The sequence below is a fragment of the Nocardia mikamii NBRC 108933 genome (assembly GCF_001613505.1).
Classification (GTDB): Bacteria; Actinomycetota; Actinomycetes; order Mycobacteriales; family Mycobacteriaceae; genus Nocardia; species Nocardia mikamii.
Genome location: NZ_BDCM01000013.1, coordinates 229,448 through 343,117, shown reverse-complemented (window position 1 = coordinate 343,117; position 113,670 = coordinate 229,448). Strand labels below are relative to the sequence as shown.

110 protein-coding genes (2 of these 110 only partly in view) are annotated in these 113,670 nt (G+C 69.3%); 65 read left to right on the top strand and 45 right to left on the bottom strand.

Annotated elements, in window-relative coordinates; translation table 11 throughout:
• On the top strand, nt 1-274 hold the 3' end of the coding sequence (locus NMI01S_RS19660) for a CYTH and CHAD domain-containing protein (RefSeq protein WP_062999216.1). It extends 1,091 nt beyond the left edge of the window; only the last 274 of its 1,365 coding nucleotides appear in the window; its start codon lies off the left edge, out of view; the stop codon is at nt 272-274.
• A 6-nt stretch (nt 275-280) separates the two neighbouring features.
• On the opposite strand, the gene pip is transcribed toward NMI01S_RS19660, so the two are convergent.
• The 3 genes from pip to NMI01S_RS19645 all read right to left on the bottom strand — a co-directional run bounded on the left by pip (nt 281) and on the right by NMI01S_RS19645 (nt 2,891).
• Nucleotides 281-1,240 (bottom strand): prolyl aminopeptidase, encoded by a 960-nt coding sequence (gene pip / locus NMI01S_RS19655; protein ID WP_062999214.1) that lies wholly within the window; start codon nt 1,238-1,240, stop codon nt 281-283.
• Nucleotides 1,241-1,281: 41 nt separating this feature from the next.
• Entirely contained in the window at nt 1,282-1,620 is a 339-nt protein-coding gene (locus NMI01S_RS19650) for a hypothetical protein (protein ID WP_062999212.1), read from the bottom strand.
• An 86-nt stretch (nt 1,621-1,706) separates the two neighbouring features.
• Nucleotides 1,707-2,891: a citrate synthase gene (locus NMI01S_RS19645; RefSeq protein WP_062999210.1), complete on the bottom strand. Its 1,185-nt coding sequence runs from the start codon at nt 2,889-2,891 to the stop codon at nt 1,707-1,709.
• A gap of 55 nt (nt 2,892-2,946) precedes the next feature.
• Here NMI01S_RS19645 and NMI01S_RS19640 point away from each other — a divergent pair, with 55 nt between their 5' ends.
• Nucleotides 2,947-4,035 (top strand): DUF2332 domain-containing protein, encoded by a 1,089-nt coding sequence (locus NMI01S_RS19640; protein WP_062999208.1) that lies wholly within the window; start codon nt 2,947-2,949, stop codon nt 4,033-4,035.
• 159 nt (nt 4,036-4,194) lie between these two features.
• Here the strand turns inward: NMI01S_RS19640 and NMI01S_RS19635 are convergent, their stop codons facing one another.
• Nucleotides 4,195-5,625, bottom strand: coding sequence for an FAD-binding oxidoreductase (locus NMI01S_RS19635; RefSeq protein WP_062999206.1), 1,431 nt, complete (start codon nt 5,623-5,625; stop codon nt 4,195-4,197).
• A gap of 150 nt (nt 5,626-5,775) precedes the next feature.
• The gene (locus NMI01S_RS19630; RefSeq protein WP_062999204.1) at nt 5,776-7,074 is read right to left on the bottom strand and encodes a glycosyltransferase; all 1,299 of its coding nucleotides are present in this window, start codon (nt 7,072-7,074) and stop codon (nt 5,776-5,778) included.
• A gap of 90 nt (nt 7,075-7,164) precedes the next feature.
• On the opposite strand from NMI01S_RS19630, the gene NMI01S_RS19625 reads away from it, so the two are divergent.
• Both NMI01S_RS19625 and NMI01S_RS19620 read left to right on the top strand, forming a co-directional pair.
• Nucleotides 7,165-7,803 (top strand): TetR/AcrR family transcriptional regulator, encoded by a 639-nt coding sequence (locus NMI01S_RS19625; RefSeq protein WP_062999202.1) that lies wholly within the window; start codon nt 7,165-7,167, stop codon nt 7,801-7,803.
• A gap of 157 nt (nt 7,804-7,960) precedes the next feature.
• Nucleotides 7,961-9,067, top strand: a complete 1,107-nt coding sequence (locus tag NMI01S_RS19620; protein ID WP_063920791.1) for a 4Fe-4S binding protein — start codon at nt 7,961-7,963, stop codon at nt 9,065-9,067.
• 2 nt (nt 9,068-9,069) lie between these two features.
• Here the strand turns inward: NMI01S_RS19620 and NMI01S_RS19615 are convergent, their stop codons facing one another.
• The 4 genes from NMI01S_RS19615 to NMI01S_RS19600 all read right to left on the bottom strand — a co-directional run bounded on the left by NMI01S_RS19615 (nt 9,070) and on the right by NMI01S_RS19600 (nt 12,463).
• Entirely contained in the window at nt 9,070-9,696 is a 627-nt protein-coding gene (locus tag NMI01S_RS19615) for a DedA family protein (RefSeq protein WP_062999200.1), read from the bottom strand.
• Nucleotides 9,697-9,749: 53 nt separating this feature from the next.
• The gene (locus tag NMI01S_RS19610; RefSeq protein WP_245716936.1) at nt 9,750-11,489 is read right to left on the bottom strand and encodes a hypothetical protein; all 1,740 of its coding nucleotides are present in this window, start codon (nt 11,487-11,489) and stop codon (nt 9,750-9,752) included.
• 156 nt (nt 11,490-11,645) lie between these two features.
• On the bottom strand, nt 11,646-11,912 hold the full coding sequence (locus tag NMI01S_RS19605) for a hypothetical protein (protein ID WP_062999196.1): 267 nt from the start codon (nt 11,910-11,912) through the stop codon (nt 11,646-11,648).
• Nucleotides 11,909-12,463: an RNA polymerase sigma factor gene (locus NMI01S_RS19600; RefSeq protein WP_062999194.1), complete on the bottom strand. Its 555-nt coding sequence runs from the start codon at nt 12,461-12,463 to the stop codon at nt 11,909-11,911. Before NMI01S_RS19600 ends, NMI01S_RS19605 begins: the two co-directional genes overlap by 4 nt.
• Before the next feature lie 283 nt (nt 12,464-12,746).
• Here NMI01S_RS19600 and NMI01S_RS19595 point away from each other — a divergent pair, with 283 nt between their 5' ends.
• Entirely contained in the window at nt 12,747-13,415 is a 669-nt protein-coding gene (locus NMI01S_RS19595) for a trimeric intracellular cation channel family protein (RefSeq protein WP_062999868.1), read from the top strand.
• Entirely contained in the window at nt 13,415-14,677 is a 1,263-nt protein-coding gene (locus NMI01S_RS19590; RefSeq protein ID WP_062999192.1) for an amidohydrolase, read from the top strand. Before NMI01S_RS19595 ends, NMI01S_RS19590 begins: the two co-directional genes overlap by 1 nt.
• Before the next feature lie 3 nt (nt 14,678-14,680).
• On the opposite strand, the gene NMI01S_RS19585 is transcribed toward NMI01S_RS19590, so the two are convergent.
• The 3 genes from NMI01S_RS19585 to NMI01S_RS36555 are packed head-to-tail and all read right to left on the bottom strand — an operon-like array spanning nt 14,681 to nt 15,584.
• Nucleotides 14,681-15,061, bottom strand: coding sequence for an inorganic diphosphatase (locus NMI01S_RS19585; protein WP_062999190.1), 381 nt, complete (start codon nt 15,059-15,061; stop codon nt 14,681-14,683).
• A 50-nt stretch (nt 15,062-15,111) separates the two neighbouring features.
• Entirely contained in the window at nt 15,112-15,492 is a 381-nt protein-coding gene (locus NMI01S_RS19580; RefSeq protein WP_439956288.1) for a DUF6194 family protein, read from the bottom strand.
• The gene (locus NMI01S_RS36555; protein WP_439956282.1) at nt 15,453-15,584 is read right to left on the bottom strand and encodes a DUF6194 family protein; all 132 of its coding nucleotides are present in this window, start codon (nt 15,582-15,584) and stop codon (nt 15,453-15,455) included. Before NMI01S_RS36555 ends, NMI01S_RS19580 begins: the two co-directional genes overlap by 40 nt.
• Before the next feature lie 20 nt (nt 15,585-15,604).
• On the opposite strand from NMI01S_RS36555, the gene NMI01S_RS19575 reads away from it, so the two are divergent.
• Nucleotides 15,605-16,375, top strand: coding sequence for a MerR family transcriptional regulator (locus NMI01S_RS19575; RefSeq protein WP_369689922.1), 771 nt, complete (start codon nt 15,605-15,607; stop codon nt 16,373-16,375).
• A gap of 55 nt (nt 16,376-16,430) precedes the next feature.
• Here NMI01S_RS19575 and NMI01S_RS19570 read toward each other — a convergent pair whose 3' ends face one another.
• The gene (locus tag NMI01S_RS19570) at nt 16,431-16,850 is read right to left on the bottom strand and encodes a group I truncated hemoglobin (RefSeq protein ID WP_062999181.1); all 420 of its coding nucleotides are present in this window, start codon (nt 16,848-16,850) and stop codon (nt 16,431-16,433) included.
• A gap of 161 nt (nt 16,851-17,011) precedes the next feature.
• A complete protein-coding gene (locus tag NMI01S_RS35645; RefSeq protein ID WP_063920790.1) occupies nt 17,012-17,812 on the bottom strand; it encodes an NADPH-dependent F420 reductase in 801 nt (266 codons plus the stop codon).
• Nucleotides 17,813-17,902: 90 nt separating this feature from the next.
• On the opposite strand from NMI01S_RS35645, the gene NMI01S_RS19560 reads away from it, so the two are divergent.
• The 4 genes from NMI01S_RS19560 to NMI01S_RS19545 all read left to right on the top strand — a co-directional run bounded on the left by NMI01S_RS19560 (nt 17,903) and on the right by NMI01S_RS19545 (nt 22,289).
• A complete protein-coding gene (locus NMI01S_RS19560) occupies nt 17,903-18,289 on the top strand; it encodes a winged helix-turn-helix transcriptional regulator (RefSeq protein ID WP_062999179.1) in 387 nt (128 codons plus the stop codon).
• 90 nt (nt 18,290-18,379) lie between these two features.
• On the top strand, nt 18,380-19,480 hold the full coding sequence (gcvT, locus tag NMI01S_RS19555) for a glycine cleavage system aminomethyltransferase GcvT (protein ID WP_062999177.1): 1,101 nt from the start codon (nt 18,380-18,382) through the stop codon (nt 19,478-19,480).
• A gap of 246 nt (nt 19,481-19,726) precedes the next feature.
• Nucleotides 19,727-20,827, top strand: a complete 1,101-nt coding sequence (locus NMI01S_RS19550) for a branched-chain amino acid aminotransferase (RefSeq protein ID WP_062999176.1) — start codon at nt 19,727-19,729, stop codon at nt 20,825-20,827.
• A gap of 481 nt (nt 20,828-21,308) precedes the next feature.
• On the top strand, nt 21,309-22,289 hold the full coding sequence (locus NMI01S_RS19545) for a formylglycine-generating enzyme family protein (RefSeq protein ID WP_084513088.1): 981 nt from the start codon (nt 21,309-21,311) through the stop codon (nt 22,287-22,289).
• Nucleotides 22,290-22,317: 28 nt separating this feature from the next.
• On the opposite strand, the gene NMI01S_RS19540 is transcribed toward NMI01S_RS19545, so the two are convergent.
• The 6 genes from NMI01S_RS19540 to NMI01S_RS19515 form a co-directional block, all read right to left on the bottom strand.
• Nucleotides 22,318-22,947: a TetR/AcrR family transcriptional regulator gene (locus NMI01S_RS19540; RefSeq protein ID WP_062999174.1), complete on the bottom strand. Its 630-nt coding sequence runs from the start codon at nt 22,945-22,947 to the stop codon at nt 22,318-22,320.
• A 113-nt stretch (nt 22,948-23,060) separates the two neighbouring features.
• Entirely contained in the window at nt 23,061-23,723 is a 663-nt protein-coding gene (locus NMI01S_RS19535) for an ABC transporter ATP-binding protein (protein WP_062999862.1), read from the bottom strand.
• 68 nt (nt 23,724-23,791) lie between these two features.
• Nucleotides 23,792-24,916 (bottom strand): ABC transporter permease, encoded by a 1,125-nt coding sequence (locus tag NMI01S_RS19530; RefSeq protein ID WP_062999172.1) that lies wholly within the window; start codon nt 24,914-24,916, stop codon nt 23,792-23,794.
• 180 nt (nt 24,917-25,096) lie between these two features.
• Complete coding sequence (locus NMI01S_RS19525; protein ID WP_062999170.1) at nt 25,097-25,810, bottom strand: MBL fold metallo-hydrolase; 714 nt, start codon at nt 25,808-25,810, stop codon at nt 25,097-25,099.
• A 104-nt stretch (nt 25,811-25,914) separates the two neighbouring features.
• A complete protein-coding gene (locus tag NMI01S_RS19520) occupies nt 25,915-26,886 on the bottom strand; it encodes a carbohydrate kinase family protein (RefSeq protein ID WP_062999167.1) in 972 nt (323 codons plus the stop codon).
• 102 nt (nt 26,887-26,988) lie between these two features.
• Entirely contained in the window at nt 26,989-27,339 is a 351-nt protein-coding gene (locus NMI01S_RS19515; protein ID WP_062999162.1) for a HesB/IscA family protein, read from the bottom strand.
• Between the two features lie 313 nt (nt 27,340-27,652).
• On the opposite strand from NMI01S_RS19515, the gene NMI01S_RS19510 reads away from it, so the two are divergent.
• The 6 genes from NMI01S_RS19510 (at nt 27,653) to NMI01S_RS19485 (ending at nt 35,647) form a co-directional block, all read left to right on the top strand.
• A complete protein-coding gene (locus NMI01S_RS19510) occupies nt 27,653-28,321 on the top strand; it encodes a DUF3043 domain-containing protein (protein WP_062999860.1) in 669 nt (222 codons plus the stop codon).
• Between the two features lie 237 nt (nt 28,322-28,558).
• Entirely contained in the window at nt 28,559-30,544 is a 1,986-nt protein-coding gene (cobT, locus tag NMI01S_RS19505) for a nicotinate-nucleotide--dimethylbenzimidazole phosphoribosyltransferase (RefSeq protein ID WP_084513086.1), read from the top strand.
• Nucleotides 30,545-30,564: 20 nt separating this feature from the next.
• Entirely contained in the window at nt 30,565-31,305 is a 741-nt protein-coding gene (locus NMI01S_RS19500) for an adenosylcobinamide-GDP ribazoletransferase (RefSeq protein WP_439956287.1), read from the top strand.
• 315 nt (nt 31,306-31,620) lie between these two features.
• Nucleotides 31,621-32,862, top strand: coding sequence for an ATP-grasp domain-containing protein (locus NMI01S_RS19495; protein WP_062999158.1), 1,242 nt, complete (start codon nt 31,621-31,623; stop codon nt 32,860-32,862).
• Nucleotides 32,863-32,947: 85 nt separating this feature from the next.
• Complete coding sequence (locus NMI01S_RS19490) at nt 32,948-34,903, top strand: hypothetical protein (protein WP_062999156.1); 1,956 nt, start codon at nt 32,948-32,950, stop codon at nt 34,901-34,903.
• Between the two features lie 21 nt (nt 34,904-34,924).
• Nucleotides 34,925-35,647, top strand: a complete 723-nt coding sequence (locus tag NMI01S_RS19485) for a maleylpyruvate isomerase family mycothiol-dependent enzyme (RefSeq protein WP_062999154.1) — start codon at nt 34,925-34,927, stop codon at nt 35,645-35,647.
• A 142-nt stretch (nt 35,648-35,789) separates the two neighbouring features.
• On the opposite strand, the gene NMI01S_RS19480 is transcribed toward NMI01S_RS19485, so the two are convergent.
• The 4 genes from NMI01S_RS19480 to asnB form a co-directional block, all read right to left on the bottom strand.
• Nucleotides 35,790-37,502 (bottom strand): purple acid phosphatase family protein, encoded by a 1,713-nt coding sequence (locus tag NMI01S_RS19480; RefSeq protein ID WP_084513085.1) that lies wholly within the window; start codon nt 37,500-37,502, stop codon nt 35,790-35,792.
• 162 nt (nt 37,503-37,664) lie between these two features.
• The gene (locus NMI01S_RS19475; protein WP_039777254.1) at nt 37,665-37,934 is read right to left on the bottom strand and encodes a DUF2277 family protein; all 270 of its coding nucleotides are present in this window, start codon (nt 37,932-37,934) and stop codon (nt 37,665-37,667) included.
• Nucleotides 37,935-37,987: 53 nt separating this feature from the next.
• Complete coding sequence (locus NMI01S_RS34950; RefSeq protein ID WP_062999152.1) at nt 37,988-38,335, bottom strand: hypothetical protein; 348 nt, start codon at nt 38,333-38,335, stop codon at nt 37,988-37,990.
• A gap of 225 nt (nt 38,336-38,560) precedes the next feature.
• Nucleotides 38,561-40,486: an asparagine synthase (glutamine-hydrolyzing) gene (gene asnB, locus NMI01S_RS19465; RefSeq protein ID WP_062999150.1), complete on the bottom strand. Its 1,926-nt coding sequence runs from the start codon at nt 40,484-40,486 to the stop codon at nt 38,561-38,563.
• Nucleotides 40,487-40,942: 456 nt separating this feature from the next.
• Between asnB and ctaC the strand changes: the two genes are divergently transcribed.
• Entirely contained in the window at nt 40,943-41,941 is a 999-nt protein-coding gene (ctaC, locus tag NMI01S_RS19460; RefSeq protein WP_084513084.1) for an aa3-type cytochrome oxidase subunit II, read from the top strand.
• A gap of 18 nt (nt 41,942-41,959) precedes the next feature.
• A complete protein-coding gene (locus NMI01S_RS19455; RefSeq protein ID WP_062966272.1) occupies nt 41,960-42,376 on the top strand; it encodes a cytochrome c oxidase subunit 4 in 417 nt (138 codons plus the stop codon).
• Between the two features lie 134 nt (nt 42,377-42,510).
• Here the strand turns inward: NMI01S_RS19455 and NMI01S_RS19450 are convergent, their stop codons facing one another.
• Genes NMI01S_RS19450 through NMI01S_RS35965 form a run of 4 tightly spaced genes read right to left on the bottom strand, consistent with a single transcriptional unit; the run spans nt 42,511 to nt 44,387 of the window.
• Nucleotides 42,511-43,794 carry an FAD-binding oxidoreductase gene (locus NMI01S_RS19450; protein ID WP_062999146.1) on the bottom strand — a complete coding sequence of 428 codons (1,284 nt, stop codon included), beginning with the start codon at nt 43,792-43,794 and terminating at the stop codon, nt 42,511-42,513.
• A 28-nt stretch (nt 43,795-43,822) separates the two neighbouring features.
• On the bottom strand, nt 43,823-44,038 hold the full coding sequence (locus tag NMI01S_RS35360) for a hypothetical protein (RefSeq protein ID WP_062999144.1): 216 nt from the start codon (nt 44,036-44,038) through the stop codon (nt 43,823-43,825).
• Nucleotides 43,939-44,184: a CPBP family intramembrane glutamic endopeptidase gene (locus NMI01S_RS36400; RefSeq protein ID WP_369689921.1), complete on the bottom strand. Its 246-nt coding sequence runs from the start codon at nt 44,182-44,184 to the stop codon at nt 43,939-43,941. Before NMI01S_RS36400 ends, NMI01S_RS35360 begins: the two co-directional genes overlap by 100 nt.
• Before the next feature lie 41 nt (nt 44,185-44,225).
• Nucleotides 44,226-44,387 (bottom strand): hypothetical protein, encoded by a 162-nt coding sequence (locus NMI01S_RS35965; RefSeq protein ID WP_245716934.1) that lies wholly within the window; start codon nt 44,385-44,387, stop codon nt 44,226-44,228.
• Nucleotides 44,388-44,530: 143 nt separating this feature from the next.
• On the opposite strand from NMI01S_RS35965, the gene NMI01S_RS19440 reads away from it, so the two are divergent.
• On the top strand, nt 44,531-45,298 hold the full coding sequence (locus tag NMI01S_RS19440) for an SDR family oxidoreductase (protein WP_062999142.1): 768 nt from the start codon (nt 44,531-44,533) through the stop codon (nt 45,296-45,298).
• Between the two features lie 443 nt (nt 45,299-45,741).
• Here the strand turns inward: NMI01S_RS19440 and NMI01S_RS19435 are convergent, their stop codons facing one another.
• Entirely contained in the window at nt 45,742-46,626 is an 885-nt protein-coding gene (locus NMI01S_RS19435; protein WP_063920789.1) for an IclR family transcriptional regulator, read from the bottom strand.
• A gap of 565 nt (nt 46,627-47,191) precedes the next feature.
• On the opposite strand from NMI01S_RS19435, the gene cysD reads away from it, so the two are divergent.
• From cysD to NMI01S_RS19410, 5 genes are read left to right on the top strand one after another with little or no spacing between them, the layout of a single operon-like run.
• On the top strand, nt 47,192-48,097 hold the full coding sequence (cysD, locus tag NMI01S_RS19430; RefSeq protein ID WP_062999138.1) for a sulfate adenylyltransferase subunit CysD: 906 nt from the start codon (nt 47,192-47,194) through the stop codon (nt 48,095-48,097).
• The gene (gene cysC / locus NMI01S_RS19425) at nt 48,097-49,989 is read left to right on the top strand and encodes an adenylyl-sulfate kinase (protein ID WP_062999136.1); all 1,893 of its coding nucleotides are present in this window, start codon (nt 48,097-48,099) and stop codon (nt 49,987-49,989) included. Before cysD ends, cysC begins: the two co-directional genes overlap by 1 nt.
• Before the next feature lie 35 nt (nt 49,990-50,024).
• The gene (locus NMI01S_RS19420) at nt 50,025-51,263 is read left to right on the top strand and encodes a hypothetical protein (protein ID WP_062999134.1); all 1,239 of its coding nucleotides are present in this window, start codon (nt 50,025-50,027) and stop codon (nt 51,261-51,263) included.
• Nucleotides 51,260-52,051, top strand: coding sequence for an SDR family oxidoreductase (locus NMI01S_RS19415; protein ID WP_062999132.1), 792 nt, complete (start codon nt 51,260-51,262; stop codon nt 52,049-52,051). Before NMI01S_RS19420 ends, NMI01S_RS19415 begins: the two co-directional genes overlap by 4 nt.
• 13 nt (nt 52,052-52,064) lie before the next feature.
• On the top strand, nt 52,065-53,201 hold the full coding sequence (locus NMI01S_RS19410) for a sulfotransferase family protein (RefSeq protein ID WP_062999130.1): 1,137 nt from the start codon (nt 52,065-52,067) through the stop codon (nt 53,199-53,201).
• A 91-nt stretch (nt 53,202-53,292) separates the two neighbouring features.
• Here the strand turns inward: NMI01S_RS19410 and NMI01S_RS19405 are convergent, their stop codons facing one another.
• The gene (locus NMI01S_RS19405) at nt 53,293-53,958 is read right to left on the bottom strand and encodes a TetR/AcrR family transcriptional regulator (protein WP_036500199.1); all 666 of its coding nucleotides are present in this window, start codon (nt 53,956-53,958) and stop codon (nt 53,293-53,295) included.
• 139 nt (nt 53,959-54,097) lie between these two features.
• On the opposite strand from NMI01S_RS19405, the gene NMI01S_RS19400 reads away from it, so the two are divergent.
• Genes NMI01S_RS19400 through NMI01S_RS19380 form a run of 5 tightly spaced genes read left to right on the top strand, consistent with a single transcriptional unit; the run spans nt 54,098 to nt 59,210 of the window.
• A complete protein-coding gene (locus NMI01S_RS19400) occupies nt 54,098-55,249 on the top strand; it encodes an acyl-CoA dehydrogenase family protein (protein ID WP_062999128.1) in 1,152 nt (383 codons plus the stop codon).
• A gap of 32 nt (nt 55,250-55,281) precedes the next feature.
• Nucleotides 55,282-56,040: a 3-oxoacyl-ACP reductase FabG gene (fabG, locus tag NMI01S_RS19395; RefSeq protein WP_062999126.1), complete on the top strand. Its 759-nt coding sequence runs from the start codon at nt 55,282-55,284 to the stop codon at nt 56,038-56,040.
• A 38-nt stretch (nt 56,041-56,078) separates the two neighbouring features.
• Nucleotides 56,079-57,236: an acyl-CoA dehydrogenase family protein gene (locus NMI01S_RS19390; RefSeq protein WP_062999124.1), complete on the top strand. Its 1,158-nt coding sequence runs from the start codon at nt 56,079-56,081 to the stop codon at nt 57,234-57,236.
• On the top strand, nt 57,233-58,717 hold the full coding sequence (locus NMI01S_RS19385; RefSeq protein WP_062999122.1) for a long-chain-fatty-acid--CoA ligase: 1,485 nt from the start codon (nt 57,233-57,235) through the stop codon (nt 58,715-58,717). Before NMI01S_RS19390 ends, NMI01S_RS19385 begins: the two co-directional genes overlap by 4 nt.
• 40 nt (nt 58,718-58,757) lie before the next feature.
• Nucleotides 58,758-59,210: a MaoC family dehydratase gene (locus tag NMI01S_RS19380; protein WP_062999120.1), complete on the top strand. Its 453-nt coding sequence runs from the start codon at nt 58,758-58,760 to the stop codon at nt 59,208-59,210.
• A 40-nt stretch (nt 59,211-59,250) separates the two neighbouring features.
• Here the strand turns inward: NMI01S_RS19380 and trpD are convergent, their stop codons facing one another.
• The gene (gene trpD, locus NMI01S_RS19375; protein WP_062999118.1) at nt 59,251-60,303 is read right to left on the bottom strand and encodes an anthranilate phosphoribosyltransferase; all 1,053 of its coding nucleotides are present in this window, start codon (nt 60,301-60,303) and stop codon (nt 59,251-59,253) included.
• 91 nt (nt 60,304-60,394) lie between these two features.
• Nucleotides 60,395-60,883, bottom strand: coding sequence for a hypothetical protein (locus NMI01S_RS19370; RefSeq protein WP_062999116.1), 489 nt, complete (start codon nt 60,881-60,883; stop codon nt 60,395-60,397).
• A gap of 209 nt (nt 60,884-61,092) precedes the next feature.
• Here NMI01S_RS19370 and ctaE point away from each other — a divergent pair, with 209 nt between their 5' ends.
• The 5 genes from ctaE (at nt 61,093) to NMI01S_RS19345 (ending at nt 65,878) form a co-directional block, all read left to right on the top strand.
• Complete coding sequence (gene ctaE / locus NMI01S_RS19365) at nt 61,093-61,704, top strand: aa3-type cytochrome oxidase subunit III (RefSeq protein WP_062999114.1); 612 nt, start codon at nt 61,093-61,095, stop codon at nt 61,702-61,704.
• A gap of 81 nt (nt 61,705-61,785) precedes the next feature.
• Nucleotides 61,786-62,664 (top strand): cytochrome bc1 complex diheme cytochrome c subunit, encoded by an 879-nt coding sequence (gene qcrC, locus NMI01S_RS19360; protein ID WP_084513082.1) that lies wholly within the window; start codon nt 61,786-61,788, stop codon nt 62,662-62,664.
• Nucleotides 62,661-63,833, top strand: a complete 1,173-nt coding sequence (gene qcrA, locus NMI01S_RS19355; RefSeq protein WP_084513129.1) for a cytochrome bc1 complex Rieske iron-sulfur subunit — start codon at nt 62,661-62,663, stop codon at nt 63,831-63,833. The genes qcrC and qcrA overlap by 4 nt, the downstream gene beginning before the upstream one ends.
• Nucleotides 63,830-65,458 carry a cytochrome bc1 complex cytochrome b subunit gene (qcrB, locus tag NMI01S_RS19350; protein ID WP_062999110.1) on the top strand — a complete coding sequence of 543 codons (1,629 nt, stop codon included), beginning with the start codon at nt 63,830-63,832 and terminating at the stop codon, nt 65,456-65,458. Before qcrA ends, qcrB begins: the two co-directional genes overlap by 4 nt.
• Nucleotides 65,459-65,602: 144 nt before the next feature.
• Nucleotides 65,603-65,878 carry an Lrp/AsnC family transcriptional regulator gene (locus NMI01S_RS19345; RefSeq protein WP_036500227.1) on the top strand — a complete coding sequence of 92 codons (276 nt, stop codon included), beginning with the start codon at nt 65,603-65,605 and terminating at the stop codon, nt 65,876-65,878.
• A gap of 22 nt (nt 65,879-65,900) precedes the next feature.
• On the opposite strand, the gene NMI01S_RS19340 is transcribed toward NMI01S_RS19345, so the two are convergent.
• Complete coding sequence (locus tag NMI01S_RS19340) at nt 65,901-67,739, bottom strand: DEDD exonuclease domain-containing protein (RefSeq protein ID WP_084513081.1); 1,839 nt, start codon at nt 67,737-67,739, stop codon at nt 65,901-65,903.
• Between the two features lie 550 nt (nt 67,740-68,289).
• Here NMI01S_RS19340 and NMI01S_RS19335 point away from each other — a divergent pair.
• The 10 genes from NMI01S_RS19335 (at nt 68,290) to NMI01S_RS19290 (ending at nt 77,545) form a co-directional block, all read left to right on the top strand.
• Entirely contained in the window at nt 68,290-68,880 is a 591-nt protein-coding gene (locus NMI01S_RS19335; protein WP_062999108.1) for a C40 family peptidase, read from the top strand.
• A 255-nt stretch (nt 68,881-69,135) separates the two neighbouring features.
• The gene (locus tag NMI01S_RS19330) at nt 69,136-70,152 is read left to right on the top strand and encodes an NlpC/P60 family protein (protein WP_062999855.1); all 1,017 of its coding nucleotides are present in this window, start codon (nt 69,136-69,138) and stop codon (nt 70,150-70,152) included.
• 53 nt (nt 70,153-70,205) lie between these two features.
• Nucleotides 70,206-71,207 carry a hypothetical protein gene (locus NMI01S_RS19325; RefSeq protein ID WP_062999106.1) on the top strand — a complete coding sequence of 334 codons (1,002 nt, stop codon included), beginning with the start codon at nt 70,206-70,208 and terminating at the stop codon, nt 71,205-71,207.
• Nucleotides 71,208-71,300: 93 nt separating this feature from the next.
• On the top strand, nt 71,301-72,473 hold the full coding sequence (locus NMI01S_RS19320; RefSeq protein WP_062999105.1) for a glycosyltransferase family 4 protein: 1,173 nt from the start codon (nt 71,301-71,303) through the stop codon (nt 72,471-72,473).
• Between the two features lie 123 nt (nt 72,474-72,596).
• Nucleotides 72,597-72,980, top strand: coding sequence for a hypothetical protein (locus NMI01S_RS19315; protein ID WP_036500236.1), 384 nt, complete (start codon nt 72,597-72,599; stop codon nt 72,978-72,980).
• A gap of 23 nt (nt 72,981-73,003) precedes the next feature.
• Nucleotides 73,004-73,441 (top strand): SRPBCC family protein, encoded by a 438-nt coding sequence (locus NMI01S_RS35350; protein WP_036500238.1) that lies wholly within the window; start codon nt 73,004-73,006, stop codon nt 73,439-73,441.
• 47 nt (nt 73,442-73,488) lie between these two features.
• Complete coding sequence (locus tag NMI01S_RS19305; protein ID WP_063920802.1) at nt 73,489-74,739, top strand: ArsA family ATPase; 1,251 nt, start codon at nt 73,489-73,491, stop codon at nt 74,737-74,739.
• Nucleotides 74,736-75,422 carry a hypothetical protein gene (locus NMI01S_RS35960; RefSeq protein WP_062999103.1) on the top strand — a complete coding sequence of 229 codons (687 nt, stop codon included), beginning with the start codon at nt 74,736-74,738 and terminating at the stop codon, nt 75,420-75,422. Before NMI01S_RS19305 ends, NMI01S_RS35960 begins: the two co-directional genes overlap by 4 nt.
• A complete protein-coding gene (locus NMI01S_RS19295; RefSeq protein ID WP_062999102.1) occupies nt 75,419-76,477 on the top strand; it encodes an ROK family protein in 1,059 nt (352 codons plus the stop codon). The genes NMI01S_RS35960 and NMI01S_RS19295 overlap by 4 nt, the downstream gene beginning before the upstream one ends.
• 342 nt (nt 76,478-76,819) lie before the next feature.
• The gene (locus tag NMI01S_RS19290; protein ID WP_030514742.1) at nt 76,820-77,545 is read left to right on the top strand and encodes a lysophospholipid acyltransferase family protein; all 726 of its coding nucleotides are present in this window, start codon (nt 76,820-76,822) and stop codon (nt 77,543-77,545) included.
• Nucleotides 77,546-77,642: 97 nt separating this feature from the next.
• On the opposite strand, the gene NMI01S_RS19285 is transcribed toward NMI01S_RS19290, so the two are convergent.
• Nucleotides 77,643-78,158 carry a polyadenylate-specific 3'-exoribonuclease AS gene (locus NMI01S_RS19285; RefSeq protein ID WP_062999100.1) on the bottom strand — a complete coding sequence of 172 codons (516 nt, stop codon included), beginning with the start codon at nt 78,156-78,158 and terminating at the stop codon, nt 77,643-77,645.
• 170 nt (nt 78,159-78,328) lie between these two features.
• Between NMI01S_RS19285 and NMI01S_RS19280 the strand changes: the two genes are divergently transcribed.
• The 3 genes from NMI01S_RS19280 to NMI01S_RS19270 all read left to right on the top strand — a co-directional run bounded on the left by NMI01S_RS19280 (nt 78,329) and on the right by NMI01S_RS19270 (nt 80,580).
• Nucleotides 78,329-79,714, top strand: coding sequence for a class II 3-deoxy-7-phosphoheptulonate synthase (locus NMI01S_RS19280; protein WP_062999851.1), 1,386 nt, complete (start codon nt 78,329-78,331; stop codon nt 79,712-79,714).
• Nucleotides 79,715-79,727: 13 nt separating this feature from the next.
• Nucleotides 79,728-80,120 carry a hypothetical protein gene (locus NMI01S_RS19275; protein ID WP_062999098.1) on the top strand — a complete coding sequence of 131 codons (393 nt, stop codon included), beginning with the start codon at nt 79,728-79,730 and terminating at the stop codon, nt 80,118-80,120.
• 145 nt (nt 80,121-80,265) lie between these two features.
• Nucleotides 80,266-80,580 carry a hypothetical protein gene (locus NMI01S_RS19270; RefSeq protein ID WP_157126259.1) on the top strand — a complete coding sequence of 105 codons (315 nt, stop codon included), beginning with the start codon at nt 80,266-80,268 and terminating at the stop codon, nt 80,578-80,580.
• 8 nt (nt 80,581-80,588) lie between these two features.
• On the opposite strand, the gene pknB is transcribed toward NMI01S_RS19270, so the two are convergent.
• Nucleotides 80,589-82,571 (bottom strand): Stk1 family PASTA domain-containing Ser/Thr kinase, encoded by a 1,983-nt coding sequence (gene pknB / locus NMI01S_RS19265; protein ID WP_157126258.1) that lies wholly within the window; start codon nt 82,569-82,571, stop codon nt 80,589-80,591.
• Nucleotides 82,572-82,705: 134 nt separating this feature from the next.
• On the opposite strand from pknB, the gene NMI01S_RS19260 reads away from it, so the two are divergent.
• Nucleotides 82,706-83,074 carry an Rv2175c family DNA-binding protein gene (locus NMI01S_RS19260; RefSeq protein ID WP_062999847.1) on the top strand — a complete coding sequence of 123 codons (369 nt, stop codon included), beginning with the start codon at nt 82,706-82,708 and terminating at the stop codon, nt 83,072-83,074.
• 73 nt (nt 83,075-83,147) lie between these two features.
• Here NMI01S_RS19260 and NMI01S_RS19255 read toward each other — a convergent pair whose 3' ends face one another.
• The 5 genes from NMI01S_RS19255 to NMI01S_RS19235 all read right to left on the bottom strand — a co-directional run bounded on the left by NMI01S_RS19255 (nt 83,148) and on the right by NMI01S_RS19235 (nt 89,270).
• Entirely contained in the window at nt 83,148-83,441 is a 294-nt protein-coding gene (locus NMI01S_RS19255) for an SGNH/GDSL hydrolase family protein (RefSeq protein WP_062999094.1), read from the bottom strand.
• 264 nt (nt 83,442-83,705) lie between these two features.
• On the bottom strand, nt 83,706-84,875 hold the full coding sequence (locus NMI01S_RS34235; protein ID WP_084513080.1) for a phytoene/squalene synthase family protein: 1,170 nt from the start codon (nt 84,873-84,875) through the stop codon (nt 83,706-83,708).
• On the bottom strand, nt 84,872-86,488 hold the full coding sequence (locus tag NMI01S_RS19245) for an alpha-(1->6)-mannopyranosyltransferase A (protein WP_084513128.1): 1,617 nt from the start codon (nt 86,486-86,488) through the stop codon (nt 84,872-84,874). The genes NMI01S_RS34235 and NMI01S_RS19245 overlap by 4 nt, the downstream gene beginning before the upstream one ends.
• 83 nt (nt 86,489-86,571) lie before the next feature.
• Nucleotides 86,572-88,149 (bottom strand): phytoene desaturase family protein, encoded by a 1,578-nt coding sequence (gene crtI, locus NMI01S_RS19240; RefSeq protein WP_062999093.1) that lies wholly within the window; start codon nt 88,147-88,149, stop codon nt 86,572-86,574.
• The gene (locus tag NMI01S_RS19235) at nt 88,146-89,270 is read right to left on the bottom strand and encodes a polyprenyl synthetase family protein (RefSeq protein ID WP_062999843.1); all 1,125 of its coding nucleotides are present in this window, start codon (nt 89,268-89,270) and stop codon (nt 88,146-88,148) included. Before NMI01S_RS19235 ends, crtI begins: the two co-directional genes overlap by 4 nt.
• A gap of 467 nt (nt 89,271-89,737) precedes the next feature.
• On the opposite strand from NMI01S_RS19235, the gene NMI01S_RS19230 reads away from it, so the two are divergent.
• Together NMI01S_RS19230 and NMI01S_RS19225 are read left to right on the top strand one after the other, a co-directional pair.
• A complete protein-coding gene (locus NMI01S_RS19230) occupies nt 89,738-90,730 on the top strand; it encodes a methylenetetrahydrofolate reductase (RefSeq protein WP_084513127.1) in 993 nt (330 codons plus the stop codon).
• A gap of 150 nt (nt 90,731-90,880) precedes the next feature.
• A complete protein-coding gene (locus NMI01S_RS19225; RefSeq protein ID WP_062999090.1) occupies nt 90,881-91,588 on the top strand; it encodes a hypothetical protein in 708 nt (235 codons plus the stop codon).
• Here NMI01S_RS19225 and NMI01S_RS19220 read toward each other — a convergent pair.
• The 5 genes from NMI01S_RS19220 to NMI01S_RS19200 form a co-directional block, all read right to left on the bottom strand.
• A complete protein-coding gene (locus NMI01S_RS19220) occupies nt 91,572-92,795 on the bottom strand; it encodes a glycosyltransferase family 2 protein (protein WP_062999087.1) in 1,224 nt (407 codons plus the stop codon). The genes NMI01S_RS19225 and NMI01S_RS19220 overlap by 17 nt on opposite strands.
• A 68-nt stretch (nt 92,796-92,863) precedes the next feature.
• Complete coding sequence (locus tag NMI01S_RS19215) at nt 92,864-93,571, bottom strand: LppM family (lipo)protein (protein ID WP_062999085.1); 708 nt, start codon at nt 93,569-93,571, stop codon at nt 92,864-92,866.
• A gap of 74 nt (nt 93,572-93,645) precedes the next feature.
• On the bottom strand, nt 93,646-94,407 hold the full coding sequence (locus tag NMI01S_RS19210; RefSeq protein ID WP_369689920.1) for a carotenoid biosynthesis protein: 762 nt from the start codon (nt 94,405-94,407) through the stop codon (nt 93,646-93,648).
• Between the two features lie 20 nt (nt 94,408-94,427).
• Nucleotides 94,428-95,990 carry a phytoene desaturase family protein gene (locus NMI01S_RS19205; RefSeq protein ID WP_062999081.1) on the bottom strand — a complete coding sequence of 521 codons (1,563 nt, stop codon included), beginning with the start codon at nt 95,988-95,990 and terminating at the stop codon, nt 94,428-94,430.
• Nucleotides 95,987-96,613, bottom strand: a complete 627-nt coding sequence (locus NMI01S_RS19200; RefSeq protein ID WP_062999080.1) for a GNAT family N-acetyltransferase — start codon at nt 96,611-96,613, stop codon at nt 95,987-95,989. The genes NMI01S_RS19205 and NMI01S_RS19200 overlap by 4 nt, the downstream gene beginning before the upstream one ends.
• A gap of 242 nt (nt 96,614-96,855) precedes the next feature.
• Between NMI01S_RS19200 and NMI01S_RS19195 the strand changes: the two genes are divergently transcribed.
• From NMI01S_RS19195 to NMI01S_RS19130, 14 genes are all read left to right on the top strand, one after another.
• The gene (locus NMI01S_RS19195) at nt 96,856-97,299 is read left to right on the top strand and encodes an SAV_6107 family HEPN domain-containing protein (RefSeq protein ID WP_062999078.1); all 444 of its coding nucleotides are present in this window, start codon (nt 96,856-96,858) and stop codon (nt 97,297-97,299) included.
• 124 nt (nt 97,300-97,423) lie between these two features.
• On the top strand, nt 97,424-97,852 hold the full coding sequence (locus NMI01S_RS19190; RefSeq protein WP_036500335.1) for an SCO2097 family morphological protein: 429 nt from the start codon (nt 97,424-97,426) through the stop codon (nt 97,850-97,852).
• 486 nt (nt 97,853-98,338) lie between these two features.
• On the top strand, nt 98,339-98,770 hold the full coding sequence (gene mraZ, locus NMI01S_RS19185; RefSeq protein WP_030514722.1) for a division/cell wall cluster transcriptional repressor MraZ: 432 nt from the start codon (nt 98,339-98,341) through the stop codon (nt 98,768-98,770).
• Between the two features lie 164 nt (nt 98,771-98,934).
• Nucleotides 98,935-99,906 (top strand): 16S rRNA (cytosine(1402)-N(4))-methyltransferase RsmH, encoded by a 972-nt coding sequence (rsmH, locus tag NMI01S_RS19180; RefSeq protein ID WP_062999076.1) that lies wholly within the window; start codon nt 98,935-98,937, stop codon nt 99,904-99,906.
• An 84-nt stretch (nt 99,907-99,990) separates the two neighbouring features.
• A complete protein-coding gene (ftsL, locus tag NMI01S_RS35955; RefSeq protein ID WP_245716932.1) occupies nt 99,991-100,920 on the top strand; it encodes a cell division protein FtsL in 930 nt (309 codons plus the stop codon).
• Between the two features lie 56 nt (nt 100,921-100,976).
• Nucleotides 100,977-102,839, top strand: a complete 1,863-nt coding sequence (locus NMI01S_RS19170) for a peptidoglycan D,D-transpeptidase FtsI family protein (protein WP_439956281.1) — start codon at nt 100,977-100,979, stop codon at nt 102,837-102,839.
• 183 nt (nt 102,840-103,022) lie between these two features.
• Nucleotides 103,023-104,708 (top strand): UDP-N-acetylmuramoyl-L-alanyl-D-glutamate--2,6-diaminopimelate ligase, encoded by a 1,686-nt coding sequence (locus tag NMI01S_RS19165; protein ID WP_062999074.1) that lies wholly within the window; start codon nt 103,023-103,025, stop codon nt 104,706-104,708.
• The gene (locus tag NMI01S_RS19160; protein ID WP_062999070.1) at nt 104,705-106,225 is read left to right on the top strand and encodes a UDP-N-acetylmuramoyl-tripeptide--D-alanyl-D-alanine ligase; all 1,521 of its coding nucleotides are present in this window, start codon (nt 104,705-104,707) and stop codon (nt 106,223-106,225) included. The genes NMI01S_RS19165 and NMI01S_RS19160 overlap by 4 nt, the downstream gene beginning before the upstream one ends.
• Nucleotides 106,222-107,298 (top strand): phospho-N-acetylmuramoyl-pentapeptide-transferase, encoded by a 1,077-nt coding sequence (gene mraY, locus NMI01S_RS19155; RefSeq protein WP_062999068.1) that lies wholly within the window; start codon nt 106,222-106,224, stop codon nt 107,296-107,298. The genes NMI01S_RS19160 and mraY overlap by 4 nt, the downstream gene beginning before the upstream one ends.
• A 48-nt stretch (nt 107,299-107,346) precedes the next feature.
• Complete coding sequence (murD, locus tag NMI01S_RS19150) at nt 107,347-108,810, top strand: UDP-N-acetylmuramoyl-L-alanine--D-glutamate ligase (RefSeq protein ID WP_062999066.1); 1,464 nt, start codon at nt 107,347-107,349, stop codon at nt 108,808-108,810.
• The gene (gene ftsW, locus NMI01S_RS19145; protein ID WP_084513078.1) at nt 108,807-110,330 is read left to right on the top strand and encodes a putative lipid II flippase FtsW; all 1,524 of its coding nucleotides are present in this window, start codon (nt 108,807-108,809) and stop codon (nt 110,328-110,330) included. Before murD ends, ftsW begins: the two co-directional genes overlap by 4 nt.
• A complete protein-coding gene (gene murG / locus NMI01S_RS19140; RefSeq protein ID WP_062999064.1) occupies nt 110,327-111,502 on the top strand; it encodes an undecaprenyldiphospho-muramoylpentapeptide beta-N-acetylglucosaminyltransferase in 1,176 nt (391 codons plus the stop codon). Before ftsW ends, murG begins: the two co-directional genes overlap by 4 nt.
• Before the next feature lie 98 nt (nt 111,503-111,600).
• Complete coding sequence (gene murC / locus NMI01S_RS19135; RefSeq protein ID WP_062999837.1) at nt 111,601-113,046, top strand: UDP-N-acetylmuramate--L-alanine ligase; 1,446 nt, start codon at nt 111,601-111,603, stop codon at nt 113,044-113,046.
• A 46-nt stretch (nt 113,047-113,092) separates the two neighbouring features.
• On the top strand, nt 113,093-113,670 hold the 5' portion of the coding sequence (locus NMI01S_RS19130; protein ID WP_157126256.1) for a cell division protein FtsQ/DivIB. The gene runs 208 nt beyond the window's last position; 578 of the gene's 786 nt are visible here — the first part of the coding sequence; its start codon is at nt 113,093-113,095; its stop codon lies off the right edge, out of view.

Here is a 113,670-nt window from a genome sequence, read left to right as displayed (position 1 = left end):
CGATCGCGGCCTGCACGAGGTGCGGAAGGCGGCGAAACGCACCCGCTACGCGGCCGAGGCGACCGGCAAGAGGAAACTGGCCCGCCGCATGAAGAAGTTGCAGAAATCCCTCGGCGTCCACCAGGACGCGGTCGTCGCGCGCGCCGAAGTGCGCAACCTCGGCGTCCAAGCGCACCTGGCGGGGGAGAACGCTTTCACCTACGGCTTGCTGTACGGCAGGGAGGTAGCGCGCGCCGAGAAGGTGCGGCAATCGCTGCGGCTCGGAGAGCGATAGGCGAACCTACCCCACGGCGGTCCGCGCGAAGCGGGCGATGGCGCGGGCGATCGCCTCGCTCATGGCGGGACTGCCGGTGTGGCCGGAATCGTCGATGACGTGCAGGCGGGCCTCAGGCCAGACTTTCGCCAGTTCCCAGGCGGTTTCCAGGGGCGCGCTGAGATCGAGGCGGCCGTGGATCAGTTCACCGGGGATTCCGGCCAGCTGCCCGGCCTCGCGCAGCAGCACACCCTCGTCGAGCCATGCCGCGTGCGCGAAGTAGTGGGTGCAGATCCGGACGAAGGTGAGCATGGCCGTGTCCGGCTTGGCGCTGTATTGCCCTGGGCGGCCGAGGGATTCGTGCGCGATCACCGCGTCTTCCCAGCGGCACCACTCGATCGCGGCACGGCGGCGCACCTGCGCGTCCGGGTGTTCCAGTAGCCGCCGGTAACCGTCGACCAGGTCACCGTCGCCGGGCAGCGCAGCCCGGAATCGCTCCCATTGGGCGGGCAGCAGCTGCGCGACACCCCGGTACAGCCAGTCGATTTCGCGGCGGCGGGTGGTGGTGACGCCGACCAGCACGATTCCGGCGACCCGCGCCGGGTACCGCTCGGCGTAGGCGAGGATGAGCGTCGACCCCCACGACCCGCCGTAGAGCAGCCAGCGGTCGATGCCGAGATGGGTGCGCAGCCGCTCCATATCCGCGATCAGGTGCTCGGTGGTGTTCACCGACATGTCGGTGTCCGGGTCGGCGGCGCTCGGAATGCTCCGGCCACAACCGCGCTGGTCGAACTGCACGATCCGGAAGACGCTCGGGTCGAACGACTTTCGTGGCCCCGGACTGCTGCCGCTGCCCGGTCCGCCGTGCACTACCAAGACCGGCCGGCCCGCGGGGTTGCCGCTGGCGCACCAGTACACCTGGTTTCCCTGGCCGACCTCGAGCAGGCCGTCGGCGTACGGGTCGATCGGGGGAAAGGACGTCGGCACGGTTGCCGAGGTTAGCGGAACGGGGTGCCGACGTCGACGACTCAGTCGGGGATCAGCGCATACACCTGCACGAGGAATTCCTGCGACGTGCCGGACGGGTCGGCGATGTAGAAACCGCGGCGCGACAACGACTTCCGTTCCAGCGGCATGCGGGTTCTGCCGCCGGAGACGATGTTGGAGAGGACGCGCTGGTCGTAGTTGGCCCGGACGTCGACCATCACGCTGAACTTGATCACTTCGGTGCCGGGCCCGGTCCGCCAGAGCAGTTCTTCCGCCTCCGCCGGCACGGAAGCGAACGAGAAGTTGTCACTCGCTCGCGCCTTCTGGTTGCGCCGAGGCTGTGAATCCGACCGGACTTCGGCGACCAAGACCTCTCGCATCGCTGCCCTCCCTGTATGTCTTGTGCCGCTTCGGGGATGTCATCGAATCTTAGCGGCTACCGCTGTCCGATCGCCGGTTCGTGATGTCATCGGTGTCGTGGCACGGCGCGGGGGCGGATGAGTGTCCCGGATTCGTACTCCTCCATCGCGTGGGCCAGCCAGCCCGCCGTTCGCGCGACGGCGAAGATGATTTCGCCCGCACCGGGAATCATGCCGAATACCGCGGCGAGAACACCCAGTCCGAAATCGCTGTTGATCGCGGGCAGGCGCCGGTGCCGCAATTCTGCCGAAATCGCCTCGGCCACAAGCAGAGCCGGATGATCCGGCGCGAGCGCGCGGATCGCGTCCAGCAGGTAGGTGCCGCGTGCGTCGCCGGATCGGTAGACGGCGTGGCCGGCGCCGGGAATGCGTTCGCCACGACGCAGACGCTCCTCCAGCGCCTTGGGGACGGCGCCGGGGCCGGGGATGTCGGCGAGCATCCGCTCCACCGCCAGCGAGGCGCCGCCGTGCATCGGACCACCGAGAACTCCGAGGCCGCAGCCGACGACGGCGTAGGGGTCGGCGTGCGCCGACGCCGCGATCCGGGCCGCGAAGGTGGAGGACGCCAGCTCGTGATCGGCCAGCAGAACCATTGCCGCGCTCAGTATTCGCACCTCGTCGCCTCCGGCGGGCGCGCGGGCGGACAGTCGTGACCAGAGCATCGCGGCGGCGCAGCGGCCGACCGGGATGGACAGTTGCGGGAGGGCCTCGATCATGCCGGCGATCGCGGCGCGGGCGATGGTGACGACGGTTGCGCGGTCGCGGTGGAAACGCAGAGGATCGCCGACGGCCAAGGTGGTCACGATGAGTTGCAGCCGGTCGATCGGCAGCAGGCCCTCGGGCAGGCCGGCCTGTGTCGCGCGTGCGGCCGCCACCGCCTTTTCCGAGGCTGCCCAGGGGCCGCTGTCGGTGAGGTCGCCGTCCCACAACCATTCGGCGACCTCCTCGAACGTGTGCGAGGCGGCCAAGTCGACAGCGTCGCGACCGCGGAAATACGGCCGGTCGGCGCCGAGGGTGGTGATGCGGGAGGCGATGTCGATTTCGGTCGGCGCGGGTTTGCGGCGTGGTTTGCCTCGCCGGGCCAGCTCCTCGATCTCGGCCGGATCGAACAGGCTGCGCCGCCGGACCGGGTCGTAGCGGCGTTTCAGTACGCCGCGGCTGACGTAGGCGTAGAGGGTCGCGGGCTTCACCCCGAGCCGTTCGGTGGCGTCGGCGGTGTCTATCCACTCCATGGGTTGACCATAATCAATATTGATTACCGGCCGGGGCGGGGCGCACAGTTCACTCATGCATCTGGTATCGCAATTCGAGTTGCAGGCCAAGGCCTGCGACAAGCTCGGCTCACCGCTGTACGGCTCCCTGCTGCGCGACATCGCGCGCGATATCGACGATCACGGACCCTGCGCCGCGGTTCTGGAGGGTCACGAGGACATCGACTTCGGTTCCGCGGTGCCGTTGCGCTTGCTGGCCGGCGTGCACGCGCTGGTATTGTCCGGCGCCGCACCCGATCTCGCCCCCTTCTATCCCAGCTCGGGAGCGTCGGCGCGCGCCCACGATCCCGCCGGCGCGTGGGATCCGTTCCGGCAGGTCGTGGCCGATCGGGCCGAGTGGATTCGCGACTGGCTGACACGCCCGCCGCAGACCAACGAGGTCGGGCGGGCCGTTCCGCTGCTGGCCGGGCTGCTCGCGGCAGTCGATGCGACGCCGCTGCCGATTCGATTGCTCGAATTGGGCGCCAGCGGCGGACTCAACCTGCGCGCCGACCACTTCCGTTGGGACAGCGGCGATATCGGCTGGGGGCCGGAGGATTCACCGGTCACGATCGCGGACGCGTGGCGTGGGCCGGTCCCGCAGTGGCTGGCCGGTGCGGTGCGACGCCATCCGCGGATCACGGTCGTCGAGCGGCGCGGGTGCGATCCGACGCCGTTGGATCCGCTGTCGCCGCGCGACGCACTCGCATTGCGCGCCTACGTCTGGCCGGATCAGCGGGCGCGTGCGGCCCGGCTCGACGGAGCGTTGCGACTGGCGGAGAAGATCCCCGTCGACATCGCCGTGACCGGCGCCCGCGACTTCCTCGCCGGCATCGATGTGGAGCCCGGCACACTGACCGTGGTGTGGCATTCGGTGATGCGCCAATACGTCGGCACAGACGAATGGCAGGCGGTCTCCGCCGAGCTGGACCGGCTGGCCGCGGACTCCCGCGCGGACGCCGGATTCGCCTGTGTCGCTTTCGAACCGCAGAGCAATTCCGACGATCGCCACGGTTTCCGGCTCACCGTCAGGATCGGTGACAACGAGCCGGTGATCCTCGCCCGTGCGATGCCGCACGGCGTTCCCGCGTTCGCGTACCCGCTGGACGATCCTTGCATGGCCTAGTGGTGGCCGGCCGCTCCGACAAGGGCGATACAGCGGACGGTGCCGGGCGCGCTGTCGCGTCGACGCCGACCGAACCGGCACCCGCGGCCGGCCGCCCAATTCCCCGGCTGCACCCCTCCGGCAGCCGAGGAAGCGGCTGTTCAATTGAACGGGAAATATTCAGTCCCCGAGCCGGTTTCGCACGGAATGATTCGCGTGAATGACATCCGTGGCGTCCCAGCGGTCCTTCGCGGCGACCCATCGCGGCAGGTCGGAGCCGAACAAGCACTCCGGGTCCGTGGCGCTTTCGGTGAAGCTGCCGAGGTCACGATCCGATCGGACGGTGGCGACGGCAGCCGTCAGCGCCTGGAACCCGGCGGCGGCCGCTTCGGCCGCGGCCGGGACGGGGACCACGGCGACGGCGAACAACAATGCTGCGGATCCGAGGGTCGGGCTCGCGTCGATGCGGTCGAGGGCGCCGCCGAGGTGGCGCAGTTCGACCGAGGTGAGTGTGTCGGCGGGCCCGGCGGTCACCGCGGTGACGATCGCGTCCACCACCTGCGCGGGGAGCGTCCGGAGCAGCGCGCCGCACCCGAGCGCCGGGACCGGAACCGGCGGATCCATATGCAGACCGGCGAGCGCGGTCGGTGCGACGACCTCGAATGTGTCGACAAGAGGCGATAATTCACGCAACGGAGCGAGCAGATCGTGTGCCGTCGCCGCGTCGGCTTGGATGACGGCCTCGATGATCGCGAAGGCCCGTCCGGCGAATATCGGCGCGACGTCGGGCGTGTCGGGGAAGCGCAGTACTCGTACCACGGAGGTTACGGTCTCCGGCATCGTCGCGGTCCATGTCGTCCAGGCGTGGAAGATGTCGCGGGTCGATTCGACCGGCCAGAACAGGGCGCCGGCGACCACATCATCGATGGCGTGCAGCCGCAGTGTGAGCGCGGTGATCACGGCGATATCGGCGCCGGCCAGGGCCGAATCGAACAGGTCGTCGCCGGTGCGGACGCGGCGGATCACGCCGTCGCCGGTCACGAGTTCGAGCGCGAGTACCGAGGCTCGCGCGGGGCCGTGTGAGCGCGCGAACCAGCCGAGGCCGCCGCCCAGCACGAGGCCGACCACGCCGACATCCGCGGAGAATCCGCCGATCGGTACGAGGCCCGCGGATGCCGCGGCGGCCGTGAGATCGGCACAGCGGGCGCCGGCGTCGACGTGCGCGATGCGCGCGTCGGCGTCGATCCGGACCCGGTCGAGTGCGCCGGTGCGCAGCAGGATCGTGCGTGCGAGATCGCCCAGCGGGGTGGCGTTGTGCCCGGTGGATTGCGGTGCGACGCGCAGTCCGAGTGCGGCGGCGGCGCGGACGGTGAGTGCCACATCCTCGGTGGTCGCCGCGGTCACCACGGCGATCGGTCGTTGATCGGCCAGCAATTGCCATGCGGAGCGGGCCTGATCCCATTCGGCATCCGTGGGTCGAATCAGGGCGCCGGACAGGGTCGCGGCGAGGTCATCGAGGGTGCGAAAGTGCCCTGGCGCATCGTCTTTTCGATGACCGATGACGCCGGGTCTGCTGTTCGCGCGGCGGAGGGCTTCGTGCGGGAGGGTCATGGTTTCTCCTGGTCGGGTTTGCCGTCGCGGCCCGAAAATGGGCGCGACGGATCGTCCGGCCTGCGGAAAGCGCAGGTCGGATGAAGGGAAAGATGATGTGGTGGAAGAGAACTGGCCCCTATGGGCAACGTGAGATCTGCGGTACCAGCTCTATGCGCGCTGCCGGCCGGCGGACCGCACCGCGTCGGCGATGATGCCGTGCACGGCCTCGGGACCGGGCGATCGACGGATCGATTCGCCGATCTCCCCGGCGCGCAAGCGATAACGCTCGTCGGTCAGCGCGGTGCGGACCGCGCCGGCGACCTTGTCCGGCGTGGGATTGTCGGTGCGCAGGTCGATGCCGACTCCGGACCAGGCCACCCGCGCACTGACCTCCGTCTTGTCCTCGGTGCGGCCCGCGACCACGATCGGCACGCCGTGTTCGAGCGCGTAGTGCACGCCGCCGTAGCCCCCGTTGGTGACGAAGACGTCGGTCTGCGGCAGTAAACGGTCGTAGGGAAGGAATTCGGCCACGCGCACATTGGCGGGCAGGTCGTTCGGCAGTGTGTCGACCGGTCGCCCGCCGGTGCTGACCACGACGACGACGTCGTCGTGGGCGAGTGCGCGCGCCGTGGGTTCGATCAGATTCCATTCGCCGGTGGCGACCGTGCCCTGGGTCACGTGGACCACGCGGCGGCCGGCGAGATCGTCCCACCACTCGGGCACCGGAATCGCCGACGGCCGCGACCGGGCCACCGGCCCGACGAAATGCACGGTGTCGGGCAGGCCGCGACGCACGTACTCGAATTCGGGAACGGTGAACTGCACGATGTGGTCGGCTCCGGCCGGCCAGTCGAGAAAGAAGCGCGGCAGTGCGCGCCCGGTCTCGGCGCGCGCGATCTCGTTCGCGAAGCGCTGGACGGGAGCGAACACCCCCTTCTCCGCGCCGAGGGTGAGCACCGCGTTGCGCAGGCGCCCCAGCGGTCCGCGCATCGGTGCGATCCCGAGACCGAACGGCGCGACGTCCGGATGCTTCAGCGCGAGCGGCAGAATCCCCAGATTGACCAGCAGTGGCCGTTGCGCGCGCGGAATACCGCTGAACACCGCGGCGGCGGCGAACATCGACTCGGCGAGGACGGCATCCGTGGGCTCGGCGGCGAGGGCCTCGCGGACCGCTCGCAGCTGAGCGGGCACCGGGCGGAGGAAGATCTCGATCATGTCGTAGCGAATGCCGGCGGGGCCCGACAGCCCGCGACGGCCGGGGAAGGCCGCGTCGATATCGCGATCGTCGTAGTCGGCCTCGGGCGGAAGGGGCAGGAATTCGGCGCCGGTGGCCAGGACGTCCTCGCGGAAACGGGCGCCGGTGAGGAACCGTACGTGGTCACCCGCGGCGACGAGTGCCTCCGCGACGGACAGCAGAGGCGTGACGTGGCTGCGCACGGGTGTGGCGGTCAGGAGAACGGAGGTCATGGGCAGTCTTCCCGAGTGTGAAGCGAAGTAAGATTGGTGACACCGATGAAGTATTCACTACCTCGACGGGGTAGTCAATTAGGAATTGAGATGAGCGACAAGACCGCGACACGGACCTACCGATCCGCCCTGCGCAGCGAACAGGCCGCGGCGACCCGCCGCCGTGTGCTCGATGCCGCGGCCGCCTGCTTCGTGGAGCGCGGCTACAGCGGCACGTCGCTGTCCGATATCGGGTCGCGCGCCGGGGTGTCGACCGAGACCGTGAAGGCCAACGGCCCCAAACGCAATCTCCTGCTGGGCGCCTTCGAGCAGGCGTTCGCGGGTGAGGAGGGGGAGGCGCCGGTCTCGGACGGGGATGCCGCGGCAGAGGTCAACGCGATTGCCGACCAGGAGGGTTTCCTGCGATCGGCCGCCCGGTTCGTCGCCGCGGCCAACGCTCGCACCAGCGTGCTGTGGACCGAGTTCCTGAGCGCCGCGAACGCCGATACCGCCGTCGCCGAAGCGCTGGCCGGACTGCTGACGCGCCGTAAACAGGACTACCGCAACGTGATCGGCATGTTGCTCGAACGCGGAATAGCGCGAGACGGCATTGATCCCGAGACGGCGGCCGACGAGCTGTCGTTCCTCTGGTCGCCCGAAAGTCATCAGCAGCTCGTTCTGCAGGGCGGGTGGAGTATGGAACGCTACGAAGCGTGGCTCATCGACGCGGTCCGGCGCCACGTGGGGTGAAATGTCGAAGCCGTTGCTGTGCAAGTGTCTTCGACGTCCGGACTTCGGTTGCGTTTCGATAACGTCTGCCGCCGGCGGGGATACCGGCGATGAATTCCCGCGACCGGATTCGTCTATCTCTTCGAGGCCGTACGTCTCGTGGAGATAGGAGGGCGCGATGTCGTCAACTGACCGGGAGCCGACCGAGGCCGGGCGCTACGCGGAGCATCCGACCGTGAAAAACCTTGCCGCCCAGGCGCGGAGGGCGCCCGATCCGGTGCTGACCGCGGCGCGGCTGCGCGAGATCTGCCTCGCCGCCGGTGCCGACGACGTGGGATTCGTGTCCGTCGAGGACCCGAAGGTCGCGGAGGAGCGCGAGCACGCGCGCGGGATCCTCCCGTCGGCGCGCACCTTCGTGGCGTTCTGCATCCGGATGAACCGCGACAATCTGCGCAGTCCGATGCGCAGCCTCGCCAATGCCGAGTTCAACCATGCCGACGACGAGACGAACGTGGTGTCGCGGCGCATCACCCGGGCCCTCGAGGAGGCCGGCTATCGCGCGGTCTACCCGGCGCCCGGCTATCCGATGGAGGTCGAACAGTTCCCGGGACGGATATGGGTGCTCGCGCACAAGGTGGTGGCCGAGGCTGCGGGCCTGGGCGTCATGGGAATTCACCGCAATGTGATTCATCCGAAGTTCGGCAACTTCATTCTGCTCGGCACCGTGGTGACCGACGCCGTCGTCGACGAGCCGAGCACGGCACTGGACTTCACTCCGTGTCTGGAATGCAAGCTGTGCGTCTCCGCGTGCCCGGTCGGCGCGATCACCAACGACGGTGGTTTCGATTTCCAAGCCTGCTACACCCACAACTATCGAGAGTTCATGGGCGGCTTCACCGACTGGGCCGAAACCGTCGCCGACAGCGACGGCCGCGACGACTACCGCGAGCGCGTGACCAGGGGCGAGTCGTTCTCGATGTGGCAGAGCCTGTCGTTCAAACCCAACTACAAGGCCGGCTACTGCATGGCCGTATGCCCGGCCGGTGAGGATGTGATCGGCGCCTTCCTCGACGACCGGAAAACGCATCTGGACGAGGTGGTGCGTCCGTTGCAGAACAAATCGGAAACCGTCTATGTGCTACCGGGATCCGCGGCCGAGGAGCATGTGACGCGCCGGTTCCCCAACAAGACGCCGAAGCCGGTCGGCAACGGTTTCGGCGACGAGGTCAACGATCTGCTCGATCAGATCGGGCCGCGCCCGCGGCGGGGCGCTACGCCGGAGTGACCTCATGCGCGTCTGCGCAGTTGCCCCAGCAGCGGCAGCATCGACACCACGACGATGACCGCGACCGCCGGCAGCAGATACTTGTCGACATTCGGCACCGACGCCCCGAGCCAGTAACCCAGCAGGACCAGACTCTGCGACCACACGATCGCGCCGACGATCTGCCACAGCGTGAATGTGCGGGTGGGCACGTCGAGCACACCGGCCACCGGGCTGATGACCGTCCTGACCATCGGCACGAATCGGCCGATCACGATCGCCCGGCGCGCGCCGTACCGGTCGAGCCAGCGTTCGCCGCGGGCCACGACGGTGTGCAGGCGGGAGTTCGACGTGCGCTGGAGAACGGCTCGGCCGCCGTGCTTGCCGAATGTGTACCCCGCCTGCGCGCCCACGATCGAACCTATTGCGGCGCAGAGCAATACCTGCCACAGGATGAGATGGGGCCCGGAATGGGAGTCGCCCGCGCACAGGATGCCGGCGGGGAAGATCAGGGTGTCGCCCGGAAGGAAGAACCCCACGACCAGCAGGCCGGATTCGGCGAAGGTGCCGACCAGGACGGCCAGCGCGCCGAAATTGGCCAGCAGGGAGGACCCACTCGTCGGGTTGAGTGCGGTCCACGTGCCGGTCACAGGACAACCGTAACGGTTTGTCGGATTCGGGGCGGGAAGCGACGTCCGTCGCGCTAGGGCGCGTCCCCCTCTCGCCGGCGCTCCACCGTCTGCCCCGGTCGCAGCACCGTCCCGCAGTCACCGGTCTTCTGGTAGTCGGACAACAGATGCGGCAGGACCTCGCTCGAATACCGGCGCAGCTGCCCGAGTTGTCTGTCGCCGCGCACCACGTCCTTGCGGACCCAGTCCTCGTCCGGGCTGGCGGTGTTCTGCGACTGCTGGATCCGGTAGTAGTCGCGGTCCATGCGCGGATCGACGGTGAGTCCGTTCTGCATCCAGACGCCGTGAGTGTGGACGAAGGTGGGCTTCAGGTCCTCGAAGACGTAGTCGGACAGGCCGATATCGGCCTTGCCCGCGTAGATGTCCGCGATCCGCGCGTCGGCGAGTCCGGCCATATCGATCAGCCGGAGCCGGGAGGTCAGCGCGCTCCCGCCCATGTCGGGGGCCAGCAGTGTGCCCTGCTGCAGGTCGAGGATGTCGGCGTAGCCGTTGACGTAGCGCCCGAAGCGAAACGCTATCCAGCACAACGGGATATCCGAATCGGCCCGATAGGATCGCGCGGCATCCGCCAGGGCCACGCCGGAGGGGATCATGGCGGCGACCAGTGTCAGCGCGACCAGTGCCCGGCCCCGGGTACGCAGCCGGGCCAGCACCTGCGTCGCCGAGAGCGCGACGACGAGCGCGGCGAGCGCCCACACCGGAGTGGCGAACCGGAACTGACCCATCCAATCCGGTTGCAGCACACAGTAGCCCGTAATCGCCAGCGTCAGCGGAACGAGCAGGGCGACCAGGCCGTGACGGATTCTGCCCGGGCCGGCCAGGGCGAATCCGACCACGCCGACGGCGGCGACCACGGCGGGTGCGCCCGCATACTGCACCAGGTCGCCGGCCCTGGTCAGGTCGTGCACGGTCGGCATCGCCTGATTCTTGGCGACCGCCGTATTCGCGACGAGCCGGCCGAACTCGGTGATCCGCCACACCAGATACGCCCCGAACGGAATCGCGAACGCCACAACGGAATACACCACGTGACGCACGGCGACGGGCCAGGTGCCGCGACGAACGAGGATCACCGAAACCAGAGGGTACGCGGCGAGGTAGATCAGGCCGTCGGGGCGGGTCAACGCCGCGAACGCCGCTATCGCGCCGGCGGTTACGGCCACCGTGGGTGTCCACAATCGCTCATCCAGCACCGCCAGGAACAGGCGGACGGCGAGAGCACATGCCGCCAAGGCGAACAGTGAGTTCTCCAGGCCGGAGAAACACCAGATCACGAACGACGGAATCGCGCCGAGCACGGCGCCGGTGACGAAGGTCACCACCGCCGGCCATCGCGACACCCGCCGCGCGGCGACGTAACAGCAGAGCAGGATCCCGGCGCAGCACAGTGCCGCGATCGCCTTGGGATAGAAGACGAAATCGGGAATGCCGAACAGGGAGCCGGAGTCGAACAGGCCGCACCATTTACCCAGCACCAGCACCGCGAGCCAGGTGGGATCGGAAAATCCTTCCACCGGTTGCGCCCCGGGTTGCAGCACCGGCCCCGCCCCCTCGGCCACACTGCGCGCGTAGGCGAACGTGATTCCGGCGTCGTCGACCAGCCAGATGCCGTACTGCACCGCCTGCCACACCAGTAACAGCACGCCGCTCGCCACCGCGGCCGCCGCACCCCACCATGATCGCCCGCGGCGTTGCCGCAGGTTCTCCCGTGGCGGGCCGGAGGTTTCCGGCCGCGCTGTTACTACCTCAACCATTCACCGAAACCCATACTCGAAAGATTCGCCAAGGGGCGCAACAGTTTTTGCGTCCCTCGGCGAGTACTTCTACAGCTGTCGGTCGATCTTGAATCCGCGTGCCGACGGCTGTCAATCCGGCGAGACCGGCCAGAGATGGGGAAGGGTGCGTAGCGGTTACACGCGCACCCGGCACTGTCCTTGCGTGCACTGTCGTTCGATTCTGCCGCGCGACACCGTCTGTGCCAGGCCGATCAGCCAGCAGGTAGGACAACCGCGCAGCGCGACCACACCGGCCGGCAGCAGGAGCAGGGCGGCCGGCCCCGCGGCGGGAATCAACGCGAGCGAGGCCACGATCAGCCCGAACCCGAGCACCCCGCGTGCCAGGTGGACCGGGACCGAGCGGCTGGCGAACGTCCTCTGCTGTCCGGCGACGTCCTTCATGGCCGCAGCCCTCGATCCGGCATCCCGAGTTCGGCGCGAACAGCGGCCCGCGCTCGATGCAGCCTGGATTTCATTGCCGCCGTGCTCAATCCGAGCGTGCGGGCGACCATGCTGCCCGGCAGGCCTTGCACATCACGCATGATGAGGACCCGACGTTGATCGGCGGGCAGGGCGGCGATCGCCGCGGCGACCCGCTCGATTTCCAGCCGGGCCAGCACGTCGTCTTCCGCCGACGCCGCAGCGATCTCCGCGTCCGGTTCCCGGCGCGTGGCGGTGCGTATCCGCCGCAAGCACTCGTTGCGCACGATGCGGAACATCCACGAGGCCAGCGCGCTTGCCGCCCGCAGCGTGCCGATCTTGCGGAACAGGACCAGCATCGCCTCCTGCGCGGCGTCCTCGGCGTCCTGACTGGTCGCGCACAAGGAATGGGCGAAGCGCTGGACGTGGGGATAGGAACCGGAAACCAGTGCGGCGATGGCGGACTCGTCGCCGTCGCGGGCCGCCGCGACCAGATGTTCCTCGGGCCACGCCGATCTCGTGCACTCAGCCACGGGTACGCCTCCGTCGCAGGACCAGCATGCAGCTGCACAGTAGTACGGCCGCGACCACCACGGCGATGACGGCGACAACCATGTCGACTCCTTCGGTTCCGCGGGCCCGTTGCCCGCACGGATATGAGAGCGATCGCGGACGGGAAAGGATTCACGCTGTTCTCGAGTGAGGGTGCCGGAGCCGGTCGGGCGACGACGGCCCGCCGGTTCCCGGGCGATTCGCTGACCGGCGGGTACCGTGCCGATAGCGGATGCGGTGGATATCGCGGAAGGAACGGGGTCGATGGCGGCAGTGTCGGATACCGTCCCCGAATTGCTGCGCGCGCTGGATCTGACCGGCGTGTTCGCCAACGCGATGCTCGGCGGGGCGGTGGCGCGCACGTTCCGGTTCGACCCGATCGGATTCGCCGTCCTCGCCACCGCGTCGGGATTGGGCGGCGGCATCATCCGCGACACGCTGCTGCAGCGAGGGACACCGGTGGCGCTGGTCGACTACACCTACCTGCTGACCGCCCTGATCGGGGCGCTGATCGCCTTCGCGTTCCGATTCGAGGGCCGGTTGTGGGACCGGCTGTTTCCCTGGGTGGACTCGCTGGCGCTGGGCTGCTGGGCGGCGGTCGGTGCGCAGAAGACGCTCGAAGTCGGGCTCGGGTGGTTGCCGGCGGTGTTGCTGGGGACGACGACGGCGGTCGGGGGCGGAGTGGTTCGCGATCTCGCCGTGGGGCGGGTGCCGACCATTTTCGGGGGTAACACGCTGTATGCCACGTGTGCGCTGCTGGCCAGTGCGACACTGGTGATCATCTGGTATTCCGGGCATGTGACGGCGGGTTCGATCGCGGCGACGGTGGTCGGAGCGGGCCTGTGCCTGTTGGCGCGGTGGCGGGGATGGATGTTGCCGGAGCAGATGAGTTGGCCGGAGCGGTTGCGTTACGGACGGCGAAAGGAGAGGTAATGGCCTCGACGGCGCAGGAAGCAGCGGTATTGGACGGGTTGGACGGAATCGGTGGGTGGCAGGACGAGTTCTACCGCGACCTGCACGCGAATCCGGAACTGTCGCATCAGGAGCACCGCACCGCCGGACTGATCGCCGAGAAGTTGCGGTCGTGGGGGTACGAGGTGCGCGAGGGCGTCGGCGGAACCGGGGTGGTCGGGATCCTGCGGAACGGGGACGGCTCCGGGGTGCTGCTGCGCGCCGATATCGACGCCCTGCCCGTGCGGGAGGCGACCGGATTGCCCTATGCCAGTTCGGTTTCCACCACCGACGCCGGCGGTCACGAGGTTCCGGTGATGCACGCCTGCGGCCACGACGTGCACGTGACCTGCCTGCTCGGCGCGGCGCAAGTGCTCTCCGAACACACCGACCACTGGCAGGGCACGCTCGTCGCACTGTTCCAGCCCGCCGAGGAGGTCGGCGACGGGGCGCGCGGGATGGTCGAGGACGGACTGGCCGAGCTGCTGCCGAAGGTCGACGTCGCCCTGGGCCAGCATGTCCTGCCCGCACCGGCCGGGATCGTCGGAACGGGCAGCGGGCCGATGCTGGCGGCCGCCGACAGTATGCGGATCACCGTCTACGGGCGCGGCGGGCACGGGTCGATGCCGCAGGTGACCGTCGACCCGGTGGTGCTCGCGTCGATGATCGTGCTGAGGCTGCAGATGGTGGTCTCGCGGGAGGTGGCGCCGACCGAGACCGCGGTGCTGACCGTCGGCAGCATCACCGCCGGAACCAAGAGCAACGTCATCTCCGACCACGCCGTGCTGCAACTGAATGTGCGCACCTACAACGAATCGACCCGCACCACGATCCTCGACGCGATCCGCCGGATCGTCACCGCCGAATGCCAGGCCTCGAACTCCCCGAAGGACCCGGAATTCGAATTGTTCGACCGATTCCCGGTGACCGACAACGACGCCGCGACCACCCGCCGGGTCGCGGCGGCGTTCACCACCCACTTCGGTGACCGCGCCGTCGAACTGCCCCGGCAGAGCGCCAGTGAGGATTTCAGCGATATCCCGAACGCCCTCGGCGTGCCGTACACCTATTGGGGAGTGGGCGGCATCGACCCGGAGACGTTCCAGGCAGCGGCGAAGGCGGGACGGATAGCCCAGGACATCCCGGTGAACCACTCGCCGTCCTTCGCCCCCGTCATCGAGCCCACCCTGCGGACCGGGACGGAGGCACTGGTCGTGGCCGCGTTGGAGTGGTTGGGGAAGTAGCGGTCACGGTCGGACGATGACGTAGCAGCCGATTTCCTCCTGGAACTCGACGGCAGCAGCGATCGCGTCATCGTGGAGAACTTGGCTGTCGCTGGGGATTACGACCAGCTTGTCGTCGTCATCGAAGAGCCGGTGGACGATAGCGATACAGGTTCCCTTAGCAGTGGAGAGCGGGACGGTTGGCCCCAGGAAGTAGGCGTCGAGTTCCTTGCCGTCGGGCGCGAGTGTGCCCGGGACGAACCCGTAGTTCGTCGTATACCGGAACCCGCAGGTCGGGTGAGTGCTTCCGTACGGGCGGTCGATGGTGAGGGCGACCGTCTTACTGAGGAACGGGCGGGCCAACACGAGTGATCGGGATTCGGCGAACTTTTTCGGGCCGGTCATCGGCTGAGGTTATCGAATCTGGTGCCGCGTCGGCCGCGTCCAGGACGACATCAGTTGTCCGCGTGTGATTCTCGGCGTTCGTATCGGGTGCGGGCGATGTGGTGGGCGCGCTGGAGGAGGTCGGTGATCGTGGTGGCGGTGCGCGGGCCCGGGTTCACTACGGCGAGCCAGCCCTGGGCGCCGTAGACGGGGTGGGGGAACAAGGTGTCGGGGATGCTCGGGTCGGCCGGATTCGCGGCGTGGTCGCGCGGGGTGTGGCCGGTCACCTCGGTGAACGCCTCTTTGCCCGCGAAGATGTTGAGGCGAAACGTGTTCGGACGGTTCAGGCGGGATGACTCGTCGTCCGGATAGTTCTTGGTGACGATGGTGGCGAAGGGCTGGGTGCGGGGTACTACGCCGTCGGGGCGTAGTAGAAGAAGGTGTCGCCCCAGCTGATGTCGGGGGTGTCGTCGCCCGGCCGGGGGGTCAGCGTCAGCACGCCGCCGAGCTTTTCGATGAATTCGATGATCTCGTTGATCTCCATGGCTCTAGCGTTTCATTCATGTGCTTGTGGAGACTTCATCTACGAGAAGGGCAGCTCGGCTAGTGGCAAGTCGCAAAACCGCTGTTCTGCGGACCGTGGATGTGGCGCGGCGAGCCGGCTGTTCCGTTCAGCAGGTGCGCAACCTCGAACGGGACGGCGTGCTGCCCGCGGCCGAGCGTGGTCCGTCCGGGTATCGCACATACCGTGCGGTGCATGTGCTGTCGGCCCGCGCGTATCGGTTGCTGGCGGCGGCCATCGGGCCATCGCAGGCGAGAGTTGTTCTGCGCGAGGCACATTCCGGGCAGCGGTTGCCCATGCTGCTGGATGCCGCGCACGCCCGCCTCGATGCGCAGCGCCGGGAACTGCGGCTGGCGAAGCGAGCAGCCGAAGCGATCGCGGAGGAACCGATCGGGGATGCGAAGCCCGCCGACTTCATGACGGTGTCCGAACTGGCGAGCGCGCTCGGTGTGCGGCCGTCGACATTGCGGCACTGGGATGCGGAAGGGGTGGTGGTGCCCGGCCGGGCGCGGGCCCGCGGTGCGCGGCTGTACGCGCCGGAGGATGTGCGCGATGCGCGGATCGCGCATCAGCTCCGGCTCGCCGGATATCGCATTCCGGCGCTGCGCGACCTGCTGTCTGCTCTGCGAACCTTTCGAGGTGGTGACGTTTCGGACGCACTCGCCGCGCGGGAGGCCGAGATCGACACGCGCTCTTGGGCCTTGTTCGAGGCGGCCGCCTTGCTGTTCCGGATCGTCTCCCCGTCCGGCGAGGACTCCGTCGAGATCGAATAGCGGGTCGCCGGCGCAGGGTGGTGTGGCTCTCTCCCCGACACGCCGCGAGTCAGGCTCACGACACGGGCGCGTCGGAGGCGATCTCCGGTGCCAAAGGTGCGATGGCGCCGATGATTTCGCCGAGGGTCGGCTCCTGAACGCCGGCGGCCACGAGGGCGTCGGTGAGGTGGGCGGCGACGAGGGTGAAGTGGTGCATGGTGATGCCGCGGCCCTGGTGGACCTGCTTCATCGGGGCGCCGGTGTACGGCTCGGGCCCGCCGAGAGCGGCGGCGAAGAATTCCACCTGGCGGCCCTTCAACCTCGACATGTTGGTGCCGGTGAAGAAGCCGGCGAGGTCCTCGTCGGCGAGGACTCGGACGTAGAAGTCTTCGACGACGGTTTCCAGTGCCTCGTGCCCGCCGATCTGCTCGTAGATCGACGGGGCTGGCACGGACGGGGCCGCGGACGATTTCGAGAAAAGTGACGAGATTCGCATGAAAACAGGAAATCAGCGGTGTGTTTCACCTCCGTTAGTGGTGTGTCGCCGACCGGTTGCCCTGTGTAGAGAGGCGGTTGCTCCGATCTCACATTCGCCGCGGCCGGGCTGCGAGGTTTCTCTCGCTGCGATGACGTGCGCGGCCGGCGCGGCGCATCGAACTACGGGTTGGGCATGGCCGGCACCGCCCGGCTGGGGTCCACGCCGGAGAAGGCCAGCGAGATGACGAAACCGGCGGCCTCTTCCAATTGACGGGCGCGGTCCAAACCGCCCAGCACAACCGGTACGGCGCCGACGTCGCGGACCAGTTGTCCGGTGGTGCGCAGAGCGGTCGGGTCGTCGCCGCAGATCGTGACCGACGGCGGTAGGTGGGTGGCTGCGGTGTCGGCGGTTTCGGTCGCGGCCCATTGCTCGCTGGGGAACAGGTGGAACGCCTTGACCACGTGGGCTCCCGGCGCGAGTTCGGCCACGCGCTGCGCATGCGAGGTGCCGGGCGGCAGGCGCAGCACGCCGACACCGTGGTCGATCGCATTGGTCGCGTCGATGACGGTGAGACCCGCCAGCGCGCCGCCGGGCGCACCGACCGCGCGCAGAACCTCCTCGACTCCGGTGTAGGCCACCGCCAGCAATACCGCCTCCGCATCGGCCCGCGGCTCGGTGCCGGTGCTTGCCGCCGGTCCGGCTGCTGCTCGCGTGCCCGCGTCGGTCGCAGACTTTGCCTCCCGGCCTGCTGCGACTGTCGCTGGGTACGGCTCCGCCGGAGCGTGCGGGACCACCTGTCCGCCCGCCGCGATCTCCGTCAACGGCACGGTCCGCACGTCGGCACCGAGCTGCCGCGCGAGCGCCTCGGCCTTGTCCGTCGAACGCCCGGCCACCGTGATCTCGTGTCCGGCGCGCGCCCATCGGCGGCCCAATGCCTCGGCCAAGGTGCCGGTGCCGAGAATCGTGATACGTATGCGCATCGTGTGCTCCTTCGATTTGTCGATCCGGCGCTACGGTAGGGGAGCCGATACGCACCGATCGGTGCGCGACGGAGGGGTGATCATCACGGGATGAGCGGTGACGACGAGCATGCGGGCGAATTGGTCGCCGACTGCCGATTGCGCGCGGCCACAGACCTTTTCGCGCACACCTGGGATCCGGTGGTGTTGGTCGGGCTGCTGGCCGGGGCGCGCCGGCGCAGCGAATTGCGCGCCGAGATCGGCGGGATCAGCGACAAGGCGCTCACCGAGGCATTGCGCCGGCTGCTCGGCCGCGGCCTGATCGGGCGTCAGCGCTACGCGCAAGCTCCGCCCCGGGTCGAATACGCGCTGACGCCGCTGGGGCGCAGCCTCGTCGAGGGACCGATGCGCGCGCTCGGCGAGTGGATCGAGATCCACGGCGACGCACTGCTGGATGCGGGCGAGCCCGAGGGGGCGCGTCAGGACGAACCGGCGTAAGCGGCGGGTCCGCGCGCGGTGCGCAGCGCCGGACCGACACGGCGGCCCGGCCGTGGACCACCGGCGGACAACGCTCGATAAGCTCGCCGGGTGACCGACGAGACGCTGCAGCAGGGCCCCATCCACGCCGTCCATGTGGAGCTGGGCGCGACCTTCGCCCCGTTCGGGGGGTGGGAGATGCCGGTGCAGTACGCGGGCACCGTCGCCGAGCACACCGCCGTGCGGACCACCGTCGGTGTTTTCGATGTGAGCCATCTCGGTAAGGCGACCGTGCGCGGCGCGGGGGCGGCGGCGTTCGTGAACGCGGCGCTGACCAACGATCTCGGCCGCGTCGGGCCGGGGAAGGCGCAGTACACGCTGTGCTGCACCGAGCAGGGCGGGGTGATCGACGATCTGATCGCCTACTACGTCTCCGACGACGAGATCTTCCTGGTGCCGAATGCGGCCAACACGGCCGCGGTGGTGGCGGAGTTGCGCACGGCGGCGCCGGAGGGCATCACGGTCACCGATGAGCACCGCGAGTACGCGGTCTTCGCGGTGCAGGGCCCGAAATCGGCGGAAGTGCTTGCCGCACTGGGTCTTCCGACCGATATGGAGTACATGGCGTTCGCCGATGCCGAATGGGACGGGCGGCCGGTGCGCGTCTGCCGGACCGGATACACCGGCGAGCACGGCTATGAACTGCTGCCGCGCTGGTCCGATGCCCAGGCGGTTTTCCGTGCGCTGGCGGCGCAGGTCGACGCGGCGGGTGGGCAGCCGGCCGGACTGGGTGCGCGCGACACCCTGCGCACCGAGATGGGCTATCCGCTGCACGGCCACGAGCTGTCGCCGGAGATTTCGCCGGTGCAGGCCCGCGCGGGCTGGGCGGTCGGCTGGAAGAAGCCGGAGTTCTGGGGCAAAGCGGCACTGACGCAGGAGAAGTCGGCGGGCCCGCGGCGAATCCTGTTGGGGCTCAAAGCTCTCGATCGCGGTGTGCTGCGGCAGGGGCAGTCGGTGCTGCGCGGCGAGGAGACGGTCGGCGAAACCACCTCGGGTACCTTCTCGCCGAGTCTCAAGGTGGGCATCGCGCTGGCGTTGCTGAATACCGACGCCGGAGTGGAGCCGGGCGACGAGGTCACCGTCGATGTACGCGGCCGCCGCGTGCGCGCCGAGGTGGTGCGCCCGCCGTTCGTCACACCGCACACCTCCTGAACGGCGGTCGCGGACCCCACACACGTGACGGAAATCATGACCTTTCCGGAGTGAAGCGTCCGGTGACCGGTATGTGCCCTGCACGACGGTGGCAGGCGGGATCGGCGGGGTGGAGCGAATGGCTCGTATCGGACGCCGTCAAGAGGGCATTACGCCGCGATTGTCCGGTTCCCGGCCCGCTGCCCGGCGAGTCTCGACGCAGGTCCGAGCATCGGCGCCGAGGGCCGCAGTTCTAGTATCGAGGTCATGACAGTCGCCGCACAGTTCACTCGTACCCCGCATCCCGCCCCGGTTCCGGCGGATCGGCGCACGGAGATTCTGGCGGCGCCCGGGTTCGGTCGCTACTTCACCGACCACATGGTGTCGATCGACTACCTCGACGGGCAGTGGACGAACGCGCGGGTCGAACCGTACGGGCCGCTGTCGATGGATCCGGCGACGATGGTGTTCCACTACGGCCAGGCCATCTTCGAGGGCCTCAAGGCGTATCGGCAGGCCGACGGCAGTATCGCCACCTTCCGCATCGATGCCAACGCGGCGCGGTTCCAGCGGTCGGCGCGGCGGCTGGCGATGGCGGAGCTGCCGGAGGAACTGTTCATCGAATCGGTGCGGCAGCTGCTCGAGGTCGACGCGGACTGGGTGCCGGCCGCCGGTGGTGAGGAGTCGCTGTACCTGCGGCCGTTCATGTTCGCCACCGAGGCGGGGCTGGGCGTGAAGCCCGCGTCCGGCTACAAGTACCTGGTGCTGGGTTCGCCCGCCGGAGCGTACTTTCCGCGTGGCGTGAAGCCCGTGCGGGTGTGGCTGTCCACCGAATACGTGCGTGCCGCGCCCGGCGGTACCGGGGAGGCCAAGGTCGCCGGCAACTACGCGTCCTCGCTGCTCGCCCAGCAGCAGGCCACCGACAAGGGCTGCGACCAGGTCGTGTGGCTCGACGCGTGCGAGCGCAAATACGTCGAGGAGATGGGCACCAACAACCTGTTCTTCGTCTACGGTTCCGGTTCCGAGGCCCGGTTGGTCACGCCGGAACTGTCGGGGTCGCTGCTACCGGGTATCACCCGCGACAGTCTGCTGACCCTGGCCGCCGACTCCGGTTATCCGGTCGAGGAACGCAAGGTGTCGGTCGAGGAATGGCGCAAGGGCGCCGAATCCGGTGAGATCACCGAGGTTTTCGCGTGCGGCACCGCCGCGGTCATCACGCCGGTCGGCTGGGTGCAGTCCGCCGAGGGGGAATTCGAGATCGGCGGCGGGGAGCCCGGCGAGGTCACCATGGCGCTGCGCGACACGCTGACCGGAATTCAGCGCGGCACATTCGCCGACAACCACGGCTGGTTGCGCACACTGGCGTGAAAGCCGGTGCCCCGGGGTCGGCCCGCGGCACCGCCGCGGAGGCGGCAATCGCGGCACCGCCGCGGAGGCGGCCATCGCGGCACCGCCGCAGTGGCGGCAATCGCGCGGTACTCGCTGCTCGTCGAAGCCCCGTCCCAGCGGTCACCGCTCCCTCGACGAGCCGGCGGTCCGTTCGTCGACCGTGATAACGGCGTGCTCGCCGACCCAGTAGATGCCCCAGCCGGCCTTCCGCAATGCGGTGGCTATCGAGGCTGTCTCCGGAAGGTGGAGCGGGGCAGCGAGCGCAGCGCCGTGGTGTTCCACTGGGTCGCGGAGGTGGCCTCATCCGCTCGGGGTGAATTCCGGTGCCGTCCCGCGCTCCCGCGCACCCAGTTGCCGATACCGCCCCCGACCGGGCGAATCGGGCGGTACGGTCGGGGTCAGCGTACGGTCGGCTATCGCTGCCTGCGTTGACGTTTCGGACAGTGAGGGAGAGGAAGTCATGCCACACCGCACCGACTCCGGCACCCACCACGCCTGCTGCGCGCCGTCAGCGGGAAAGAGCGCCGATTCGACCGAGGGCGTCGGCGTCATCGGTCGCCCGGCCGAGGGAGAACACGGCCGGGAGTTCGACTCCGCATTGGTTCCGGTCCCGGGCGGCACCTTCACGATGGGAGACGAGAGCCGGTGGGCGTATCCCGGCGACGGCGAGGGGCCGTGCCACCCGGTCACGGTCGACGCCTTCGCCATCGGCCGGTACGCCGTGACCAACGCCGACTTCGCCGACTTCGTCGCCGGCACCGGCTACCGCACCGATGCCGAGAAATACGGCTGGTCGTTCGTCTTCGCCGGGCTGCTGCCGCCGGATATGCCGCCGACCCGCGCGGTGGTGAACGCCCCGTGGTGGCGGCAGGTGGAGGGCGCGGACTGGGCCCATCCGTTCGGACCCGACTCCGATGTCGGCACCCTGGCCGATCATCCCGTGGTCCACGTGTCCTGGGAGGACGCGCGAGCCTTCTGCGCGTGGTCGGGCACCCGGTTGCCCACCGAGGCCGAATGGGAGTACGCCGCTCGCGGCGGATCCACCGGCCCGTTTCCCTGGGGCGAGGACTTCGAGCCGGGCGGGCAGCGACGGATGAACGTCTTCACCGGCGACTTTCCCCGCACGGCCCCAGGCGCGCATCTGGGCACGATGCCCGTGAATGCCTACGCGCCCAATGGTTTCGGGCTCTACAACACCACCGGAAACGTGTGGGAGTGGTGTTCGGATTTCTTCTCGCCGGACTACTACCGGCACAGTCCCGAGGCGAATCCCACCGGACCCGATCTCGGCCGCGACCGGGTGATGCGGGGCGGCTCGTATCTGTGCCACCTGTCCTACTGCCGCCGCTACCGGGTCTCGGCGCGGCAGGGCAGCGAACCGGTCTCCTCCACCGGGAATCTGGGCTTCCGGGTGGTCGCCGATCCTCCTGCCGCACGCTGACGCGCGACGGCCCCCGGGTATGGCGGGATCATCCAGACGTCGGCCGCGTCGAGACGCCGCCGGGTGCGTGCGTGCCGGACGCGGTGTGACGCAGATACGGACCGAGCAGTTCTCGGACGCGCGCCGCCACGGCGTCGACCGGCGCGTGATCCTCCACCAGGCGTGAGGCGGTGTGGACGACGGCGTTGATCAGTTCGGCGGTCGTCGCCGGATCGGGTGCGCCGAGTTCGATCAGCGCGGCGATCAGCGGTGTGCGGAGTTCGTCGTGGATGGCGCGGCCCTGGGCGGCGAGGGCGTCGGGGGCGACGTGGGTCGAAAGTCCTTGGACCACTGCGTGTTCGCCCTCGTCGACCAGTTCGAGGTTGGCCATCGCATACGCCAGGACCTTGCCGCCGGGATCGCCGGCCGCGGCCATGCGTTCGGCGATCCGCTCGCGCCAGCGGGGGAGCGCGTCGGCCAATACCGCTTCGAACAGTTCGTCTCGGGAGCCGAAATACTGATACACGCTGGGCCGGGCCAGGCCGGCGCGGGCAGCCACCTCGGCGAGAGTGGGCGCCGCACCGGTCTGTTCGGAGAGGATCGCGCGGGCGGCATCGAGGAGGGCACGCCGCTGCGCCTGCCGGTGTTCCGCCACCGTCGCCGCCTGAATTCTCGGCACGACACCTCCTTCTCGCACGACCGGGCAGGTCTTCGCACGGCCGGATCTGCGTCCGACCCTCGCGACAGTGCTATCACACCCGGTCGCCGTGGCCGCCGGCGTGTGGCGCGAGTTCAGCGTCCGGGGGTGAGTCGGCCGTCGATCATGTGCAGGACGCGGTCGCAGCGGTCGAGGATGTCGTGGTCGTGGGTGACCATGACGGTGGCGACCGCCGCCGCGCGGGCTTCGCGGGCCAGCAGTTCCACCACCTCAGCGCTGCGGGCGCGGTCCAGGGCGGCGGTGGGCTCGTCGACCAGCAGGACTCGCGGTGAGCCGATGAGTGCGCGGGCGATGCCGACGCGCTGGCGTTCCCCGCCGGACAGTTGCTCCGGTCGTCGATTCGCCTTCTCGCCCATCCCGACCGCGTCGAGCAATTCCCGCGGATCGCGTCGCGCGCCGGTGAGCCGGGCGATCAGTCGCAGTTGATCGGCGGCCGTGAGCGCGGGCAGGAGGTTGCCCGATTGGAAGACGAAACCGATGTGGCGCAGGCGGAATCGGGTGCGGGCCCGGGCGCCGAGGGCGGTGAGATCGGTGCCGCCGATGCGGACTCGTCCCGCGTCGGGCGTGGTGAGCCCGCCCGCCACGGCGAGCAGACTCGATTTGCCCGAACCGGAGGGGCCGATGATCGCGACGAATTCCCCGGGCGTGACCGACAGGTGAATGTCGTCCAGCGCGGTCACCGTATCGGCGCCGTCGCCGAGGGTGAGGGCTACGCCGTCCAGTTCGAGGCCCGTCATCGCGTCGTCGAGGTCGCACCCGCGCGTATTGTTCTGTGCCGCATCGGCTTTGCGTGTGGTGAACAGGCTCATCGGTTGGCTCCCAGGGCCGTGAGGGGATCGATTCGGGTGACGCGCACGATGGCGGCGCCCGCGCCCAGCACGCCGAGCAGCACCAGCAGACCCGCGCCGGTGGCGATGGCCGCGGGGTCGAGGGTGAACGGCATACCGTGAATGAACCGGCTGCCGCCGACGGCGACCAGCACCCCGACGGCGGTCGCCCCGACCAGCACGACCACGGCCTGAGTCAGTCCGTCCGCGAGCAGGAACCGCGTCGGTGCGCCGATCGCCCGCAACACCGCCAGTTCGCCCGCGCGCTGAATGGTCCACACCAGGAAGAACGCACCGACCACCAGCGCCGAGATCGCATAGAGGAACACCTTGATCAGCGACATGGTCGCCATCTCCGCCGAGAAGCCGGGGGAGGCGTCGTAGGAGGCGGTGCGCGTCATGGCGGTCGTATCCGCGGCCGCGTCGCCGGCGGCGAGGTCGAGAGTCGCCCCCGGCCGCGCGCGCAGAGCCACGGCACTGGCTTCCCGGTAGGCCTGCTCCCGCACCTGCTCGCCCGGTTCGACCCCGGCATGGATCTGCTGCCAGGTGTGCAGCGGCACATACGCGACATCGACGTGGCCGAAGGTCTGTTTGCCCGCCGTGACACCGACGATCGTCAGCGTCGTGCCGAGCCGATCGATCACGACGGTGTCGCCGAGTCGCGCACCCTTGTCGAGCGCGGTCGCGCTGACGACGATGCCGTCCGCTCGATCCAGCCGCGCGCCCTGCGCCGGGTCCGGCGCCAAAAACGACTGCGGATCGACGCCGAACAGGGCGAAGTCGACCGCGACCCCACCGCTGGTCTTGGCATTGACCAGCGTATTACCGAAGGGCGCGGCGTCGGCCACACCCGGCTGGGACCGCCACGCCGCGACCTGCGCGGTGTCGATCGTGCTGCGGGTGAATGCCGAGTCGGTCTTGGTGCCGTGCGCGAAGGCGAAGGCGTCGACGGGCAGGGCGCGCAGGCCCGAGACGCCGTCGTCGACCAGCCCGGAAGACAGTCCGGACAGCATCACGGTCAGGATCGAGATGAGCGCGACCACGCCGCCCATCAGGCCGAATCTCACTCGCGCGTACCACAGTTCGCGCAGTGCCAGGAACATGACAACTCCTCACGGCTGCCGCCGAGGACCGGCGGCGGGACAGCACCATCTTCCTGACGGCGCGTCGGTAAGATATCAACGCGGCGTCGGTAAAAATGTGCCGGGGTGGTGAATCTGTGCCGGAAATGCGAAAAGCCCTCTCGCACAAGGCGAAAGGGCTGTGAGGGCGGGTGCGTGTGCTCAGCCGGGCATGAGCATATGCCACTGCTCCAGGGTGGTCGGGCGCATCACGTAGTTGTTCTCGCGCACCGACGAGAGGGCCGCGCTGGGTTCTTCGGAGTACCAGTGGCCGGGGTAGACCACCGGGTCGCCGGACAACTCGGCCAGGTGGCGCAGGCTGCGGAACATGGCGTCGGAATCGCCGCCGGGGAAGTCGGTGCGGCCGCAGCCGTCGACGAACAGCGTGTCACCGGCGACGAGCCGGTCCTCGAACAGGAAGCACTGGCTGCCCGGCGTGTGGCCGGGGGTGTGCAGGAATTCGATCTCGACGCCGCCGACGGCGAGGGTGTCGCCGTGGTCGTGTCCGGTCAACTCGCTCGGGGCGATGCCGGTGACGTTGGCGACCCAGGACAGTTCCTCGCGGTTCACGTGCACCGGAACCTGCACCCGCTCGAGCAGTTCCTTCACTCCGCGCAGGGTGAAACCCATCATCGTGCCGCCGACATGGTCCGGGTGGTGATGGGTTGCCAGCACGCCCGTCAGTCGCAGGCCGTCGGCCTCGGCGATATCGACCAGATCACCCGCCGCGTACGCGGGATCCACCACCACACATTCGCCGGACTCGCGATCGCCGATCAGATACGAGAAATTGCGCATCTGAGTGGCAATCGGATCGCCGACGGCCCAGTCCCGGCCCGCCAGCAGCTGACGAAAATATAAACGATCGGATCCCATACGCACACCCTATTGTTCGCCGGCGAACTCCGCGCATCCGGACGCAATGTTGTGAATCGTCACGGCCGCGGGCCGCCGAACGGCGCGGTTCGTCGGGTGCGGCGTCAGCTCAGCAGCGCGCCGAGTTCGTCCGCCGCCTCCGGGCCGTACGCGCCGCGCAACCGCCGCAGCGCCTCGTCGCGGTCGAGTGACCACTCCTGGGTGCCCACGGTCTCCAGGACCAGCACCGCGGTCAGCGAACCCAGCTGAGCCGAGCGCTGCAGGCTGAGCCCGGCGATGTGCCCGGTGAGGAAGCCGGCCCGGAACGCGTCGCCGACACCGGTCGGGTCGACCTGCGAAAGTTCCGGCACCACTTCGACATTCACCTCGACACCGTCGCCGTCGACGATCAGCGCGCCCTTGGCGCCGAGGGTGGTGACGCGAATGCCGACCCGGCGGCCGATCTCCTCGGGCGACAGGCCGGTCTTCTGCAGCAGCAGGCCCCACTCGTACTCGTTGGTGAAAAGGTATGTGGCGCCGTCGATCAGGGCGAGCGCCTGCTCGCCGTCGAGGCGAGCCAGCTGCTGGGAGGGGTCCGCGGCGAACGGGATGCCGAGCTTGCGGCACTCCTCGGTGTGGCGCAGCATCGCGTCGGGATCGTTGGCGCCCACCAAAACCAGATCCAGCGAACGGTTTTCGGCCACCTCGGCGATCGAGATGTCGCGGGCCTCGCTCATCGCACCCGGATAGAACGACGCGATCTGAGCCATCGTCTCGTCGGTCGTGCAGACGAAGCGGGCGGTGTGCGCGGTCTCGGAGATCCGCACCGCCGAACAGTCGACGCCGTGGCGCTCGAGCCAGTCGCGGTACTCACCGAAATCGGCGCCGACCGCGCCGAGCAGCAGCGGGTTACCGTTCAGCAGACCCATCGCATACGCGATGTTGCCGCCGACACCGCCTCGGCGAATCACCAGATCGTCGACCAGGAAACTCAACGACACGTGCTGCAACTGATCGGCAAGCAGGACGTCGGAGAATTTCCCCGGAAAACGCATCAAATGGTCGGTCGCGATGGAAGCGGACACAGCGATCGTCACGAAGCCCGGTCCTTGTCTGTCGAGGGCGGAATCAGCCTTACCGTACCGTGTGCACGACACGGCGCGGAACCTCCGCAGAGATTCCGCGCCGGGAGCAGATCGTCAGTTGAAGCTGTCGCCGCAGGCGCAGGAGCCGGTGGCGTTCGGGTTGTCGATCGTGAAGCCCTGCTTCTCGATGGTGTCGACGAAGTCGATCGACGCACCCTGGACGTAGGGGGCGCTCATCCGGTCGACGGCGAGCTTGACCCCGCCGAACTCGGCGGTCAGGTCACCGTCGAGGGAGCGATCGTCGAAGAACAGCTGGTACCGCAGACCCGCGCAACCGCCCGGCTGCACCGCGATGCGCAGCGCCAGATCGTCGCGGCCCTCCTGGTCCAGCAGCGCCTTAGCCTTGGACGCGGCGGCGTCGGTCAGGATCACACCGTGGGTGGTGGTCTCGTTCTGCACAGTCATGAAGTCTCCTCGCAGACCCTCGTTACCCGTGAACGTTGTTTCCGTGAACAGCGCACGGCTCGGTAGCTGTCAACGCCACGTCGCGGGTGGCTATTCCAATCTTGCCACTGCGCGCCCCGGTACGGGCCCGTCGGCCCCGGAATTGCCGGGTTGACGGCGGTCGGACGTGCGAATCGCCACACCCGTGAGGCGTGTCGCGGGTGCAGACCGCCCGGTCGGAGCCGGTTTGCCGGTATGGGCGCTATGACCGATCACACAGGCTCCGCGGAGACCGTATTTCCAGGCCGGTATGCCATCCAATAGCCTGGTCGGCGTGAAGTTCCTGCGCCGTGGCGATGCCAGCACCACCGACGACCACGTCGACGACACGTCGGCCGCGACCGACGACGACACGGCCACGGCAGCGCAGCGGCCCGCACCGACCGCCGGCAAGGGCCGGCCGACGCCCAGACGTCGCGACGTCCAGGGCAGACGTCGCGGGCCGGTTGCGCCCGCGCCGCTGACCGCCAAGGAGGCCCGCGCCCGGCGCAAGGCCACCCGCGGCAACCGCGAGGAGCGCAAGGTCGCTTCGGCCGAACGCCGCGCCGCGGCCGCCGATCGCCGCGCCCGGATGCTCGCCGGTGAGGACAAATATCTGCTGCCGCGCGACCGCGGCCCGGTCCGCGCCTACGTCCGCGATCTGGTCGACGCCCGGCGCAACCTGGTCGGCCTGTTCATGCCGCTGGCGCTGGTGCTGATCCTGACCATGTTCCTCACGCCGCAGGTGCAGGCCTACGTCACCCTCGCGATGATCGTGATGATGCTGTTCATGGTCGCCGAGGGCTTCGTGATCGGCCGCCTCATCAACAAGCGGGTGAGCGAGCGCTATCCCGACGACACCACCTCGAGTTGGTCGCTGGGCTGGTACGCCTTCGTCCGCGCTTCCCAGATCCGCCGTATGCGCGCCCCGAAGCCGCGGGTTTCGCCCGGCGACGCGGTCTGAGCCGGGGATCCTTCGGTCGGCACGATCGATCCCTCGCCGGCAGCCGCACGTCCGGGTCGACGGCGCGGTCGACGGGCGAGGCGGATGCCGGGCTCCTCCGGTCGGGTGACGCCGCGAGGCCGTTGAATCGCGGCGGTGGGCGGGCGGAACCCGGCCGTCGCGGCGGCCGGGGGCACAGAGAGGCAGGGCCTCGGGTGGGCGGGGGCTCGGGTCCGGGCCGATTGGTACCGTGCTGACGTGGTGAACGATGCTGCGGGCGGCCGAGGGCTGCGGACGCTGGTGCTCGGTGGGGCGCGCTCGGGAAAATCCGCCTATGCCGAGGAGGTGGCCGGCCGCAGCGGACCGGTGCGCTACGTGGCGACCGCGGTTCCCGATCCCGCCGACGCGGACTTCGCCGATCGTATTGCCGCCCATCGCGTCCGGCGCCCCGGCACCTGGCAGGTGGTGGAGGGCGATCCGATCACCGTGCTCGGTGATGCGGCGCCGGTGACGCTGATCGACGACCTCGGCACCTGGCTGACCGCCCGCATCGACGCGCGCGCGGCCTGGGAATCGCCGCGCGGAACCGTCGGCCCCGATATCGACGCACTGGTCGCGGCGGTGACCGGATACGCGGACCGCTTGCTGATCGTGAGCCCGGAGGTCGGACTGGGCGTGATTGCGGCGACCGCGTCGGGGCGACTGTTCCAGGACGAGATCGGGACGCTGAATCAGCGGCTCGCGGCGGTGTGCGACGAGGTCGTGCTCGTGGTCGCCGGCGTGCCGGTCGTGCTGAAGGGTGCGGCGGGCGCAGCCCTCGGCAGCGGAACCGCGACGGCCTCCGCGGCGGCCGCGGCCGCCGGGCTGGGAGGTGTTGCGGCGGAGCGTGTTCCGGCCTCGGGAAGCGCTGATCCCGCGGGGAGTGAGCGCCCTGTCCACGGTTCCGGATTCGCCGACTCCGCTGCGGCGGAAAAAGCCCTGTCTGCCGGTCACGATACGGGCAGCGCCGCTGTGGCGACCGGAACGAATGACGCGGGTGCGGGGGCGCGGGCGGGCTCGGGCGCTGCGGACGAGGAGGCCACGGCGGGCCGCGAGTTCGCCGGCGCGGGAGCTACTGCCGCCGAATCGACGGCGGGCTCGACTCCGCGGGGCCTTGCCGAATTCGACGGCACCACACCGGCATTCGGCCCGGTCGCCGCTCCCGACGCCCGGGTGCGGGGTGAGGCCGAGCAGCGGCAGTTGCAGTTGACCAAACCGGCGGGGGCGCTGGGCCGGCTGGAGACACTGGGGAATTGGGTGGCGGCATGCCAGGGGGAGTGCCCGCCGCATCAGTTCCGGCGCGCCCGGGTCGTGGTGTTCGCCGGAGACCACGGTGTGGCGCGATACGGGGTGTCGGCGTATCCGAGTGAGGTGACCGCGCAGATGGTCGCCAACTTCCTGGCCGGTGGGGCGGCGGTGAACGCGCTGGCACGGCTGGCCGAAGCGACCGTGCGCGTGGTCGACATCGCGGTGGACGCCGACACCGATCCCTCGGTTTCCACGCACAAGATTCGCCGCTCCAGCGGAGCCATCGACCGCGAGGACGCCCTCACCGAAGCCGAGCTGTACGCCGCGCTGGCCGCGGGCCGCGCGATCGCCGACGAAGAGATCGACAGCGGAGCCGACCTGCTGATCGCCGGCGATATGGGCATCGGAAACACCACGCCGGCAACGGTTCTCATCGCCACCCTCACCGATACCGAACCGGTGGTGGCGATCGGCCGCGGCACCGGCGTCGACGATGCCGGATGGATGCGCAAGGCCTCCGCGATTCGCGACGCCATGTGGCGCGCGCGGCCGCACCGCCAGGACCCGTTCGCGCTGCTGCGGATCGCCGGTGGCGCGGATTTCGCCGCGACCGCGGGCTATCTCGCTCAGGCCGCCGCCCGGCGCACGCCGGTGATTCTCGACGGCGTGGTGGTCACCGCCGCCGCGCTCATCGCCGAGATGCTCGCCCCCGGTGCGAAGCGCTGGTGGGTGGCCGGGCATCGGTCCACCGAGCCGGCGCACCCGCTCGCCCTTGCCAAGCTCGACCTGGAACCGCTGGTCGAGCTGAACATGCGGCTCGGTGAAGGCTCCGGGGCGGTGAGCGCGCTGCCGCTGCTGCGCGCGGCGATCGCCGCACTGTCGGAGATGTCGACCTTCGGTGAGGCCGGGGTCAGCACCGCCGAATCCGATTCGCCCGCACCGGAAGTCGTGTCCTGAGCGAGGCGCGTGGTGCGATGATCGCCGCTGCCCGTCTGGCGGTCTCGTGGTTGACGGTGCTGCCGGTGCGCGGGCCCGAGACGGTCGGCCGGAAGTCGGCGGCCGGAGCGATTGCGATGGCGCCCCTGGTCGGGCTCGTACTCGGTGCGGGCGCGGCCGGGTTGCTGTGGGTTTCGGTCTGGGCAGGAATGGGTTTCGCGCTCGCCGGTCTGATCACCGTCGGCGCGCTGGGGGTGGCCACTCGCGGCATGCATCTGGATGGGCTGGCCGACACCGCGGACGGGCTCGGCAGTTACGGGCCGCCGGAACGGGCCCGGCAGATCATGAAGAGCGGCGGGGCCGGGCCCTTCGGGGTGGCGGCGTTGATCTTCGCCATCGGGATTCAGGCGCTGTCGTTCGCCGCCTTGGCCGAGCACGGGCGCTGGTTCGCGGTGGGTCTGGCGGTGGCCGTCGGACGGGTCGCGGTCGTCCTCGCTTGCCGTGGGTATGCGCCTGCTCCCGGCGCCGGTTTCGGTGCGTTGGTGGCGCGCACACAGTCGGTGGTGACCTCGGCGGTCTGGACTCTCGTCGCGATCGTGGCCGGCGTTGTCGCCGCGCCCGCGTATTGGCTCGGGCCGGTCGCGGTCGCCGGGGCGCTGGCCGCTGTGGCGGTGCTGGTGTGGCACTGTGTGCGGCGTTTCGGCGGGCTGAACGGTGATGTGCTCGGTGCCGCCGTGGAAGTGACGGTCGCGGTCACCGCCGCGGTGCTGTCATTGTCCTGACGCGCCGCCGAGTTCTCGATCGACGTGCGGTCTTCTCCGCACCGGAGGACGATGACCAGCGAAAACGGTTGTGCGTCAATATCGCAACCGCATTGCCTCTGTTTGGGAATGAGGCACCGGGGTATCCGTGGGCAATGACGGTGATAGAGCGGATCGCCGTTGTTGCCGCCCGCCGACGATGCCGAGCGCACGCGCGGCGATGCCGGAGCCCGCCGAATTCGCAGCCCCGGTGTCGAGCGCAGGACCACCGCGCGACAAGACGACCTCGCAATCGACGAACGTGCACCGAGGTCGAAGAGGGGAGCAGGTTTGTCGATGTCATCCCGTGAATCGAAGAGCAGGAACCCGGACAAAGGCTATGTCGCCCTGCTGGGTTGGAGTCTGAACGCGGTCGAAGCGGTGGACCGATTCGATCGGCGCTATGTCGTGGTGGCTCCGGAGTGGGCAGAGGAGTACTGCACCGAACACGACATCCCCTATCTTTGCTGGAATTTCGAACGACTCAACGACTGGTCCGTGGAAATCGCGGAAACCCTGAAGGAGATGGGCGTCGACGTCGCCATCCCGATCTTCGAGGAGACCGTGGAATGGGCGGGCGCGATCAATTCGGTGCTGTTGGACAATCCGCGGCTGCTCGGCCAGGCCATGCTGCTGCGCGACAAATCGCTGATGAAACGGCGTGCGCAGCTGGGCGGTATCCGAGTGGGCATCTTCGAGGAGGCGCACGAGCGTGACGACGTCATCCGGTTCCTCAAGCGCGTCAACCAGACCCTGCTGAAACTCGACGGCGATCCGAACGATCCGATCCACATCAAGGCATTCGACAAGGCCGGCTGCCTCGGGCACCGCGTGATCCGCACCCCCGACGAGATCGACGCGATCCCCGACGACGAGTTCCCGGTGCTGATGGAATCCCATTTGGACGGTTGGGAATTCGCGGTCGAGGCGTGGATCCACGACGGCAAGATCCGATTCCTCAACATCTCCGAATATGTGCGGCTCGGCTACTCCGTCTTCGTCCCCGCCACGCCGGAACTGGAGAAGTATCGTCCGGAGATCACCCGCCAGGTGGAAAAGCTGATCAAAACCTTCGATATCGAATTCGGGTTCGTGCACCCGGAATACTTCGTCACCAGCGACGGCGAGATGTATTTCGGCGAGGTCGCCTATCGCCCGCCCGGTTTCAAGGTATTCGAATTGCTGGAGCGCGCATACGGTTTCAACGCCTATCACGCGCTGGTACTCGCCTTCGATCCGAAGACCACCGAGGAGGAGATCGAGGCGTTCTTCCCCCGCGAGGTGGTGGATGCGAAAGGGCACGCCGGTTCGTTCGGCGTCTATCCGCGACGGCGAGTGGTCAGCCGGTTGTCGATCCCGGAGGAGACGGAGGATCACGAATATTTCGAAACCCACGAACTCACCGCCCCGCTGGCGGAAAAGGTCACCAAGCGAACCGCATTCGGCAATCACTGGGGTCTGCTGTACTTCTTCGGCGAAGACCCGTACGCTCTGCGGGACCTGCTGAAGCGACAGGAAGAACTCGACTTCTACGTATGACTCCTTCTCGCAGGAATGGATCACGGGAGGATCCTGATTGAGTCCACTCGGCAGCGACGACGACACTCTGGACAGACGTCTCGCCATGCTGGACGACGCCACCCGAATTCTCGGCGCCACCAGCGATTTCGGTAAGCAGGTCAAGCTGTCCAGGGTGCTGGGGGCACTGCGGCGGGTGCTGCTGCTGCCCGGCGGCTGCGCGGCGGTGCGGGCGCGGGCGAGCGGGCTCGAGGCGGCCGGGCTGTTCCTCGGCACCGACTGGGCGCATCCGGAGATCCTGATTCCCGCGTTGAGCGTGGGTTCGCTGCGCAGCGCCAACGCCGACACGATGGTGCTGGAGACGGTGAGCGATCTGCGGTTGCTGGCGGTGGCCAAGGGTGATTACCCGCATCCGTCGGTGAGTGCGGAACAGGCGCTGGGGCATCTGTCTCAGGTGCTGGCGGTCAATCTGAGCTTGCTGTTCACTCCGCCGAGCGAGGCCGAACGCGAACAGCAGGGGCGGATGGCGCGGGTCTCGCGGGAGCTACTGCATCACCTGGTGGAGGAAATCGGCTACGAGAAGGTGCTCGAGCATCTGGTCGACGAGATCTGGCGGATTCTGCGCCAGCGTCCCATCCAGGTCGAGCAGGTGAAGCGGATGATCACGCAGATCGCCGTCGCCCGCAGCAATCCCGATATCGATCTCGGCGCCACCGGGCTGGGCGCGGACCGGCTGATCAGCAGCCTCTACGGCACCACCGACGCATGCCGGGAGGATCCGGGCGTGGAGGTCTACCGCACACGCCTGGAAAGTATGGACGACAGCGCATTGCAGTACGAGGCAACGGGTTTCGCGCGCTCGATGCACGACACCGGGCTGGCGTCGCCGTATCACGCGGTGCTGCTGCGGTTCCTGCTGACCAAAGGGGAATATCTGCTCGGTGAGGCGCTGGGATTGTCGAGCACCGGGCGCGACAGCCTGCTGTGCTACCACGAACTCGTGCGCAACCTGATCGAGGAGGCCGTGCACGTCGAGACCGCGCAGGGCATCTACGGTCTCGCGCTGCTGCTGGAGCGGGGGATTCTGTATCAACCGCCGGTCGCGCCCGCGCTGTGGCGGCAACTCGCGCTGCCGGTGTCGCAGCGCTCCCGGGAACGGCTGCACGAGGTGTTCGGGCCGGTGCCGGACGCGCGGGCGCGGCTGCTGTCCGGGATGCTGTCGATCCTGGGCCTGCCGCTGGGCGTGGGGCAGGGTGACAATCCGACCTGCCAGTCGGCGCGCGCCCTGTCGATGTGGGCCTACAACGATCCCGACTACCTGTTGCAGACCGTGGCGTGGGCGGCACGCGACGACGAGATCGTCATGCATTTCGAGGGCCAGCCGATTTCCTCGCTGGAGGCCGGGGCCGGGGTCGCGACCACCCTGCCGATGGATCTGGACCCGGTATCGCTGCTGGTCGTGCCCCATCTCGACCGCATCTACGCGGAGATGGGGCGGCGCTGCGCCGGCCGCGAGGGCGATCCGCATCGGTGGATCAACCCCGAATTCCACGGCTGGTGGTCCGGGCGCGGGTTCCGCATCAACGTCGATGTGGAGACCGGGCGGCTGATCGACGTCGATGAATTCCTGCGGCACTTCTACGCCAGCTACCACCCGTTCTACAACGGCAATCAGCCGCTGATCCACCCGCAGCCGGCCGGCATCGCGGTCACCGACAGCGCCGCCCGCTTCGTCGGCTGGCACGCGATCACCGTCCTGCGCGTCAGCCTCGATCCGCAGGACACCATGCGGGTCTACTTCTACAACCCGAACAACGACAGCGGCCAGGACTGGGGCGACGGCGTGGTCGTCGGCACCGCCGGGCACGGCGAACGGTTCGGTGAGGGATCGCTGCCGTTCGAACAGTTCGCGTCGCGGCTCTACATCTTCCATTTCGATCCGCTCGAACGCGGCGAACCGGCCGCGGTGGACCGCGCGGAACTGGATCGGGTCGTCGGCTACATCCACCGCAGCTGGGGTGCGGACCGGCTACCGGAGATCGTGAGCGATGCGCCGTCGTGACGCGGCGGATAGGTTGCGGGCATGGACGATTCACGGTGGCGGGCGGCACTCGTGGCCGAGGGCGAGGCGATCGCCGCGATACCCCGGGACGCGTACGGGGCGCCGGTGGCGGCCTGCCCCGGATGGGATGTGGCGCGCCTGATCTCCCACGTGGGCCGGGTGCATCGGTGGGCGGCGGGATTCCTGCGCGGCGACGACGCGCCGGTGCCACGCCCCGACGGCGGGGACCTGTCGCAGTGGTATCGCGAGAGCCGCGATCTGCTGCTGCGGCAACTGGACGGGATGGATCTCGACGCCGAGGTCGACACCTTCGTCGGCCGGCGGACCGTGCGGTTCTGGCTGCGGCGCCAAGCACACGAGACGACGATGCACCGGTGGGATGCGCAGGACGCCGTGCGGCCCGGCGCGGCGGCGCCGATCGACGCCGAGTTCGCGGGTGACGGCGTCGACGAATGGCTGCACGTCTTCGTCCCGCGCTTCCTCGCCCGAGCGGAGGTGCCCGGCGAACTTGCCGGAGCTGCAACGCAATTCACCTGCACCGACCTCGACCGCCTGCCATGGACGCTGCGCCTGACCCATCCGGAGCCGACGATCGACCACGGCGCGGCGGCGGCCGATACGGTTCTGTCCGGCAGGGCGGCGGACCTGCTTCTCACCGTGTGGCATCGGCTGCCGGCCACGCCACCCGAGGCCACCGACGCCGAGCTGGCACGCCGGATGCTGGATCTGATCCACGTCACGTAGCAGTCGGGCGGTGGAGTCGTTCGCGCTGTGTCGACGGTGTGACAGATGCGGGCGGGGATGTGCGGACAGGACGGGGTGGCCGGGGCCGGTGGATGCGGGCGAGCCGTTCACTCTGTACGGAGGCCGACGACCGCGGCCGAGGTCAGTGGTCGGAACGCGGCCGGGTGAGGATGAAGCTGTCCACCGGCGTCAACGTGTCGGTGACGGCGTAGTAGGTGGCGGTTATGGTGGTGTGGCCGCCGGGGGCGCCGGGATCGACGTCGAAAGCGCAGAAGCCGTAGGGATGGTCGGGGTCCTTGAAGGCCGACCACGGCGCCTGCTCCATCACGTAGATCGGCGCCTTCTTACCCGTGGCGGGGTCGACGGCGCCGACACCGGTGATCACCCGGCACTGCTGTCCGGGGAAGAACAGCCCATTCGAGGGGACGGAGGTGCCGCCGCCGCCGATCACGAGATGCACTGTGCCCCGCGAGGTGTCGATGATCTCGGGCGCGGTCGCGGTGGCAGGCGTGACCGCCGCCGGGACCGGTTTCGGTGTGAGGGTGTCGCTGCCGAGGACCCCGCGGACGGGATGGGAACGCTCGTAGTGGTGTTCGTGGCCGCACAGCACCAGATCGACCTCGTAGCGGTCGAACAGCGGTAGCCATTCCCGGCGGATCCCCAGATCGGCGCCGTTGGCCTTGTCGGCCGAGGAGATCGCGGTCTGGTGCATGAACACGACGATCCAGTCGATGGCGCGGTCTGCGCGGGCGGCGGCCAATTCCTTGTCCAGCCAGCGCTTCTGAGCGCCGCCGGAGTAGCCGTGCACGTAGGAGTTGCCGCCGTCCTGCAGGCAGATGTCGTCGTTTGCCACCGCGATCACCCGGACCGCGCCGACCGTGAAGGCGTACCAGAGCCCGCGCGCGAGATCCTCGGCCCCGCTGTCGGGCACGGTGAAATACGTCTGGAACGCCTCGTAGCCGATCGGGCCGTTGCCGCGTTCGTTCTCGTGATTACCCGGTGCCGGCATCCACGGACGGTGGCGAGCGGACCGGGAATTGTTGGCCCACCAGTCGTTCCAGGTGCGGATCCGGTCGGTGGCGAGATTGGCGTAGCACAGATCGCCGTTGACGAGATTGAACAGCGGGGCCAGATGTTCGATCCCCGCGGTGACATCACCGGCGACGGGGGAGCCGAGGTTGTCGTTGACGTAGCGGCCGTTGTCCAGCTTGCCGAGCGTCGGAGTGCCCTGATCGCCGAAACTGGTGAAGCGGAACGCGGCCCGTCCCGCGGGCGCGGTGCGGTAGGTACCCAATTCCGGTGTGGCGCCGTCGTGTCCGGCGGCGTAGATGTAGTCGGTATCCGGGGTGAGCCCGGTCAGTACCGCGTGATGGGCGTATACCTCGGTGCCCGAGGCGGCGTCCCGGTAGACCCGGGTCTGCGCGGGCGCGGTCGCGCCGAACCCGGTTGTGGCCGTGCCGAATCGCACCACCGGATTGCGCACCGACGCCGAACTCTGCCAGCTCACCACGGCCTCGCGCGCGGCGTCGGCACCGAACTGCAGGTGCAAGCCCGTCACCGGCGGTGCGGCCACCCGGGCCGGACCTGTCGCCAATTCCGGTGACAGCGGCCAGAATCGCCCGCCGCCGCCTCCCGTAGCTCCGTCGCTGTGCAACGCCGCCGTCGTCCCGGCTCCCACCGCGAGTCCGGCCACGGCCGCCGCACCCGAGGCGCCGAACAGCCACCGCCGGCTCACGCCCCGCGGCCCGGCGGCCGCGGCCGGGCCGGTCGCTTCGCCGTCGTGCGCCCCGGTTCCCCCGATTCCGCCGTCATCCGCTCGATCGGAAACCGGCCCCGCAGTGTCCCGCTCGTCCATACCCCCAGCCAACCGTGCCCGGGTTCAGAAAACCCCACGCCACGGCGAACACCGGGTGAATCACGAGCCGGGACGACGGCTCACCATGACACCGCTGTGCCGTGCCGTACCTCACCCTGTCGACGGTCCGGGTGGTGGCGGCAGGTCAGGTCCGTTCCGGGCTCAGGCGCGGGCGGCGATGCGCGCTTGCACCTCCGGCCGCCGCAGCGGCGGAACCGACTTCGGTGGCACCTTGCGATCGGGCAGCGCCGCCAGCAGGCGGGTGGTGGCCGCGGCGATCTCGGCGACGGCCTCGTCGACCGCGGGGCGGGTGGCCGCGGAGATGCTACTCAGACCACCCACCTTGCGGACGTACTGCAGCGCGGCCGCCTCGATCTCCTCCGCTGTCGCTTCCGGTTCGAGCCCGCGCAGGGCGGTGATATTTCGGCACATAGCTACGAGGGTAGGCCGCGTGCCGATCGCGATCGAGCCGCTGTGATATCGGGTCAGGAGGCGCTGCCGGTCGAGAACGGCGAGTAGCCGTACCCGTAGCCGTAGCCACCCGACCACGGGCTGTTCCAGCCCGGATAGAAGCCGCCGTAGCCGCCGCGCGGCAGGCCCCACCCCGGCATTCCCCAGCCGCCGTGATGACCCCAGCCGTGGTGCCCCCAGCCGTGGACGAACTGGAGATCCGTTCCGGAGGCCGGTACCTCCTGGGACTGGGCCGGGGCCGCCGCCGGTTCGGCGAGAGCGGGGGCGGCGGCCGCCACGATCGGTGCGGCCGCGATGGCGACCGTGATCACGGTGCGTGACATGCGGGTGCGGAGCTTCGAGGGCAGTTCGTTTCGAACCATCGGAATTCCTTCGGTACGTGTCTCGGGCGTATCCGTCCGCGGCCCGATCGGGCCGCTCGACTTGACGTCATTTAATGTACCGCTGTTTAACGGTACGTTCAAGAGCGTCGAAACGATGACGTGACTACGAGTGGTATGCGATGGGATCGCCGCAAACGGAACGGGCGCCGCACCGCCGGCCGTGATCGGCCGCGGTACGACGCCCGCGTCGCTGATGCCCGCCGGCTAGAGCCGCACGGGGTAGGTGGGCTCCTGGATATCGGGCTTGATGCGGTCCTCGACGAAGATGCCGTGCCAGATCATGAACACCAGCAGCGTCCACAGGCGACGGCTGTGGTCGCCGTTGCCGGCGCGGTGCGCCTCGAGCATGGCCTTGATCGCGGACTTGTCCAGCAGATGGTCGGTCTGCGATTCCGCGATCTGGGTGGCGGCCCAGTCGTAGAGTTCCGGTCCGCGCAGCCAGTGCCGCAGCGGTACCGGGAAGCCCAGTTTCGGCCGGTGCAGCACATGCGGCGGAACGATCGTCTCGAGCGCGCGGCGCAGCGCGTACTTGGTGGTCTCCTTGGTGATCTTCTGCTGATACGGGATCTGCTCGGCGACCGCGAACACCTCGGGGTCCAGGAACGGCACCCGCAACTCCAGCGAATTGGCCATGGTCATCTTGTCGGCCTTGACCAGGATGTCGCCGCGCAACCAGGTGAACAGGTCCAGATGCTGCATGCGCGCCACCGGATCCCAGCCGCGCGAGCGCGCGTAGATCGGTGCCGTCACATCCTGATGGGTCCACTCCGGGCGGAATTCGCGCAGCACCGAACGCAACTGGGCATCGTTGAAGCTGCGGGCATTGCCGTAGTAGCGCTGCTCGAGCGGCAATGAACCGCGGTGCAGCAGGCTCTTGCCGCGCGTCCCGTCCGGAATCCGGTCCGAGAGTTTGCCCGCCAGCCGCCGCACGCCCTTCGGCAGATACTCGAAAGGCTTGAGCGACAACGGCTCCCGATAGATCGTATAGCCGCCGAACAGTTCGTCGGAACCCTCGCCGGAGAGCACCACCTTGACGTGCTTGCGCGCCTCCTGGGCCACGAAATACAGCGGCACCAGCGCCGGATCGGCCACCGGATCGTCCAGATACCAGACGATCTCGGGGATCGCGCCCGCGAACTCCTCGGGGCTGACGGTGCGGATGAAATGCTTCGCGCCGATCGCCTCCGCGGTCTCGGCCGCCACATCGGCCTCCGAATACCCCTCCCGCTCGAACGCCGAGGTGAAGGTGAGCAGATTCGGGTTGTGCCGGATCGCCAGCGCCGCGATGGCGGTGGAGTCGATGCCGCCGGACAGGAAGGCGCCGACGGTGACATCCGCGCGCATGTGCTTGGCGACCGAATCCTCGAGCACCGCCGCGATCTCGCGGTAGCGGGCCTCCTCCGAGCCCGCCGCGAACGGGCGCACCCGGAAGTTCGGCTCGAAGTAACGGGTGACTTCCGGCGCGGCGCCGGGGCGCAGGGTGGCGTAGCAGCCGGATTCGAGGCGGCGGATGGACGCGTGCAGCGATTCCGGCTCCGGCACGTATTGCAGCACCGTGTAGTGCTCGAGGGCGCGCGGATCCAGTGCGTCCGAGAGATTCAGCGCGGGCAGCAGTTCCAGCAGGCTCTTCTTCTCGCTGGCGTAGGCGGTGCCGCCTGGGCCGGTGGCCAGGAACAGCGGCTTGATGCCGAACGGGTCGCGGGCCAGCACCAGCTCCTGGGTTTCGGTGTCCCAGATGGCGAAGGCGAACATGCCGCGCAGCTTGGAGAATGCCGCGGTGCCCCAGTGGTGATAGGCCGCGACGATCGCCTCACCGTCGCCCTCGGTGGCGAACCGTGCCCCGAACTCCTCGCTCAGCTGCGCGCGCAACTCCAGGTAGTTGTAGATCTCACCGTTGAACGCCAGCGCGTAACGCTCCGTATTCTCCGGCGGACCCCAGCGCAGCGGCTGATGCGAATGCTCGATGTCGATGATCGACAGGCGGTTGAAGCCCAGGATGATGTGTTCGTCGTGCCAGGTGCCGCGCTCGTCCGGGCCGCGATGGCGCCCGCACTGCAAGGCGTCGTACACCTGCTGTACGACGGAGTCGGTGGCCACATCGGCGGTCAGAAATCCCAGCAGTCCACACACTGCGTCGAGAACCTCGTTTCCGGATCGGGTACGCGGAGAACATTCGAAACCAGTCCCCGAGTATGCCGCACCGGGGGCCTGCTCGTCGCCTTGCTGGGCGGCGGTCGCGCCCGCCTGGGATTTCGCGCCCGCGCGCGCGAGCGGCCCGACGGTACCGCCGGGGATCGCCCCCGGTGGCCGGTGTGTCGAAAGCGACCCGGGGACAACGCGGGAGGCGGTTTGGTCTACGCTGCGTAGTACTCGGGAACTCTCGTGGTCGGCCGTGCGTTCGGCGCGGCTCGCGGAAGTCTCCCGAACGTGCTGAAAACGCGCCGCCCGGCATCCGGGTGGCGCCGTGTCGGATGGACGACCAGGAAGGCGTTGAGCGTGGCGCACAAGGCGAGCGAAGCGATAGGGGCACGACCCGCCCGGGTACGGCGGGGCCGCATCCTTCGGCGGGCCGGGCTGGCGGTGTCCATGGGGATCACCGTGATGCTCGTCTCGGGCTGCTCGATCGACAATCCCGTGCTTCGGTTCGGCTGGCCCTCGGGTGTGACCCCGCAGGGGACGCGGATGCGGGAACTGTGGACGTGGTCGGTCGTCGCCGCCCTGGCGATGGGTGTGCTGGTCTGGGGCCTGACCTTCTGGACCGTGGCCTTCCACCGCAAGAAGAAGGACTCCCCGGAGTTCCCGCGGCAGACCGGCTACAACGTGCCGCTGGAGCTGACCTACACCGCGATTCCGTTCGTGATCATCGCGGTGCTGTTCTACTTCACCGTGGTCGTGCAGAACTACGTGCACGAGAAGACCTCGAACCCGGACGTGGTCGTCGACGTCACCGCGTTCCAGTGGAACTGGAAGTTCGGCTACCAGAAGGTCGTCGGCCAGAACGGCCAGGCCTACGACGGGGTCGACCAGACCCGTCAGGCGCTGAACGAGCAGATTCAGAGCGAGTACAAGGAGCGCACCGCCGACGGCCACCCGCAGCCGGGACCGGTGCACGGCCTGCCCGCCAACGACATCTCCTACCTGCACTACGACAAGGTCGAGACCGTCGGCTCGTCCAACGAGATCCCGGTGCTGGTGCTGCCGACCAACAAGGTCGTGGAATTCCAGCTGGCCTCCGCCGACGTCATCCACTCCTTCTGGGTGCCGGAGTTCCTGTTCAAGCGCGACGTGATGCCGAACCCGAAGGAAAACCACTCCGACAACACCTTCCAGATCACCAAGATCGAGCACGAGGGCGCCTTCGTCGGCCGCTGCGCGGAGATGTGCGGTACTTTCCACTCGATGATGAACTTCGAAGTGCGGGCCGTGACGCCGGACAAGTTCGACAAGTACATCGCCGCCCGCGAAGCGGGTAAGACCAATGCCGAGGCGCTGTCGAGCATCGGCGAGTCGCCGGTCGCGACGACCACGCATCCGTTCGACACCCGTCGCACCGCGCGTGAAGCCAGCCAGGCCGAGAGCAAGTGAGAAGGGTACTGAACTGACATGAAGGTCGAAGCACGCATCTTCGAGCTGCTCACGGTGTTCTTCATCATCGTGGCGGTCGTCTACGGATTCTTCACCGGCCAGTCCCGCACCGGCGTCGAGTGGGCGGGTACCACCGCCATCGTGCTGACCGCCGGACTGACGCTGATCGTCGGCACCTACTTCCGCTTCGTCGCGCGCCGCCTCGATCTGCGCCCCGAGGACTACGAAGAGGCCGAAATCGTCGACGGCGCCGGCGACCTGGGCTTCTTCTCGCCCGGCAGCTTCTGGCCCATCCTGCTGGCCGGTTCCGCCTCGGTCACCGCGCTCGGCTTCGCGTTCTTCCAGTACTGGCTGATCGGCCTGGGCGTGCTCTGCGTCCTGGCCTCGGTCGCGGGCCTGGTGTTCGAGTACCACGTGGGACCCGAAAAGCACTGAGCACCTGACGGCAGTCTCGAGCGCCCCGGCTTCGGCCGGGGCGCTTCGTCGTTCCGGGGGCTGTTTTCGGGTTATCGCCGGAAAAGCCGAACGCCCCGACATGTCTGCCGGGGCGTTCGGTCTACGCAGCGAGGTCAGTCCGGGGTGTGGTAGCGGCGGGCGCGTTCGGAGCGGCAGATGTCGTCGATGCCGGAGGTGATGTCACGCATCAGTTCCGGGGCGCCGGAGCGGCCGGAGTAGGTGCCGGTGGGGCGCAGGCGGCAGGTGAAGGTGATGAAGCCGTGGTCCTCGCCCGCGGTTTCGTGCAGATCCGGGGAGCGCACGCCGTAGGTCATGGCGGAGATGACCGTGATGGCGCCGCTGCGTTCGCGATGGTCGGCGAACAGGTCGTGCAGCCGGTGGAAGACGGTGCTGTAGCTGCTCATGGGCGCGAAGACCGCCACCCGGTAGGCGGGGCCGCGCTCGGAGGAGCTGATCACCGTGTCGGCGAGATATTCGGCGTCGCGCAGCGTCAGCACCTTCGGCGCGAACATCAGCGCACCGGCGGCGGCGTTGCGCACCGGCATACCGGCGCGTCCACCCGCGGCGGAGGCGATGGCGCCCAACGACTTTCGCGCCCGAGTGCCCAGTTCGCGGCGGGCCCGCAGCGAGGGGGTGGCGGTGGTGGGATGCAGACTCGACCACTGGCCGAAGCGGACCGTGCCGAGCTGGATGTTCCCGGTGCCGACCGGGCGCGACACCCGCAGCGGCGCGGTGTCCACCCAGCGGCCGACCTGCAACAGAGCGTCGCCGGGGCGGGTGATCTCGGCGTGCGAATGTTCGACGAAGGTGTCGAAGTCGAGGAATCGGTGCGCGTCGGAGGTGAGCCAGGTGTGGTCCTTGTCGACCTCGATGGCTTGCAGGGTCAGCGCCGTGATGATGCCGGTGCGCCCGGCTCCGCCGAGGATGCGCCGGAATCGGTCGGCGTGGTGGGTGCGCCCGCAGGTGCCGAATCTGCCCTCGGGGTCCACGTATTCGAGGGCGACCACGTTGTCGCTGAACATGCCGTAGCGGTGTGAGGCCGCGCTGAGCCCGCCGACGGCCGCGAAACCGCCGGCGGTGATCTCGCGGTGGTCGCCGACGATCGGCAGCCCGAGGCCGTGCGCGGCCAGGGTGCGATCGATATCGGACAGGCGTGCGCCGGCCTGCACCCGTACCAGTCGCGCGTCGGCGTCGACCGCCTGCACCCGGTTCATCCGCCGCAGCGACATCACGATGCGACGGTCGGGCGGGGCCGGTTCGTCGTCGAGGTGCTCGCTGCTGTGTTCGCCGCCGCGCACGGTCAGCGGTTGCGGTCGTGAATCTCGCACTGTGCGAACGACATCCGCGGTGTCGCGGGGCAGGTATTCCTCCGGAAGAGCAGCGAGCGTGGTACTCATGGCCTCAAAGCTAACCACAGTAGCGGCGCTACGTCTGCACCGAAGTGTGCGGTGCAGGTGCGGGGGTTTGCGCGATCGGCGCGAAGGCGAACAACGCGGTCGCGACGGCCGCCCACACGATCCAGCCCGGGATGCCGGAACCGCTCAGCAGCGTGTGCGACTCGTCCCGTGAGGCGCTCGACTGCTCCGCGGCGAAGACCATCGCGCCGGCGTCCAGGAGGCGTGTGCGACGGCGGCCGGCCACACGCTCTGCGACCGCAGGCGAAGCCGGCCGAGGAACGCGCCGAAGCAGATGCAGAATGGGATGTAGGCCACGGCGGACCAGGCGCCGATATCGGTGAAGCCGTAGCCGAGCAGGGTGAGCGGAGCATGCCACAGCGCCCAGATCACGCCCGTCGCGACCAGCGCTACCGCGATTCCGTGGCGCGAGATCAGCCGGGGCAGTAGCCACCGCGCCAGCCGATCTCCTCGCCGAGAGCGTTCGGCACCGTGGCGACGACGGCCGTGGTGAGGCATTCGAGCAGTATCGCGACCAGCATGCTGGTGTCGAGAGCCCGCGCGACCAGAACGGCCACCGTCGGCGCGAACATCATGAGGGCCGCGCCGTCGTGCAACCACGGAACCGATTCCAGCCCCTTCCCGTCGCTCCAGGGATGGTGCCGGTCGGTGGTGATTCGGATGTGACATCGGCTGTCGGGTGCTTGCCCGGACCGCGGGGGCGGGGTTGGGTGGAGGCATGAGCACAGTGCTGGTGACCGGTGGAACGGGCGCGCTCGGGCGGCACGTCGTGGATCGGCTGCGGGAACGCGGGCACGACGTGCGGGTGCTCTCGCGACGCCCGGGTGCGGGAACGCACGTGGGGGATCTGACGACGGGGGCCGGGGTGCGCGACGCTGCCGAGGGCGCGGAGTCGATCGTGCACGCGGCCTCGGATTTCCGGCGGTTCGGTAAACCGGATATCGAGCAGACGCGGAATCTGCTCGCGGTCGCCGGGGGAGCGCGGCACCTGATCTACGTGTCGATCGTCGGCATCGACCGCATCCCCTTCGGCTATTACCGCAACAAACTCGCCTGCGAGCAATTGATCGCCGACAGCGGTGTGCCGCACACGATTCAGCGCGCGACCCAGTTCCACGACCTGATCGCCGCGGTCCTGTCCGGTGTGCAGAAGCTCCCGATCGCCCCGCTGCCCTTGGATTTTCGCTTCCAGCCGGTCGCCACCGACGATGTGGCCACCCGCCTGGCCGACCTGGTCGAAGGGGAACCCCGTAGCCGTGCAGCAGATTTCGGCGGACCGCAGGTAGCCACGCTGGGCGAGCTGGTGACGACGTGGCAGCAGCATTACGGGCGCCCTCGGCGGACGGTGCCGCTCCGGCTCCCCGGCAAGATCGCGCGGGCCTTCCGTGCCGGCGACAACACCTGTCCCGACCACGCCGACGGCGCCCGCACCTGGGCCGACTACGTCGCGGCGAACCCGAGCCCCAGCTACCGGCTGCGTGGTTGATCCGCCGGGGACAAGCGCTCGAGCAGGCCGGTCAGCCCGGCTGCGGATATGAGCGGTCGAGCCGGTCTCGAGGCCGTGGGTCACCTCGTGCCACGGCCCGAGCCGATGCCACACCGACGCCCGGCTGTGTAGTTCGCCGGTCACCCCGTACGCCTTCGGTGGGCTGGTCGCGTCGCCGGCCGTGTGCGCGGTGGCGGCCGACGTGCCCGCGATGGCGGTAGCCGTTGCGGGCGTATCGGGTTCGGACCCGCAGCCGGACATGGCCACGGTCAGTGCGGATACGGCGATCGAAATCCGCAGGGGGAGAACGGCACGGCGGGGGTGCGAACGGCGTGGGAGGTGTGTGGTCGGCACATCCCGACCGTAGTTGCTGCCGCGTCGCCGCGCGTGGAACCGGTGGGCGGTGGGGTTATTTCTGTGCTCGGGCACGTCAAGCACGGCGATCAGGTGCCGGTGGTGGTTCGGCTGATCTTTGCTGCGGTGGCGGTGATCGCTGCGCCGAGGTCGGTGAGGTGCTGGGCGGACAGGCGGGTGTCGGGGCAGGCGACTACGGCGGCGATGACGCGGTCGCCGGCGAAGATGGGGGCGGCTACGGTGACCACGGCGTTCTCGGCGCCGAGTTCGTCGGGGAGGTAGTCGATGGTGATCAGGTCGCTGATCATGCTGCCGAGGCGGTTGCGAAGGGGGTCGGTGACCGGTGAATTGCGCAGAGCGGCAAGAGCTTCGAGTACGGGCGCCGATTCGTCGGCGAGGCGTTCGACCGAGTAGCCACGGGCGCGGACGGCGCCGAGTACCGCGAGCAGGCGTTCGCGATGGGCGGGGTCGGCGTGGTCGATCCATGTGGTGCGTTCGGAAGCTGGTGCCCAGGCGATGAATTCGCGCGCGACCGGCGGTGCGAGGGGCAGGCGGCGGCCCTGCCGGATCCACGGCACCGAAGGGGTCCCGGCGACCTCGGTGATGATGATCGACCCGTCGTCGCGTTCGGCCAGGAAGACCGGAAAGCCCTGTTCGGCAACGAATTCCCGCAGAAGATCGGCGGCCAGGCGGCGCAGCGGGAACGCCGCCTCCGCACGGCGTGCGACGGCGAGCAGTCCCATTCCCAGGCCGTAGTTGCCGTCGAGATCGCGCACGGTCCAGCCGTCGGCCGTGAGCTGGGTCAGCACCGCATGGGCCGTCGCCCGCGAGAGTCCGGTCTCGCGCACGATCCGCGCCAGGGACAAGTGCTCGGCGGGCCGCCGCGACAGCAGTTCGATCACTCGCACCACCCGATGCGTGGGTGGTGATCCCGCGGAGGCGGCGGGAGTAGCGATGTCGGTGCCTTCTGACATGGCGCCTTTCCTGGTCGGCAGGTTGATCCACGCGGGCGCCGATCGCGCCGCCCCCGACGGTGACGGGTCACACCGCCGTTCACCGTACCGGTCGCCGCGGGCGTGGTCCTTCGAGTGCGGCGGCCTGGATTGGTGCCTGCGCCGGTGCGGACTTCCACGCCCCGGGTGCCGCACAGCCGCGGTCTCGGTCCCGGGTGTGCCGGGCGGTGGCTGCGTTCGGTGCGCACAGGCGGCTCACCGCGCCGGTCGTTGCTGTGCGGTCCGCCCGGAGAGGTGGGCTCGGTGGCCGGCTCGGAGCGCGCTGAATGTCGGCGTGCGCCGTGCCGCAATCGCAGTTCCGCTCCCGAAGCGGGTCGATGCAGCGACTTCGCACCGGTATGGCGGCCAGGTGCGGCTGTGAAACCCGCGCTGGGTCGGCAGCCCCTTGACCGACGCACCGGCGTCCGCTTATCGTCGGTGTCACAATATCGAACAATAGCGTCGAATATTCGACACCGCAACCCGGAAGTGGTCGAGATTTCGGAGCCGGGGAAGCGGTGCGAGCGATGCGGACAAGGCGAATGTGATGCGGACGGGATACGAGCTGTCGCATCTGTCGGCCCTCGAGGCCGAATCGGTGCACATCTTCCGGGAGGTGGCGGCCACCTTCGAACGACCGGTGCTGCTGTTCTCCGGTGGCAAGGACTCGGCGGTGATGCTGGAGTTGGCGCGTAAGGCGTTCTGGCCGGCGGCGCTGCCGTTCGCGCTGCTGCACGTCGACACCGGGCACAATTTCGACGAGGTGATCGACTTCCGCGATCGCACGGCGGCCAGGCTCGGTGCGCGGCTGCTGGTGGCGCGGGTGCAGGATGATATCGACGCCGGGCGGGTGACCGAACGCCCGGGGGAGAGCCGGAATCGGTTGCAGACCACCACATTGCTGCGCGCGATCGCCGAACACCGCTTCGATGCCGTGTTCGGCGGCGCGCGGCGCGACGAGGAGAAGGCACGCGCCAAGGAGCGGGTGTTCAGTTTCCGCGACGAATTCGGCGCCTGGGAGCCGCGGGCGCAGCGCCCGGAGGTGTGGAACCTCTACAACGGCAAACACCGTGCGGGCCAGCATATCCGCGTGTTCCCGCTGTCGAACTGGACCGAACTCGACATCTGGGAGTACATCGACCGCGAGGCGGTGGAACTGCCGCCGCTGTACTACGCGCACCGCCGCCCGGTCTTCCGGCGGGACGGAATGTTGCTGGCCGCCAATCCTTTCCTGACCCCGGGCGCGGACGAGCCGGTGTTCGAGACGACGGTCCGGTTCCGCACCGTCGGCGACGCCACCTGCACCGGATGTATCGAGAGCGAGGCCGGCAATCCGGCGGCGGTGATCGCCGAGACCGCGATCACCCGGCTCACCGAACGCGGCGCCACCCGCGCCGACGACCGCATCTCCGAATCCGGGATGGAAGACCGCAAGCGGGAGGGCTACTTCTGATGAGCCGCAATCTGTTACGTCTCGCGACGGCGGGCAGCGTCGACGACGGCAAGTCCACCCTCATCGGCCGTCTGCTCTACGACTCCAAGAGCCTGTTCTCCGATCAGCTGGCTGCCATCGAACGGGCCAGCGCCCAACGCGGCGATGCCGCGACCGATCTGGCGCTGGTGACCGACGGCCTGCGCGCCGAACGGGAACAGGGCATCACCATCGACGTGGCCTACCGCTACTTCACCACGCCGCGCCGCAAGTTCATCATCGCCGACACCCCGGGCCACGTGCAGTACACGCGCAATATGGTGACCGGCGCCTCCACGGCCGATCTGGCGTTGATCCTGGTGGACGCGCGCAAGGGCGTGGTCGAGCAGACCCGCCGGCATGCGTTCCTGGCCTCGCTGCTCGGGGTGCCGCACCTGGTGGTGTGCGTGAACAAGATGGATCTGGTGGACTGGTCGGCCGCGCGGTTCGAGGAGATCCGCGAGGAATTCGCCGATTTCGCGGCGAAGCTGACCGTCGGCGACCTGAGTTTCGTGCCGGTCTCGGCGCTGCACGGCGACAACGTGGTCACCGCTTCCGCCCATACGCCGTGGTTTGCGGGCCCGCCGCTGCTGAGCCACCTCGAACAGGTGCATATCGCCTCGGACCGCAATCTGATCGATGCGCGGCTGCCGGTGCAGTACGTGATCCGCCCGCACGCCACCGACGCCGGCGCCGGTGGGGCCGGCCATCGCACCTATGCCGGAACCATCGCGGGCGGCATCTTCAAACCCGGCGACGAGGTGGTCGTCCTTCCGTCCGGGCGCTCGTCGCGGGTCGCGCGGATCTGGGGGCCGGGCGGGGTGAAGGTGGACGAGGGGTTCACCGGGATGGCGGTCTCGGTGGAACTCGACGACGAGGTCGACGTCGGGCGCGGAGATATGCTGGCCCGTCCCGGAAACCGGCCGCATATCGCCGGCGAGGTCGACGCCATGGTGTGCTGGTTCTCCGAGACCACCGAACTGCGCCCCGGGGCGCGCTACTCGATCCGCACCGCCGCCCAGACCACCCGCGTCCAGGTCCATGAACTCGACTACCGGCTCGACGTCAACACCCTGCACCGCGTCACCGACGCGGAAGCCTTGGCGCTCAACGACATCGGTCGTCTCACCCTGCGCAGCCAGCGTCCGCTGATGGTCGACAGCTACCGCGACAATCGCCGCACCGGCAGCTTCATCCTCGTCGACGAGGACACCGACCAGACCGTGGCCGCCGGGATGATCCTGGCCCGCGACACCGGACCGGAGTCCGTGCCTGACGCCTCGGCCGCACCCGCGGTGGTGCGTGCGGACGTCGTCTGGCACAGCTCGTCGGTGGGGCGCGGCGAGCGTCCGCACGCCGGTGCGACGGTGTGGCTGACCGGTCTGTCCGGCTCCGGAAAGTCCACGATCGCCGTGGAATTGGAGCGCCAGCTGGTGGCCGCCGGCCGCCCGGCCTATCGGCTCGACGGCGACAATCTGCGGCACGGGCTCAATGCCGACCTCGGTTTCACCGACGAGGACCGGCGCGAGAACATCCGCCGGGTGGCCCAGGTCGCCTCGCTGTTCGCCGACGCCGGTCTGATCGCCATCGTCTCGGTGATCAGCCCGTTCGCCGACCAGCGCGAACAGGCGCGCGGTGTGCACGCCGCGAGCGGCCTGGACTTCCACGAAATCTTCGTCGACACCCCGCTGGAGGTGTGTGAGCGCCGGGATCCGAAGGGCTTGTACGCCAAGGCTCGCGCGGGCCGGCTGCCGGAGTTCACCGGTATCGACTCACCCTACGAACGTCCCGAACACGCCGAGCTCGTGATCACCCCCGATCACGGCTCACCCGCCGAAATCGCCGCGCTGATCCGCCGCGAACTGAGACTGTGAACCGCAGTTCTGCCCGCACAACACGCAAGGACGACATGAGTACATCGACAGGATCGTCACCGGGAACCGCTACCGCCGCCGGAAACGGACTTCCGGCCGGCGGGTCGCTCACCGAACCCTTCACCGCGGCGATCGCCGAGGCCGAGAAGCTGATCGCGGCAGCGGATTTCATCCACGACGAGAAGGATCTCGCCGAGGGCTACGACTACCTCGCCGGCAGTATCGCCGCCTGCCTGCAGCTCTCGGGCACGCACGGCACCAGCCACCCGTACTTCGTGAGCTCGACCGGCCCGCACGCGAAAATGGGCCTGGACAACCCGGATACGCTCTACTACCACGCCAATGTCGAGCCGGGTGCGGAATATCTGCTCACCGGTGTCCGCGGCAGCACCGTCGACCTCAGCTTCCAGGTGCTGCGCGGCGACTACACCGCCACCGACGTGCCCAACGGTGACGACGCCTTCGACGACCGCCGCCTGCAGATCGCCGAGGACGGCAGCTACCAGCTCCGCTTCGGGCCGCCGAAAGCCGATGCCGGGCCCAACTATTTCGTCCTCGGCGAGGGCGCCTCGATGCTCGCGGTGCGCGAGGTCTACGGCGACTGGAACGCGGAAACGAAGGGCAGTATCCGCATCGAGCGCCTCGACACCATCGGCACCGCGGCGCCCGAGCCCGGTGTCGACCAGCTGCGCAAGCGGTATCGGGCCGCGGCTCGGGCGCTGGTGCAGCGCATCCACACCTGGTTCAACTTCCCCAAGTGGTTCTACCTCGACCTGCCGGTGAACACCCTCACCGAACCGCGGCTGACCCCGGGCGGGCTCAGCACGCAGTACTCCTCGGTCGGCCACTTCGATCTCGACGACGACCAGGCGCTGGTGATCACGGTGCCGAAATCCGATGCGCCCTATCAGGGATTCCAGCTCGGCAGCCGCTGGTACATCTCGCTCGACTACGTCAACCATCAGACCAGCCTCAACAGCGCGCAGGCCCAGGTCGATCCGGACGGAATGATCCGCATGGTGGTCTCGGCGCGCAACCCGGGCATCGCCAATTGGATCGAGACCACCGGCCGCCGCCGCGGCATCCTGCAGTTCCGGTGGCAGCGCGTCGCCCGCGAGATGACCCCGGCGGACGGGCCACAATTCGCCCTGGTGCCGTTCGACGAGGTGGCGGCGCAGCTGCCGCACTACGACCTCAACCGCATCGACGAGCAGGGCTGGCGGGCCCGCATCGCCGACCGCCAGCGCGGTTTCGCCGATCGGATGCTCGGATGAGCGCCGGAACGGGCCTGCTGGCCGACAAGGTGGTCGTGATCAGCGGCGTGGGCCCCGGACTGGGCCGCGCCTTGTGCGTGCAGGCGGCCGCGGCCGGTGCGAAGGTGGTCCTGGCCGCGCGCACCGAATCGCGGCTGCGGGAGGTGGCCGACGAGATCGACGGCGCGGGCGGGACGAGCCTGATCGTGCCGACCGACATCACCGACGATGCCGCGGTGGCGAATCTGGTCGAGCGCACGGTCGAGACCTTCGGCCGGGTCGACGCGCTGATCAACAACGCGTTCGCGATGCCGTCGATGAAATCGCTGGCGCGCACCGACTTTCAGCAGATCAGCGACAGCCTGGAGTTGACCGTTCTCGGCACACTGCGGGCGACGCAGGCCTTCACCGACGAACTGGCCAAGACCCGCGGCGCGGTGGTGATGATCAATTCGTCGGTGCTGCGGCATTCCGAACCGCGCTACGGCAGCTACAAGGTCGCGAAATCGGCGCTGCTGGCGATGTCGCAGACGCTGGCAACGGAACTGGGCGCCAAGGGGATTCGGGTCAACAGTGTGGCGCCCGGCTACATCTGGGCCGATCAGCTGAAGTGGTATTTCGGTGAGGTCGCCAAGAAATACGGCATCACGGTCGAGCAGGTGTACGAACAGACCGCCTCCCGGTCGGATCTCAAACGTCTGCCCGAACCGGACGAGATCGCCAGGGCCGTGGTGTTTCTCGCCTCCGAGTGGGCCAGTGCCATCACCGGCCAGACCCTGGACGTCAACTGCGGCGAATACCACGTGTGAGGAACAGAATTTCATGACCGCTCGTACCAACGTCGGCACCGTCGAGGATCTGCACGCATCCGCCACGAAGGCGTGCGGCCTCACCGATTTCGGCCCCGACGACTACACCGAGGCACTCGGTGTGCTGCTCGACTCCTATCGGCGCGACGCCGACCTGACCGAACTCGGTTCCAAGATGAATCGCTACTTCCTGCGCGGCGCACTGGTCGCGCGGGCACTGAGCGAGGCGTCCTGGCAGGCCAATCCCGGGTACGCCGAGACCGCTGTCCAGCGGCCGATCTTCGTCACCGGCCTGCCTCGCACCGGCACCACGGCGCTGCATCGGCTGCTGGCCGCCGACCCGCAGCATCAGGCGCTGGAGATGTGGCTGACCGAACTGCCGCAGCCGCGTCCGCCGCGTGAGACCTGGGCCGACAATCCGGTGTTCCAGCAGATCGATGCCGGTTTCGCGCAGCATCACATCGACAATCCGGAATTCATGGGCCTGCACTACATGAGCGCGGCCGAGGTGGAGGAATGCTGGCAGCTGCTGCGCCAGACCGTGAAGTCGATCGCCTACGAATCGCTGGCCTACCTGCCGACGTACTCGCAGTGGTTGCAGAAGCAGGACTGGACCAACGCCTACGAGCGGCACAAGCGCAATCTGCAGTTGATCGGCCTCGGTGATTCCAGGGGCTGGGTACTGAAGAACCCCAGCCACCTGTTCGCGCTGGACGCGCTGATGGAGGTCTACCCCGACGCGCTGATCGTCCAGACCCACCGCGATCCGGTGACCATCGTCGGTTCCTCGTGCAGCCTGTCCGAACAGGCCACCAAGGGCTGGTCGAACACCTTCGTCGGCGAGACGATCGGCCGCACCCAGCTGGAGTTGTGGTCCCGGGGCCTGCGCGAATTCAATTCCGCGCGTGGGCGTTACAACCCTGACCAGTTCCTCGACGTTCAATTCGAGGATCTGCGGGCGGACCCGTTCGGCACCGTCGAGAAGATCTATTCGACCTTCGGGCTGGATTACACCGAGCCCGCCCGCAATGCGATGCGGGCGCTCGACGAGGAGAGCAAATCGGGCGATCGCAAACCCGCGCACAAGTATTCGCTGGCCGACTACGGGCTGACCGAGGACGAGGTCCGGTCGGTCTTCGCCGATCTGTGAGATCGCTGTACCCCCCCCCGGGCCGGCTCGGAATCATTGTCCGAGCCGGCCCGCGGCGTTTTCTGCCGCATGAACCGGCACGCGAACGGTGTCAGCCCTCGGTGGATTTCTCGCGGCGGCGGGCGCGGCGCTGCTGGATGGCGGCGAAGCGGATCTCCAGGCCCGTGACGAACGACTCCAGCGCCAATTCGAAACTCTCCGAGTCGATTTCGTCGGCCTTGGCGCGCAGCAGGTGCGCCTGTTCCAGGTGCGGATAACGGTCGCGATAGACCTGGACGTCGTCGACGAAGCCTCGGGAGAACGAGCCGATGGTCGAGCCCATCACCACATAGCGGGTGGCCGCGCCGATCATGGTGGCCTGGCGGGGTGGCCAGCCGGCGCCGACCAGGCCGCCGTGCACGGCGTCGGCCGCGCGCAGATTCTCCTCGCGCTTACCGGGGCCCGAGGCCAGGTAGGGGACGAAGTTGGGGTGGCGGACCAGGGCCGCGCGGTAGGAACGCGCCCACGAGACGAGGCCGGTGCGCCAGTCGGCGGTTTCGAACGCCGACGCGTCCACGTGGGACATGATGCCGGCGGCGATATCGTCGAGCAGATCGTCCTTGGTGGGGTAGTGGCCGTACAGCGAGGCCGCCTGAACGCCCAGTTCGGCGGCCAGTTTCCGCATCGAGAGCTCGGGCAGACCGTCGCGGTCGATCAATTCCAGTGCCGTCTCGCGGATGCGTTCGCGACTCAGTAGCGGTACCCGTGGCCGGGGCATCCTCGCCACCTCCTTCGCCGCGATACCGATCCGTGCCGAGTCAACCTACACCGTCCGGGACCGGGGCCTTGAACATCCGAACAGTGTTAGTTTATCGTGGCGGTAGATACCTAACAACGTTCGGTTAGGAGTTTCCCTCATGGATCTGGAACTCGGCGATGCCCACCGCGAGCTGCGCGAGGTCGCCCGCGCGTGGGTCGACAAGGAGGTCGTGCCCTATGCCGCGGCCTGGGACCGCGCCGAATCGGTGGATACCTCGATCGTGCGCAAGCTCGGTGACATGGGCTTTCTCGGCATCGAGATCCCGGAGGAATACGGCGGCTCGGGCGGCGACGCGCTGTCGTACTGCGTGCTACTCGAAGAGCTCGGCCGCGGTGACAGTTCGGTGCGCGGCATCGTGTCGGTCTCGCTCGGCCTGGTCGGCAAGTCGATCAAGAGCTACGGCAGCGAACAGCAGAAGCGGGACTGGCTGCCGCGACTGTGCGCGGGCGAGTCGCTGGGCTGCTTCGGCCTCACCGAACCGGGCACCGGATCCGACGCGGCGAATCTGACCACCCGCGCCGTCCGCGACGGCGAGGACTGGGTGCTCACCGGCACCAAGATGTTCATCACCAACGGCACCTGGGCCGATATCGCGCTGATCTTCGCTCGCACGGGAGAACCGGGACCCAAGGGGGTTACCGCCTTCCTGGTACCAACGGACGCACCGGGTTTCGGCCGCACCGAGATCAAGGGCAAACTCGGCCTGCGCGGCCAGGCCACCGCGGAAATCGTGCTCGACGGGGTGCGGGTGCCGGATTCGGCGCGACTCGGCGACGAGGGGCACGGGTTCCGGATCGCGATGGCAGCCCTCGACAAGGGGCGCATGGGCGTGGCCGCGGGATGTGTCGGCGTCGCCCGTGCCTGCCTCGAGGCCGCCGTGCGCTACGCCGGAGAACGCGAACAGTTCGGCAAACCGATCGCCACCTATCAGCTGGTCCAGGAGTTGATCGCCGATATCGCCGTCGACGTGGACGCCGCGCGACTGCTGGCCTGGCGGGTCGCGGACCTGGTCGACCGGGGAAAGCCGTTCGGCACCGAGGCGTCGGTGGCGAAGCTGTTCGCCAGCGAGGCCGCGGTGAAGGCCGCGAACAACGCCATCCAGGTTTTCGGCGGGTACGGCTACATCGACGAATACCCGGTGTCGAAGTATCTGCGCGACGCGCGGGTGCTGACCCTCTACGAGGGCACCAGCCAGATTCAGAAACTACTCATCGGCCGCGCCCTCACCGGCGTGAACGCCTTCGTGTGACAACAGCTTTCGAGTTCGAGGAGTGTTTTCCCATGTCTGATCAGCGCAGAGTCGCCGTCGTGACCGGGGCGGCCCGGGGCATCGGCGCGGCCACCGCGGCCCGGCTCGCAGCCGACGGTGCGGCCGTCGCCATCGCCGATCTCGACGAGAACGCCTGCAAGACAACGGCGGACGAGATCTTCGCGGCCGGTGGAGTGGCCGTCCCGCTGGCCTGCGACGTGACCGACGAGGCGAGCGTCGACGCCGCCTTCGACAGTGTCGCCGCCGAACTGGGATCGCTCGACATCCTGGTCAACAACGCCGGCGTGCTGCGCGACAACCTGCTGTTCAAGATGTCGGCCGACGACTGGGACACGGTGATGTCGGTCCACCTGCGCGGCGCCTTCCTGTGTTCGCGTGCGGCACAACGGCATATGGTCGCGAAGCGTTACGGCAAGATCGTCAACACCTCCAGCGTCTCCGCGCTCGGCAATCGCGGCCAGGCCAACTACTCGGCCGCCAAGATGGGCATCCAGGGACTGACGCGCACCCTGGCGATCGAACTGGGCCCGTACGGCATCAACGTCAACGCGGTGGCGCCGGGCTTCATCGTCACCGAGATGACGGCCGCCACCGCGGCCCGGGTCGGTGTGACGGTCGAGGAGTGGCAGGCGAAATCGGCCGAGATCACTCCCGTACGCCGGGTCGGGCGCCCCGAGGACATCGCGAACACCGTGGCCTTCCTCGCTTCCGATGAGGCGTCCTTCATCACCGGCCAGACCATTTACGTCGACGGCGGCCGTCGGCTCTGACACCTTTCCGGGCCGCCGAACAACCTACGGAGAACATCATGCGCAGAACCAGCTACACCGATGACCACGAAGCCTTCCGCGGCACCGTCCGCAAATTCGTCGACACCGAAGTGGTCCCGGTCTACGACAAGTGGTACGAGGCGGGCATCGTGCCCCGCGAGTTCTATTACAAGATGGCCGAATTGGGCGTCTTCGGCATCGAGGTGCCGGAGGAATTCGGCGGGGCCGGCATCGAATCGTTCAAATTCCAGGCCGTCCTGATGGAGGAGGCGGCACGCGCCGGCGTGTCCTTCGGCGGATCGAGTGTGCACGTCGGCCTGTGCCTGCCGTACCTGAAGAAGCTCGCCACCGACGAGCAGAAACAACGCTGGCTGCCGGGATTCGCCGCGGGTGAGATCATGTTCGCCATCGCCATGACCGAACCGGGTACCGGATCGGATCTGGCCGGAATGCGTACCACCGCCAAACTTTCCGAGGACGGCACGCATTACGTGCTGAACGGCGCGAAGACGTTCATCACCGGTGGTGTGAACGCCGACCGCGTGATCGTCTGTGCCCGCACCGCGCCGCCCCGCGAGGACGACCGCCGCTTCGGGATCTCCCTGCTGGTGGTCGACACGACGTCGCCGGGGTACACGGTCGGCCGCAAACTCGACAAGCTCGGGCTCAGGGTTTCCGACACCGCCGAGCTGAACTTCACCGATGTGCGCGTTCCCGTCGAGGACCTGCTGGGCGAGGAGAACAAGGGCTTCTCCTACCTCGGCCAGAACCTCCCGCAGGAACGGCTCTCCATCGCCGTCGGCGCCTACGCCCAGGCCGCGGCCGCGGTGCGGTTCGCGCGGGAATACACACAGCAGCGCAACGTCTTCGGCAAACCCGTCGCCTCGTTCCAGAACACCAAATTCGAACTCGCCGCCTGCAAGGCCGAGGTCGACGCGGCCGAGGCCGTGGTGGATCGGGCCCTCGACGCCCTCGACGCCGGTGAACTGAGCGCCGCCGACGCCGCCTCGGCGAAACTGTTCTGCACCGAGGTCGCCGCGCGCGTCGTCGACCGCTGCCTGCAACTGCACGGCGGCTACGGATTCATCAACGAATATCCGATCGCCCGGCTGTATGCCGACAATCGGGTCAATCGCATCTACGGCGGGACGAACGAGGTCATGAAGATGATCATCGCCAAGGATATGGGGCTGTGAACGCGACGCTGTCGCTGGCGAGCATCCTCGCCGAACCGGCGCGGCGCCGGCCCGATCACGTCGCGCTCATCGAAGGCGACCGCCGGCTCACCTTCGCCGAATTGTGGCGTGCGGCAAGGGAACAGGCTGGCGCGCTGATCGGGCGCGGCATCCGGCCGGGGGACCGGGTCGCGCTCATGTGCCCGAATACCGCCGAATTCCCCCGGGCCTATTACGCGATCCTCGCGGCCGGGGCGACGGTGGTGCCGGTGCATCTGCTGCTCACCGCCGACGAGGCCGAATTCGTCCTGCGCGACAGCGGGGCGACGCTGCTGATCTGCCATCCGCAGGTGGAATCGGTCGGCGCGGAAGCGGCCCGGCGGGCCGGAATCGCCTGTCTGCGGCCGGAAGACCTCGCCGACGACGCGATTGCGCTGTTCGTCCCGCGATCCCCGCTGGACACCGCGGTCGTGTTCTACACCAGCGGCACCACCGGCCGGCCCAAAGGCGCGGAGCTGAGCCATCTCAATATGGTCATGTGCGCCACCGTGAACGCGTTCGACGCCAACAACGTTCGCGCCGAGGACATCGCCCTGGGCGCGTTGCCGCTGTTTCACGTCTTCGGGCAGACGGTCGCCATGAATTCCAATTGGCGCGTGGGCGCCACCGTGGTGCTGATGCCGCGATTCACCGCCCCCGAGGCGATTCGGCTGATGGTGGCCGAGCGGGTCAGTATCTTCAACGGCGTCCCGACGATGTATCACGGGCTGGTCGAGGCTGCCGCCGACGCCACCGAACTTCCGGCGCTGCGGTTGTGCATCTCCGGTGGCGCGGCACTACCGCTGCCGGTGCTGGAGCGGTTCGAGGAGGTGTTCGACGCGCAGATTCTCGAGGGCTACGGGCTGTCGGAGACCTCGCCGACCGCCGCGGTGAATCAACCGGTCTTCGGACCGCGGGCCGGCACCGTCGGACATCCGGTGTGGGGGGTGGACGTCGAGATCGCCGATCCCGGTATCACCGACCGCATCGAGTTGCTGCCGACCGGCAGCGTCGGTGAGGTGGTGGTGCGCGGGCACAACGTGTTCAGCGGTTACACCGGCAATCCGGAGGCGAGCGCGCGTGCCGTGGTCGACGGCTGGTTCCGCACCGGTGACCTCGGCGTGCGCGACGAGCAGGGCTATCTGCGGATCGTCGACCGGATCAAGGAGATGATCATCCGCGGCGGATTCAACGTCTATCCCTCCGAAGTGGAGGAGGCGCTGCTGCGGCATCCGAAGATCGCGCAGGTGGCGGTGATCGGGGTGCCGGACGAGAACTACGGCGAGGAGATCGTGGCGGTCGTCGTGCCCGCCGGACCGCTGACCGCCGAGGAAGTGATCGCCTACGGTCGTGAGCATGTGGCACGGTACAAGTACCCGCGGCGGGTGGAGTTCGTCTCCGAGTTGCCGCTGGGTCCGACGCACAAGGTGCTCAAACGCGAACTGAAGCAACGTTTCATGTGACCCGGCGGCTTGCGCGCCGGCAGCACGAAAGGGACGAGATATGACCGATTTCGCCGATCTGGACGCCCTCGCCGCGGCCGTGGGCACCGAACTCGGTGTCAGCGACTGGTTGCAGGTGGACCAGGACCGCATCGACACCTTCGCCGACGCCACCGGCGACCACCAGTGGATCCACGTCGACGCCGAGAAGGCCGCGCAGGGCCCCTACGGACACACCATCGCGCACGGATTCCTCACGCTGTCGCTGCTGGTGCCGTTGACCAACCAGGCGACCACGGTCGGCGGCATCACGATGGGAATCAACTACGGGCTCAACAAGGTTCGCTTCATCACGCCTGTCCCCTCGGGCGGCCGCATCCGCGCCCGCGTCCACCTGGACTCGGTCTCCGAGATCCCCGGCGGCATCCAGGCGGTGCGGACGGTCACCATCGAACTGGAAGGCGCGGACAAGCCCGCGTGCGTCGCGGAAAGCATCGTGCGCTATCTGAGGTGATGTCCGGTGGCGACGGGGAGATCCGCCCCGTCGCTCGTGGTCACTCGCCGAGTTCGTTGGTCACTTTCACCCAGCGGTCGAGCAGTTGGGTGGCCGCACCGGTGTCGACCGACGCGGCCGCCCGTTCCAGGGCCGGGCGCAGCAGCTCGTGGATATCGGTGCGGGCTGTCTCCGGCGTCAGTTCGAAGGCGACGATGGCGGCGGCGGAATTGAGCAGGACCGCGTCGCGGACGGGCCCCGGGGCGCCGTTGAACATGTCGCGGGCGATCGCGGCGTTGACCGTCGCATCGCCGCCACGCAGCGCCGCCGGATCCACGCGGGGAATGCCCAGGCGCGTGGGGTCGATGACGGTCTCGTACTTCTCACCCGCGGCGACGACCCACACGTCGGTGGTATCGGCGGTGGTGATCTCGTCGAGGCCGTCGTTACCGCGCACCACCAGCGCGTTGGCGCCGCGTTCGGCGAACGCCCCGGCGATCACCGGGACGAGTTCGGCGAAGGCACACCCGATCAGGCCCGCGCTCGGCTGCGCCGGATTGGTCAGCGGGCCCAGCACGTTGAAGACGGTCGGAATGCCGATCTCCTTGCGCGCCGGACCGGCGAACCGCAGCGCCGGATGAAACAGCGGGGCGAAGCAGAAACCGATGCCCACCTCGCGCACACACTGGGCCACCGACTCCGGGCTCAACGCGATCCGCACCCCCAGCGCCTCGAGCACGTCCGCGCCGCCGCTCTTCGACGACGCCGCCCGGTTACCGTGCTTCACCACCGGAATGCCCGCCGCGGACACCACGATCGAGGACATCGTGGAGATATTGACCGTGCCGGATCGATCGCCGCCGGTGCCGACGATATCGACCGCGCCCAGATCGAGCGAGACCCGCCGGGCATGGCTCAACATGCCGGTCGCGAGGCCGGACAACTCGATCGCGGTGGGGCCTTTCATCTTGATGGCCACGCCGAAGGCCGCGATCTGCGCCTGAGTGGCGTTGTCGGAGAAGATCTCGTCGATCGCCCACGCCGCCTCCTCCGCGGTCAGATCGACCCCGTCGGTCAGGGCACCGAGAATCTCGGGCCAGCTGCGCGCGCTCATCACATCTCCCGTTCGCGATCGGACACCCGCATCGGCCGTCCGCGCGGGCGGAGGCAGGCCGAGGAGTGCCGTCGGCCGCCCGGTTAGCAGCCTAATCGGCGGAGGCAATTTCTTTGTGCTCGGCGTCGTATCCCGCACGGGCCGCCGGCTGCAGGGCGTCCCAGCCCAGCGCGGTGCCCTCGTGCCGCTGTGCCAGCCCGGCCATCCGCGAACGTTCCTGCGAACAGTGCAGCGCATCCAGGACTTGCACCCGCTGTAATACCAGTTCGATACGACCGTCGGCCGCATCGTCGGCCGGGCCGTCGGGCTCGACGCCGGGGACGGGCGGTTCGGCGGGGGAGTATCCGTCCTGGGCGGCGATGTCCACGACCTCGTCCCGGGCCGCGGGCGGAATGCGCAGATGATGACGCAGCAGGGCCTGCTGGTCGGCGCGCCAGGCGGTCGCGCGATCGAGCGCGCTCGAGCAGGCTTCGGCGTCGTCGAAACTGGACACAACGACCACCAGATCCGTTCGTGCCGGATCCAATTCCGTCGCCGCGCCCCGGCCCGACAGCCGCTGCCACACCGATCGAATTCCCATTCCACCCGCCTTCCTCCGCGCCCGGACGCAGCATCCCATACCCGCGATATCCGCTGGTCACCATAGTGACATCGGTGCTGGACCCGCCGGTTCACCGGACCCGCCGAACCGGCCCCCAGACCCGCACGCGCGCTGACGATTCCGAGCCCGACACCCCGAATTCGCACCCGGCTACGCCTGTCGTACTACGACGAGTCATACTTACCGGCGTGACGACCGCAGTAGGGACCCCAGGATCGGCCATTACTCAGCGTGTGCATTCGCTGAACCGGCCCAACATGGTCAGCGTCGGAACCATCATCTGGCTGTCGAGCGAGCTGATGTTCTTCGCCGGCCTCTTCGCCATGTACTTCGTCGCTCGTGCCCAGGCTCATGGCAACTGGCCGCCGGAACCGACCGAGCTGAACCTCAAGCTCGCCGTGCCGGTCACGGCCGTGCTGATCGCCTCTTCGTTCACCTGCCAGATGGGTGTGTTCTCGGCCGAGCGCGGCGATGTCTTCGGCCTGCGCCGCTGGTACCTGGTCACCTTCTTCATGGGCGCGTTCTTCGTGGCCGGTCAGGGCACCGAGTACCACGCGCTCTACCAAGAGGGCACCACCATCTCGAGCAGCATCTACGGCTCGGTGTTCTTCATCACCACCGGCTTCCACGGTCTGCACGTCATCGGCGGTCTCATCGCGTTCATCTTCCTGCTGATTCGCACCAAGGTCAGTAAGTTCACGCCGGCCCAGGCCACCGCGGCCATCGTCGTCTCCTACTACTGGCACTTCGTCGACATCGTCTGGATCGGGTTGTTCGCCACGATCTACTTCGTCCGCTAGCCGGGCGGCGGCCGTCACGCGCGGTCCGCGACAAATACACACTTTGCACAAGTCGGTTCCGTCTACTCCAAAGGGACACAGATGAGTTCATCTCCCCCGTCAGCGCCAGATCCCACGAGCGGGATCGGCAGCGCTGAGAACAACCAGGCCATCAAGACCCGCAAGCAGCGCCGGATGCGCCGCAAGCTCGCCGGCGGTCTGGTTCTTCTGATGGGCCTCGTCGGAGCCGGCTTCGCGGCATCGGCGCTCACCCCGCACGCACAGGTCGCGACGGCCAACGAGGATCAGTCGGCGCTGATCCGCGAGGGTAAGCAGATCTACGAGACCTCCTGCATCACCTGTCACGGCGCCAACCTGCAGGGTGTGCAGGACCGCGGCCCCAGCCTGATCGGTGTCGGCGAGGCGGCGGTCTACTTCCAGGTATCCACCGGTCGCATGCCCGCCGCGGGCAACGGCGCGCAGATCCAGCGCAAGCCCCCGAAGTTCGACGCCCGCCAGACCGACGCGCTGGGCGCGTACGTGGCGGCCAACGGTGGCGGCCCGACCGTGGTCCGCGACCCGAATGGCGAGATCGCGCAGGATTCCCTGATCAAGGGGGCCGACCTGGGCCGCGGTGGCGAGTTGTTCCGCCTCAACTGCGCGTCCTGCCACAACTTCACCGGTAAGGGCGGTGCGCTGTCCTCCGGCAAGTTCGCGCCGCCGCTGGAGCCGGCCAGCGAGCAGCAGATCTACACCGCGATGCTCACCGGCCCGCAGAACATGCCGAAATTCTCCGACCGGCAGCTGTCTCCGGAGGAGAAGCGTGACATCGTGGCCTATGTGAAGGACCGCACCGAGACCACGCCGGAGGCCGGATACGGCCTGGGCGGTTTCGGTCCCGCGACCGAGGCCATCGCCATCTGGGTCGCCGGCATCATCGTGCTGGTCGGCGCCGCGATGTGGATCGGATCGCGATCATGAGCGAACAGGAGCGAAACGAGATGAGCCGGCCTGAGGATGGCGGCGGTAAGGGCGTGAACCTGAACCCCACCGAGGAGCAGCTCGACGCGATGTCGACCGCCGAGCTGGTCGAACTCGGTACCGCGCGCGACGGTGTCGACGTCGTCTACCGCGCTCCGCGCTGGCCGGTTCCGGGCACACGCGCGGAGAAGCGGGCCGAGCGGCACGTGACGTTCTGGTTCGCCATCTCCGCCCTCGCGGCGGCCGGGCTGATCGGCGTCTACCTGTTCTGGCCCTGGGAGTACAAGGGCCGCAACGAGGACGGCAACGGCCTGTACTCGCTGGCCACGCCGCTCTACGGCCTGCTGCTGGGTATCGCGGTGCTGGCCATCGGCGTCGCCGCGGTCATCATCCGCAAGAAGTTCATCCCGAACGAGATCTCCATCCAGACCCGCCACGACGGTCCCTCCGACGAGGTCGACCGCCGCACCCTGGGCGCGCAGCTGTCGGACGCGCTGGAGACCTCGACGCTGGGTCGTCGCAAGATGATCACCCGTACCGCCGGACTGGGCGTGGGTGTGCTGGGTATCGGCGCACTGTTCCTGTTCGTCGGCGGCATGATCAAGAACCCGTGGGCCAAGGGCATGAAGTCCCCGCTGTGGGTGTCGGGCTGGACTCCGGACTTCCCGGGCCAGACCATCTACCTGCGCAAGGACACCGGCCGGCCCGAGGACATCGTGCTGGTGCGGCCGGAGGACCTCGACGCCGGCGCCATGGAGACCGTGTTCCCCTGGAAAGAGGAATGGCGTGGCAACGAGGAGGAGACCCTCCAGTCGCTGCGTGGCATCCGCAACGCGGTCATGTTGATCCGCCTGCGCCCGGAGGACGGGCAGAAGGCGATCAAGCGCAGGGGCCAGGAGAGCTTCAACTTCGGTGACTACTGGGCGTACTCGAAGATCTGCACTCACCTGGGTTGCCCGACGTCGCTGTACGAGCAGCAGACCAACCGGATCCTGTGCCCGTGCCATCAGTCGCAGTTCTCGGCGACCGAGTGGGGTAAGCCGATCTTCGGTCCCGCCGCCCGCGCCCTGCCGCAGCTGCCCATCACCGTCAACACCGACGGCTACCTGGTCGCCAACGGCGACTTCATCGAGCCGCTCGGTCCGGCCTTCTGGGAGCGTCGTTCATGAGTCCGAGCAAAGTGGTCGCACAGGCCAACGAGATGGACGAGCGGTATCGTGCCGCGGCGTTCGTGAAACGGTCGATCAACAAGGTCTTCCCGACCCACTGGTCGTTCCTGCTGGGTGAGATCGCGCTCTACGCCTTCATCATCCTGATCCTGTCGGGTATCTACCTGACGCTGTTCTTCGACCCGTCGATGAGTGAGGTCGTCTACCACGGCGCCTACCAGCCGCTGCGCGGCGTCACCATGTCGCGGGCGTACGAGACGGCGCTGAACATCTCCTTCGAGGTGCGCGGCGGCCTGTTCGTCCGCCAGGTGCACCACTGGGCGGCGCTGCTGTTCGCGTGCTCGATCATCATCCACCTGTTCCGCATCTTCTTCACCGGCGCGTTCCGCAAGCCGCGTGAGGCGAACTGGGTGATCGGCTCGCTGCTGCTGATCCTGGCGATGTTCGAGGGCTTCTTCGGTTACTCGCTGCCCGACGACCTGCTGTCGGGTACCGGTCTGCGGGCCGCCTTCGGTGGTATCACCATGGGTATTCCGCTGGTCGGCACCTGGATGCACTGGCTGATCTTCGGCGGTGACTTCCCGGGCACGATCATCATCCCGCGCCTCTACATCGCGCACGTGCTGCTGTTCCCGGGCATCATGCTGGCGCTGATCGCGGCGCACGTGGCGATCGTCTGGTACCAGAAGCACACCCAGTTCCCCGGCCCGGGCCGCACCGAGAACAACGTGGTCGGTGCCCGTATCGTGCCGGTGTTCGCCGCCGACCAGGGCGCGTTCTTCATGTTCACCCTGGGCGTGCTCGCCGTCATGGGTGGTGTGCTGCAGATCAACCCGATCTGGAACCTGGGTCCCTACAACCCGTCACAGGTGTCGGCCGGTTCGCAGCCCGACTTCTACATGATGTGGACCGACGGTATGGCCCGTCTGATGCCGCCGTGGGAGCTGTATCTGGGCCGCTACACCGTTCCGGCTCCGTTCTGGGTGGCACTGATCATGGGCCTGGTGTTCATGGTGCTGATCGCCTACCCGTGGATCGAGAAGCGCCTCACCGGCGACACGGTGAACCACAACATCCTGCAGCGTCCGCGCGACGTGCCGGTGCGCACCGCGATCGGCGCCATGGCCATCGCCTTCTACCTGGTGCTGACCCTGGCCTGTGTCAACGACATCATCGCGCTGAAGTTCGATGTGTCGCTGAACGCGACGACCTGGTTCTTCCGTATCGCCCTGCTCGTCGCGCCGCCGATCGCCTACTTCCTGGCGTACCGGTTGTGCCTGGGCCTGCAGCGCGCCGACCGCACGGTCCTCGAGCACGGCATCGAGACCGGTGTGATCAAGCGCCTGCCGCACGGTGAGTACATCGAGGTGCACCAGCCGCTGGGCCCGGTCGACTCGCACGGCCACCCGATTCCGCTGGAATACCAGGGCGCGCCGGTGCCGAAGAAGATGAACAAGCTGGGCTGGGCCGGCAAGCCGGGTCCGGGTTCGTTCCTGCGGGCCGATCCGGCCGCCGAGGCCGAGGCGCTCACCGCGAGCGAGCACGAAGCCGAGCACAAGCAGCTGGAGGTTCTGGCCACCTACCAGGAGCAGACCAGCGGCAGCGGCGGCAAGCACAGCCACTGAGTTCGCAGCAGCGGAGCCCCGAGTCGATCATTCGGCTCGGGGCTTCGTCGCGTCTACGGCCCGGTGCGGTGCCGTCGCCGGCAGTCCGGCGCCGGTGCGGCCGCGCCGCGGGTGCGTTGCGGGCGCGCAATTAGACTCGCGCTCATGATTACCGCGATCGTTCTGATCCACGCCGAGGCGGCCCGGATTCCCGAAACCGCGCAGGCACTGGCCGATCTCGACGGCGTCGCCGAGGTCTACTCCTGCGCGGGAGACGTCGACCTGATCGCGGTGGTGCGGGTGCGCGATCACGAACAGATCGCCGAGGTGGTCACCGGCCGGGTGAACAAGACCGCCGGAGTCCTGCGCACGACGACCCATATCGCCTTCAAGTCGTATTCGAGTGCGGATGTGGAGGCCGGCTTCTCGCTGGGGGAGTGACCACCGGCGGACCGGGTTTCGCTCAGGCGCTGGTGCGGGAAAGGTATTCGCCCGCCGCCGATTCCGTGCGCAGCGCGGTGTCCGCCCGCTCCACCCACTCCAGCCACGGGCCGGCACCCAGACGCGGTTCCCGGTAGCCCTCGCTGGTGCGGACGATGCGGGTTCCGGGTTGGTCCAGCCAGCGGGCGATCACGCCCGTCTCCTCGGGCGGGGCGCCGCGTAGCGGCGGGTGGTCCGGGTCGTGCAGATCGTCGGTCCCGGCGGGGATACGCGGCTCCAGGGAGGAGGCGCCCGATGTGACTGTGGCGGGGCGGACCGTCTCGGCGGCGGCGACCAGACTGTCGACCACCGGCATCGGTGGGATACCGCGCGCGGCGGTTCCGGCGGCGGCGAGGCGGCCGTAGCGGATCACCGCGAATTCCCAGCCGCCGCTGCCGTCGGGGCGGGCCGCGATCAGTTCGGCGATCCGGGCGAGGGCGGCCAGGCGCTGCGTGCGCCGCAGCGCCCGGACCACGGCGCAGGTGCGATCGCGCAGCCGGGCGGCGGCCTCGAAATGCTCCGCGGCGACGTACTCGTCGATGCGGGCGGCGATGGCACGCAAGGGCGAGTCGTCGCGGCCGATGAACAGATCCCGTACCGCCCGCGGCGCGGCCGCGTACTGTGCGGCCGGCACCCGTTCGCCGAATATCGCCGCCGGGCACCCGCCCACGGCCGCGGGCGGACAGTCGCCGCCGTGCACACCGCCGCGGGGGATGCGCGTCGTGCAGGTGCGCAGGCCGCTGTATTCCGCGAGAGTCGCCGCGATCTCGGTGGCATCGGTGCGGGAACCGAAGGGCCCCAAGGCATCTGCGGTCGGAGTCCGGCTGACCGCGAACCGGGGGAACGGCTCGTCGGTCATGGTCAGCCACCACGCGCGCTTGGGGAATTTCGAGCGCCGGTTGTAGGGCGGGGTGTGCGCCACCAGCAGCCGCAGCTCGCGCACTCCGGCTTCCAGGCCGTGCGCGCAGCGGACGTGGTCGACGCGGGTGGCGAGCATGACCATTTCCCGCATCCGCGGCCGGGTTTCGGAGCCGGTGAAGTAATTGCGCACGCGCCGGCGCAGATTCACCGCCGTCCCTATATAGAGGACCTCCTCCGAGGGGCCCCGGAACAGATACACCCCCGGCGCGGCGGGCAGATCGGCGGCGAGGATGCGTTTGGAGCGCTGGCGGCGCGTGACCTCCGGCAGATAGTCGATCAATTCGGGCAGGGTCTGGACGCCGAGATTGCCGACCCGCTCGAACAGCGCGTGCAGCACGTCCACGGTGGCGCGGGCATCATCGAGGGCGCGATGCGTGGGCCGGGTGGAGGCGCCGAGCAGCTGAGCCAGCGCCGAGAGCCGCACCGTCGGTGCCTCGTCGCGGTCGAGGATGCGCCGCGCCAGCTGGACCGTGCACAGCACCTGGAAGGCCGGCCACGCGGTGTCGCAGCGCTGGGCGGCCGCCTTCAGGAACGACATGTCGAAGCGGGCGTTGTGGGCGACGAGCACGGCGCCCGAAGCGAATTCGAGAAATCCGGGCAGCACCGCGTCGATCCGCGGCGCCGCCGACACCATCGCGGTGGTGATGCCGGTGACCTGCACGATCTGTGGCGGGATCGCCCGGCCGGGGTCGACCAGCGTCGCGAATTCGCCGAGTACTTCGCCGCCGCGTACCTTCACCGCGCCGATCTCGGTGATGGCGTCCCCCTCGGGCCGGGTTCCGGTGGTCTCCAGGTCCACCACGACGAAGGTGACGTCGTGTAGTGCGAGCTCGGGCTCGTCACCGCCGTGACCGGGGAGTTCGAGGGCCAGCTGGGCCGGTCGCGGAACGGGGGAGGGCACGGCGAGCAGCGTAGGCGCAGGGTCCGACAGGATCGGTCCTGATGCTCACCGGCGGTCGAGCCGGAGCGAGGTTTGCGATGTGCGAGGTTCGGTTTGCGCGAGTATGCCGAAAAGTGATCAGGGTCACGGTAATTCGATATTGCTATGAATGGTGGCGAGCTGTCGGCGTCTTCGAAGCCGTTGGCGTAGCCGGACCCGGCTGCTCGGTATTTGCCGCAAAACCTGCGGACTGTTCGGTTGGTTTCTGCCGGACATGCTGTGGGCTACTTGGGGTTTCCCGCCCGGGGTGCGTCCCGGGCCTCGGGTCGGCGTGCCCGTTCGCGAGGGGGAGCGCACCTGGGTAAACGCAAGTCGCGTCGGTCGTCGTTATCGTTTCGTGATTACTGTGAGCTATCTCGCATGCCGTCGCGCGGAAGCTCATACCCGAGCCCGCCCCGGACCGCCGGGGCTTTACAACGCACCGTTATGTCCTCGTAACCTTTTCGAGACCTCACGGAGTCCGACGCACCACCGGGTGCGGCGTCGTGGGGCAGATGAGGAGTACCGCATCATGGCGATCAAGCGACAGGTTCAGGGGCTGCCTCGTACCGCCCGCCGGGCCGTTGCGGCCGGAGCCGTTGGCGCAGCAACCCTCAGCGTTCTGCTGCTCCCGGCGACCACCGCCGCAGCCGCGCCGGTCACCGTACCGGGCGTCGGCACCATCGACGTTCCCGATCAGGTCCTCGGCGCCGTTCCGCCGGGCGCCGTCCCGCCGGGCATCCAGATCCCGGGCATTCCCGCGCCGTTCGCGCCGCAGCAGACCGTCGGCCAGCGCGCGGCCGACGCCGCCCTGTCCAAGGTCGGCGCTCCCTACTCGTACGGCGCCGCCGGCCCGAACGCCTTCGACTGCTCGGGCCTGGTGAAGTGGTCCTACGAGCAGGCCGGTCGCGAACTGCCGCGCACCAGCTACGAACAGCTCGAGGAAGGCGCCCCCGTCTCGCTCGACGCGCTGCAGCCCGGTGACGTGGTGTCCTTCTACGGCGGCAGCCACTCCGCGCTGTATGTCGGTGACGGCAACGTGGTGCACGCCTCGACCGCCGGTGAGCCGGTGAAGGTTGCCCCGATCTCCTCGATGCCGGTCGCGGGCGCTCGCCGCTACTGATTCACCCCGCCCGGATCGGCGCATTCCGTACAGTTCGGACCGCCGATCCGGGCATTCGGGGTATACGGCGTGATCGTTTCGTGCCCTGCTGGACATGGACGGTCGCCGTTCCGTAACCTTATCGAGACCTTCGTGGTTTCCAGCTCGGGACGAGAGAACGGGGCACGGCAGGCCGTGACAGCGCACAAGGGCAACGCGCAACGCAACAACAGAACCAGACGCCTGGTCGGAGGCTCACTGGCGGTGGGTGCGCTCATGTTCGGAGCGTCATCCGGTGGCCTGGCGACGGCCGATCCGGCTCCCGCGGAACAACCGGCCACCGCCGGTGACGCGGTGCAGCGGCTCATCGAGTTGTCGCATCAGTCCGAGCAGCTCAATCAGCAGGCGCTGGCCGCGCAGGGCGATCTCGAAGCCAAACAGGGCGTGGCCCGCGACGCCGACGCCAAACTCACGACCGCGACCCAGGCCCTCGACGCCGCCAAGGCCGAGGTGCGCAAATATCAACCGGCCGTGGACCGGACCGCGATCGCCGCCTATCAGGGCGCCCGGACCAACCGGCTGTTCTCGGTGCTGGTCTCCGATTCCCCGCAGCAGTTGCTCGACCAGATGTCGACGCTGGACGTGCTGTCCACGCAGACGGCCGATCAACTGGCGCAGTTCTCCAAAGCCACCGATTCGGCCACTGCCGCCGAAACCGCCGCCAAATCCGCCTCCGACGCCGCGCAGGCCGCCGCGCAGAAGGCCGATCAGGTGCGCGCGGACCTCGAACACAAGCGCGCTGATCTGCAGGGCGCGATGGCCCAGGTCATTCAGGCCTGGGGTGCGCTTTCGGCCGGGGAGAAATCCAGCCTCGCCGGATCGCTGTTCCCGCCCGGTTTCGACCGCGACACCCTGCTGCGCGGTCTGGTACCCGGTAGCGGAACCAGTGCGCTCGCCGCGGGATTGACCCGCGTCGGCGACCCGTATGTCTGGGGCGCGACCGGCCCCGACCAGTTCGACTGCTCCGGCCTGGTGCAGTGGGCCTTCCATCACGTGGGCATCGATCTGCCGCGCACCAGCCAGGCGCAGGCCACGGTCGGCACGCCGGTGTCCCGCGACTCGTTGCAGCCCGGCGACGTGGTGTTCTTCTATTCGGACGCCTCCCATGTCGGCATCTATGCCGGGAATGGCATGATCCTGCACGCCTCCACCTTCGGTGTGCCGGTCGCGGTGGCGCCGATGGGTAATACGCCTTTCCATTCCGCGCGCCGATACTGGATCGGAATGCCGTAAACACTGCGAGAATCTGGCGGCGAGTCATCACACCGACGTGAGGATCGTGTCGTATGAGCGGATTGTTGCGGATCCGGACATGGCTGGCCCATCGTGGGCGCTTCGAGTTCGTCGCCACCCTCGCCGTGGTGGTGGCGCTGACCGCGGCCGGCGGCGCCTTGTTGTTGCTGCCCAAGACGGGCCTGCGCACCGTGCCCGCCGCCGCGGAGTCCGATGCCGCGCCGGCACACGCCGATCCCCAGCTGCCCGAGTTGCGCCGCGTCATGAGCTCGTACGGACCCGTTGTCGCGCAACAGGTTTCGGGCGACGACGGCAAGCTGTCGGTGGTGCTGGGACATCCGTACCAGCGCGGTGACGTCGACCAGCTCGCCCGCGAGGTCGGCCCGGCGGTCACGGCAGTCTCCGAGGTGTGGGGTACCGAGTGGGCCCACGAAGCCGTGGTGGCCGTCGCCTCGAGCAGCTCCGAATTCGCGGCGCTGACCCACGCCATCGGTCCGGTGTCCGGCGAGGTCGCCGCGGCCTCGGTGTCGGATCCGTTCGTGCCGGGCACCCAGCCCGCTGGTCAGCGAATCGTCTTCGCATCCGATGCCGGGCGCCGGCTCGGCCCGGACGGCCTGCGCGAAACCCTGCGCCACGAACTCACCCACATCGCCGCCCGCGCCCGGACCGTCGACGGCTCCCCGCAGTGGGTGCTCGAAGGATTCGCCGAATACTGCGGCCACCGCGGGGACCAGCGGCGCTTCGCCCAGGTGGCACCGACCGTCACCACCCGCGCCCGTTCCGGCGACCTGCCCGCGGACCTGCCCGGCGACCCCGCCTTCGCGCCGAGCCTGGGCACCGACGCCGCCCTCGCCTACGAACAGGCGTGGTCGGCCAACGCCTTCGTCGCCGACCGATTCGGTGAGCCCGCACTCGTCGCTCTCTACCGTCGGCTGGCCACCGGCCCGCAGGACCAGGCCGCGCTGGACCGCAGCCTGCGCGACACCGTGGGTCTCGGCCGCACCGACTTCGTCTCCGCCTGGCGTGACTGGATCAAGGCCCGCGTCGCGACCTGAGGACTGCTCGGCCGCGGCGGCCACATCGCGAGCGCCCGCGCGGGCCGCACCCGTAGAACCGGCCGCGGCGGGGACACCCATAGACTCGCCCCCATGGGCCGCACGCTGTTGATCACCAACGACTTTCCGCCCCGGCCGGGTGGCATCCAGTCGTATGTTCATTCGCTCGCGCTGCGGATGCCGCCGGAGGATCTGGTCGTCTACGCACCGCGCTGGCGCGGGGACTCCCATCAGCGGTTCGATGCCCAGCAGCCGTTCGAGGTGGTGCGCCACCCGACCACGTTGATGCTGCCGACGCCGCTGGTGCTGCGCCGCGCCGCGACATTGCTGCGCGAGCACCGATGCGACACCGTCTGGTTCGGTGCCGCCGCGCCGCTGGCACTGATGTCGCCGGCGCTGCGCCGTCTCGGTGCGGACCGGGTCGTGGCCAGCACCCACGGTCACGAGGTCGGCTGGTCCATGCTGCCGGGCGCCCGGCAGGTGCTGCGCGTGATCGGCGACCACACCGATGTCGTCACCTACGTCAGCAAATACACCCGCCGGCGTTTCGCCGCGGCATTCGGCGCCCAGGCGGCCCTGGAATATCTGCCGCCGGGTGTGGACAGCACCGTCTTCCACCCCGATCCCGCCGCGCGGGCGGAACTGCGCGCCCGGTACGGCCTGGGTGAGCGGCCGACGGTGTTGTGCCTGTCGCGGCTGGTCCCGCGCAAGGGCCAGGACATGCTGATCCTGGCGATGCGCGAGATCCGCCGCCGTATCGACGGCGCGGTGCTGGTCATCGCCGGTGGCGGCCCGTACGAGGACAAGTTGCGCGCGCTGGTGCGCTCGCTGGACCTGGACGCGGACGTGGTGTTCACCGGTCGCGTCCCCGCCGCCGAACTGGCCGCCCACCACACCCTCGCCGACGTCTTCGCGATGCCCTCGCGCACCCGGGGCGCCGGGCTGGACGTGGAAGGTCTCGGCATCGTCTATCTGGAGGCGTCGGCGACGGGTGTGCCCGTGGTGGCCGGAAATTCCGGTGGCGCACCGGAAACCGTGCTCGAGGGCCGCACCGGCACGGTGGTCGACGGGCGCGACGAGCGAGCCGTGGCCGACGCCGTCGTCGGCATCCTCTCCGACCGCGATGCCGCGGCGCGGATGGGCGCCGCCGGACGCGAATGGGTCGCCGACCAGTGGCGCTGGGATGTCCTGGGCGGCCGGCTGCGGACGCTGCTCGATCCCGGCGCGCATTCCGGCGCGGTGGGATCCGACGGCGTCGGCCGGTGAGCGAGCCGGCGCCCCGGCCGGGTGCGGCGGCGCGTCGCGCGTGCCCGGCACTGCGTTACCGCCTCCGGGCTCCGACCCAGTAGGCTCGGGTTTCATGAGCGAGCGCAGCAGCGAGCCCCAGCCGTGAGCAGCATCCAGGTGGCCGACCAGACCTTCGTCGCCGCGTCCGGCGCCGCGGTCGCCGAGGTTCTGGCCGACCGGTCGCGGTGGCACCGCTGGTGGCCCGACCTCACCCTCGAGGTGCGAGAAGACCGGGGTGACAAGGGAATTCGCTGGTCGGTCAGCGGCCCGCTGACCGGCACCATGGAGGTCTGGCTGGAGCCGTCGCTGGACGGGGTGATCCTGCACTACTTCATGCACGCCGAACCGCCGGGCGCGGCCGCGCTCTCGCCCCGAACCCTGATGGCCGCCAACCGTTCCCGCCGGGTGGCCGGCAAGAAGATGTCGTTCGAGGTGAAATCGCGGCTGGAGGCCGGCCGTCCGGCCGGTGTGGCGCCGTCACGCTAGGTCGAAAGGAAACGCTGTCAGTCATGGCCGACCGGACCCAGAGGTCGATCACCATCGATGCCCCCTCGGATCGGGTGATGGCCGTCATCGCCGATCTGCAGTCGTATCCGGAATGGGTGTCGGCGGCACGATCGGTGGACGTACTGGAGACCTTCCCCGACGGGCGGGCCCGCACGGCGAAATTCGTGCTGGACGCCGGCGTCGTCAAGGACACCTACGTGCTGTCCTACACTTGGCGGGCCGACGGCCGGGCGGTGAGCTGGAAACTGGTCAGCGGCGAACTGCAGAAGGCGCAGGACGGCACCTACGAGCTCATCGACCAGCCCGACGGCACCACCCAGGTGGTGTACGAGCTGACCGTGGATCTCACCATCCCGATGATCGGGATGTTCAAACGCAAGGCCGAGAAGGTGATCACCGATACGGCCCTCAAGGAACTCAAGAAACGGGTCGAAGGCTGACGCGGCCGCCGCAGCGCGGTCGTGGTGCCGTCACGACCCGTCTCGAACTGTTCATCGGCAAGGGCGGAGTCGGTAAGACCACGCTGGCCTGCGCGGCGGCCATCGCCGCGGTGCAGGCCGGCCGGCGCGTGCTGGTCGCCTCGGTGGACCAGGCCCATTCGCTCGGTGACGCACTGGGTTTCCGCTTCGCCCACGATCCCGGCACGGTCGCCGGGGTGGTGACCGTCGCCCCCGGATTCGACGTCATCGAGATCGATTCGCTTGCGCTGCTGGAGGATCGGTTCCGCGACGTGGCGCGGATGCTGTCCGGCGCGGGCCACGATCACGGCATCGACCTCGCCGCGCTCGATCCGGCCGAGCTCACCGGACTGCCGGGCGTGCAGGAACTGCTGGCGTTGACCGAGATCGCTCAGTTCGCGGGCGAGGACGACTGGGATCTGATCATCGTGGACTGCCCGCCCTCGGCGGACATGTTGCGCATCGTCACCGCACCCGACACCCTGCTCGGCTACCTCGAACGGATCTGGCCCACCCATGCCCGGGTGATGAGCGCGACCGGTACGGATATGCGGCGCGCGGTGCTGGCGGCGACCGTGGAGCGGATCGCGGCCGCGGTCACGGCGATTCGGGATCTGCTGGCCGATTCGCAACGCACCGGGGCCCGGCTGATCACCGGCGCCGAACGGGTCGCGCTGGCCGAATCGGCGCGGGTGCGTTCGGCGGCGGCGCTTCTGGGTATACGTCTGGACGCGGTGGTGGTGAACAAAGTGCTGCCGCCGGTGCCGCCGGCCGACGGTGGCGCTCACCCCGCGGTGCAGTGGTATCTGCAGCGTCGCGCGGAACAACTCGACGTGATCGCGGATCTGCGCCGCCGGATGCCGGATGTGCCCGTGGTGATCGCCCATCACAGCGGGCCGGAACCGGTCGGTCCGCGGGCGTTGTCGGCGCTGGCCCAGGCATTGCCCGTTCGTGGCAACCCGCCGGCGGCCGCACCAGACCCTATGCTGAGCGACACGACGCCCGAGCCCGGTAGCGCGACGGGGGAGCCGGAGGTGCGATGGGAGTCGGGCACCGGGCTGGAATCGGTATTCACGCTGCGGATGCGTCTGCCGGTGGTCGACCCGGGCACGCTGCGACTGGGACGAGTGGAGGACGATGTGATCGTGGGAGCGGACGGGGTCCGGCGGCGGCTACGACTGGCGCCGGTATTGCGGCGGTGCACGGTCGACGGCGCCGAACTCGACGGTGAGCACCTCGTCGTGCGTTTCCGGCCCGACCCGGGGGTATGGCCGCAATGACCCACGCCCACGACGACAGTTTCGGCGAATTCGCCCAGGAACTGCGCGCCCTCGCCGAAACCCTGCTCGAACGCGTCGAACCGGCCCTGCGTCGCGCGGCCGCCGACGGCCGCGCATGGGACAGCTGCAGTTGGTGTCCGGTCTGCGCGACCGCGGCACTGGTCCGCGGTGAGCATCACGACGTGGTCGCCGCGGTCGCCGACCACGGCACCGCGATCGTGACGGTGCTGCGCGAGGCGCTGGCCGGCGTGCCGGTCGAACCGCTGCTCCCGGACGACCTTCCGGATGCCGGCGACGCATCGGACGAATCCGATTCCGCGGCAACGGAAGTCGGCGCCGATCCGAGTTCGGAGCGTACGGAGCACGACGGGTGGATCGCGGGCGGGGCCGCCGGGGATGTGTCGGGCGGTGCCGAATCCCGCGGCAGAGGGCCCGAAACGGAAGTGCGTGGCAGTGGTTCCGGTGCCGACCGCCGCGCGAAGGGCGTCCGAGGGGATGTGGGCGCGCGCGGACCCGAACGGGGCGGCGCCGAGGAGACGGCCTCGGGGGCGAAGCCGCCGGCCGACGATCGGGGGAGCAAGGCGCGCCGCGGTGGCCGGCGCGCGGCCGAACGCGCTGGGCGGGGGCGGGATTCGGTCGAGCGACCCGGATACGTTCCCATCCCGGTGCGGATCAAGAAATGACCACTCGGGTCGGACGAGAGACTCCGCTCACCGTCGGCATCGATGTCGGCGGAACGAATATCCGGGCCTCGGTCGTCGACGGGGACGGGGAAGTTCTCGACACCGTGCAAGCGCCCACCCCGCATTCGGCGCACGCGCTCGAGGACGGTCTCGACCGCGCGGTGCGGGAACTGTGCGCGCGCCACGACATCGGGGCGGTCGGGCTGGCGGTCGCGGGCTTCGTCGACGAATCCCGGTCCTCGGTGCGCTTCGCACCGCATCTGCCGTGGGAAGACGCCGAGGTCGCGGGACGGCTCGGACGGCGGCTGGGGTTGCCGGTGATTCTCGAACACGATGCCAATGCCGCGATGTGGGCCGAATACCGGTTCGGCGCGGCCGCCGGCGCGCACAACGGCGTGCTGGTCGCGATCGGCACCGGGATCGGGGCGGCGCTGCTGGTGGAGGGGCGGCTGTATCGCGGAAGTTACGGTGTCGCACCGGAATTGGGGCATCTGCAGGTGGTGCCGCACGGCCGGATCTGCCCGTGCGGCAAACGCGGCTGCTGGGAGCGCTACTGCAGCGGGACGGCGCTGGTCGACACCGCGATCGAAATGCTCGCCACCGATCCGATGCCGTCGACGATCCTGCGGCGAGAGGTGGTCGGCGATCCGGGATCGCTGACCGGGCGGCGGGTCGCCGGCGCGGCCCACGACGGTGATCCGGTGGCGCTGCACGTGATGGCCGATTTCGCCCGCTGGCTCGGGCTGGGACTGGCCTTCGTCAGCGATATCTTCGATCCGGACCTGATCGTCATCGCCGGCGGCGTCAGCTCCTCGGCGCCGTTGTTCCTCGACGACGCGCGCGAGCATTACGCCGCCGCGATCACCGGCGGCCGCCATCGTCCGCTGCCCCGCATCCGCACCACGCAACTGGGGGAGGCGGCGGGCATGATCGGCGCGGCCGAACTCGCGCGCACGGCCCTGGAGACCGGGGCCGCCGAGGGGCGTGCGCAAGCAACCGGCCGCGCCGATTCGGCGGCCGTGCGGCGAGCCCGTTCCACGGCGGGCCGGGAATAGTCCGCCACGGCGGTCCGGGGCAAGCCTCCGGCTCCTCGGTGCCGATGCCGCGCGGTGGAAACCGAATCGGCCACTCTCGTCGTGCTCGTTCGGCGGACGAGGCGTACGGGTGGGGAGCAAATGATCCGCAGCGTCGTGCATCTCGCCGATTCGCTCAACTGCCGGTCGGTTTCGCCCGGCGGAAGCATCTCATGTGTACCCGATTTCACCGATGTGATTGCCGGCATGTGAAATACCTCGTGTGGGGTTGGTCGCAGCAGGTCGGCGACGGTAGAGTCGGTGCCGACGGAGGTGCCTGCGACGAGGCCGGTCCCGTTCGACAATCACAGGGGAAAGGACGCAATGTTCTACTGGCTGCTCAAATTCGTGCTGGTCGGGCCCTTCATGCACATCTACAACCGGCCGAAGGTCGAGGGCGTGGAGAATATCCCCGCCGACGGAGCAGTCATCCTCGCCGGCAATCATCTGTCGTTCACCGACTGGTTGTTCACCCCGTTGCTGAGCCCGCGTCGCATCACCTATCTGGCCAAGGCCGAATACTTCACCACGCCCGGCCTCAAGGGCCGGCTGCAGAAGTTCTTCTTCTCCGGCACCGGTCAGTATCCGATCGACCGCAGCGGCGCCAGCGCCGCCGAGGACGCGCTCAACACCGCTCGCAAACTGCTGAGCGAGGGCCGCATGGTGGGTCTGTACCCGGAAGGCACCCGCTCGCCCGACGGCCGCCTGTACAAGGGCAAGACCGGTGTGGCACGCCTCGCCCTGGAGACCGGTGTGCCGGTGATCCCGGTGGCACTGATCGGGACCGACGAGGTGTGCCCTCCCGGCCCCTTCCGGTGGCGTCGCCGCCGCGTCACCGTGAAATTCGGTGCGCCGATCGACTTCTCCCGCTACGAGGGCATGGGCGGTAACCGCTTCGTCGAGCGGGCCGTCACCGACGAGATCATGTACGAGCTGATGCGGATGTCGGGCCAGGAGTACGTCGACGTCTACGCCGCCAGCCTGAAGAAGGGCGTGCCCTCCGGCAGCCGGCCCGAGGCCGAGCGGATCCCGGAGACCCTCGCGAGCTGACCGCTCGCCCGCTACCTACGTTCTCGGCCCCCGGACGGTTGTCCGGGGGCCGAGTTTCGTCCCGGCGCGAGTCGGTCGCGCGAGAGGTGGCCGCGGCTCAGCGCCGATCGATTCCGGCGTTCGCGCCGCTGCGCCGGAACGCCTCGATGGCTTCGTACTTGGCGAGATTGTGCCGGGCGTCGGCCAGCGCATCGTGCGCGTCGGCCGGAACCGGAGGTAGTTCCGGCCGGCCGTAATGATCCCAGTGCTGGCGCAGCTCGTTGGTGTAGCGCGGCAGGGCCGCCGGCAGATCGACCATCGAACCCCACAGCTGGCAGAACGCCACATGGTCGTAGGCGCCCACCCATGCCCACAATTCCGGCCGCACGGTGGGACGCGGTACCAGGAATTGATAGAGATCGTCGCGAATGCGCTGCCGGCTGCGCCACAGCGGCGAGGAAGGGGAGGGGAGTTTCGGCAATACATTGCGCCGCACCCACTGCCCGGCCCGCTCTGGGTCGAATTCCGTTGACACCGCGTAATATTCCCGACCGTCTTCGCAGACCACGCCGATCGAAATCAGATCGATCGTCACCCCGTCCTCGATGAATTCGCAGTCATAAAAATATTTCACGCGGTAGTGCCCTTTCCGATTCGGCGTACACCGGCGCTCGCGGTGATATCTCGGCCGAACCGCCCGACCCGGCCCCGCGCTCGAGGTTACGGCCCCGCCCGCGCGGGCGTATTCATCGCCCCTACCCTCCGGGTTACCCCGTGATTGCGGAAGGTCCGTATTCTGATCTGGTGAACTGGACCGTCGACGTACCGATCGATCGCTTGCCGGAACTGCCACCGCTGCCTGCCGAGCTCCGTCGGCGACTCGACGCCGCCCTCGCCCGCCCCGCCCTGCAGCAGCCGTCGTGGGATCCCGAGCAGGCTGCCACCATGCGCACCGTTCTCGAGAGCGTGCCGCCGCTGTGCGTGCCCGCCGAGGTCGAGGAGTTGCGGCTGCGACTGGCCGAGGTGGCCCGCGGCGAAGCCTTCCTGATGCAGGGCGGCGACTGCGCGGAAACCTTCGCCGACAACACCGAGCCGCATATTCGCGGCAACATCCGCACCCTCCTGCAGATGGCGGTGGTGCTGACCTACGGCGCGAGCCTGCCGGTGGTGAAGGTGGCCCGGATCGCGGGCCAGTACGCCAAACCCCGTTCGGCCGATGTCGACGCGCTCGGCCTCAAGTCCTACCGCGGCGACATGGTCAACGCGCTGGTCGCCGACGCGGCTCAGCGCGAACACGACCCCTCGCGGCTGGTGCGCGCCTACGCCAACGCCAGCGCCGCGATGAACCTCGTGCGGGCGCTCACCGGCGCGGGGATGGCCGATCTGCACAAGGTGCACGATTGGAACCGCGATTTCGTCGCGCAGTCGCCGGCCGGTGCCCGCTACGAGCAGATGGCCTCCGAGATCGACCGCGGCCTGGCGTTCATGAACGCCTGCCGGGTGCAGGACCCCAGCCTGCAGTCGGCCAAGATCTACTGCAGCCACGAGGCGCTGGTGCTCGACTACGAGCGGGCCATGCTGCGCCTGTCCCGCAATGCCGCGGGCGACCCGGTGCTCTACGACCTGTCCGCGCATTTCCTGTGGATCGGTGAGCGGACCCGCCAGCTCGACGGCGCCCACATCGCCTTCGCGGAACTGCTGGCCAATCCGATCGGCATCAAGATCGGCCCGACCACCACGCCGGATCAGGCCGTGGAATACGTCGAGCGGCTCGATCCCACCAACGAGCCGGGCCGGCTCACCCTCGTCGCGCGGATGAGCAACACCAAGGTCCGCGACGTGCTGCCGCCGATCATCGAGAAGGTGCAGGCCACCGGACATCAGGTGATCTGGCAGTGCGATCCCATGCACGGCAACACCCACGAATCGTCCACCGGGTACAAGACCCGGCACTTCGATCGCATCGTCGACGAGGTGCAGGGCTTCTTCGAGGTGCACCACGCCCTGGGCACGCATCCGGGCGGCCTGCACATCGAGCTCACCGGCGAGAACGTCACCGAATGCCTCGGTGGCGCGCAGGACATCTCGGATCTGGATCTGGAGAACCGCTACGAGACGGCCTGCGATCCGCGCCTCAACACGCAGCAGTCCTTGGAATTGGCATTCCTGGTCGCCGAAATGCTGCGGTGACGGATCGGCCGTAGTGGACGTCGTATTTCGCAATGACGAGGGCCCCTCGCGCGGTGACGGCCGCCCGCGCGGGGAAGGCCCGGCCAGCGCGCAGAGCGCGCTGCGGATCGGCAACGCCGATCGCACCATCCTGCGGTTGCTGCGCGACCGCGACCGCGACGGGATCCCGTCGGAGGTCGTGCTGCGCGACGGCAGTCGCCTGCTGATCTTCAACATCTGCTGGGGCTACGAGATCTCCTGGGGGTTCGACGTGGCTGCGGGCTACGCGCCCGCCGCGGCCGCCGCGCAGATCACCACCAACATCAGCCCGAGTATGGGCGGGGTGCCGGTGGAGGTGTTCACCACCGCCGCGGTGGTCGCGGTCAACGATCCGGAAACCGGTGACCCGTTGCTGGCGGTCGGCTGAATCGCCCGTCCGGGGATCACGCGATCGTGACATGATCCGCAAAAGTTAGCTGTCCGGTTGCTGAACGCCGGAACCTGCACTAGGTTTCCAGGCGTGACACTGCTGCGGCAACAGGCTGTGCGGGATATGTGCTGAGAGGATCGCTATGCAGAGCGCATCGGTAGCCAGGGGATTGCAAACTGCGGGCAGGCCGGTCGCCGCCCTCGCCGAACATGTGCTCGAGATCGATGGTGTCCCGGTCACGATCGTGATCGAACGCCCGGAGGTCGACCGCGCCGGCATCGCGTGGCGCTGCCGGGTGCGGGTGGTGCGCGGCAACGGCCGGCTCGAACTGTCCCAGGTGGTCGGCGCCAGTGCCAGTGCGGTGCTGCGGCAAGCGCTCGACCTGGCCGGTCGGCGGCTGGGGATCAGCGAGGCCGAACTGCTCGGCGGCGCGGATGTGGGCGGTGTACTCGGCTGAGCCCCGATTCAGAACGGCAGGACGGTGAGGGTGATCGTCGATCCGGGCGCCACATTCGCGCCACCGAACGGTGACTGCACCCGGACGGTGCCGCGGTCGCCGCTGAACACCTGATTCAGCACGACCTTGAGGCCCATCCCCTCGAGTTCGGAGCGGGCCGCGGCCGCGTTCTTGCCGATCACATCGGGAACCTGGATGGCGTCGGAGACGATCAGCGTCACCGTCGCACCGGAGAGCACCTGGGTGCCGGCGGCGGGATCGGTGCCCGCGACCTGTCCCGGCTTGATCTTCGCGTCGAAGTCGGTGCGGGTGTCACCGACGGTGAGTCCGGCGGTCTGCAGCATCGCCTTCGCCTCGTCGACGGTCTTGCCGCGCACATCGGGCAGCTTCACCGGCTGCGAACCCTTACTGCGGTAGACCTTCACCTGCGCACCGGTCGGCAGGACCGTGCCGGGCGCCGGATCCAATTGCGCCACCGACCCTTTCGGTGCGGTGCTCGGTTTCTCCCCGCCGTCGACGGGGGTGAGCCCGGCATCGCGGATGAGCTGGTTCACCGTCTTCGTGTCCTGGCCGGGCTGAAACTGCGGCACCTGCGGCTGTCCGCTGGACACCAGGACGGCGACCGTCGACCCCTTCAGCACCTTCGCCCCGGCGGAAGGGTCGGTGCCGACCACCCCGCCGACCGGGATGATGTCGGACGCCCTGTCGCGTACGGTCGTTCCGAATCCGGCGTCCTTCAGCTTCGCGGTCGCCTGTTCGGTGGTCATCCCGGCGATCGCCGGCACCGACGAATAGCGGCCGACGCCCAGCCACCAGCCACCGATACCCAGCAGCAGCGCGAGGACCACCACCACGGCCGCCCAGATCAGCACCCGACGCCGGGATCTGCCGCGATCGGGCACGAACTCCGGCCGATGCGGCGGGGGCGGCGGCTGGTGCGGGCGCTCCGGTTCGGGATCGGGTATCGGATGGGCCGCGGTCATCACCCGGGTGTGGGACGGTTCGGCCGCGAGCCGGGTCGTCGCCTCGGTGACCGGCTGCGGGGTGTGGGTGGGTCCGGCGGCCGCGGCGGGCGTCTGGACGACGCGGTATCGCGCGGACAGATGTTCCGCCGACTCCCGCGGCGCCGGTACCCGATAGTCGGGCAGGTGCAGCGCGGTGGCGATGCGATGCAGTTCGGTGGCCATGTCGGTCGCGTCGGCGAAGCGGTGCGCGGGTTCGCGGGCGGTGGCGTGCGCGACCAGTTCGTCGAATTCCGGTGGTACGCCCTCGATGAACCGGCTCGGGCTCGGCACATCCTTCTCGACCCGCTGATACGCGATCGACAGCGAGGTGTCACCGGTGAACGGCGCACGGCCGGTGAGCATTTCGAAGATCAGGATGCCGAAGGAGTAGACATCGCTGCGGGCGTCGGCATTACCGGCGGTGACCTGTTCCGGTGACAGATACGCCGCGGTGCCGAGGATGACGCTGGCCGAGGTCATATTCGAGCCGGCCACCGCGCGCACCAGGCCGAAGTCGGCGATCTTCACCTCACCGGCGTCGGAGATCAGCACATTCTCCGGTTTGACGTCGCGGTGCACGAGTCCGGCCGCGTGCGCGACACCGATCGCGCGCAGCACCGGTTCGGCGACCGCGCGCACCGCGTGCGGCGGCATCGGACCGCGTTCGCGCAGCAGTTCGCGCAGGGTGCCGCCCTCGACGAGCTCCATGATGAGGAACGGATACTCCCCGTCGATGCCCTGGTCGTAGACAGCGACCAGCGAGGGATGCTTCAACTTGGCCACCGAGCGGGCCTCGAATTCGAAGCGGGTCAGAAACTGCGGGTCACCGGCGAACTTGGGGTCCATCACCTTGATCGCCACGGGCCGGTCCAGCCGGGTGTCGACTCCCCGGAACACCATCGACATCCCGCCGCGCGCGATCGGCGCGTCGATGCGGTAGCGCCCGTCCAGCATCTGGCCGATCAACTGCTGTCCTCCGAATTTCACCTAGCGGTTGCCGCCCCGTGACGGCACCTCCGATCGTATAGGCGCGCGCCGTCACGGTGCCGATGACGTGCTCACGCCCCCGCGGAAACCGGGCGTACGCCGTATCCGGAACCCGACGGACTACCGTTGTGCAGGTGAGTGCATTTCCCTGCAGCGACGATGTCGTTCCCGAATCGGTGACCCTGCTTCCGTTGCCGGATGTGGCCGAACAACTGGGCATCGCGGTGACCAGAGTGCATCAGATGCTGCGCGATCATCAACTGATCGCGCTGCGCCGTGGCGGTATCGCCGGGATTCCGAAGGACTTCTTCGATTCCTCGGGCGCGGTCGTCAAACCCCTGACCGGCCTCATCACGGTGATGCGGGATGCGAAATATACGAACGAGGAAATCCTCGAGTGGCTGTACACCGAGGACGACACCCTGCCGGGCCGTCCGATCGACGCCATCCACGGGCCGCTCGCCCGCGAGGTCGTCCGCCGGGCCGCCGCCGAACCGTTCTGAGCCGGGCGGCGCGGGGCGCAGAGTTCGGCCGTTCAGCGGAGTGATCGCCGCGTGAGGTAGTCCGCCGTGGCGGTCATGCCTGCGAGATTCGGGTGATACGAGCGTCGAAGCCACGCTGGGAGCGGGAGAGAATGTCGGCGGTCGTCGCTCCGGAACAGGTCACGTCCACGAGGTCCGATCCCAGTGCCGCCGCCAGTTGATGCGGATGGTTCCGGCCCGAGCGCGCGCACCGGGCGTCGGCGACCGGCGTGATCCCCGGGCCCGCGGCATACGAACTGCCCAGTGCCACATAGTGTCCCGGGCGGTCGGCGTTCGCTCCGGCAGGTCCGGCGGCGAGCATCGCGGCCGCGACGCATGCGGCGGCCACCCATGTTCCGATCCGGTATATCCGAGCAGAACCGCGTGAAAACATCGTCGTCCCCTTGGTCCGCGCGCTGGGCTCACCCGAGAGGCATTCGCCCGCGTCATGATGTCACACGCCGCGAACGGGCCGGGGCGGTCGGGGGCGGTTCCGTTCGGCGCTGAGCCGAAGGCCGCACCTCGACGGCGAGTACTTCTCGGGCAGCTGTGCCGAGTGCGTCCTCCGCGTGGCGTTCGACGCTACCGATGGCCGGCGGTGCGATGAGTGCGGTCAGGCGTGTGGTGCGGTCGGCTGTGCTGTGCGAAAAGCGCGGGTAGCCACGGGGGGCAGAGACGGCGCCGGATTCCTCGGCCGGCGCAGCCCGGAACCGGCCTCGGTGATCGCGACGCGCAGCCGCCGCGTGGTGGGAACCGTTGCGCGGCGGTCGAAGACGGCGTAGTCGTGGCGCTCGATCTCGTCGAGGATCCCGCCGTACAACACGGCCGCGGTGCGAATGGCCGGTCGCACCCGCGGCCGGAGCAGATCGATGCCCGGCGCGGCGGTGCGATAGACCGCGCGGTTGACCGCGATCAGATGTGCCAGGGCGCGGCGCACCCGCGGATCGGTCCGGCCGGTGCGCCGGCAGTGGGCGAGCAGAGCGGCGTCGACGCCGAACGCCGCGAGTGCGTCACCGGGAAGATAGATGCGCCCGCGATCGAGGTCTTCGGCGACATCACGCAGAAAGTTCGTGAGCTGGAATGCCTCACCCAGCGCGGCGGCCGCAGGTTCGGCCTCGGCCACCGGCACCACCGTGCCCAGAACCGGGAGCAACTGCAGGCCGATCGCCGCCGCCGAACCGCGCATGTACTCCCGCAATTCGCCCATATCCGCATACCGATTCCGGAACAGCGCGCTCCCCGGCACATCCATCCGCATCGCGTCGAGGAACACCCGGAAGTGTTCGGGCGCGATGCGATAGCGGGCGATGGTGTCGACGAGGGCGGTGAGTACCCGGCCGTCGATCTCCGCGCCGCCGGGGAGACGGCACTCGGCCTCCGTTGTGCCGGTCACGGCCCGGCCGGCGGCGACGCCCGCCTCGGTCAGCGCGGTATGGAGCTGCGTATCGATCCGGTCGAGCCGCGACGCCGCTGTGCGATCGGCGGTTCCGGGAACGGGCGCGACCTGGCCCCTGTCGTGTTCGACATCCGCGGAGGCGACATCGCCTGCCCTCGAACGCTCGGGACCGGGCCCGTCGAAACCGCCCGTATCCCAGGTGTTTTCGGCATGATCCACGACGTCGTCGACCACCCGTGCGAACGCGTAGAGCGCGTGCACCGCGGCCCGTCGCGGTGGGGACAGCAGGCGAGTGGCCAGGAAGTAGGTGCGGCCGTGTTCCGCCGCGATGGCCCTGCAGTGCCGGTATGCGGCCGCCAGTCCGGCGTCGGGGCCGCGGCCGGTCATTGCTTGGGTCTGCCCGAATCGGCGCGCAGCCGCAGCGGATCCACCTTGCGCAGCGACAGCGCCGCCACCACGGCGACGAAGGTGGCCGCCGCGACGTGCCAGACGTTGTACAGCCCGATCGAGCCGCCCGGCTGGAACACCAGCATCAACCAGGTGCACAGCCCCACCAGGATCATCAACGTGGTGGTGGACATGGCGAAGCCGGCGGCCAGTGCCAGCGGCCACGAGTAGTACCAGGGCAGCGCCGCGGGGGAGAGGATCACGATCGCGACGAAGGCGATGAGGATGCCCATCACCGCATCGCGTTCGGAGCTCTTGTAGCGCCACCAGGTCCACGCCAGAATGGCGACCAGCGCGAGCGCGCAGAGTCCGCGCGTCCACACCAGCACCTCACCCAGATTCAGCGGCGTGACCCAGGTGACCATGTGCGCCATGATCGTCGGCAGCGAGAGCCAGTTGATGATCTTCTTCGAGCCCGACAGCGCGGTCAGCCAGCCGATCCCGACACCCGCGGCCGCGGAGGCGGCCACGAAGACCACCGCGAACACCGACACGCCGAGGCCGCCGATCTTGACGAAGGTGCGAATCGGATGCGGCAGCGGTCCCTTGTTCTCCGCGGCTCGCCGCTCGCGTTCGTGAATCATCCAGATCCACACCAGGAACGGCAGCGCCACACCGGCCGTCGCCTTGATCGCGACACCGATCGCGACCACCACGATGCCGGCCGCGTGATGCCGCTCCAGCACCAGGGCGATGCCGGCGGCCATCAGGCCCACCATGAGCATCTCGTTGTGCACGCCGCCGATCAGGTGGATCAGCACCAGCGGGTTGAGCACGGCCAGCCACAGCGCCACCGTCGGCTTGCCACCGAGGTGTTTGGTCATATGCGGGACGGCCCACATCATCAGGGCCAGGCCCGGCAGCATGACCAGGCGCATCGCGATGGTGCCGGCCACCACGTTGTCACCGGTGATGCTGGTGATGGCCTGCCCCATGAGCAGGAAGATCGGACCGTAGGGTGCGGTGGTGGTGGTCCACACCGGGCTCACGTTGTCCAGCAGCACACCGGGATTCACCACCGGGCCGACCTTGTAGGGGTCGAAACCGTCGCGCAGCAGTGCGCCCTGCGCCAGATACGAGTACACGTCCTGGCTGAACATGGGCACGGCGAACAGCAGCGGCAGAATCCAGATGCCGACGATCACCCGCAATTCGTTCAGCGTCACGGTGCTGCCAGGACCGCGGCGCGCGCCGGTGCCGATGGTGATGCGCCCCAACCGGACCCAGGCGATGATCATCGACAGCACACCCAGCCACACCACGATGGTGGCCAGCGCGTAGCCGTGGCCGAATCGCAGCCACGACAGATGTGCCGCTTCCAGCAGCGGATCGCTGCGGCGCACCGCGCCGGCGCCCAGGCCGCCGAAGGTGATCAGGACCGCACCCCAGAAGCCGAGCAGGGCGGCGTGTCCCTCGGGGCTGCGGAAGAAGTCACCGGCCCAGCGGACCCACCAGCGCACGGTGTGCACGGCCGGTTCGGGGACCGGCACGGCGGTCACCGGCACCGTGGTAACCGTGCTGGTCACCGGTGCTGTCACGGGGGCAGTGTCCATATCGGGGGTCGGCATGGTTCGTCTTCCCCCCGGGAATGTCGGTGCGGTGCGGAACCGCGGGAGTGGTCAGTTCGCGGGCCAGTTTAACGGTTTGCGGGCAACCCTAGCGCGCCGGTCGGCGCCGTGGGAGCGTCGGCGTGCCCGAAGGCGCCGGTAATGCGTTCGGCGGCCAGTTTTCCCGACAGCAGCGCGGTCGGCACGCCGACCCCCGGTGTGGTGCCGCATCCGGCCAGCACCACGTTGGCCGGGGTGCGGGCGAGGTTGCGGGTGCGGAACGGGCCGGTCTGGCGGAACAGGTGCGCGGCCGAGAAGGGCGTTCCGGCGATCATGCCCTGCTCGTGCCACGTCTGCGGCGTGTCGAGGTGATCGACGGTGAAATGCTCGGCGATTCCCCGGTAACCGCGCTGTTCCAGCACGGCCAGCAGTTCGCTCAGGTACGCCGGTCCCAGACGCGGCCAATCCAGCGGCGCGGCATCGAGATTCGGGCACGGGGCCAGCACGGACAGCGGTTCGTAGCGGCCGGTGGCCCGATCGACGAACTGGCCGGGATCGCTGAGCGCGGGCCGGGTGATCAGCAGCGACGGATCGCTCATCAGTCGCCCGCGGCCGCGCCGGGCGGCGATTTCGGCGAAGGTCTCGTCCCAGGCCCGGCCGAAATCGATGGTGTGGTGAGCCTGGAGCGGCCATTGCGCCGCCACCTCGGCCGGGATGGTGCCGTGCGCCACCACGGCGGAAGGGGCCGCCCGCAACGGGCGGCGCCGGTGAATGCCGAAGCGGCTCAGCGAGCCGAGGTCGGCGGTCAGGATCACCGCATCGCAGTCGAAGCCGCGCCCGTCCGTCGTGCGGACCCGCCGGGCGCGCCCGGCGCGATAGTCGATACCGCTGACCTCGCAGTTCAGTTCCAACTGCCCACCGGCAGCGGTGAACGCCGCCGCCAGCGTCGCGGTGATCGCCCGCATGCCGCCGACCGGGAAGTAGACGCCCAGCGAGGTGTCCATATGCGGAATCGCACCGTAGACGGCCAATGCCTGCGCGGGTGCGGTCCCGGCGTAGAGGGCCTGAAAGGTGAACAGCCGCGCCAACTTCGGATCACCCAGGATGCGCTGGACGCGCGGGCCGAGCCGGCCGAAGGCGCCGAGGCGCACCAGTTCCCACAGGGCCGCGCGCTTGCCGGGGATGCGGACCATGTCGAGCGGGGAATCGAAATTGGTGTCCATGAACTGGTCGTAGGCGCCGGCGTAGATCCGGGCCAGCCAGTCCCGCAGGTCCAGATAGCGTTGTGCGTGTGCGGGCCCGCACACGCGCCCCACCTCGGCGGCCATCCGCTCCGGATCCGCGTAGACGCCGATCACACTGTCGTCGGCGAAGCGCGCCTGATAGGCGGGATCGAGGCGGTGGATCCGCAGTCCGTGGGCCGTGGCATCGGTGCCGACCGCGGCCAGCGCCTCGTCGATCAGCCCGGGCAGGGTGAGAACCGTTGCCCCGGAGTCGATCTCGTAATCCGGACCGCGGTACACGCCGACCCGCCCACCCGGATGATCGGCGCGTTCGAGCAGGGTGACCCGGCGCCCGGCTCCGGTCAGATGGAGCGCCGCGGCCAGCCCGGACAGGCCGGCGCCCACGACGACGATCCGATCGCACTGTCCGGGAACGGTTTTCATGCCACCCGCCTGGTCGCGGCCAGTGCCATCGCCCGCAGCCGGTCGCCGGCCTCGGGGGTGACCGAACTCGCCGCCAGCGCGCCGAGGCCGCGGTCGGTGAGTTCGGTGATGCGGCGCTCCACGTCGTCGACGGCGCCGAGTCCGGTGATGAGGTCGCGCAACCGGGTCACCTGTTCGGGGGCGAGGTCGGTGCCCAGCGAGGAGCGCAGCAGCCGCGCCGCCGCGGGATCGGTGGCGTCGGCGCGGCGCAGCGCCTCGGCGACCAGGACCGTGCGCTTGCCCTCGCGCAGGTCGTCACCGGACGGTTTGCCGGTGACGGCCGGATCGCCGAAGACGCCGAGCAGGTCGTCGCGCAGCTGGAAGGCGATGCCGATATCGGTGCCGAACTCGCGGTAGGCGGCGATCAGTTCCGGATCGGCACCCGCCAGTGCCGCGCCCAGATGCAGCGGCCGCTCCACGGTGTAGGCGGCGGTCTTGTACCGGTTGATCCGCAGCGCGGCGGCCACCGAATCGTCGGCGCCGGCCTCACCGTGCACGTCGAGCAGCTGACCGCCCATCACCTCGGTGCGCATCGCCGCCCAGACCGGGGCGAACCGGGCCCGGGCGGCGGCGTCCAATCCGGCCGCGGCGACCATGTCGTCGGCCCACGTCAGCGCCAGATCGCCGATCAGGATCGCGACGCTCACGCCGAAATGCGCCGAATCGCCACCCCAGCCCCGGTCGCGGTGGCGATGTTCGAAGTCCACATGCACGGTCGGGAAGCCGCGCCGGGTGCGGGAGGAGTCGATGATGTCGTCGTGGATCAGCGCGCACGCCTGCACCAGTTCCAGGGCCGCGCACGCGGTCAGCACCGATTCGGCCTGTTCGCCGGTCGGGTCGCCGCCCGCGCCGAGCCATCCGGTCCAGGCGAACGCCGGCCGGGTCCGCTTGCCGCCGCGCAGCACGAAATCCTCGAGGGCGGCCGTGGCGGAGATGACGACCGGCCCCAGTTCGGCGACCAGTTCGCGGCGGCCGGCGAAGAATCCGGTCAGCGCCTGTTCGACCGCGCGCACCAGCGCCGCGGAGTCGTTCGGCGCCGGACGTGCCGGGCTGGCCGGACCAACGGACAACGCAACCTCCAGATAGTTCGTCGTATCGGCGAGCCGATACCGGGTACGCCGGAGGCATATCCGGCGTACCGAGGATGTGGCCGGTGAGACCTGCGTCTGCACCGGCGACGGCTGCGGCTGTCCCGCCGATTCCCTCCGGCCGGCCATCGCGAACGGGTTCGCGTCGCGGCGCCTGCCGGACCACCGTGAACCTTACTGCGTCGGTTCCGTCGCCCGACAGCGCCGTAGCCGGTACCGCGTCGCATCGGACGCGGGAGATCGAGGCCGGCCGGCCGGTCCGTGCGCGACCGGCACGCGGCGCCCCGGGGTGACCGGTCGACAGATCGCGGGCGGGTGGGGACCGCCGCCACGGGGTCGTCGGAGCGAACGGTGGCCACACAGCGACGCACAGCTCCCGCGCGAGGCGCACCAGCGGCTGGACCGGCGCGGATCCGGACCGGGCGGCCCGTCGAGCGAGGGTGTCCTACTACACTGGACCGGTGAGTTTCGACAACGTACGGGGACGATCGACCCCAGGCCGACCTTCCCGGACGCCGTCCGGAACTCCCTCCGTGGTGGGGCAGCTGGGCCGCCGCCCCGACGGCACCGTTCCGTTCTCGGTCGAATTCAATCCGCCCCGCGACGCGGCCGCCGAGGCGCGGCTGTGGCGCGCCGCCCGTGAATTCGAGCGGATGCATCCGGCGTTCGTGTCGATGACCTACGGTGCGGGCGGATCCACCCGCGATCGCACCGCGCGCATCACCGGGCAGCTGGCCCGCGAGACCACACTGCTCACCGTCGCGCATCTGACCGCGGTCGGGCACAGCGTCGCCGAACTGCGGTCCATCGTCGGCAGCTACGCCGACGCCGGCATTCGCAACATGCTCGTGCTGCGCGGCGACCCGCCGGGCGATCCGCTGGGGGAGTGGCGCAAACATCCCGACGGGGTCGAATACGCCGAGGAACTGGTGCGCATGGTCTGCGAACTCGGCGACTTCCACGTGGGCGTGGCGTCGTTTCCGCAGGGCCATTACCGATCCCCCGACCTGGACCACGACACCCGCTATCTGACCGCGAAACTGCGTGCGGGAGCGGAATATTCGATCACGCAGATGTTCTTCGACGTGGAACACTATCTGCGCCTGCGGGATCGGGTCGCGGCCTACGACGCCGAACAGGGCGCCAAGCCCATCATTCCCGAGCTGATGCCGATCACCTCGCTGCGCACGGTGCAGCGCGCCGAGGAACTGTCGGGCCGGCCGCTGCCCGCGCGGGTCATGCAGCGGCTCGAGCAGGCGGCCGGTAACGATCCGGAGGCCAATCGTAACGCGGTGCGCGCGGTGGGCATCGAGATCGCCACCGAGATCGCGCAGCGGCTGATCGACGAGGGCGCGCCCTGCCTGCATTTCATCACCCTGAACTTCGCCAAGGCGACCACCGAGGTGCTCACCAACCTCGGTTATACGGTGACCCCGGCGGCCGTCAGCGCCTGATCGGCGTTTCGCGGGCGAGTTGCCGCGCATTCGCCTCCACCGGCGGTACCCTCTCGTGCACCGTGACGACGCGGAGGTTCCCGAGCCATGCTGTGCGGCCCGGCGGACCGACCCTGGTGCGGATGTTCCGCCGAACTCAGGAGAACCCCGATGGCCGTGGTGACCAGTCTCGTCCGTCTTTCCGCAGCGCTCACCGTGACCGGTGCGCTGACCTTCGCCGGCGCCGCCGCCGCGACCGCCGCCCCGCCCGACCCCGCCGCCACCATCGCCGCCCTGGGCCAGAACCCGGCGGCGGCGACGGATTTGCTGTCCGCGTATCAGACGGCGGTCGACTCGCTGAAGCAGCTGGGCATCCAGCCGTTCCTGTATCCGTCCGGGTCGGCGTTCTGCCAGGACGGCAGCACCCTCGGGCTCGTCCCGGCACTGGCCGGTGCGGTGCCCGGGCCGTGGCCCAAACTGGCGGTGCCGGTACCCGGTCTGGACCTGTCCGCGGTGAAGGCGGGCCAGACGATGTTCGCCTTCGTCCCCTACGGCATGGGTCCCGACGGCGCCGACACCACCGGTATGCAGGTGGCCTGGCTGAACGTGTCCAACGGCCGCGGCGGATTCGCCGCCATGGGCCCGCTGTCCCAGGTCGTCGGTTCGATGGTGCCGCCGAATCTGCCGCCCGAGGTGCGCCCGGCGTTCGAACAGGCGATCCGCAACTTCTTCCTGGCGTCGTTGCCGGTCGGCGGGGTGCGCGCGGTGCCGGTGGACACCGGCTCCGGAACGGTGCTGGCGGCGGTGTTCGGCACGGTCCGCAACGGCGCCAACACCTGCATGTTCCTGCCGACGGTCGGCGTCACCTCGGTGCCCTGAGTTCGGTGCGCCCGGGCCGGGAGCGGCCCGGGCCGTCCGGAACCGGGCGTCCCTTCCAGCGCAGCGCGCCGCGCCGATGCAGCAACCACGACCGGCCCGACAGCCACAGATACGCGCCGATCGACACCGGATGTGCCAGCGCCGCACCGAGATCGGCGCCGCGCGGGCCCGTCCCGGATTCCAGTGAGCGGGCCAGCAGCCGGCTCGCGACACCCAATCCGTAGCCGGTGACACCTGTCCGCCGGATCCGGCCGCGGCCGAGCAGCGCCGCGAGGGCGGGTAGCACGTACGCGATCGCGGCGACCGTATCCACCGCCACCGCACCGGCCGGGCCGCCGTAGGCCGACCACAGCCAGCGGGTGTAGCCGCCGTCGACTTCGGCTGCGCCCCGGTACATCCGAGTACTCGCCAGCGTCCCCGCCGCCACCAGCACGGTGCGATGTCCGGCGCGCCGCAGCGCCCGCGCCAGCGCCAGATCCTCGGTGATCGAACCGGCCACCGCCGCATGCCCGCCCACCGCGCGATAGGCCGCGGCGTCGAAGACGAGGAACTGCCCGCACGCCACCGCGGTCGAGGGCCGCAGGCTGCGATCGGCGAGCCGCACCGGCAGCGTCGTGGCCCACGACCAGCACAGCAGCGGCTGCACCAGCGCCTCCGCGAGCGATCCGGCCCGCTGATACGGCCACGGCGACACCGAACCCGCACCGCTGCGGCGTAATTCGCTCACCGCGGCGGCGATCGCCTGCGGGCGCAGCCGCACATCGGCGTCGAGGAAGATCAGGGCACCGGGCGGCGGGCCGGCCGTGACGCCCGCGAGTTCGGCCAGGCGCGCGCAGGCCGCGGTCTTACCGGTCCATCCCGGTTCGGGGTCGGTGTCGGCGGCGACCACGGTGAATCGGTCGTCGTCACCGATCGCCTCGACGGCGGCCGGGAAGGTGCCGTCGGTGGATCCGTCGTCGAGAATCCAGATCCGCATGCGCGAAACACCTTGCTGAGCACGCAGATCCGCGATCAGCCGCGGTAGGCGAGTGGCTTCGTCGCGGGCCGGGATCGCGATGATCACCGGCTCGATCACCGGTGTGGTGCCGGCCCGCAGCCGCCGCATGGCGAGCCGGTTCACCAGGGCCACCGCACATCCCGCACCGGCCACGATCGCGCCCGCCGTGACGATCGGCTCGACTACCGACCGCGCGCCGCGCGGCGTCATGTGACCTCTCCCGGCGGCTGCGCCGAGGCGGCGGGGGACGGTGCTCGCGAGGCCCATCGTGGTCCGGATCAGGCGTCCTGCTTCACCTGCGGACGCCACGGCGGCGTGGGATTGCGATTCAGATATGCCAGCACCGCGACCATGGCGGCCACGGCGAGGGTGATGCCGCCGACGATTCCGGCCCATCCGGCGAAGGAACGGGTGTTCGGATCGGCGTAGCTGACCTCGGCGCGCACGGTGCTCACATCGCCGGCCGGAAGCTTCCAGGAGACCGTCGAATCACCCTGCCGGGTGCCGTTGGTGGTGGCCACCCGGGCCGGGAACGCGACGGTGAACTGCACGTCGGAACCTTGCGGCGGAACGGATTTCAGGTCGACCCGGCCGGTGAGCGTCACCTTGTCGCCGGTGCGGATGAACTGCAGGTTGAACATGCCCTGCGTCTGATCCGACAGCGCGCCCAGTTGCTGCACCTCGCCGAAGGTCAGGTCGTCGAAGTAGACCTGGCTGCCGACGTAGCCGTCCTGGCTGTAGGGCTCGACCCGGATCTTCGCGGCCAGCGTCTCGGGCGCCTTCAGCTCGGGGCCCTTGTCCTTGTCGTTGGCCGGGATCACGGCGGCCACCAGATGGCCGGACACGCGGTCGTTCGAGGACACGCCCATCGATACCTGGACCCGCAGGCAGCCGGTCAGCAACGGCGCCAGCAGCAGCGCCAGCAAGGCTACGGACCAGAGGCGACGACGCCGGGTTCGCCGCGGCGTGTGGGTCGACTCTGGCATCGATGGTGTCGGACTCGGCTGCACGGCACACATCGTGCCATGAGCCGCTGTGATCGTCGGCACGCGACGGGCGTTTACGGCGGCGCGGGCAGACGCCCGCGGTCTCGAGCCTGCCGCAGCACCCATACCGCCGTGGGTACGGCCACCACTCCGAGGCCGATCAGGCCGTACCCCGCGGACGCGGGCAGATCCAGGAACACCGCATGGGCCAGCGCCGATCCGAACCAGGTCCACAACAGCACCGCGATCGGCACCGCCGGTCCAGCGCCGCGCGGGGCGCAGCGGCGTTCGAGTGTGGCGAGCAGCGTCGCCATCAGGGCGCCGACGGCGAACCAGCCCAGGTAGTTCGTATACGGGATATCGCCGATTCCGGGCAGGCCCGGATGGGCCGAACACCAGGTCCACTGCCCGTCGGCCACCATCTGCGGGTCGAGGTAGAGGTCCCAGCCCACCGCGCCCACGGCGGTCGCCACGACGCGGGTGACGGTGTGGCGGCACAGCAGCCCGGTCGCCACCCAGATCGGATAGAGCCCGCCGACCCAGGCCACCGGTACGACCAGCGGCACCTGCGCGAGATCGGGACCGAGCCGGCCGTGCGCGTAGTGATAGCAGCCGAACGGGAAACCGCTTGCGGTACCGATCATTTCGGCGACCGCGCCGACGCCGCCGACGATCACCGCATACCCGGCCGCCCAGCCGATGCCCCGGGCCACCCGGGCGTGCAGCAGCGCGGTGGCCGCCGACAGCGCGACGATCAGGATCGTCACCCGATCTCGCGCCGAGCCGTCGGTGAGGGGATAGGCGATCTGCGCCGCGACCCAGGCCACGGCGGTCACCGCCGGCCACTCCCGCGCCGTCATCGCCGCGCGAAACGGCCGCGGCGCAGCGAGCGCAGCACCAGCCCCGCCGCGGTACGCCCGCTCGCTCCCGACACCCCGCCGCCGGGGTGGGTGGAGGCCCCGGTCAGAAACAGCCCGGGGGCACCCGGCACCTTCTGTCCGGACAACTCCGGAATGGGCCGCCAGAAGAACATCTGATCCATCGACATCTCGACATGCATGACGTTGCCGCCGATCAGCCCCAGCTCGCTCTCCAGATCGGCGGGGGTCTGCACATACCGTTGCCGCACCGAATCGGCGAAACCCGGTGCGTAGGAGTCGACTTCGGCGATGATGCGGTCGGCCTCGCGCTCACCGTGCGCGCGCCAGTCGCTGCCGTCGGCGAGCCGGTACGGATGCCACTGCGCCCACAGCGACAGCTGATGTTCGCCGGGTGGCGCGATCGTGGGGTCGAGCGCGCTGAAACTCATCGCCAGCACCACCGGACGAGGCGGCAGTTCCCCGGCCAGCGCGGCGGCGTGGGCGAGTCGCAACTGCCGCCGATCGGTCACCAGCAGCTGCAGCCCGCGCGTCGACTCCTGCCGGGTGGCGCCGGGGTATGCCGGAAGGGCGGTGGTGGCGGCCCGCACCACCATGCCGATACCGGGCCCGACGCGGATGCGACGCCGCCAGTCTTCGACAACGGTGTCGTCGAATCCGCCGCGCCGCAACAACTCCAGCGTGGTCAGCACGTGTGTGCCGGAAATCACGGTGCGGGCGGACAGGTTGCGGCCGGCTGCCGTGCGCACCCGCCAGCCGTCGCCCGAGCGGCGCAGCTCGGTCACCTCGTCACCGGCGGAGACGGTTCCGCCGTCGGCGCGCAGCCGCGCCACGAGTGCCGTGGTGAGCGCGCCGCTGCCGCCGACCGCGCGGCCGGGCGGGAGCGTATGCATCAGCGCGGCGAAACCGGCCATCGGCGCGGTGCCGGGTTCCGACATCGGCGGCCCGGACTGCGCGCCGAACCAGGCCAGCGCCGCCTTCAGCCGTTCGTCGTCGAACCAGCTGTCCAGCAGGGCGTCTCCGGACTGCAGGAATTCCCGCGACAGCGCGCTGCCGCCGCCCCGGGCGTCCAGGCCCCAGAACGCGCGCAGGAACCGGCCCGGCGTCGGCGCACCACCGAACGCCCGCATCACCCGCTGGGCCCGCGGTCCCCAGGTGCGGACGAACCGCCGGTAGGCCTCGGCCTCGCGGGGACCGCAGGCCCGTTCGATCGAGGCGCAGGTGCGGTCGACATCGCGATGGAAGACGATCGGCTCAGCGCCGGAACCCACCGGTGCGGGTGCGAAAGCCCAAGGGTCGCAGTCGATGTAGCGCAGCCCGAACTTCTCCAGCTCGAGTTCCTCGATGATGCCGGTGTGGCGGATCATGATGTGTGCCGAGGAACCGCGGTCCACGAGATGACCAGGGAAGCGCTCGACAGTCGACACCGCGCCACCGAGCACCTCGTCGCGCTCGAGGACCTCCACCGGATGTCCCGCCCGTGCCAGATAGCAGGCCGCGACCAGTGCGTTGTGGCCGGAGCCGAGGATCAGTGTCGTCACTGCTCGGGCGTCCGCAGCGGTAGCCGGCGGCCGAGGACGGCGAAGCGCCGGGTATCACCGGAGAAGACGAAATGCCGGACCACATCGGTGAATCCCTGCCGGCGATACAGCCGCCAGGCGCGGTTGGACTCGCGGTCGACCTCCGGCGTGGACAGCAGCACCGCCGCCTCCGTGCGCTGCTCGAGCAGCCGCACCAGCAGGGTCTCGCCGATCCCGCGCCCCTGGGCGGAGGGATGGACGTGCAGTTCGGTGAGTTCGAAATAGTCCGACAGCAGGGCGCGCGCGGTCTGCTCCGGCCAGCCCGAGCGGCGCATTCCGGTGTGCACCTGCTGATGCCACCACTGGTGCGGCGCACCGCGATAACCGTAGGCGATCGCGACGATCGGCGCGGTGCGCAGATCGACGTGGCCGCTGTCGTCGGGGACCACCGCGGCGACGGCCTGCCAGCCGGGCCGGGTGGTGTGCTCGGCCCACATCGGGGCGCGGTGGTTTTCGGTGCCGCGTGGATAGTCCATCGCCGCGACGTACACGGCGAGGGCGTCGTGCAGCCGGTGGCGCAGCGTCGCGGCCGAGAGGTCGACGACGACGGGCGCGGGGGTGTGGCGGGGCCTGACGGCGGTCATGTGCGGGGTGCCATATCTTCGGGGCCGTCTCTGTCTGTCGAAGGTTCTGTGGTCTGGAAGGCGGACGTCGGATTCGGGGGTCGGACGGGGGTGCGGGGTCCCCATCCAGGGTGCGCGGCTCTCGTTCGGCGCGAAAGTCTGTCGGTGGTCGTCTCTATATTCACATTCAATTGAAACGTTCGAATACCTGTTCGGTTCGGCACGGTCGACCGGGCCGGTATGCGAAATGTGGAGGTGTCGAGATGGCTGGTCGGATGGACGATCCGCGACGTGCCGGCCGGGCGGGCGGTCTGCTCGACCGGGCGGACACGATGGTGCAGCAGGCCTGGGCCGAACCCGACCCGAGCGAGCGGCTGCGCAGCGCGTATCTGGCGGCCCTGCGCGGCGCCGGGGCGGTGCTGGCGGCGACCGGGGCCGACCGGGCGCCGCGGGCTCGCTCCCGTAACGCGTGGGTGCTGATGCAACAGGCCGCCCCGGAATTCGTCATGTGGTCGGACTACTTCAGTTCCTTCTCCGAAACCAGAGCGGCGCTCGAGGCCGGACTCGACCGCGCGATCAGCGATACCCAGGCCGACGAGTTCGCCTCTCGGGTGGAGGCATTCCTGCGCGATGTGGAGGATGCGCTGGCGATTACCGCGGCCCGATTGCGTCCCGCGCCGGGCTGGCTCGCCGACGGCACGGCGTGAACATCGGCGAGTAGGTGGTAGCGCACTGATCGAACTCGTATCATTGGTGGCAGTAGCCGCCAAGGTCGGCTACTTGTCGTCTACCCGGAGACGACAACCAGGACCTAGTGCCGGGGGAGGTACCGTGCCACTCTCCGAGCACGAGCAGCGCATGCTCGAACAGATCGAGAGCGCGCTCTATGCTGAGGACCCAAAATTCGCCTCGACCGTGCGTGGTGGTCGGCTTCGCTCTGCCACCGGAAGACGCAGGCTTCAGGCGGCCGCGCTCTTCGTCCTCGGCCTCGTTCTTCTCATCGCGGGAATCGCCCTGCCCGTCAAGCCCGGCGGATTCCCCATCATCAGCCTGCTCGGCTTCATCGTGATGTTCGGCGCGGGTGTGTTGTTGTTGCTGGGCGGCTCGGGTATGACCAAGAGCGGCCGGGGCGGCGGCGACGCCTCCTCCGGCCCCGGTGGTGTTCCCGGCCGTGCGGCAAAGAGTAAGCAACGCAAGGCCGGTGGCTTCTCCGCCCGCATGGAAGATCGGTTCAGGCGCCGCTTCGAGCAGGACAGCTGAGCCTGCGCTCGCGCCCTGGAGGCGGTGGCGGGCGATCGAATGTGGTTGCGCGATGATTGCCGTGCCCGGCACCGAGTAGCCGACAACTGAACAACCGCGAACGACACGCCGTGATGTGCGGCGTGTCGTTTTCTTTTCGCGAAGTGATCCGGATCGCGTTCACGCTGCGCCGGATTCGTCGCCCCCCGCCGTTCCCCACCTTGCCCCACGCCCGGCCCCCACTCTCACCCACCGCCCGGCGGGGCGGCTCCCAGCTGCGGGTTTGCTGATGGTTGTCGGACGGACCGCCTCGCCGGCGGCGCGTGTCGGGGGAACTCGACGAAATCTCCCCACCGCGGTGATAGCTGGGCTGACCTGCTCGATCCCCGAACCGGGGACCGAGATCACCGCGGCTTTCGATTGAAAGTGGGGGAAAGTGGGGTAATGTGGAGCGCGCACTGATAAGAGCCGATCAGACGAGGTGATCGAGCGGGAGGTGTCGAGACTGTGTTTCTCGGTACCTACACGCCTCGGCTGGACGACAAAGGGCGACTGACGTTGCCTGCGAAGTTTCGCGACGAGCTGGCGGGAGGGTTGATGGTCACGAAAGGTCAGGACCACAGCCTTGCCGTCTATCCCAAAGAAGAGTTCACCGCCCTGGCGCGGCGAGCCGCGGCGGCGTCCCGAAGCAACCCGCAGGCAAGGGCTTTCGTTCGTGCCTTGGCGGCGTCCACGGACGAACAACGTCCCGATGGGCAGGGCCGGATCACGTTGTCGGCCGAACATCGCCGCTACGCGAACCTGTCCAAGGACTGCGTGGTGATCGGCTCGGTCGATTTCCTCGAGATCTGGGACAAACAGGCGTGGGATTCCTACCTCGCCGAGCACGAGGAGGACTACTCGCTGGCAGGAGACGAGTCGCTGGGCGGAATTTTCTGATCCGAGACAGGCGAGTGCCCTGCGGCCTCTGCCCGGCACGGACCCTGACGTACTTCCCCAACGCCAGGTGCCGTGTTCGGTCAGAGACCCCGGGGCATTGGCTGTCCACTCGTTAGGCCATCCACCCGTCGCAAGCACCGTGAGCCAGGATCCGGGAGGTCGAGGTGAATCATGACAGCGACCGCCCCCGCCATGTTCCGGTTCTCTTGCGTCGTGCTGACGAAATCCTCGGTCCCGCACTGGAATCCGGCGGAGTCCTGATCGACGCCACGCTCGGTTTGGGCGGGCATGCCGAACATTTCCTGCGGACCTATCCCGCGATCCACCTGATCGGGCTGGACCGCGATACCGAGGCGCTGCGCCTGGCGGGCGAGCGGCTCGCGCCCTTCGCCGATCGAATCACGCTGGTGCACACCAGATATGACGGCTTGCCCGGCGCCCTGCGGCAGGCCGGACTGCCGGAACGCGGTTCGGTGCGCGCGGTGCTGATGGACCTCGGTGTGTCCTCGATGCAGCTCGACGAGGCCGAGCGGGGATTCGCCTATTCGGTGGACGCTCCGCTGGACATGCGGATGGACCCGACCTCCGACCTCACCGCGGCCGATGTGCTCAACACCTACAGTCACGGGGACCTGGCCCGGATCCTGAAAACCTATGGCGAGGAACGCTTCGCGGGCCGGATCGCGAGCGAAATCCTCCGCCGGCGCGCGCAGCGGCCGTTCACGACCAGTGCCCAACTGGTGGAACTGCTCTACGACGCGATCCCGGCGGCGACCCGGCGCACCGGCGGGCATCCCGCCAAACGCACCTTCCAGGCATTGCGGATCGAGGTCAATCGGGAACTCGAGTCGCTGGAGGCCGCGGTGCCGGCGGCATTGGCCGCGCTGGAGGTCGGCGGCCGGATCGTCGTCATGTCCTACCAGTCGCTGGAGGACAAGGTCGTCAAACAGATCTTCGCGCAGGCCTCGGCCTCGCGCACACCATTGGACCTGCCCGTCGAATTGCCCGGTATGGGACCGGAATTCGCGATTCTGACCAGGGGCGCGGAGAAGGCGAGCGAAACGGAGATCGAGGAGAACCCACGCGCGGCGCCGGTGCGTATGCGGGCCGCGGAGCGAATACAGGCGGCCGGGTGACAGCGATCCGGCTACGGGGGTATTGCCGGTCCGGCAGCACTACGACGGGCAGTCCCACAGGAAATCGGTAGGGGAGGCAGGAATATGAGCGTGCGGACACGGGTGGACGCACCACAGCGGACGCAGCGGTCCGCACCGCGGCGAGCGCACAGCGCCGACCGCGTGAAATCCGGTGCGGCCCAACGCGCGTATGCGCGCCGGCGCAATCGGGCGGGGGAGCGCGTGCTTCCGCCGCTACCCAGGCGCGCCGGGTCGATGATGGCCGGTCGGCTGCCGTTCGTGGCGGCGATTCTGGCCCTGCTCGGCTGCGGTCTGCTCGCGACTCTGGTGCTGACCACTCATGCCGCCGAGGACAGCTATCAGCTCAGCGACGCACGCCGCATCAACCGGCAGTTGCTCGACGAACGCGCGGCCCTGCAGCGCGAGGTCGAGGCCGCCGACTCGGCGCCCGAACTGGCCAACCGCGCACGCGAACTGGGCATGATCCCGGCCAAGGATCCCGCCCGCCTGCTCGTGGCGCCGGACGGTTCGGTCACGGTGATCGGTAAGGAGACGCCGGCCGAGGGTGCGCCGGTGCCGCCGCTCAACACGACTCCCGCCAAACCGGGCGCCCTGCCGCCGAAACTCGCTCAGGCCCAGGGCGAACGGCTGGTCCCGGTGACCACCACGCCGGCCCCGCAGGCTCCCGCTCCCGGTCCGGCCCAGCAGAACCAGGCCCCGGCGCCGACCACGACCGCGCCGCAGCCGCCGGCCCAGCCGACGCAGGTTCCGGCACCGGTGCAGGCCGCACCGGCGGCGCCGGCCGCACCACCGGCCGGGACGCAACCGGCGGCGCAGGCGGCTCCGGCCGCACCGGCCGCCGAGCCGGAGCCCGCGGCGCAGGCGGCTCCGGTCGCGCCCGCCGGGACGCAACCGGCGGCACAGACCGCTCCGCCCGCGCCCATCGCACCCGCCGCGCAGCCGGCCGGCACCCAGCCGGTGGTCCAGGCGGCACCCGAGGGGGCCGATCGATGACCGGCCGCGGCGGAGGCAGAACCGGCGGGGGTGCCACAGGACGCGGCCGGGCGGGTATGCGATCCACACCTGCCCGGCCGCGTCGCGCTCCCCGGCCGCGGGCGGGATCGCCCGCGGATGCCTCCACGCGGCTGCGGTTCGGAGTCGGACGTGTGCTGATGCTGGTGGCGCTGCTCGTCGTCGCGATGCAATTGCTGTGGCTGCAAACGTTTTCCGCGCCCAATCTGTCGGCCGAGGCGGCGAGCCAGCGCACGGTGCATCAGACCGACTGGGCGCAACGCGGTGCCATCCTCGACCGCGACGGCCGCGCGCTCGCGTTCACCGTCGTGACGAAGAAGCTCAACTTCCGGCCGATCGCCGTGCGCAAGGATCTGGCCGACGCGCGGGCGAAGAGCGACAAGGCGCCCGAGGTCGACAAGCGGCTGGAAGCGATCGCCGCGACGATTCACGAGAAGCTGGGCAAGGACGCGCCCCCGGAAGCGGAGCTGCTCGCCAAACTGCGCAGCGACGACCAGTTCACCTATCTGGCCTACAACGTCGACTCCCGGGTGGCCGACGAGATCACCGAGAAGTTCCCCGAGGTGGGGACCGAACGTCAGGACACACCGGTCTATCCGGGCGGCGCGCTGGCGGCGAATGTGGTGGGGGCGACCGGCTGGGACGGACACGGCCAGGTGGGGCTCGAGGCGTCGATGGACGCGACGCTGGCCGGCACCGACGGTTCGCACACCTACGATCGCGGCTCCGACGGGGCGGTCATCCCCGGCAGTGAGCGCGACAAGGTGCCCGCGGTCAACGGCTCCAATGTCGAACTGACCCTCGATTCCGATCTGCAGTACTACGTGCAGCAGCAGGTCCAGGAGGCCAAGGACAAATCCGGCGCGCAGGACGCCTCGGCCGTGGTGCTGGACGCCCACACCGGCCAGGTGCTGGCCATGGCCAACGACAACACCTTCAATCCGGCGCAGGATCCGAAGTTCTGGGCGTCGGCCGATATCGGCAATCCGTCGGTGACCAATGCCTACGAGCCCGGTTCGGTGAACAAGATCATCACCGCGGCGGCCTCCATCGAATACGGCCTGACCAACCCCGATGAGGTTCATCAGGTGCCGGGGGAGATCCACATGGGCGGGGTCGTCGTGCACGACGCGTGGTCGCACGGCGTGATGCCGTACACGACCACCGGCATCTTCGGTAAGTCGTCGAACGTGGGCACGCTGATGCTCGCCCAGCGGGTCGGCGAGGATCGCTTCGCGGATATGGTCAAGCGTTTCGGGCTGGGGCAGCGCACCGGTGTCGGGCTGCCGGGTGAAAGTGGTGGCATCGTGCCGCCGCGCGACCAGTGGTCCGGCTCGACCTTCGCGAATCTGCCCATCGGACAGGGCCTTTCGATGACCCTGCTGCAGATGACCGGGATGTACCAGGCCATCGCCAACGACGGGGTGCGGATCCCGCCGCGCATCGTCAAGGACGTGATCGGCCCGGACGGGCACCGCACCGGCGAACCGCAGCCGGACGGCGTGCGGGTGGTGAGCCCGCAGACCGCGAGTACGCTGCGGCAGATGTTCCAGGCCGTGGTGCAGCGCGATCCGATGGGATATCAGCAGGGCACGGGCGCTCCCGCGGCGATCGAGGGCTACCAGATCGCCGGGAAGACCGGGACCGCGCAGCAGATCGACCAGAAATGCCAGTGCTATTCCGCCGATCGTTACTGGATCACCTTCGCCGGAATCGCCCCGGCCGACAATCCGCGCTACGTCATCGGCATCATGTTGAACGCACCCGTGCGCAGCACCGACGGCAGCGGTGGGCAGTCGGCGGCGCCGCTGTTCCACAGCATCGCCTCCTGGGCGCTGCAGCGCGATCGCGTTCCGCCGTCGACGGTGCCGCCGAAACAGCTTGTGCTCCAGGCGATGTAGTGGTGTATGCGGCTGAATGTCCGGTTTCGGAAGCGTGGGTGTCCGTGTGCGGCCCGCCGCACGGGCGGGTGCGGGCGCGGTGAGGCCGGGGAGCCGGTGCGCGCGAGGCGGCCACGCTGCGTGGCCGCCGATCGTCCACAGGTAACCTGACTCCCCGACCCCGAATCTCGACCCGATGCACAGATGTGCGCCCACGAAAGGAGCCTGGTGCCCGTGCAGCCCAGCCCGCAGGTGCTTCGCCCCGCCGTTGCGTTGCCGACGCCGGTGCAGGCCGCTGCCGAACTGACCGGTGCGCGGCTGAACTCCGGCGACCCGGCCGGGATCGAGATCACCGGCATCGAACAGCGCTCGAACGCCGTGCAGCCCGGTGATCTGTTCGCCGGCCTGGCCGGTGCCAAGGCCCACGGCGCCCGCTTCGCCGCCGACGCCGTGGCACGTGGTGCGGTCGCTGTGTTCACCGACGCCGCCGGCGCCGAACTGATCGGCGACCTGGATGTGCCGGTCCTCGTGCACGACGACCCGCGTGCGGTGCTGGGTGAACTGTCGGCGGCGATCTACGGTCATCCGTCGCGGCGATTGCAGGTCATCGGCATCACCGGCACGTCGGGCAAGACCACCACCTCCTATCTGGTGGAGGCCGGACTGACCGCCGCCGGCCTGTCGACCGCGCTGATCGGCACGATCGAGACGCGGATCGCGCGGCGCGTCGATCCGGACCAGGCGGAGGGTGCGGCCGAGGCGAGCGGCGCCGTCGAGTACCGCCGGGTGCCCAGCGCGCTGACCACGCCGGAGGCGCCGCAGCTGCACGCGATGTTCGCGCTGATGGTGGAACAGGGTGTGCAGGCCGTGGTGATGGAGGTGTCCAGCCACGCGCTGGCGCTGGGCCGCGTGGACGGTGTGCACTTCTCCGTCGGCGCGTTCACGAACCTGTCGCAGGACCACCTGGACTTCCACGCCGATTTCGAGGACTATTTCGCCGCCAAGCGCCGGCTGTTCGTCCCGGATCCGGGGTCGCCGCAGCGGCAGGTCGCGGCCGACACCTGCGTGATCTGCGTGGACGACGCCTGGGGCCGGCGGCTGGCGCGGGAGGCGAGCGGGCGCGCCCGGGTCGTCACCGTGGCGACCGCGGACTGCCCGACCGGGGAGACCGAACCGGAATGGACGGTGACCGGCGCCGCCGCGCTGGCCGACGGCGGGCAGCAGTTCACCGCGATCGGGCCCGACGGCGAGATTCCGGCCCGGCTGCGCCTCCCCGGGCGCTACAACATCGCCAACGGCCTGCTCGCGATCGCGGTGTGCGCGGCGGCGGGTGTCGACGCGGCGGTGGCGGCCGCGGCGCTGGGCGAGGTGGATGTGCCCGGCCGGATGCAGCGGGTGAACGCGGGACAGGATTTCCTCGCCCTCGTCGACTACGCGCACAAGCCGGCCGCGGTGGAATCGGTGATCGCGACGCTGCGCCGGCATCTGCGGGACACCGGTGGCCGCCTGGCCGTGGTCGTGGGCGCCGGTGGCGATCGTGACGCCGGTAAGCGGCCGCTGATGGGCGCCACCGCGGCGCGCGGCGCGGAACTGCTGGTCATCACCGACGACAATCCGCGCACCGAGGATCCGGCCGAGATCCGCGCCGCGATTCGCGCGGGCGCACTGGGTATCGCCGAGGCCGAGCGCGGTGAGGTGCGCGAGATCGGCGATCGGGCCGCCGCCATCGCCGCGGCCGTGGATTGGGCACGGCCGGGGGATGTGGTGCTGGTGGCAGGTAAGGGACACGAGACCGGGCAGGAGATTGCGGGTGTGAAGTATCCGTTCGACGACCGTGAGGTGCTGGGACAGGCCCTGGAACGTAAAACGAAAGACCTGACGGTTTCATGATCGAAATGACTCTGCGGGAGATCGCCGAGATCGTCGGCGGCACGCTGCACGACGTGAGCGATCCCGCGGTAACGGTGACCGGTGCGGTCGAATTCGATTCGCGCCGAATCAATCCCGGCGACCTGTTCCTGGCGCTGCCGGGCGAGCACGTCGACGGGCACGACTACGCCGGCAAGGCCGTGGCCTCCGGTGCGGTGGCGGTGCTGGCGGCGCGTCCGGTCGGCGTACCGGCGATCGTGGTCGAACCGTTCGCCCCCGCCGCCGACGCGGCGGCGAACCGCTCCTATGTGCTGGCGCACGACACCGACGGCTCCGGCGCCGCCGTGCTGGCGGCGCTGGCCAAACTGGCGCGCGCGAGCGTGGACCGGCTGGCCGCCGCCGGCCTGAACGTGGTCGGGGTGACCGGTTCGGCCGGGAAGACCTCCACCAAGGACCTGCTGGCGCGCGTGCTCGCGCCGCTGGGCGCCGTGGTCGCCCCGCCCGGATCGTTCAACAACGAACTGGGCCATCCGTGGACGGCGCTGCGCGCGGGAGCCGACTCCCGCTTCCTGGTGCTGGAACTGTCCGCGCGCGGCCCGGGCCATATCAAGGCGCTGACCGATATCGCGCCCCCGCGGATCGGTGTGGTCCTCAACGTCGGCACCGCGCACCTGGGTGAGTTCGGCGGCCGCGATGCCATCGCGCAGGCCAAAGGCGAACTGGTGGAAGCGCTTCCGCCGACCGGCGTCGCGGTGCTCAACGCCGACGACCCCCGGGTGGCGGCGATGGCCGCCCGGACCCGGGCCCGGGTGGTGACCTTCGGTCAGGCGTCCGGCGCCGACGTGCGGGCCACCGACATCGTGCTCGACTCCGAAGCACGCGCACGGTTCACCTTGCACGCCAACGGTTCTCACGCCGAGGTGCATCTGGCGGTGTACGGCGAACACCAGATCTCGAACGCGTTGGCCGCGGCCGCCGTGGCGCTCGAATGCGGTGCGGATCTCGACACCGTGGCACAGGCACTGGCCGGCGCGACGGTCGATTCGGCGCACCGGATGGATGTGCGGACCCGGCCCGACGGGGTCACCGTCGTCGACGACTCCTACAACGCCAACCCGGATTCCATGCGCGCCGCCCTCAAGGCGCTGGTGTCGATGTCGCGCGCCGGCGGTACGCCGGATGCGCCGCGCGGCCGGCGCAGCTGGGCGGTCCTGGGCGAAATGGCCGAACTGGGCGAGGAATCGGTCGTCGAACACGACGGCATCGGCCGGCTCGCGGTGCGGCTGGACGTCGACCGGCTGATCGTGGTCGGCACCGGGCGCCCGGCCCGCGCGCTGCATCAGGGTGCGGTCATGGAAGGCTCGTGGGGCGAGGAATCGATCCTCGTACCCGATATCGAATCCGCGATCGCCCTGCTGGACAACGAGATCGCGGCCGGTGATGTGGTGCTGGTCAAGGCGTCGAACTCCGCCGGTCTGTGGGCGGTGGCGCAGCACGTGCTCGCATCGGGTGAGCAGGGCACGGAGGCAGCTGGATGAGGCAGATTCTGTTCGCGGCGGGGATCGCGCTGGCGGTATCGATCCTGCTGACGCCGCTGCTGATCCGCATGTTCGCGCGACGCGGATTCGGCCAGGAGATCCGCATCGACGGCCCCGAGAGTCATCAGGCCAAGCGCGGCACTCCGACCATGGGTGGTGTCGCGATCCTGATCGGCATGTGGGCCGGATATCTCGGCTCGCACCTGATCGGCATCGGCTATCACGCCGACGGGCCGTCGGCCTCGGGCCTGCTGGCGCTCGGCCTGGCCACCGCGCTGGGCGTGGTCGGCTTCATCGACGACTTCATCAAACTGCGCAAGCAGCGCAATCTGGGCCTGACCGCGGCCGGCAAGTACATCGGCCAACTCGGTTCGGCGGTGATCTTCGGGGTGCTCGCGCTGCAGTTCCGCGGCGCGGGCGGGCGGACTCCGGCCAGCCGGCATCTGTCGTACGTGCGCGAGATCAACACCGTCTCGATGAGCGTGATCATCTTCCTGGCGTTCGTCTGCCTGGTCGTGGTCGCGTGGTCGAACGCGGTGAATCTGACCGACGGCCTGGACGGCCTGGCCGCGGGGTCGATGAGCCTGGTGCTGGGCGCCTACGTGATCATCACGTTCTGGCAGTACTACCACGCCTGCGAATTCAAGGCCGAGGCCGGCTGCTACAACGTGCGCGATCCGCTGGATCTGGCGCTGGTGTGTGCCGCCGGCGCGGCGGCGTGTGTCGGATTCCTGTGGTGGAATGCGGCGCCCGCCAAGATCTTCATGGGCGATACCGGTTCGCTGGCCCTCGGTGGCCTGCTCGCCGGATTGTCGATCACCACCCGCACCGAACTGCTCATGGTCGTGATCGGCGCACTGTTCGTCGCCGAGACCGTGTCGGTGGTGCTGCAGGTGGCGGTGTTCCGGACCACTCGCAACCGGTTGTTCAAGATGGCGCCGTTCCATCACCATTTCGAGCTGAGCAAATGGGCGGAGACGACGGTCATCATCCGGTTCTGGCTGCTCGCCGGAATCGCGGCGGCGGTCGGTCTGGGCTTGTTCTACAGCGAATACCTCTCTCAGGTCGGGTAAGCAGCGATGGTCGAACATACTCCGCGGGCCCTGCGATCACCGGGTCCCATGCTCGAATTTCTGCGCGGCCGTGACGTTCTCGTCGCGGGATGGGGGGTGTCGGGCCGCTCGCTGATCGAGCCGCTGCGCGATATCGGCGCTCGTCCGGTGGTCACCGACGCCGGGGAGAAGGCGATGGCCGAGGCCGCCGAACTCGGCCTCGACACCGCCACCGGCGCCGCACTGCTCGAACCCGGTGCGCTGGAACGGTTCGCGCTGGTCATCACCAGCCCGGGCTGGCGACCGGATTCGCCGGTCCTGGTTTCCGCGGTCACCGAGGGCATTCCGGTCTGGGGCGATGTGGAATTCGCCTGGTGGGTGGATCAGGCGCGGCTCTACGGTCCCGTGCGCAAATGGCTGGTGATCACCGGAACCAACGGTAAGACCACCACCACCCAGATGACCCACGCCATCCTGCGCGCGGCCGGACTGCCCAGCGTCGCCTGCGGCAATATCGGACTGCCGATCCTGGACGCGCTGCGGCGCACCCCGGGTCCGCAGATCCTCGCGGTCGAGCTGTCGTCGTTCCAGCTGCACTGGGCGCCGTCGGTGCGCCCGGAGGCCGGTGTGGTGCTGAATGTGGCCGAGGATCATCTGGACTGGCACGGCGGCCTCGACGCCTACGCCGCCGCCAAGGCGCGAGCGCTCACCGGACGGGTGGGCGTGGTCGGACTCGACGACGCCGTGGCCGCCGCGCTGGCGCGAAAGTCCAAGGCGCGCCGCACCGTCGGCTTCCGGATCGGGGTGCCGGCCGACGGCGAACTCGGCGTTGTCGACGGCAAATTGCTGGACCGCGCCTTCACCAAGGCCGCGATTCTGGCCGAGGTCGGCGACATCAGCCCGCCCGGACCCGCCGGTGTCGCCGACGCGCTGGCCGCGGCCGCGCTGACCCGCGCCATCGACGTGGCCCCGCAGTTCGTCAAGGAGGGCTTGGCCGAGCACAAGGTGGGCCCGCATCGCGCCGCCTTCGTGCGGGAACTGGCCGGAGTCGGATTCGTCGACGATTCGAAGGCGACCAATCCGCACGCCGCGCGGTCGTCGATCCTGGCGCATCCGCAGGTGGTGTGGATCGCCGGTGGTCAGCTCAAGGGCGCCCATATCGACGATCTGGTCGAGGAGGTCGCCGAGCGTCTCGTCGCCGCGGTGGTCTTCGGTCAGGACGCGCCGGTCATCGCGGCGGCAATGGCGCGACACGCGCCGGATGTCCCGGTGGTCGAGCTCGGTTCGGGTGACGATGCACAGATGAGCGGGGAACCCTCCACGGCCTCTCTGGTCGCCGAGATCGACGGCGCCGACGCGGTGATGGCCCGCGCGGTACGCATCGCCGCCGGATACGCGGGGCGCGGTGACACCGTCCTGCTCGCCCCGGCCGCGGCCTCCCTGGACATGTTCGCCGACTACACCCACCGCGGTCGCAGTTTCGTGGCGGCGGTGCAGGCCCTGGACGAGAGAGATATCGGGAGCCAGCAGTGACGAAACCGGCGCGCAAGCCCGTGGGCACCTGGTTCGGTGCCTGGCTGGCGCGCCCGCTGGCCGATTTCCACCTGGTCGTCACCATCGCCACCCTGCTCACCGTGCTGGGGCTGGTGATGGTGCTGTCGGCCTCCAGTGTCGAGGCCTACGCCGACGGAGGTTCGGCCTATTCGCTGTTCATGCAGCAGGCGTTCTTCGCGGGACTGGGTGCGGCTTTGTTCTATGTGGCGCTGCGGATTCCGATGCGGGTGCTGCGGCAGCTGTCGTTCCCGCTGTTCGCGGCGTCGGTGCTGTTGCTGGTGCTGGTGCTGATTCCCGGAATCGGTTCGCAGGTCCAGGGTTCGCGCCGCTGGTTCGACCTCGGATTCGTCTCGGTGCAGCCGTCGGAGATCGTGAAGGTCACCCTGATCCTGTGGGGTGCGCACCTGCTGGCGACCCGCCGCAGCGACCAGAATGGGTACAAGGACATTCTGGTACCGCTGGTGCCGGCCGGTCTGCTGACCTGTCTGCTGATCGTGCTGGAGCCGAACCTGTCGACGACCATCGCGGTCGGCCTGGTGCTGGTCGCGCTGCTGTGGTTCGGCGGGTTGCCGGTGCGGCTGTTCGTGACCATCGCGGTCTCGGGCGCGGTGGCGGCGGGAATTCTGGCGCTGTCGGCCGGCTATCGATCCGATCGCATGCGCGCGTTCTTCAATCCCGGTGACGATCCGCAGGGCATCGGCTATCAGGCGCGGCAAGCGCTGTTCTCCCTCGCCGACGGCGGCATCTGGGGGCGCGGGCTCGGCCAGAGCCGGGCCAAGTGGAGTTATCTGCCCAACGCGCACAACGACTTCATCTTCGCCATCATCGGCGAGGAACTCGGATTTCTCGGATGTGCCCTCGTACTCGGGCTTTTCGCGCTGTTCGTCTTCCTCGGGTTGCGCATCGCCAGCCGGTCGGCCGATCCGTTTCTGCGATTGCTGACCGCGGCCGCGACCACCTGGATCACCGGGCAGGCGCTGATCAACATCGGCTACGTCGTGGGCTTGTTGCCGGTGACGGGCCTGCAGTTGCCGCTGGTGTCGGCCGGTGGTTCGTCGCTGGCGATCACGTTGATGATGTTCGGTCTGATCGCGAGCGCGGCCCGGCACGAACCCGAGGCGATCGCGGCGCTGAAGGCCGGTCAGGACGGGCGGTTCAGCCGGTTGCTGCGACTGCCGATCCCGGAAACCTACGCACCCGCTCGTGCGGGGCGAGCCCGCGCGGTCTCCGGCCCGCGACGGCGGGAACTGCCGCCCGCCCGCAAGCGGTCGGACAAATCCGGTCGGTCCCGCGGCGCGAGCGCGTCCCGCGGGGCCGCTCAGGCGCGGGGTGGGAGTGCGGCGATACCGCGGCGGTCGATAGATTCGGATTCGGCACGACGACGCAGCGCCGACGCCGGACGGCGGGAGGCGCGCGGAGCGTCGTCGTGGCGCACCACCCGGGCCTGGGAGCCCAGCTATCCGATGACACATGCGAGAGAACGAGGTAATTCGAGGTGACAACCGGCGAGAGCGGCGGCACGACGGGTTCCGGGCAACGGACGCTCTCGGTGATCGTCGCCGGTGGGGGCACGGCCGGGCATATCGAACCCGCGATGGCGGTCGCGGACGCACTGCGCCGGCTGGATCCCTCGATCCGGATCACCGCACTGGGCACCCAGCGCGGGCTGGAGACGACGCTGATTCCCGAACGCGGCTATCCGCTGGAGTTGATTCCGCCGGTGCCGCTGCCGCGTAAACCCACCGCCGATCTGCTGCGCCTGCCCGGCCGGGTCCGCGCCGCGGTGGCGCGGACCCGCGCGGTGATCGACGCCGTCGAGGCCGATGTGATCATCGGATTCGGCGGCTATGTCTCGGTGCCCGCCTACCTCGCGGCCGGCGGGGGAGTGCTGCGGCGCTCGCGCCGGGTGCCGCTGGTGGTGCACGAGGCCAATGTGAAGGCGGGGATCGCGAACAAGGTCGGCGCCCGGCGTGCGGCGCGGGTGCTCGCCGCCGTGCCGAATTCGGGAGTGCACGCGCGCGGGCGCGCCGATGCCGAGGTGGTCGGGATTCCGGTGCGCGCCTCGATCGCCACCCTGGACCGGGCCGGCCTGCGGACGCGGGCGCGCGAGCACTTCGGTCTGCCGCAACAGGGTCCGGTGCTGCTGGTCTTCGGTGGTTCCCAGGGCGCGCGCCGGTTGAACGAGGCGGTGTCCGGCGCTGCCGCGCAACTACTGGCGGCGGGCATCTCGGTACTGCACGCGCACGGACCCAAGAACACGCTCGATCTGGACGGCATCGACACCGAATCCGGCCGCGACGGCGCGAAATACGTTGCGGTGCCGTATCTGTCGCGGATGGATCTGGCCTATGCCGCCGCCGATGCCACGGTGTGCCGCTCGGGCGCGATGACCGTGGCCGAGGTGTCGGCGGTCGGTCTGCCGGCGTTCTACGTGCCGCTGCCGCACGGCAACGGCGAACAGGAGTTCAACGCCCGCCCGATCGTCGCGCAGGGCGGTGGCAGAATCGTCGCCGATGCGGAGATGACGCCGAAGTACGTGATGGACGAGGTGATCGCGCTGCTCACCGACCCGGCCGCGCTGACGAACATGTCGGTCGCCGCCGCCGGTGCCGGACATCGCGACGCCGCGGACACGGTGGCGCGAATCGTGCTGGAGGTGACCGGACGGTGACCGGAGGAAACGAGACGGCCGAAGTGGGAGCCGCGGACCCGGTGAATCACACCGGGCAGGCCCCCGCCGAACTGCCGGAGCTGTTGCGGCGGGTCCACATGGTCGGCATCGGCGGTGCCGGCATGTCGGGCATCGCGCGGATTCTGCTCGCCCGCGGCGGCGAGGTGTCGGGCTCGGACGCCAAGGAGAGCCGCGGCGTGCTGGCATTGCGGGCGCGCGGGGCCCAGGTCCGCATCGGCCACGACGCGAGTGCGCTGGATCTGCTGGAGGGCGGCCCCAGCGCGGTGGTGACCACTTACGCCGCCATCCCCAAGACGAATCCCGAACTGGTCGAGGCGAATCGGCGCGGTGTGCCGGTGCTGATGCGCCCCACGGTCCTCGCCGAACTGATGCGCGGCCACCACACGCTGCTGGTGTCGGGCACCCACGGCAAGACCTCCACCACCTCGATGCTGGTCGTGGCGTTGCAGCACTGCGGTTTCGATCCGTCGTTCGCCGTCGGCGGTGAACTGAACGAGGCCGGGACGAACGCGCATCACGGCACCGGCGGCTATTTCGTGGCCGAGGCCGACGAGTCGGACGGCTCGCTGCTGCAATACGATCCGGACGTCGCGGTGGTCACCAACATCGAATCCGATCATCTGGATTTCTTCGGCACCGACGAGGCCTACGTCCAGGTGTTCGACGATTTCGTGGCGCGGCTGGTCCCCGGCGGACTGCTCGTGGTCTGCCTGGACGATCCCGGCTCGCTGGCACTGGCCCGCCGGGTCGCCGAGCGGGTCGCGGCCGGGGAACTCGACATCCGGCTGGCCGGCTACGGCTCGACGGAGACGGCCGACGCGCCGGTGCCGATGCGGGCTCGGCTGGTGAGCTGGGAACCGCGCGACGTGGGCGGTGTGGCCACGGTGCACTTGGGCGACGAACCCGCCCCGCGCACGCTGCGCCTGTCGGTGCCCGGCCGCCATATGGCTCTCAACGCCTTGGCCGCACTGCTCGCCGCCCGCGATGCCGGGGCCGATGTGGACGAACTCATGCAGGGCCTGGAGGGATTCGGTGGCGTGCACCGCCGCTTCCAGTTCGTGGGCCGCGAGAACGGGGTGCGGGTCTTCGACGACTACGCCCACCACCCGACCGAGGTGCGAGCCGTACTGGGGGCTGCGGCCGAACTGGTCCGCCAGGAGGCGGCCGACGGCGCCCGCTCCCGGCAGGGCCGGGTGATCGTGGTGTTCCAGCCGCACTTGTACAGCCGCACGGCGACCTTCGCCGAGGAATTCGGCGCGGCGCTGTCGCTGGCCGACGAGGTCGTGGTCCTCGATGTCTACGGCGCGCGCGAGAAGCCGCTGCCCGGGGTCAACGGCGCGCTGGTGGCGCAGGCGGTCACCAAACCCGTGCACTACCAACCGGATATGTCGCGGGTGGGCCGGCAGGCCGCGAGCCTGGCCCGCGCGGGCGATGTGGTGATCACCATGGGCGCCGGCGACGTGACGATGCTTGGCGGGCAGATTCTGGACGGACTGCGGGTGCGCCCGTCGACGGGGCGGTGAGCACGGCGCCCCCGCCCGGCGGTGCCGGCCGGAGAGGGAGGTGGAGATGACACGCCGCGGGACGATCGAGGACATCGATCCGGACGCCGAGGCCGAATTCGCCCCGGACGGCGACGAAGGCGACGATCGCATCCACCGGCCCGGGGCCCGCGCGCGGCTGCCCTTCGACGGCCGGTGGCGGTCGATCCTGTTGTGGGGCGCGCCGATCGTGGTCGTGGTGATCGTGCTGCTGGTGGTTGCCTACTTCACCCCTGCGCTGTCGGTGCGCACCGTGCAGGTCGAGGGTGTGTCGACGGTGCCCGAACAGGATGTCCGCGCGGTGCTGCAGATCCCCGACGGCCGCTCCGTGCTGCGCATCGACACCGACGCGATCGCGCGCCGGGTGGCGTCGCTGCCGAAGGTGCGGTCGGCGCGGGTGCAGCGGGTGCTTCCCTCCACAGTGCGGGTCACGGTGGACGAGCGCTCGGCCGTGGTGTTCTTCGACAGTCCGCAGGGCCCCCATCTGCTCGACGCCGACAGCGTCGAATTCGCGATCGAACCGCCGCCGCCCGGCGTCGCGAAACTGGTCACCGGCCATCCCGGCAGCGCCGACCCGGTGACCCGCGCCGCGGTCGCGGTCCTCGA

Bases quoted from the DNA above. Each gene is read 5' to 3' on its own strand.
- NMI01S_RS19550 (WP_062999176.1), top strand. From the start codon at position 19,727: ATGACAGTCGCCGCACAGTTCACTCGTACCCCGCATCCCGCCCCGGTT.
- NMI01S_RS19635 (WP_062999206.1), bottom strand. From the start codon at position 5,625: ATGACCCTCCCGCACGAAGCCCTCCGCCGCGCGAACAGCAGACCCGGC.
- NMI01S_RS19220 (WP_062999087.1), bottom strand. From the start codon at position 92,795: ATGACGCCGCGCGGCGCGCGGTCGGTAGTCGAGCCGATCGTCACGGCG.
- NMI01S_RS19380 (WP_062999120.1), top strand. From the start codon at position 58,758: ATGACCGATTTCGCCGATCTGGACGCCCTCGCCGCGGCCGTGGGCACC.
- NMI01S_RS19590 (WP_062999192.1), top strand. From the start codon at position 13,415: ATGGCCTCGACGGCGCAGGAAGCAGCGGTATTGGACGGGTTGGACGGA.
- NMI01S_RS19200 (WP_062999080.1), bottom strand. From the start codon at position 96,613: ATGACCGCCGTCAGGCCCCGCCACACCCCCGCGCCCGTCGTCGTCGAC.
- NMI01S_RS19320 (WP_062999105.1), top strand. From the start codon at position 71,301: ATGGGCCGCACGCTGTTGATCACCAACGACTTTCCGCCCCGGCCGGGT.
- NMI01S_RS19570 (WP_062999181.1), bottom strand. From the start codon at position 16,850: ATGCGAATCTCGTCACTTTTCTCGAAATCGTCCGCGGCCCCGTCCGTG.
- NMI01S_RS34235 (WP_084513080.1), bottom strand. From the start codon at position 84,875: ATGACCGGCCGCGGCCCCGACGCCGGACTGGCGGCCGCATACCGGCAC.
- NMI01S_RS19415 (WP_062999132.1), top strand. From the start codon at position 51,260: ATGAGCGCCGGAACGGGCCTGCTGGCCGACAAGGTGGTCGTGATCAGC.
- NMI01S_RS19495 (WP_062999158.1), top strand. From the start codon at position 31,621: ATGTCATCCCGTGAATCGAAGAGCAGGAACCCGGACAAAGGCTATGTC.
- NMI01S_RS19170 (WP_439956281.1), top strand. From the start codon at position 100,977: ATGCGATCCACACCTGCCCGGCCGCGTCGCGCTCCCCGGCCGCGGGCG.
- ctaC (WP_084513084.1), top strand. From the start codon at position 40,943: ATGGGGATCACCGTGATGCTCGTCTCGGGCTGCTCGATCGACAATCCC.
- qcrB (WP_062999110.1), top strand. From the start codon at position 63,830: ATGAGTCCGAGCAAAGTGGTCGCACAGGCCAACGAGATGGACGAGCGG.
- NMI01S_RS19405 (WP_036500199.1), bottom strand. From the start codon at position 53,958: ATGCCCCGGCCACGGGTACCGCTACTGAGTCGCGAACGCATCCGCGAG.
- NMI01S_RS19605 (WP_062999196.1), bottom strand. From the start codon at position 11,912: ATGAAGGACGTCGCCGGACAGCAGAGGACGTTCGCCAGCCGCTCGGTC.
- NMI01S_RS19390 (WP_062999124.1), top strand. From the start codon at position 56,079: ATGCGCAGAACCAGCTACACCGATGACCACGAAGCCTTCCGCGGCACC.
- cysD (WP_062999138.1), top strand. From the start codon at position 47,192: ATGCGGACGGGATACGAGCTGTCGCATCTGTCGGCCCTCGAGGCCGAA.
- NMI01S_RS19440 (WP_062999142.1), top strand. From the start codon at position 44,531: ATGAGCACAGTGCTGGTGACCGGTGGAACGGGCGCGCTCGGGCGGCAC.
- NMI01S_RS19245 (WP_084513128.1), bottom strand. From the start codon at position 86,488: ATGGACACTGCCCCCGTGACAGCACCGGTGACCAGCACGGTTACCACG.
- NMI01S_RS19560 (WP_062999179.1), top strand. From the start codon at position 17,903: ATGAGCGGTGACGACGAGCATGCGGGCGAATTGGTCGCCGACTGCCGA.
- NMI01S_RS19525 (WP_062999170.1), bottom strand. From the start codon at position 25,810: ATGGGATCCGATCGTTTATATTTTCGTCAGCTGCTGGCGGGCCGGGAC.
- NMI01S_RS19410 (WP_062999130.1), top strand. From the start codon at position 52,065: ATGACCGCTCGTACCAACGTCGGCACCGTCGAGGATCTGCACGCATCC.
- qcrC (WP_084513082.1), top strand. From the start codon at position 61,786: ATGAGTTCATCTCCCCCGTCAGCGCCAGATCCCACGAGCGGGATCGGC.
- NMI01S_RS36555 (WP_439956282.1), bottom strand. From the start codon at position 15,584: ATGGAGATCAACGAGATCATCGAATTCATCGAAAAGCTCGGCGGCGTG.
- NMI01S_RS34950 (WP_062999152.1), bottom strand. From the start codon at position 38,335: ATGGTTCGAAACGAACTGCCCTCGAAGCTCCGCACCCGCATGTCACGC.
- NMI01S_RS19195 (WP_062999078.1), top strand. From the start codon at position 96,856: ATGGCTGGTCGGATGGACGATCCGCGACGTGCCGGCCGGGCGGGCGGT.
- NMI01S_RS19475 (WP_039777254.1), bottom strand. From the start codon at position 37,934: ATGTGCCGAAATATCACCGCCCTGCGCGGGCTCGAACCGGAAGCGACA.
- NMI01S_RS19490 (WP_062999156.1), top strand. From the start codon at position 32,948: ATGCTGGACGACGCCACCCGAATTCTCGGCGCCACCAGCGATTTCGGT.
- qcrA (WP_084513129.1), top strand. From the start codon at position 62,661: ATGAGCGAACAGGAGCGAAACGAGATGAGCCGGCCTGAGGATGGCGGC.
- NMI01S_RS19325 (WP_062999106.1), top strand. From the start codon at position 70,206: ATGAGCGGATTGTTGCGGATCCGGACATGGCTGGCCCATCGTGGGCGC.
- NMI01S_RS19480 (WP_084513085.1), bottom strand. From the start codon at position 37,502: ATGGACGAGCGGGACACTGCGGGGCCGGTTTCCGATCGAGCGGATGAC.
- NMI01S_RS19640 (WP_062999208.1), top strand. From the start codon at position 2,947: ATGCATCTGGTATCGCAATTCGAGTTGCAGGCCAAGGCCTGCGACAAG.
- NMI01S_RS19545 (WP_084513088.1), top strand. From the start codon at position 21,309: ATGCCACACCGCACCGACTCCGGCACCCACCACGCCTGCTGCGCGCCG.
- NMI01S_RS19630 (WP_062999204.1), bottom strand. From the start codon at position 7,074: ATGACCTCCGTTCTCCTGACCGCCACACCCGTGCGCAGCCACGTCACG.
- ftsL (WP_245716932.1), top strand. From the start codon at position 99,991: ATGAGCGTGCGGACACGGGTGGACGCACCACAGCGGACGCAGCGGTCC.
- NMI01S_RS35350 (WP_036500238.1), top strand. From the start codon at position 73,004: ATGGCCGACCGGACCCAGAGGTCGATCACCATCGATGCCCCCTCGGAT.
- NMI01S_RS19160 (WP_062999070.1), top strand. From the start codon at position 104,705: ATGATCGAAATGACTCTGCGGGAGATCGCCGAGATCGTCGGCGGCACG.
- murD (WP_062999066.1), top strand. From the start codon at position 107,347: ATGCTCGAATTTCTGCGCGGCCGTGACGTTCTCGTCGCGGGATGGGGG.
- NMI01S_RS19625 (WP_062999202.1), top strand. From the start codon at position 7,165: ATGAGCGACAAGACCGCGACACGGACCTACCGATCCGCCCTGCGCAGC.
- mraY (WP_062999068.1), top strand. From the start codon at position 106,222: ATGAGGCAGATTCTGTTCGCGGCGGGGATCGCGCTGGCGGTATCGATC.
- NMI01S_RS19530 (WP_062999172.1), bottom strand. From the start codon at position 24,916: ATGTTCCTGGCACTGCGCGAACTGTGGTACGCGCGAGTGAGATTCGGC.
- NMI01S_RS19650 (WP_062999212.1), bottom strand. From the start codon at position 1,620: ATGCGAGAGGTCTTGGTCGCCGAAGTCCGGTCGGATTCACAGCCTCGG.
- cysC (WP_062999136.1), top strand. From the start codon at position 48,097: ATGAGCCGCAATCTGTTACGTCTCGCGACGGCGGGCAGCGTCGACGAC.
- NMI01S_RS19225 (WP_062999090.1), top strand. From the start codon at position 90,881: ATGGCCGTGGTGACCAGTCTCGTCCGTCTTTCCGCAGCGCTCACCGTG.
- NMI01S_RS19165 (WP_062999074.1), top strand. From the start codon at position 103,023: ATGTGCGCCCACGAAAGGAGCCTGGTGCCCGTGCAGCCCAGCCCGCAG.
- NMI01S_RS19485 (WP_062999154.1), top strand. From the start codon at position 34,925: ATGGACGATTCACGGTGGCGGGCGGCACTCGTGGCCGAGGGCGAGGCG.
- NMI01S_RS19620 (WP_063920791.1), top strand. From the start codon at position 7,961: ATGTCGTCAACTGACCGGGAGCCGACCGAGGCCGGGCGCTACGCGGAG.
- murC (WP_062999837.1), top strand. From the start codon at position 111,601: ATGGTCGGCATCGGCGGTGCCGGCATGTCGGGCATCGCGCGGATTCTG.
- NMI01S_RS19450 (WP_062999146.1), bottom strand. From the start codon at position 43,794: ATGAGTACCACGCTCGCTGCTCTTCCGGAGGAATACCTGCCCCGCGAC.
- NMI01S_RS19270 (WP_157126259.1), top strand. From the start codon at position 80,266: ATGCAGAGCGCATCGGTAGCCAGGGGATTGCAAACTGCGGGCAGGCCG.
- NMI01S_RS35645 (WP_063920790.1), bottom strand. From the start codon at position 17,812: ATGCGCATACGTATCACGATTCTCGGCACCGGCACCTTGGCCGAGGCA.
- NMI01S_RS19335 (WP_062999108.1), top strand. From the start codon at position 68,290: ATGGCGATCAAGCGACAGGTTCAGGGGCTGCCTCGTACCGCCCGCCGG.
- NMI01S_RS19455 (WP_062966272.1), top strand. From the start codon at position 41,960: ATGAAGGTCGAAGCACGCATCTTCGAGCTGCTCACGGTGTTCTTCATC.
- fabG (WP_062999126.1), top strand. From the start codon at position 55,282: ATGTCTGATCAGCGCAGAGTCGCCGTCGTGACCGGGGCGGCCCGGGGC.
- NMI01S_RS19585 (WP_062999190.1), bottom strand. From the start codon at position 15,061: ATGACCGGCCCGAAAAAGTTCGCCGAATCCCGATCACTCGTGTTGGCC.
- NMI01S_RS19345 (WP_036500227.1), top strand. From the start codon at position 65,603: ATGATTACCGCGATCGTTCTGATCCACGCCGAGGCGGCCCGGATTCCC.
- NMI01S_RS19595 (WP_062999868.1), top strand. From the start codon at position 12,747: ATGGCGGCAGTGTCGGATACCGTCCCCGAATTGCTGCGCGCGCTGGAT.
- NMI01S_RS19645 (WP_062999210.1), bottom strand. From the start codon at position 2,891: ATGGAGTGGATAGACACCGCCGACGCCACCGAACGGCTCGGGGTGAAG.
- NMI01S_RS19435 (WP_063920789.1), bottom strand. From the start codon at position 46,626: ATGTCAGAAGGCACCGACATCGCTACTCCCGCCGCCTCCGCGGGATCA.
- NMI01S_RS35960 (WP_062999103.1), top strand. From the start codon at position 74,736: ATGACCCACGCCCACGACGACAGTTTCGGCGAATTCGCCCAGGAACTG.
- trpD (WP_062999118.1), bottom strand. From the start codon at position 60,303: ATGAGCGCGCGCAGCTGGCCCGAGATTCTCGGTGCCCTGACCGACGGG.
- NMI01S_RS19610 (WP_245716936.1), bottom strand. From the start codon at position 11,489: ATGGTTGAGGTAGTAACAGCGCGGCCGGAAACCTCCGGCCCGCCACGG.
- NMI01S_RS19515 (WP_062999162.1), bottom strand. From the start codon at position 27,339: ATGACTGTGCAGAACGAGACCACCACCCACGGTGTGATCCTGACCGAC.
- NMI01S_RS35965 (WP_245716934.1), bottom strand. From the start codon at position 44,387: ATGATGTTCGCGCCGACGGTGGCCGTTCTGGTCGCGCGGGCTCTCGAC.
- crtI (WP_062999093.1), bottom strand. From the start codon at position 88,149: ATGAAAACCGTTCCCGGACAGTGCGATCGGATCGTCGTCGTGGGCGCC.
- NMI01S_RS19370 (WP_062999116.1), bottom strand. From the start codon at position 60,883: ATGGGAATTCGATCGGTGTGGCAGCGGCTGTCGGGCCGGGGCGCGGCG.
- NMI01S_RS19420 (WP_062999134.1), top strand. From the start codon at position 50,025: ATGAGTACATCGACAGGATCGTCACCGGGAACCGCTACCGCCGCCGGA.
- NMI01S_RS19400 (WP_062999128.1), top strand. From the start codon at position 54,098: ATGGATCTGGAACTCGGCGATGCCCACCGCGAGCTGCGCGAGGTCGCC.
- NMI01S_RS19290 (WP_030514742.1), top strand. From the start codon at position 76,820: ATGTTCTACTGGCTGCTCAAATTCGTGCTGGTCGGGCCCTTCATGCAC.
- NMI01S_RS19330 (WP_062999855.1), top strand. From the start codon at position 69,136: ATGTTCGGAGCGTCATCCGGTGGCCTGGCGACGGCCGATCCGGCTCCC.
- NMI01S_RS19535 (WP_062999862.1), bottom strand. From the start codon at position 23,723: ATGACGGGCCTCGAACTGGACGGCGTAGCCCTCACCCTCGGCGACGGC.
- NMI01S_RS19295 (WP_062999102.1), top strand. From the start codon at position 75,419: ATGACCACTCGGGTCGGACGAGAGACTCCGCTCACCGTCGGCATCGAT.
- NMI01S_RS19215 (WP_062999085.1), bottom strand. From the start codon at position 93,571: ATGCCAGAGTCGACCCACACGCCGCGGCGAACCCGGCGTCGTCGCCTC.